105 protein-coding genes and 1 tRNA gene (1 of these 106 only partly in view) are annotated in these 94,166 nt (G+C 68.2%); 64 read left to right on the forward strand and 42 right to left on the reverse strand.

The genetic code is table 11. The features are described 5' to 3' along the window. From lysA to F8178_RS04760, 20 genes are all read left to right on the forward strand, one after another. On the forward strand, nt 1-1,072 hold the 3' portion of the coding sequence (gene lysA, locus F8178_RS04665; RefSeq protein ID WP_317493377.1) for a diaminopimelate decarboxylase. Its footprint begins 365 nt before the window's first position; the window shows 1,072 of its 1,437 coding nt (coding positions 366-1,437); the start codon falls outside the window, past its left edge; it ends in the stop codon at nt 1,070-1,072. Beyond that, a complete protein-coding gene (locus F8178_RS04670; RefSeq protein ID WP_317493378.1) occupies nt 1,072-2,427 on the forward strand; it encodes a homoserine dehydrogenase in 1,356 nt (451 codons plus the stop codon). Before lysA ends, F8178_RS04670 begins: the two co-directional genes overlap by 1 nt. A 26-nt stretch (nt 2,428-2,453) precedes the next feature. Then, nucleotides 2,454-3,506: a threonine synthase gene (thrC, locus tag F8178_RS04675; RefSeq protein ID WP_317493501.1), complete on the forward strand. Its 1,053-nt coding sequence runs from the start codon at nt 2,454-2,456 to the stop codon at nt 3,504-3,506. An 18-nt stretch (nt 3,507-3,524) separates the two neighbouring features. Beyond that, nucleotides 3,525-4,424 carry a homoserine kinase gene (thrB, locus tag F8178_RS04680; RefSeq protein ID WP_317493379.1) on the forward strand — a complete coding sequence of 300 codons (900 nt, stop codon included), beginning with the start codon at nt 3,525-3,527 and terminating at the stop codon, nt 4,422-4,424. Nucleotides 4,425-5,079: 655 nt separating this feature from the next. After that, a complete protein-coding gene (rho, locus tag F8178_RS04685) occupies nt 5,080-7,062 on the forward strand; it encodes a transcription termination factor Rho (RefSeq protein ID WP_317493380.1) in 1,983 nt (660 codons plus the stop codon). 101 nt (nt 7,063-7,163) lie between these two features. Then, nucleotides 7,164-7,385, forward strand: a complete 222-nt coding sequence (gene rpmE / locus F8178_RS04690; RefSeq protein WP_317493381.1) for a 50S ribosomal protein L31 — start codon at nt 7,164-7,166, stop codon at nt 7,383-7,385. A gap of 105 nt (nt 7,386-7,490) precedes the next feature. Continuing rightward, entirely contained in the window at nt 7,491-8,579 is a 1,089-nt protein-coding gene (gene prfA, locus F8178_RS04695; protein ID WP_396344970.1) for a peptide chain release factor 1, read from the forward strand. A 132-nt stretch (nt 8,580-8,711) separates the two neighbouring features. After that, entirely contained in the window at nt 8,712-9,578 is an 867-nt protein-coding gene (gene prmC / locus F8178_RS04700) for a peptide chain release factor N(5)-glutamine methyltransferase (RefSeq protein ID WP_317493382.1), read from the forward strand. Nucleotides 9,579-9,742: 164 nt separating this feature from the next. Beyond that, a complete protein-coding gene (locus F8178_RS04705; protein ID WP_317493383.1) occupies nt 9,743-10,390 on the forward strand; it encodes an L-threonylcarbamoyladenylate synthase in 648 nt (215 codons plus the stop codon). Between the two features lie 9 nt (nt 10,391-10,399). Continuing rightward, the gene (locus F8178_RS04710; RefSeq protein WP_317493384.1) at nt 10,400-11,548 is read left to right on the forward strand and encodes an MraY family glycosyltransferase; all 1,149 of its coding nucleotides are present in this window, start codon (nt 10,400-10,402) and stop codon (nt 11,546-11,548) included. Between the two features lie 81 nt (nt 11,549-11,629). Then, nucleotides 11,630-12,121 carry a hypothetical protein gene (locus tag F8178_RS04715; protein WP_317493385.1) on the forward strand — a complete coding sequence of 164 codons (492 nt, stop codon included), beginning with the start codon at nt 11,630-11,632 and terminating at the stop codon, nt 12,119-12,121. Nucleotides 12,122-12,358: 237 nt separating this feature from the next. Further along, entirely contained in the window at nt 12,359-13,141 is a 783-nt protein-coding gene (gene atpB, locus F8178_RS04720; RefSeq protein ID WP_317493386.1) for a F0F1 ATP synthase subunit A, read from the forward strand. A gap of 75 nt (nt 13,142-13,216) precedes the next feature. Beyond that, nucleotides 13,217-13,450, forward strand: coding sequence for an ATP synthase F0 subunit C (locus F8178_RS04725; RefSeq protein WP_317493387.1), 234 nt, complete (start codon nt 13,217-13,219; stop codon nt 13,448-13,450). Nucleotides 13,451-13,502: 52 nt separating this feature from the next. Further along, the gene (locus F8178_RS04730; RefSeq protein ID WP_317493503.1) at nt 13,503-14,027 is read left to right on the forward strand and encodes a F0F1 ATP synthase subunit B; all 525 of its coding nucleotides are present in this window, start codon (nt 13,503-13,505) and stop codon (nt 14,025-14,027) included. Nucleotides 14,028-14,033: 6 nt separating this feature from the next. Then, entirely contained in the window at nt 14,034-14,873 is an 840-nt protein-coding gene (locus F8178_RS04735) for a F0F1 ATP synthase subunit delta (protein WP_317493388.1), read from the forward strand. Between the two features lie 100 nt (nt 14,874-14,973). After that, a complete protein-coding gene (gene atpA / locus F8178_RS04740; protein ID WP_317493389.1) occupies nt 14,974-16,617 on the forward strand; it encodes a F0F1 ATP synthase subunit alpha in 1,644 nt (547 codons plus the stop codon). 13 nt (nt 16,618-16,630) lie between these two features. Beyond that, nucleotides 16,631-17,581, forward strand: coding sequence for a F0F1 ATP synthase subunit gamma (locus F8178_RS04745; protein WP_317493390.1), 951 nt, complete (start codon nt 16,631-16,633; stop codon nt 17,579-17,581). A 4-nt stretch (nt 17,582-17,585) separates the two neighbouring features. Next, nucleotides 17,586-19,043: a F0F1 ATP synthase subunit beta gene (atpD, locus tag F8178_RS04750; RefSeq protein WP_317493391.1), complete on the forward strand. Its 1,458-nt coding sequence runs from the start codon at nt 17,586-17,588 to the stop codon at nt 19,041-19,043. Nucleotides 19,044-19,223: 180 nt separating this feature from the next. Further along, a complete protein-coding gene (locus F8178_RS04755) occupies nt 19,224-19,589 on the forward strand; it encodes a F0F1 ATP synthase subunit epsilon (protein ID WP_317493392.1) in 366 nt (121 codons plus the stop codon). 24 nt (nt 19,590-19,613) lie between these two features. Continuing rightward, the gene (locus F8178_RS04760; RefSeq protein ID WP_317493393.1) at nt 19,614-20,048 is read left to right on the forward strand and encodes a DUF2550 domain-containing protein; all 435 of its coding nucleotides are present in this window, start codon (nt 19,614-19,616) and stop codon (nt 20,046-20,048) included. A 15-nt stretch (nt 20,049-20,063) separates the two neighbouring features. Here the strand turns inward: F8178_RS04760 and F8178_RS04765 are convergent, their stop codons facing one another. Next, nucleotides 20,064-20,648 (reverse strand): cob(I)yrinic acid a,c-diamide adenosyltransferase, encoded by a 585-nt coding sequence (locus tag F8178_RS04765; RefSeq protein ID WP_317493394.1) that lies wholly within the window; start codon nt 20,646-20,648, stop codon nt 20,064-20,066. Between the two features lie 114 nt (nt 20,649-20,762). Here F8178_RS04765 and murA point away from each other — a divergent pair, with 114 nt between their 5' ends. The 3 genes from murA (at nt 20,763) to F8178_RS04780 (ending at nt 24,707) form a co-directional block, all read left to right on the forward strand. Beyond that, nucleotides 20,763-22,025: a UDP-N-acetylglucosamine 1-carboxyvinyltransferase gene (gene murA, locus F8178_RS04770; protein ID WP_317493395.1), complete on the forward strand. Its 1,263-nt coding sequence runs from the start codon at nt 20,763-20,765 to the stop codon at nt 22,023-22,025. 128 nt (nt 22,026-22,153) lie between these two features. Further along, entirely contained in the window at nt 22,154-24,184 is a 2,031-nt protein-coding gene (locus tag F8178_RS04775; RefSeq protein WP_317493396.1) for a protein meaA, read from the forward strand. A gap of 79 nt (nt 24,185-24,263) precedes the next feature. Beyond that, the gene (locus F8178_RS04780; RefSeq protein WP_317493397.1) at nt 24,264-24,707 is read left to right on the forward strand and encodes a hypothetical protein; all 444 of its coding nucleotides are present in this window, start codon (nt 24,264-24,266) and stop codon (nt 24,705-24,707) included. A gap of 17 nt (nt 24,708-24,724) precedes the next feature. Here F8178_RS04780 and F8178_RS04785 read toward each other — a convergent pair whose 3' ends face one another. Together F8178_RS04785 and F8178_RS04790 are read right to left on the reverse strand one after the other, a co-directional pair. Continuing rightward, the gene (locus F8178_RS04785) at nt 24,725-25,513 is read right to left on the reverse strand and encodes a hypothetical protein (protein ID WP_317493398.1); all 789 of its coding nucleotides are present in this window, start codon (nt 25,511-25,513) and stop codon (nt 24,725-24,727) included. 10 nt (nt 25,514-25,523) lie between these two features. Next, nucleotides 25,524-25,709, reverse strand: coding sequence for a hypothetical protein (locus F8178_RS04790; RefSeq protein WP_317493399.1), 186 nt, complete (start codon nt 25,707-25,709; stop codon nt 25,524-25,526). 258 nt (nt 25,710-25,967) lie between these two features. Between F8178_RS04790 and F8178_RS04795 the strand changes: the two genes are divergently transcribed. Then, nucleotides 25,968-26,741, forward strand: coding sequence for an enoyl-CoA hydratase-related protein (locus tag F8178_RS04795; protein ID WP_317493400.1), 774 nt, complete (start codon nt 25,968-25,970; stop codon nt 26,739-26,741). Between the two features lie 55 nt (nt 26,742-26,796). Here F8178_RS04795 and F8178_RS04800 read toward each other — a convergent pair whose 3' ends face one another. Next, nucleotides 26,797-27,375: an NUDIX hydrolase gene (locus tag F8178_RS04800; protein ID WP_317493401.1), complete on the reverse strand. Its 579-nt coding sequence runs from the start codon at nt 27,373-27,375 to the stop codon at nt 26,797-26,799. A 64-nt stretch (nt 27,376-27,439) separates the two neighbouring features. Here F8178_RS04800 and nucS point away from each other — a divergent pair, with 64 nt between their 5' ends. The 8 genes from nucS to serB all read left to right on the forward strand — a co-directional run bounded on the left by nucS (nt 27,440) and on the right by serB (nt 34,753). Continuing rightward, complete coding sequence (nucS, locus tag F8178_RS04805) at nt 27,440-28,129, forward strand: endonuclease NucS (protein ID WP_317493402.1); 690 nt, start codon at nt 27,440-27,442, stop codon at nt 28,127-28,129. Between the two features lie 162 nt (nt 28,130-28,291). After that, a complete protein-coding gene (locus F8178_RS04810; RefSeq protein ID WP_317493403.1) occupies nt 28,292-28,678 on the forward strand; it encodes a hypothetical protein in 387 nt (128 codons plus the stop codon). Next, the gene (locus F8178_RS04815; protein WP_317493404.1) at nt 28,675-29,031 is read left to right on the forward strand and encodes a J domain-containing protein; all 357 of its coding nucleotides are present in this window, start codon (nt 28,675-28,677) and stop codon (nt 29,029-29,031) included. Before F8178_RS04810 ends, F8178_RS04815 begins: the two co-directional genes overlap by 4 nt. 52 nt (nt 29,032-29,083) lie before the next feature. Next, nucleotides 29,084-30,223 (forward strand): alkaline phosphatase family protein, encoded by a 1,140-nt coding sequence (locus F8178_RS04820; RefSeq protein ID WP_317493405.1) that lies wholly within the window; start codon nt 29,084-29,086, stop codon nt 30,221-30,223. Between the two features lie 18 nt (nt 30,224-30,241). Next, complete coding sequence (locus F8178_RS04825) at nt 30,242-30,541, forward strand: hypothetical protein (RefSeq protein ID WP_317493406.1); 300 nt, start codon at nt 30,242-30,244, stop codon at nt 30,539-30,541. A gap of 74 nt (nt 30,542-30,615) precedes the next feature. Continuing rightward, entirely contained in the window at nt 30,616-31,371 is a 756-nt protein-coding gene (locus F8178_RS04830) for an alpha/beta hydrolase (protein ID WP_317493407.1), read from the forward strand. Between the two features lie 356 nt (nt 31,372-31,727). Further along, on the forward strand, nt 31,728-33,515 hold the full coding sequence (ctaD, locus tag F8178_RS04835) for a cytochrome c oxidase subunit I (protein ID WP_317493408.1): 1,788 nt from the start codon (nt 31,728-31,730) through the stop codon (nt 33,513-33,515). Beyond that, a complete protein-coding gene (gene serB / locus F8178_RS04840) occupies nt 33,512-34,753 on the forward strand; it encodes a phosphoserine phosphatase SerB (RefSeq protein ID WP_317493409.1) in 1,242 nt (413 codons plus the stop codon). Before ctaD ends, serB begins: the two co-directional genes overlap by 4 nt. A gap of 81 nt (nt 34,754-34,834) precedes the next feature. Here the strand turns inward: serB and F8178_RS04845 are convergent, their stop codons facing one another. After that, nucleotides 34,835-35,179: a hypothetical protein gene (locus tag F8178_RS04845; protein ID WP_317493410.1), complete on the reverse strand. Its 345-nt coding sequence runs from the start codon at nt 35,177-35,179 to the stop codon at nt 34,835-34,837. A gap of 44 nt (nt 35,180-35,223) precedes the next feature. Continuing rightward, on the reverse strand, nt 35,224-37,374 hold the full coding sequence (locus tag F8178_RS04850; RefSeq protein WP_317493411.1) for an ATP-dependent DNA helicase: 2,151 nt from the start codon (nt 37,372-37,374) through the stop codon (nt 35,224-35,226). 174 nt (nt 37,375-37,548) lie between these two features. Here F8178_RS04850 and F8178_RS04855 point away from each other — a divergent pair, with 174 nt between their 5' ends. Continuing rightward, nucleotides 37,549-38,244 (forward strand): choice-of-anchor P family protein, encoded by a 696-nt coding sequence (locus tag F8178_RS04855; RefSeq protein WP_317493412.1) that lies wholly within the window; start codon nt 37,549-37,551, stop codon nt 38,242-38,244. A 110-nt stretch (nt 38,245-38,354) separates the two neighbouring features. On the opposite strand, the gene F8178_RS04860 is transcribed toward F8178_RS04855, so the two are convergent. Together F8178_RS04860 and F8178_RS04865 are read right to left on the reverse strand one after the other, a co-directional pair. Then, nucleotides 38,355-38,930: an isochorismatase family protein gene (locus F8178_RS04860; protein ID WP_317493413.1), complete on the reverse strand. Its 576-nt coding sequence runs from the start codon at nt 38,928-38,930 to the stop codon at nt 38,355-38,357. A gap of 41 nt (nt 38,931-38,971) precedes the next feature. Beyond that, complete coding sequence (locus F8178_RS04865) at nt 38,972-40,261, reverse strand: nicotinate phosphoribosyltransferase (protein WP_317493414.1); 1,290 nt, start codon at nt 40,259-40,261, stop codon at nt 38,972-38,974. 114 nt (nt 40,262-40,375) lie between these two features. On the opposite strand from F8178_RS04865, the gene clpS reads away from it, so the two are divergent. From clpS to rdgB, 11 genes are all read left to right on the forward strand, one after another. Then, nucleotides 40,376-40,675 carry an ATP-dependent Clp protease adapter ClpS gene (gene clpS / locus F8178_RS04870; protein ID WP_317493415.1) on the forward strand — a complete coding sequence of 100 codons (300 nt, stop codon included), beginning with the start codon at nt 40,376-40,378 and terminating at the stop codon, nt 40,673-40,675. A 7-nt stretch (nt 40,676-40,682) separates the two neighbouring features. Next, the gene (locus tag F8178_RS04875; protein ID WP_317493416.1) at nt 40,683-41,240 is read left to right on the forward strand and encodes a DUF2017 domain-containing protein; all 558 of its coding nucleotides are present in this window, start codon (nt 40,683-40,685) and stop codon (nt 41,238-41,240) included. 62 nt (nt 41,241-41,302) lie between these two features. Further along, nucleotides 41,303-42,352: a P1 family peptidase gene (locus F8178_RS04880; protein ID WP_317493417.1), complete on the forward strand. Its 1,050-nt coding sequence runs from the start codon at nt 41,303-41,305 to the stop codon at nt 42,350-42,352. A 103-nt stretch (nt 42,353-42,455) separates the two neighbouring features. Next, nucleotides 42,456-42,896: a M67 family metallopeptidase gene (locus tag F8178_RS04885; RefSeq protein ID WP_317493418.1), complete on the forward strand. Its 441-nt coding sequence runs from the start codon at nt 42,456-42,458 to the stop codon at nt 42,894-42,896. Nucleotides 42,897-43,012: 116 nt separating this feature from the next. Then, complete coding sequence (locus F8178_RS04890; RefSeq protein ID WP_317493419.1) at nt 43,013-43,291, forward strand: MoaD/ThiS family protein; 279 nt, start codon at nt 43,013-43,015, stop codon at nt 43,289-43,291. A 3-nt stretch (nt 43,292-43,294) separates the two neighbouring features. Further along, nucleotides 43,295-44,245, forward strand: a complete 951-nt coding sequence (locus F8178_RS04895) for a cysteine synthase (RefSeq protein WP_317493420.1) — start codon at nt 43,295-43,297, stop codon at nt 44,243-44,245. A gap of 69 nt (nt 44,246-44,314) precedes the next feature. After that, entirely contained in the window at nt 44,315-44,938 is a 624-nt protein-coding gene (locus F8178_RS04900) for a rhomboid family intramembrane serine protease (RefSeq protein WP_317493421.1), read from the forward strand. A gap of 22 nt (nt 44,939-44,960) precedes the next feature. Then, nucleotides 44,961-45,827, forward strand: coding sequence for a glutamate racemase (gene murI, locus F8178_RS04905; protein WP_396344971.1), 867 nt, complete (start codon nt 44,961-44,963; stop codon nt 45,825-45,827). A 116-nt stretch (nt 45,828-45,943) separates the two neighbouring features. Then, nucleotides 45,944-46,714 (forward strand): MBL fold metallo-hydrolase, encoded by a 771-nt coding sequence (locus F8178_RS04910; RefSeq protein WP_317493422.1) that lies wholly within the window; start codon nt 45,944-45,946, stop codon nt 46,712-46,714. A 67-nt stretch (nt 46,715-46,781) separates the two neighbouring features. Then, nucleotides 46,782-47,570, forward strand: a complete 789-nt coding sequence (rph, locus tag F8178_RS04915; protein WP_317493423.1) for a ribonuclease PH — start codon at nt 46,782-46,784, stop codon at nt 47,568-47,570. After that, nucleotides 47,567-48,172 (forward strand): RdgB/HAM1 family non-canonical purine NTP pyrophosphatase, encoded by a 606-nt coding sequence (gene rdgB, locus F8178_RS04920; RefSeq protein ID WP_317493424.1) that lies wholly within the window; start codon nt 47,567-47,569, stop codon nt 48,170-48,172. The genes rph and rdgB overlap by 4 nt, the downstream gene beginning before the upstream one ends. An 88-nt stretch (nt 48,173-48,260) precedes the next feature. Here rdgB and bcp read toward each other — a convergent pair whose 3' ends face one another. The 3 genes from bcp to F8178_RS04935 all read right to left on the reverse strand — a co-directional run bounded on the left by bcp (nt 48,261) and on the right by F8178_RS04935 (nt 49,755). Continuing rightward, entirely contained in the window at nt 48,261-48,740 is a 480-nt protein-coding gene (gene bcp, locus F8178_RS04925; protein ID WP_317493425.1) for a thioredoxin-dependent thiol peroxidase, read from the reverse strand. Between the two features lie 84 nt (nt 48,741-48,824). Then, nucleotides 48,825-49,382 carry a hypothetical protein gene (locus F8178_RS04930; RefSeq protein WP_317493426.1) on the reverse strand — a complete coding sequence of 186 codons (558 nt, stop codon included), beginning with the start codon at nt 49,380-49,382 and terminating at the stop codon, nt 48,825-48,827. 190 nt (nt 49,383-49,572) lie between these two features. Further along, nucleotides 49,573-49,755: a hypothetical protein gene (locus tag F8178_RS04935; RefSeq protein WP_317493427.1), complete on the reverse strand. Its 183-nt coding sequence runs from the start codon at nt 49,753-49,755 to the stop codon at nt 49,573-49,575. Between the two features lie 302 nt (nt 49,756-50,057). Between F8178_RS04935 and F8178_RS04940 the strand changes: the two genes are divergently transcribed. Continuing rightward, complete coding sequence (locus tag F8178_RS04940; RefSeq protein ID WP_317493428.1) at nt 50,058-51,668, forward strand: BCCT family transporter; 1,611 nt, start codon at nt 50,058-50,060, stop codon at nt 51,666-51,668. A 161-nt stretch (nt 51,669-51,829) separates the two neighbouring features. On the opposite strand, the gene F8178_RS04945 is transcribed toward F8178_RS04940, so the two are convergent. Next, on the reverse strand, nt 51,830-52,171 hold the full coding sequence (locus F8178_RS04945; protein ID WP_317493429.1) for a hypothetical protein: 342 nt from the start codon (nt 52,169-52,171) through the stop codon (nt 51,830-51,832). A 169-nt stretch (nt 52,172-52,340) separates the two neighbouring features. Between F8178_RS04945 and F8178_RS04950 the strand changes: the two genes are divergently transcribed. Both F8178_RS04950 and F8178_RS04955 read left to right on the forward strand, forming a co-directional pair. Further along, a complete protein-coding gene (locus tag F8178_RS04950) occupies nt 52,341-53,204 on the forward strand; it encodes a helix-turn-helix transcriptional regulator (protein ID WP_317493430.1) in 864 nt (287 codons plus the stop codon). A gap of 19 nt (nt 53,205-53,223) precedes the next feature. Then, nucleotides 53,224-53,430, forward strand: a complete 207-nt coding sequence (locus F8178_RS04955; RefSeq protein WP_317493431.1) for a DUF397 domain-containing protein — start codon at nt 53,224-53,226, stop codon at nt 53,428-53,430. 25 nt (nt 53,431-53,455) lie between these two features. Here the strand turns inward: F8178_RS04955 and F8178_RS04960 are convergent, their stop codons facing one another. The 11 genes from F8178_RS04960 to F8178_RS05010 form a co-directional block, all read right to left on the reverse strand. Beyond that, on the reverse strand, nt 53,456-53,950 hold the full coding sequence (locus F8178_RS04960; protein ID WP_317493432.1) for a hypothetical protein: 495 nt from the start codon (nt 53,948-53,950) through the stop codon (nt 53,456-53,458). A 48-nt stretch (nt 53,951-53,998) separates the two neighbouring features. Further along, complete coding sequence (locus tag F8178_RS04965; protein WP_317493433.1) at nt 53,999-55,630, reverse strand: alpha/beta hydrolase; 1,632 nt, start codon at nt 55,628-55,630, stop codon at nt 53,999-54,001. Continuing rightward, nucleotides 55,630-55,950, reverse strand: a complete 321-nt coding sequence (locus F8178_RS04970; RefSeq protein WP_317493434.1) for a hypothetical protein — start codon at nt 55,948-55,950, stop codon at nt 55,630-55,632. The genes F8178_RS04965 and F8178_RS04970 overlap by 1 nt, the downstream gene beginning before the upstream one ends. Nucleotides 55,951-56,053: 103 nt before the next feature. Beyond that, nucleotides 56,054-57,427 carry an L-serine ammonia-lyase gene (locus tag F8178_RS04975; RefSeq protein WP_317493435.1) on the reverse strand — a complete coding sequence of 458 codons (1,374 nt, stop codon included), beginning with the start codon at nt 57,425-57,427 and terminating at the stop codon, nt 56,054-56,056. Beyond that, complete coding sequence (locus F8178_RS04980) at nt 57,424-58,941, reverse strand: FAD/NAD(P)-binding oxidoreductase (RefSeq protein WP_317493436.1); 1,518 nt, start codon at nt 58,939-58,941, stop codon at nt 57,424-57,426. The genes F8178_RS04975 and F8178_RS04980 overlap by 4 nt, the downstream gene beginning before the upstream one ends. A 167-nt stretch (nt 58,942-59,108) precedes the next feature. Beyond that, nucleotides 59,109-59,534 (reverse strand): hypothetical protein, encoded by a 426-nt coding sequence (locus F8178_RS04985; protein WP_317493437.1) that lies wholly within the window; start codon nt 59,532-59,534, stop codon nt 59,109-59,111. Nucleotides 59,535-59,738: 204 nt separating this feature from the next. Further along, nucleotides 59,739-60,371, reverse strand: a complete 633-nt coding sequence (locus F8178_RS04990) for a methyltransferase domain-containing protein (protein ID WP_317493438.1) — start codon at nt 60,369-60,371, stop codon at nt 59,739-59,741. A gap of 126 nt (nt 60,372-60,497) precedes the next feature. Further along, entirely contained in the window at nt 60,498-61,391 is an 894-nt protein-coding gene (locus F8178_RS04995; RefSeq protein WP_317493439.1) for a F510_1955 family glycosylhydrolase, read from the reverse strand. A gap of 121 nt (nt 61,392-61,512) precedes the next feature. Further along, entirely contained in the window at nt 61,513-62,061 is a 549-nt protein-coding gene (locus F8178_RS05000; RefSeq protein ID WP_317493440.1) for a DUF305 domain-containing protein, read from the reverse strand. A gap of 62 nt (nt 62,062-62,123) precedes the next feature. After that, nucleotides 62,124-62,531, reverse strand: coding sequence for a DUF6153 family protein (locus F8178_RS05005; RefSeq protein WP_317493441.1), 408 nt, complete (start codon nt 62,529-62,531; stop codon nt 62,124-62,126). Nucleotides 62,532-62,616: 85 nt separating this feature from the next. After that, nucleotides 62,617-63,885: a peptidoglycan DD-metalloendopeptidase family protein gene (locus F8178_RS05010; RefSeq protein ID WP_317493442.1), complete on the reverse strand. Its 1,269-nt coding sequence runs from the start codon at nt 63,883-63,885 to the stop codon at nt 62,617-62,619. Between the two features lie 271 nt (nt 63,886-64,156). On the opposite strand from F8178_RS05010, the gene F8178_RS05015 reads away from it, so the two are divergent. Beyond that, nucleotides 64,157-66,241 (forward strand): heavy metal translocating P-type ATPase, encoded by a 2,085-nt coding sequence (locus F8178_RS05015; protein WP_317493443.1) that lies wholly within the window; start codon nt 64,157-64,159, stop codon nt 66,239-66,241. Nucleotides 66,242-66,337: 96 nt separating this feature from the next. On the opposite strand, the gene F8178_RS05020 is transcribed toward F8178_RS05015, so the two are convergent. After that, nucleotides 66,338-67,945: a putative glycoside hydrolase gene (locus F8178_RS05020; protein WP_317493444.1), complete on the reverse strand. Its 1,608-nt coding sequence runs from the start codon at nt 67,943-67,945 to the stop codon at nt 66,338-66,340. Between the two features lie 38 nt (nt 67,946-67,983). On the opposite strand from F8178_RS05020, the gene F8178_RS05025 reads away from it, so the two are divergent. From F8178_RS05025 to F8178_RS05060, 8 genes are all read left to right on the forward strand, one after another. After that, a complete protein-coding gene (locus F8178_RS05025; protein WP_317493445.1) occupies nt 67,984-69,039 on the forward strand; it encodes a polysaccharide deacetylase family protein in 1,056 nt (351 codons plus the stop codon). Between the two features lie 105 nt (nt 69,040-69,144). Further along, entirely contained in the window at nt 69,145-69,513 is a 369-nt protein-coding gene (locus tag F8178_RS05030) for a BlaI/MecI/CopY family transcriptional regulator (protein WP_317493446.1), read from the forward strand. Next, the gene (locus F8178_RS05035; protein ID WP_317493447.1) at nt 69,510-70,532 is read left to right on the forward strand and encodes a M56 family metallopeptidase; all 1,023 of its coding nucleotides are present in this window, start codon (nt 69,510-69,512) and stop codon (nt 70,530-70,532) included. The genes F8178_RS05030 and F8178_RS05035 overlap by 4 nt, the downstream gene beginning before the upstream one ends. A gap of 110 nt (nt 70,533-70,642) precedes the next feature. Then, nucleotides 70,643-70,909, forward strand: coding sequence for a DNA-binding response regulator (locus F8178_RS05040; RefSeq protein ID WP_317493448.1), 267 nt, complete (start codon nt 70,643-70,645; stop codon nt 70,907-70,909). Beyond that, nucleotides 70,902-71,882 (forward strand): histidine kinase dimerization/phospho-acceptor domain-containing protein, encoded by a 981-nt coding sequence (locus F8178_RS05045; protein ID WP_317493449.1) that lies wholly within the window; start codon nt 70,902-70,904, stop codon nt 71,880-71,882. The genes F8178_RS05040 and F8178_RS05045 overlap by 8 nt, the downstream gene beginning before the upstream one ends. Continuing rightward, complete coding sequence (locus F8178_RS05050) at nt 71,883-72,365, forward strand: HAMP domain-containing sensor histidine kinase (RefSeq protein ID WP_317493450.1); 483 nt, start codon at nt 71,883-71,885, stop codon at nt 72,363-72,365. Between the two features lie 29 nt (nt 72,366-72,394). Continuing rightward, complete coding sequence (locus F8178_RS05055) at nt 72,395-72,793, forward strand: hypothetical protein (protein WP_317493451.1); 399 nt, start codon at nt 72,395-72,397, stop codon at nt 72,791-72,793. A 208-nt stretch (nt 72,794-73,001) separates the two neighbouring features. Continuing rightward, complete coding sequence (locus F8178_RS05060; protein WP_317493452.1) at nt 73,002-74,393, forward strand: NAD(P)/FAD-dependent oxidoreductase; 1,392 nt, start codon at nt 73,002-73,004, stop codon at nt 74,391-74,393. A 101-nt stretch (nt 74,394-74,494) separates the two neighbouring features. On the opposite strand, the gene F8178_RS05065 is transcribed toward F8178_RS05060, so the two are convergent. Genes F8178_RS05065 through F8178_RS05105 form a run of 9 tightly spaced genes read right to left on the reverse strand, consistent with a single transcriptional unit; the run spans nt 74,495 to nt 81,085 of the window. Next, nucleotides 74,495-75,148 (reverse strand): redoxin domain-containing protein, encoded by a 654-nt coding sequence (locus F8178_RS05065; protein WP_317493453.1) that lies wholly within the window; start codon nt 75,146-75,148, stop codon nt 74,495-74,497. Then, complete coding sequence (locus tag F8178_RS05070; protein ID WP_317493454.1) at nt 75,145-75,972, reverse strand: tetratricopeptide repeat protein; 828 nt, start codon at nt 75,970-75,972, stop codon at nt 75,145-75,147. The genes F8178_RS05065 and F8178_RS05070 overlap by 4 nt, the downstream gene beginning before the upstream one ends. Next, nucleotides 75,969-76,472, reverse strand: a complete 504-nt coding sequence (locus F8178_RS05075) for a cytochrome c-type biogenesis protein (RefSeq protein ID WP_317493455.1) — start codon at nt 76,470-76,472, stop codon at nt 75,969-75,971. The genes F8178_RS05070 and F8178_RS05075 overlap by 4 nt, the downstream gene beginning before the upstream one ends. Beyond that, nucleotides 76,456-78,450 carry a heme lyase CcmF/NrfE family subunit gene (locus F8178_RS05080; RefSeq protein ID WP_317493456.1) on the reverse strand — a complete coding sequence of 665 codons (1,995 nt, stop codon included), beginning with the start codon at nt 78,448-78,450 and terminating at the stop codon, nt 76,456-76,458. The genes F8178_RS05075 and F8178_RS05080 overlap by 17 nt, the downstream gene beginning before the upstream one ends. Then, nucleotides 78,447-78,866 (reverse strand): cytochrome c maturation protein CcmE, encoded by a 420-nt coding sequence (locus F8178_RS05085; RefSeq protein ID WP_317493457.1) that lies wholly within the window; start codon nt 78,864-78,866, stop codon nt 78,447-78,449. Before F8178_RS05085 ends, F8178_RS05080 begins: the two co-directional genes overlap by 4 nt. Further along, nucleotides 78,863-78,985 (reverse strand): hypothetical protein, encoded by a 123-nt coding sequence (locus tag F8178_RS05090; protein WP_317493458.1) that lies wholly within the window; start codon nt 78,983-78,985, stop codon nt 78,863-78,865. Before F8178_RS05090 ends, F8178_RS05085 begins: the two co-directional genes overlap by 4 nt. Next, nucleotides 78,985-79,722, reverse strand: a complete 738-nt coding sequence (gene ccsA, locus F8178_RS05095) for a cytochrome c biogenesis protein CcsA (protein ID WP_317493459.1) — start codon at nt 79,720-79,722, stop codon at nt 78,985-78,987. The genes F8178_RS05090 and ccsA overlap by 1 nt, the downstream gene beginning before the upstream one ends. Further along, nucleotides 79,719-80,408, reverse strand: a complete 690-nt coding sequence (locus F8178_RS05100; protein WP_317493460.1) for a heme exporter protein CcmB — start codon at nt 80,406-80,408, stop codon at nt 79,719-79,721. The genes ccsA and F8178_RS05100 overlap by 4 nt, the downstream gene beginning before the upstream one ends. Further along, on the reverse strand, nt 80,405-81,085 hold the full coding sequence (locus F8178_RS05105) for an ABC transporter ATP-binding protein (protein ID WP_317493461.1): 681 nt from the start codon (nt 81,083-81,085) through the stop codon (nt 80,405-80,407). Before F8178_RS05105 ends, F8178_RS05100 begins: the two co-directional genes overlap by 4 nt. 238 nt (nt 81,086-81,323) lie before the next feature. Between F8178_RS05105 and F8178_RS05110 the strand changes: the two genes are divergently transcribed. From F8178_RS05110 to F8178_RS05130, 5 genes are all read left to right on the forward strand, one after another. Next, nucleotides 81,324-81,641 carry a metal-sensitive transcriptional regulator gene (locus F8178_RS05110; RefSeq protein WP_317493462.1) on the forward strand — a complete coding sequence of 106 codons (318 nt, stop codon included), beginning with the start codon at nt 81,324-81,326 and terminating at the stop codon, nt 81,639-81,641. Next, on the forward strand, nt 81,638-83,863 hold the full coding sequence (locus F8178_RS05115; protein WP_317493463.1) for a heavy metal translocating P-type ATPase: 2,226 nt from the start codon (nt 81,638-81,640) through the stop codon (nt 83,861-83,863). Before F8178_RS05110 ends, F8178_RS05115 begins: the two co-directional genes overlap by 4 nt. Before the next feature lie 294 nt (nt 83,864-84,157). Further along, nucleotides 84,158-84,316, forward strand: coding sequence for a hypothetical protein (locus F8178_RS05120; RefSeq protein ID WP_317493464.1), 159 nt, complete (start codon nt 84,158-84,160; stop codon nt 84,314-84,316). Between the two features lie 10 nt (nt 84,317-84,326). After that, complete coding sequence (locus F8178_RS05125; RefSeq protein WP_317493465.1) at nt 84,327-85,352, forward strand: tryptophan--tRNA ligase; 1,026 nt, start codon at nt 84,327-84,329, stop codon at nt 85,350-85,352. 173 nt (nt 85,353-85,525) lie between these two features. Then, the gene (locus tag F8178_RS05130) at nt 85,526-85,780 is read left to right on the forward strand and encodes a hypothetical protein (protein WP_317493466.1); all 255 of its coding nucleotides are present in this window, start codon (nt 85,526-85,528) and stop codon (nt 85,778-85,780) included. A gap of 25 nt (nt 85,781-85,805) precedes the next feature. Here the strand turns inward: F8178_RS05130 and F8178_RS05135 are convergent, their stop codons facing one another. Then, nucleotides 85,806-86,003: a hypothetical protein gene (locus tag F8178_RS05135; RefSeq protein ID WP_317493467.1), complete on the reverse strand. Its 198-nt coding sequence runs from the start codon at nt 86,001-86,003 to the stop codon at nt 85,806-85,808. A gap of 206 nt (nt 86,004-86,209) precedes the next feature. Here F8178_RS05135 and purU point away from each other — a divergent pair, with 206 nt between their 5' ends. Then, nucleotides 86,210-87,109: a formyltetrahydrofolate deformylase gene (gene purU, locus F8178_RS05140; protein WP_317493468.1), complete on the forward strand. Its 900-nt coding sequence runs from the start codon at nt 86,210-86,212 to the stop codon at nt 87,107-87,109. Nucleotides 87,110-87,172: 63 nt separating this feature from the next. Here the strand turns inward: purU and F8178_RS05145 are convergent, their stop codons facing one another. The 6 genes from F8178_RS05145 to F8178_RS05170 all read right to left on the reverse strand — a co-directional run bounded on the left by F8178_RS05145 (nt 87,173) and on the right by F8178_RS05170 (nt 92,045). Continuing rightward, entirely contained in the window at nt 87,173-87,871 is a 699-nt protein-coding gene (locus F8178_RS05145) for a phosphoribosylanthranilate isomerase (protein ID WP_317493469.1), read from the reverse strand. A gap of 88 nt (nt 87,872-87,959) precedes the next feature. After that, nucleotides 87,960-89,210, reverse strand: coding sequence for a hypothetical protein (locus tag F8178_RS05150; RefSeq protein WP_317493470.1), 1,251 nt, complete (start codon nt 89,208-89,210; stop codon nt 87,960-87,962). A gap of 308 nt (nt 89,211-89,518) precedes the next feature. After that, entirely contained in the window at nt 89,519-89,926 is a 408-nt protein-coding gene (locus tag F8178_RS05155; RefSeq protein ID WP_317493471.1) for a DUF6292 family protein, read from the reverse strand. A 226-nt stretch (nt 89,927-90,152) separates the two neighbouring features. After that, nucleotides 90,153-90,569 carry an SPW repeat protein gene (locus F8178_RS05160; protein WP_317493472.1) on the reverse strand — a complete coding sequence of 139 codons (417 nt, stop codon included), beginning with the start codon at nt 90,567-90,569 and terminating at the stop codon, nt 90,153-90,155. A gap of 153 nt (nt 90,570-90,722) precedes the next feature. After that, the gene (locus F8178_RS05165; RefSeq protein WP_317493473.1) at nt 90,723-91,850 is read right to left on the reverse strand and encodes a class I tRNA ligase family protein; all 1,128 of its coding nucleotides are present in this window, start codon (nt 91,848-91,850) and stop codon (nt 90,723-90,725) included. A gap of 121 nt (nt 91,851-91,971) precedes the next feature. After that, nucleotides 91,972-92,045: transfer RNA gene (locus tag F8178_RS05170), tRNA-Leu, on the reverse strand. A gap of 158 nt (nt 92,046-92,203) precedes the next feature. On the opposite strand from F8178_RS05170, the gene F8178_RS05175 reads away from it, so the two are divergent. Beyond that, nucleotides 92,204-92,425: a DUF3618 domain-containing protein gene (locus F8178_RS05175; protein WP_317493474.1), complete on the forward strand. Its 222-nt coding sequence runs from the start codon at nt 92,204-92,206 to the stop codon at nt 92,423-92,425. An 84-nt stretch (nt 92,426-92,509) separates the two neighbouring features. Here F8178_RS05175 and F8178_RS05180 read toward each other — a convergent pair whose 3' ends face one another. Further along, the gene (locus F8178_RS05180; protein ID WP_317493475.1) at nt 92,510-92,962 is read right to left on the reverse strand and encodes a hypothetical protein; all 453 of its coding nucleotides are present in this window, start codon (nt 92,960-92,962) and stop codon (nt 92,510-92,512) included. 227 nt (nt 92,963-93,189) lie between these two features. Next, on the reverse strand, nt 93,190-93,774 hold the full coding sequence (locus F8178_RS05185) for a TetR/AcrR family transcriptional regulator (RefSeq protein ID WP_317493505.1): 585 nt from the start codon (nt 93,772-93,774) through the stop codon (nt 93,190-93,192). Nucleotides 93,775-93,903: 129 nt separating this feature from the next. On the opposite strand from F8178_RS05185, the gene F8178_RS05190 reads away from it, so the two are divergent. Next, nucleotides 93,904-94,166: NAD(P)-binding protein (locus F8178_RS05190; protein ID WP_317493476.1), on the forward strand; the 263-nt coding region annotated here is incomplete at its 3' end.

The raw sequence follows: 94,166 nt of genomic DNA on the forward strand, positions 1-94,166 counted from the left end.
AGAGCTGGCCGTGGCGCTAGCCGCGGAGTTCCCCGTGGAGCGCATCACCTTTCACGGCAACAACAAGTCCATCGACGAGCTCAGCGAGGCGGTGGCGGCCGGGGTCGGCACCGTGGTTGTGGACTCGTACCCGGAGATCGCCCGGCTGGCCAAGATCGCGGCGGACCACGGGGTGGTCCAGCAGGTGCTGGTCAGGGTCACCGTCGGAGTCGAGGCCCATACGCACGAGTTCATCGCCACCGCTCACGAGGACCAGAAGTTCGGGTTCTCGCTGGCAGCCGGTGACGCGGCCGAGGCGGTGCGTATGGTGCTCACGGCCGAGTCGCTGCAACTGATCGGCCTGCACAGTCATATCGGGTCGCAGATCTTCGATCCGGACGGTTTCGAGGTCGCGGCGAGGAGGGTGATCGGCCTGATCGCGCAGCTGCGGGAGGAGCACGGCCCGGCCATCACCGAGCAGCTCTCGCTGATCGACCTCGGTGGGGGTTTCGGGATCGCCTACACCGAGAAGGACAACCCGCCGCCGCCTGCCCAGATGGTCACGCAGATCCGGGAGATGGTCCGTAAGGAGTGCGACTTCGCCGAGCTGCCCATGCCGAGGATCGCCGGGGAGCCGGGGCGCGCCATCGCGGGACCGGGAACCATCACTCTCTACGAGGTAGGAACCATCAAGGACGTTCCCCTCGGCGACGGTGCGATGCGGCGTTATGTCAGCGTCGACGGCGGCATGAGCGACAATATCCGTACGGCGCTGTACGACGCCGCGTACGACTGCAGGCTGGTGTCCCGCTCGAGCGACGACGGCTCGCCGTCGGTCGAGGCGACGCAGAGCAGGGTGGTCGGCAGGCACTGCGAGTCCGGTGACATCGTCGTCCGCGACTGCTGGCTACCGCAGAACCTCGCCGCGGGTGACCTGCTGGCCGTAGCGGCGACCGGCGCCTACTGCTACTCGATGGCCAGCGGGTACAACCGGCAGCCGCGCCCCGCAGTGGTCGGCGTGCGCAACGGTAGCGCGCGGGTGCTGCTGCGCAGGGAGACGATCGACGATCTGATGCGTTTGGAGGTGTCGTGATGGCCCCCTCCGCCGACCACGCTGCCGACCTCGGCGACCGGAGGTCGGCAGGGCGAGCGGACCCCGCACCGATCCGGGTGGCGCTGCTCGGCTGCGGGACCGTGGGAAGCGAGGTCGCCAGGCTGCTCACCGAGGAGGCCGACGAGTTCGCCGCGCGTGCGGGCGCCCCTGTCGAGCTGGCCGGGATAGCTGTTCGCAGGCCGGACAAGCATCCCGAGTTGCCGCAAGAGCTGCTGACCTCCGATGTCGAGGCGCTGGTCTCCTCCGACGTGGATATCGTGGTCGAGCTGGTCGGGGGTATCGAACCCGCGCGGACCTGGTTACTCACCGCGTTGCGAGCTGGCAAGTCGGTGGTTACCGCGAACAAGGCGCTGCTCGCCGAGCACTCGCCGGAGCTGTCGGAGGCCGCCGACGTTTCCGGGGCCGACCTGTACTACGAGGCCGCGGTGGCCGGGGCGATCCCACTGGTGCGGCCGCTGCGGGAGTCCTTGGCAGGCGATCGGATCACGCGTGTGATGGGCATTGTCAACGGCACCACGAACTACATCCTCTCCGCAATGGACAGCACGGGCGCCAGCTACTCCGAGACCTTGGAGGAGGCGAGCAACCTCGGGTACGCCGAGGCCGACCCGACCGCGGATGTGGACGGCTACGATGCGGCGTCGAAAGCTGCGATCCTCGCGTCGCTGGCCTTTCACACCAGGGTCTCGGCCTCCGATGTGTACCGCGAAGGCATCGGTTCCGTCGGCGCTGCCGATGTGGCGGCGGCCAAGATGATCGGTAGGACGGTCAAGCTGCTGGCCATCTGCGAGCGGGTGACCGACCCGGACGGCAGCGAATCGGTATCGGTACGGGTGCACCCGGTGATGATCCCCCACAGCCACCAGCTGGCGGGTGTGGGCGGCGCGTTCAACGCCGTCTACGTCGAGGCGGACGGCGCAGGCGAGCTCATGTTCTTCGGTCAGGGGGCCGGTGGCGCCCCGACGGCCAGCGCGGTACTCGGCGATCTCGTCGATGTGGCGCGTAACCGGCTGGGGGGCGGGCGCGGTCCACGCGAATCCGCCCATGCGGGGCTACCGGTACGCCCGATGGGAGATACCCCGACTCGGTATCACATCAGCCTGCAAGTAGCCGACCGTCCCGGGGTGCTCGCGCAGATCGCGCAGGTGTTCGCCAAGCACGATGTCAGCCTGGCCTCGGTGCGGCAGCGGGACAAGCATTCCACCGCCAGCCTGGTGGTGGTCACGCATGCCGCGCCGGATTCGGCGCTGCGCGCCACGGTGGACGATATCGGTGAGCTGGACGTGGTGCATGAGGTCGTCAGTGTGATGCGGGTGGAAGGCGAGGACTCGTGAACGCGGTGCAGGCTTCGCGATCGAAGATGCCGGGCATCATTCATGCCTACAGTGACAGGATCCCGATCCCGGACGACGCTACGGTGGTCACGCTGGGGGAGGGCAACACCCCGCTGATCGACGCCCCCCGGCTGTCCGAATTGACCGGATGCGACGTCTACGTCAAGATCGAGGGGGCCAACCCAACGGGATCCTTCAAGGATCGTGGCATGACCGTGGCGATCACCCACGCGCTGGCCAGCGGCATCAAGGCGGTGCTGTGCGCTTCCACAGGCAACACCTCGGCCTCGGCTGCGGCCTACGCCGCGAGGGCCGGGCTGACCTGCGCGGTGCTGGTGCCGCAGGGCAAGATCGCGATGGGGAAGCTTGCGCAGGCCACGCTGCACGGCGCGCGACTGCTGCAGATCGACGGGAACTTCGACGACTGCCTCGAGCTGGCCCGCAAGACGGCGCTCGATCACCCGGTCACCCTGGTGAACTCGGTCAATCCCGTGCGGCTGGTCGGACAGAAGACCGCGGCCTGGGAGATCTGCGACACCCTGGGCCGCGCGCCGGACGTGCACTGCCTGCCGGTCGGTAACGCGGGCAACATCACCGCCTACTGGGCGGGATACAACGAATACGCGGGCGATCATGTGATCGACGCCACGCCACGCATGTTCGGCTTCCAGGCCGCCGGCGCGGCGCCGCTCGTGCATGGGGAGCCGGTCGCCGATCCCGATACCATCGCGACCGCGATCCGAGTGGGCAGCCCCGCCTCGTGGGATCCGGCGGTCGAGGCGAAGAACTCCTCCGGCGGGCTGTTCGACGCGGTGACCGACGACCAGATCCTCGCGGCCTACCGGCTACTCGCCGCTTCCGAGGGGATCTTCGTGGAGCCCGCTTCCGCTGCCGGAGTCGCTGGCCTGCTGCAGAGCGCATCCGACGGGCGCATCGCACCGGGTTCGCTCGTGGTGTGCACGGTGACCGGCCACGGCCTCAAGGATCCGGCGACGGCGCTGGAGGGCAACGTGGAGGTCGAGCCGTTACCCGTGGATCCCCAGGCAGTGGTCACGGCGCTACAGCTCGACGGCGAGTAGGGCGAGTAGGGAGCAGGCGTGATCGGATTCCGTGTCACTGTGCCCGCGTCGACGGCCAACCTCGGCCCCGGCTTCGACACCTTCGGGCTCGCCCTCGGGCGGTACGAGATCGTCGAACTGCGGGCGCTCGACGACGGGCTGCTGGTCGAGCCGGTCGACGCGGGCGCAGGCGACGTCTCCGACGTACCGACCGGTGAGGAACACCTGGTGGTGCGCGCGCTGCGACGAGCCTGCCGGCATCTCGACGTGCGACCGCCGGGCCTGTACCTGCGCTGCCATCACGCGATCCCCCACGCCCGCGGGCTCGGCTCGTCGGCGGCGGCCGCGGTCGCCGGGATCGCGGCTGGATACGCGTTGGCGGACAAGGACCTCGACGGCGCCGCGCTCGAGCTGGCCGCCGAACTGGAGGGCCATGCCGACAACGCCGCCGCGAGCCTGCTCGGCGGGCTCGTGCTGGCCTGGCAGGACGGCGGCGAGAGCTGCGGCGGCACGCGCTGGCAAGCAGAACGGCTCGAACCGCACCCGACCGTTCGCCCGGTCGTGGCGGTGGCCGATGCCCGATCGTCGACAGCGCAGGCACGGGGCCTGCTGCCGGAACGCGTGCCGCACGCCGACGCCGCGTTCACGGCGGGCCGCGCCGCGCTGGGCCTGCACGCGCTCACCACCGACCCGCGGCTGCTGCTCGCGGGCACCGAGGACCGGTTGCACCAGCAGTACCGGGAAGCCGCCTACCCGGAGACGATCCGGCTGGTCCGCGACCTGCGCGCACGTGGGGTGGCAGCCACGGTCTCCGGCGGCGGGCCGAGCGTGCTGGCGTTGACCACCGATGGTGAGCTACCCGAAGGGGCCGACCTCTCCGGGTTCACCACCGCCGAGCTGCCGATCGATCGTACCGGGGTTCGGATCGCCAGGCTATGACGGTCCGCCAGTCGTGGGCTGCCCGCGTGCGGCCTACGGGCAGCCCACGGGCAGCGCCAGCCGGCTCAGTGGTCGTGGCTGACACGCCGGAACGGGGGTGGTTGTTGCGTGGTGCGGGGCGGGAGTTTACGCTCGGAGGTGTTCGTTCACCGTGCGGATTCCGCACCTGGTGCGCCATCCGGGTTTCTTCCCGGGACGCATCTGTCACCTCATGCACCCTCCCGGCCCGGCGGTCTGGGAGGGCTGTAAAGGTGGGTTCCCGGTTGTCACGGTGGCCGATGCCGCGTACCTCTGGGTACCTGTCGGAGGTACGCGTATCCCGTGCTTGCGGCTCTGCCGTGGTTGTGTATCCATCATCCCGCCAGACCCGCTTGCACAAGGGCGGATATGAGCCCTGCTGACAGCGTGCGGCTCGCGGTGGAAGGGAGCCCGCGGAGCAGCAGGCTCGCGTGCGGGGAGGCGTTGCCTCGGCACTTCGGGAGGCAGGGTTTTTGACAGCACTAGGGCAGCGGCCTGTTGTGCGTACAGCCACAGAGTGTCAACGTGCCTCCGACCGCACGTTTCTCATAGGACACGGCGCCGGGCTCGTGGCTTGGACACGGGCGGCGACTTCGCTGGTTCCCGCAGGTGCGGGGACCGGTTAGGAAGGACTTGCGTGAGCAACACGGATCTATTGAGCGGCAGCGTGGAAGCGGCACAGAGCCAGCCAGCATCTTCGGGGAGCGATAACGTGGCGGTAGAGACTGCGCAGGACAACAACGGTAGTACCGGGACGCCGAAGCGCCGCACCGGCGGGTTGTCCGGGATGGTGATTGCCGAGCTGCGTGAACTTGCCGTCGAGCTGGGCATCACCGACACCAAGGGGATGCGCAAGGGCGATCTCATCGCGGCGATCCGTGAGCGCCAGGGGAAGCCGAAGAGGCGCCCTGGTGACCGCGACGACAGCAACGCCCTGCCTCTCGACGGAATGACCGGTGCCGGGCAGGACGAGTCGAAGCAGGCCACGGCATCCGGTGGTGCCGCGACGCAGGCCGAGCCGACAGAGCCCGCCGCGGAGGCACCGAGCAAGGCGGATGCCGGTGCCGGGCAGCAGGACAGTGGCTCGCAGGACAGTGGCTCGCAGGACGAGGCGCCGAAGCGGGAAGGTTCCTCGCGCCGCAGGCGCGGTGCCTCTCGTGGTGGTGCAGGCAACGGCGGCAACCACGCCCAGCGGGGCGAGCAGGAAAGCCGCTCCGGTGGGCGCTCAGGGCAGCAAGGCCAGCACACGCAGGACGAGGGCGACCAGTCGCAGCGCGAGGCCGGTGAGCAGCGCAAGTCGCAGGGCGGCCAGGGTAACCAGGGCGGTAGTCAGGGGAGCAACGGTCGCTCCGGCTCGGACGACGACGAGCGGGGCGGCGGCAGGCGGAGCAGGCGCTCGCGGGACCGCAGGCGCCGCGGCAGCCGCGGTGACAGCGGCGGCAACGATCCCGACGTCCGCGAGGACGATGTGCTGCTGCCCATCGCGGGCATCCTCGATGTGCTGGACAACTACGCGTTCGTGCGGACCTCGGGGTACCTGCCTGGCCAGCACGATGTGTACGTCTCGTTGTCGCTGGTGCGCAAGTACGGCCTGCGGAAGGGTGACGCGATCACGGGTGTCGTGCGGCAGCCGCGCGAGGGCGAGCAGCAGCGCCAGAAGTTCAACCCGCTGGTGCGCGTCGACACGATCAACGGGCTCGAGCCGGACAACCTCAAGCGCCCGGAGTTCACCAAGCTGACTCCGCTGTACCCGAACGAGCGGCTGCGGCTGGAGACCGAACCGACCAAGCTCACCACCCGGGTGATCGACCTGGTCATGCCGGTCGGTAAGGGCCAGCGAGCGCTGATCGTGTCACCACCGAAGGCGGGCAAGACCACGATCCTGCAGGACATCGCCAACGCCATCACCACCAACAACCCGGAGTGCTGGCTGATGGTGGTGCTGGTCGACGAGCGGCCCGAAGAGGTCACCGACATGCAGCGCTCGGTCAAGGGCGAGGTCATCGCCTCCACCTTCGACCGGCCGCCGTCGGACCACACCACCGCGGCCGAACTGTCCATCGAACGCGCCAAGCGGCTGGTCGAAATGGGGCACGACGTCGTGGTGCTGCTCGATTCCATCACCAGGCTCGGCCGTGCCTACAACCTGGCGGCTCCCGCTTCGGGTCGGATCCTGTCCGGTGGTGTGGACTCGACGGCGCTGTACCCGCCCAAGCGTTTCCTCGGTGCCGCGCGCAACATCGAGGAAGGTGGCTCGCTGACGATCTTCGCTACGGCCATGGTGGAGACGGGCTCGACCATGGACACCGTGATCTTCGAGGAGTTCAAGGGCACCGGTAACGCCGAGCTCAAGCTGGACCGCAAGATCGCCGAGCGTCGGGTGTTCCCCGCCGTGGACGTCAACCCCTCCGGGACCCGCAAGGAGGAGCTGCTGCTGTCGCCCGACGAGCTGGCGGTCACGCACAAGCTCCACCGGGTGCTGCACGCGCTGGACTCGCAGCAGTCCATCGACCTGCTGCTCGACCGGTTGAAGAAGTCCAAGACCAACATCGAGTTCCTGATGCAGGTCTCGAAGACGGCGCCGGGGCAGGACGACGACCAGGCGGCTCAGCAGGTCTAGCGCAGCGAAGCGGTACGGGTCTGCGATAATGGGTGTCCGTTGAGGTGCCGGTTCACCTCGCCAGGCGGCGGGGACCCGGTGCTCGTCACGAAAGGGTAGGCATGAAGAGCGGTATCCATCCCCAGTACGTCACCACGCAGGTCACGTGTGGTTGCGGTAATACCTTCACCACGCGCAGCACCAAGGAATCGGGCGCCATCCACGTCGAGGTGTGCTCCAGCTGCCACCCGTTCTACACGGGCAAGCAGAAGATCCTGGACACCGGCGGCCGTGTCGCACGGTTCGAGCAGCGCTACGGCAAGCGCACCGCCAAGAAGCAGTAGCTGGGTTCCAGACACACCTCCGGCCCGCCCCCGCCTTGTGCGGGGGCGGGCGTGGTGTGTAGGCCGGTTCGACGCACCCGCTTTCGGGCAGGGCAGGATGAGGACATGGTGGATCGGGATTCGCTGCAGGGGCTGCTCGCGGAGCATGCCGAGTTGGAAAGCCAGCTCGGTGATCCCGAGGTGCACGCCGACGCCGATCGCGCCCGCAAGCTCGGCAGGCGGTACGCGGAGCTCACGCCGATCGTGAAGACGATCCATCAGCTGGACGCCGCCCGCGGTGATCTGGAGGCGGCGCGGGAGCTGGCACGGGAGGACCCGTCGTTCGCAGGCGAGATCGACCGGCTGTCCGAACGGATCCCGGAGCTGGAGTCCCGGCTGGCCGAGCAGCTGCTGCCGAGGGACCCGTACGACTCGTCGGACGTGGTCATGGAGATCAAGTCCGGCGCGGGCGGCGAGGAGTCGGCGCTGTTCGCCGCCGACCTGCTGCAGATGTACTTGCGCTATGTCGAGCAGATGGGGTGGAAGGCCGTGGTGCTGGACGCCACGGAGTCGGATCTGGGCGGGTACAAGGACGTCACGGTGTCGATCAAGGCCAACGGTGACGGCCCCGACGGGGTATGGGCCCGATTGAAGTACGAGGGCGGTGTGCATCGCGTGCAGCGCGTGCCGACCACCGAGTCGCAGGGTCGTATCCACACTTCGGCGGCAGGCGTGCTGATCTACCCCGAGCCCGAGGAGATCGAGGTCGAGGTGGATCCGAACGACGTGCGCATCGACGTGTTCCGCGCATCGGGGCCCGGTGGCCAGAGCGTCAACACCACCGATTCCGCGGTGCGCATCACCCACCTGCCAACGGGGGTGGTGGTGTCCTGCCAGAACGAGAAGTCCCAGATCCAGAACAAGGCGCGCGCCATGCAGGTGCTGCAGGCTCGGTTGCAGGCCATGGCTGAGGAAGAAGCGGCGGCCAAGGCCTCCGACACGCGGCGCTCGCAGGTACGCACCGTGGATCGCTCGGAGCGGGTGCGTACCTACAACTTCCCGGAGAACCGGATCTCCGATCACCGGGTGAACTACAAGGCCTACAACCTCGACCAGGTGCTCGCCGGTGACCTCAGCGGTGTGATCAACGCGCTGCGGGAAGCCGACCGCACCGAGAAGCTCGCCGAGCAGGCGTCCCCAACCGCTGACGGGTGATGCGCGTGTCCAGCGCTCGGGCACCCGATGACGTGTGCACCGGAAACCGGTGTGCTCGACACGACATACCCGATCACCCATGGTGAGGTGTCGAACAGCCGGATGCGCCGGCACTGGGATTAAGGTGAGGCCGTGCGTAGACAACCGTTGCGACTGGCCGTACTCGAGGCAACCAGGATTCTCGAGGACGCGGGTGTCGAGTCGCCGCGCACCGACGCCGAGTTGCTCGCGGCGCACGTGCTCGGGGTGGAGCGGACCGAGCTGCCGCTGGTTCCGCTGGTGGATCCGCAGGTGGTCGACGCGCTCGGCCAGCTGGTCACGCAGCGGGCCAAGCGCATCCCGCTGCAACACATCACCGGCTGGGCGGCCATTGGCGCGATTACCGTGGACGTCGGTCCTGGCGTGTTCGTCCCTCGCCCGGAAACCGATCTGCTGCTGTCCTGGGGGCTCGACCTGCTGTCGGCGCGGGAGTTCCCCGTGGTCGTTGACCTGTGTACCGGTTCGGGAGCGCTGGCGCTGGCTGTGGCCCACGCCCGCCCCGACGCGCAGGTTTACGCCGTGGACAACGACACCACGGCGCTCGCGTGGGCGCGCCGCAATGCCGACGCCCGGGCCTCCGCAGGGGACAACCCGATCCGCCTGTACTCCGGAGACATCACCGACGGTCGCCTGTTCGTCGAGCTGGACGGCCTCGTCGACCTCGTGCTGTGCAACCCCCCGTACGTGTCCCGGAACAAGACGCTGCCGCCCGAGGTCGCCGACCACGATCCTGGTCACGCCGTCTTTGCCGACGACGGCGGGCTCGCGTTGATCAAGAGCGCGGTGTCGCTGGCCGCCCGGCTGCTCAAACCGGGCGGCGGGGTCGCCATCGAGCACGACGACGATCACGCGCAACCGGTCACCACACTGCTGTCACAGCGCAAGGTGCTCTCCGAGATCGCCGACCACACGGACCTCGCGGGCCGTCCCCGCTTCGTCACCGCCCGCAGGACCGGCTGAGCTCGGCGCGGCGCAGGGTGCGAGCCGAAGGACTCCTTCGATACCGGATGTGTACCCAAGGGGCCCTTCGGCTCGCCCCTCCTTCCGCCCGCCCGGATCGGGGTGCCGCGTTGTGTGGGTGGGGGCGGGAATCGGGCGGGTGGACCAGAGCTAGGCTCAGGGTTGTGAGTACCGTCTACGATTGCGCGGATCAGCAGGCACGGGCAGCGGGTCTGACCGCGGCGGCAGCGGCGGTGCGTTCGGGTCAGCTCGTGGTCATCCCGACAGACACCGTGTACGGCATCGGCTGCGACGCGTTTTCCACCGGGGGAGTGCGGGCGCTGCTGCGTGCCAAACAACGCGGTCCGGACATGCCGGTCGGAGTGCTGGTGGGCTCATGGTCCACCATCGACGGCCTGGTGCTCGGCGTGCCAGATCAGGCCCGCGCGCTGGTCGAGGCCTTCTGGCCCGGCGACGTGTCGATCGTGCTGCACCACGCCCCGAGCCTGGCTTGGGATCTCGGCAGCACGAAGGGCACCGTGATGCTGCGAATGCCGCTGCACCCGGTGGCACTGGAGCTGTTGCGCGAAGTGGGGCCGATGGCGGTATCCAGCGCCAACACCTCGGGTCAGCCCCCAGCCGCGACCGCGGAGGAGGCGCGTTCGCAGCTCGGCGACTCGGTGGGCGTCTACCTGGACGGCGGGCCGTCAGGGGAAGCCGTGCCGTCCACCATTGTGGATCTCACCGGTGACGAACCGGTCGTGCTCCGCGAGGGAGCAGTCACGGTGGACGCCATCTCCGAGGTCCTCGGTACGGACGTGACGGCGAACTGAGCGGACCCTGTGCCCGAAACACTGAGCTTCGGCCTCCCGGTCCGGGAGTACATCCTCGTCGCCCTCACCGCGGCGGCGTTGACGTTCCTGCTGACGGGGCTGGCCAAGCGGTTCGCGATCAAGGTCAACGCCATGGCCGTCCCCCGGGCCAGGGACGTGCATGCCGCGCCGATGCCCTACATGGGGGGCTTGGCCATCTACGCCGGGGTTCTCGGCGGTATGGCGCTCGCCCACCAGTTGCCGGTGCTGCGCCGCGCCTTCGAGTTCTCGCTCGATCCGCTGGCGGTCGTCGTCGGTGGCGGACTGATCGTGCTGATCGGTGCGCTGGACGACCGCTTCGACCTTGATGCCTGGACCAAGCTGGCTGGCCAGATCACCTGCGCGGGCGTGCTGGTGCTGTTCGGCTTGCAATGGTCGGTGTTCTGGGTGCCGTGGGGGGGTCAGGAATCCGCCCTCGGCTCGGTGCTCATCCTCGACCAGAACCAGGGCGGCCTGCTGGTCATCCTGCTCGTGGTGACCATGGTCAACGCGATGAACTTCGTCGACGGCCTCGACGGACTGGCCGCGGGTATCGGGCTCATCGCGGCAGCGGCGATCTGCGCGTTCTCGTTGGTGTTGCTGCATTCTTCGGGCGGAGATGTCAGTGCCTACCCGCCCGCGCTGATCGCGGCCACGCTGGCGGGTGCCTGCCTCGGTTTCCTGCCGCACAACTTCCAGCCCGCGAAGATCTTCATGGGGGATTCCGGCTCGATGTTCATCGGGTTGATGCTTGCCGCCGCCAGCACCTCGGCCTCGGGCCGGGTCTCGCTAACGCAGTACGGCGGTGCCGACACGCTCGCGCTCCTGTCACCGTTGATCGTGGTCGCCGCGGTGCTGTTCGTACCGCTGCTCGACCTGCTGATGGCGGTGATTCGCCGCACCCGACGGGGCGAGAGCCCGTTCAGTGCGGACAAGATGCACCTGCACCATCGCCTGTTGCAGATCGGTCACTCACAGCGGCGTGCGGTGCTGTTGATCTACTTGTGGGCGGCGTTGCTCGCGTTCGGGGCGGTGGCACTGACGCTGTTCGACGCGCTCGTCGTGGTCGGGGGGTTGCTGGTTGGCCTGCTGCTTGCGGTGATCGTCTCGTCGATCCCTAGACTGAGAGTCCGGCAGTAGCAGACGCGGGCGGGCACGGCGGTGCCGAGCGAGCACGCGCGTACTGCGAGTCAGCCACGCAGGTACACGAAGGGGCATCGGGTGACTGAGCACCAGGACGGCGAGAGCAGCATGACCTCACAGCCGGAGGGAGTGCGGCAGGACGATCCGCACGCGGCCTCGGTGCGCAGGTTGGCGGCGGCGATGCTGCGAACCGGGCTGCTGTTCGGCGCGGCTGCCGGTGCCGTTTCCGTGGTGGTGGCCGCTGTGCTCGCGGGCTGGACGGGGCTGATCGGGGCTGTGATCGGTGTCGCGGTCGCTTTCGCCTCGTCGCTGGTGACCGTGGGGATGATGCATCTCACCGCGGCGTTGCCACCCGAGTCGCTGCTCGGGGTGGTGCTCGGCGGGTACACGCTGAAGATCGTCGCCTTGCTTGTTGTGATGGTCACACTGCGGGACGTGCCTGTGCTGGATCCCATGGCGCTGGGGCTCACCGTGTTGGTCACGGTGATTGCTTGGGCGGTGGCCGAGGTGGTGGCTTTCCGGCGCACCAAGATCCCTACGATCATCCCAGCTGGCGGCGGTAGCAGCTGAATGACCTGGGTGGACTGCGCCGTCGACGGGATATGCCGGGATAGCAGGACGCCTGTACTCCTGGCTTCTGAGCGGCTGGTAGGGTCCGCTGGCGAAGGTGACCGACAGCGAGTGCGCGGGAAGCGCATCGCGTTGGCCGCCTGCTAGGTACCGATTCACGTCCGGTACGTTGACGACCGATTGTGACGATTCCCCCGGTGAAGTGAGCTGCTGCCGGGAGAACCGGAAGGAGTCCAGTTGAGCACGCTGGTGCTTGCTACGGGCGAAACATACTCACCGCCGAGCGCGGGCTATCTCGAGTTTCCCCCGATCTTCGGTGCTGTCACCAAGCCGATGCTGCTCGCCATCATGGCGACTCTGATCATCTCCGTGTTCTTCCTGGCCGCCACGCGGAACATGAAGATCGTCCCGGGCAAGTTCCAGTATCTGGCGGAATCGATCTACAGCTTCGGGCGCAACAACATCGCGCGCGAGCAGATCGGCTCGGCGGAGTTCCGCCCTTTCGTCCCGTTGATTCTCGCTCTGTTCACCTTCTTGCTGGTGAACAACCTCTTCGGGCTGATCCCGGTCACCAAGTTCCCGACGATGGCCCAGATTGGCTTCCCGCTCGCGCTGTCGCTGCTTGTGGTCTACCCCGTTTACCACATCGCGGGTATGCGTAAGCACGGCTTCTTCGGGTACTTCAAGAACCAGCTGTTCCCGCCGGGTGCGCCATGGCCGGTCTACATCCTGCTCGCTCCGATCGAGTTCTTCTCGAAGTTCGTGGTGAACCCGCTCACGCTGGCGGTTCGTGTTTTCGCCGCGATGTTCGCGGGCTACATGTTGATCCTGGTGTTCGCCGGTGCCGGTACGTTCTTGCTGGTGCACGGGGAGGGCCTGCTCTACGCGGTCGCAGGGCTCTCCTACCTCGGGGTCATCGCGATCACGTTCCTCGAGGCACTGATCATGACGATCCAGGCGTTCATCTTCGCGCTGCTTTCGGCCAGCTACATCGGTATGGCGCTGGCTGAGGAGCATTAAAAAGTAGAAGGAAAGTACGAGCTACACCTCCGCTGATAGCGGGTGAGAGCTGGAAAGGGAAACACAGTGAGCGGAATGGAGCTTGCGCAGCAGGCCGTTGACATCAACCCGGGTCTTGCGGTCATCGGGTACGGGCTCGGTGCGATCGGTGCCGGTATCGGTGTCGGAATGATCTTCTCCTCGGTCATCAGCGGCACCGCGCGGCAGCCCGAGGCACAGGGCAAGCTGATGGGTATCGCCTTCACCACCTTCGCGCTTGTCGAAGTGCTCGCCCTGATCGGCTTCGTGCTCTTCTTCCTCGCGGCCTGAGGTCGGCGACCACAGCTGGGAGACAGCACTAGGAGAGGTAGAGACCATGCCGATGTACCTGGCACAGGAGCCGAACCCGATCCTGCCGGATGTGTCCGACATGATCGTTGGTCTCGGGGCCTTCTTGATCCTGCTGTTCGTGCTCTGGAAGTTCGTGGGGCCGCGGTTCGAGAAGCTCTACGAGGAGCGGACGGCGAAGATCGAGGGCGGCATCGAGAAGGCGGAGAAGGCACAGGCCGAGGCCCAGCGAGCGCTCGAGCAGTACAACGCGCAGCTGGCTGAGGCCAGGACCGAGGCCGCCAAGATCCGTGACGACGCCCGGTTGGAGGCCGAGCAGATCCGGGAGGAGATCCGGGCCGAGGCGCAGGCGGAGGCTGCGCGAATCGTCGCACAGGGCGAGTCGCAGCTGCAGGCGCAGAAGTCCCAGATCATCGCGGAGCTGCGGAACGAGCTGGGACGGCACTCGGTGGAGCTCGCCAGCCGCATCGTCGGCGAGTCGCTCGAAGACGAGGCACGGCGTAACCGGACGGTGGATCGGTTCCTCGAGGAGTTGGACTCGGCGGGAGCACGAGGATAGCGAGCCATGACAGACAGCGCAGGGACGACACTGCACGCAGCCAGTAGGGAAGCGCTTGCCACCGCTGAGCAGCGGCTCGGCGAGGTGCTCGGTGATCCCGGTGCGAACCCGGCGGTCGTGGGCGAGGAGCTGTATTCGTTCGCCCACCTGCTGGGCTCGGAGATCCGGCTGCGCAGGGCGGTAGCGGACGCCTCGTCCGATCCCGCGGCACGGCAGGGGTTGGTCCGAGGCCTGCTCGACGGCAAAGTCAGCGAGCCGACCCTGCAGGTGCTCGACACCGTGGTAACCGGTCGGTGGTCCAAGCCTCGCGAGTTGCTGGACGGTCTCACCGCGCTGGCAGCTTCGGCATTGCTGCAGGGTGCCGAGCGGGAAGGCAACCTCGAAACCGTCGAGCAGGAGCTGTTCTCGCTGGCTCGCGTGCTGACCGACCAACCGCGGTTGGAGAGCGTCCTCGCTGACCGCACCGCTCCGACGGAGGCGAAGCGTAGGCTGGTGCGAGAGCTGTTCACCGGCAAGCTGACCTCGGTGACCCAGACGATGTTGGAGCAGGCTGCGGCGCGCCCGCGCGGGCGCGCGGTGGCCAACGCGCTCGACAAGCTGGCCCAGCAGGCAGCGGCCCGGCGGGATCGCTCGGTAGCGCACGTGGTCACTCCCAAGGAGCTCTCCGAACAGCAGCGGGAGGCGTTGGCCGAGCGGCTACGGCGGATCTACGGCAGGCCGATCGCGGTGCACGTCGAGGTTCGGCCGGACCTGATCGGTGGCCTGCTCGTCAAGGTCGGCGACGAGGTCATCGACGGCAGCGCCGCGGGCAGGCTGCGCGCGCTGCAGGGCGAGCTGACGCGCTGATCCGACGGACGGTGACGCCCGAGACCACGGGTAGGCACCGTGGCCTGGGCCACACGACATACTTTGCAACGAAGGACCGACAAGTGAGAGCGGGAACGACATGGCGGAGCTGACGATCTCCTCGGAAGAGGTCGCCAACGCGATCGAGAACTACGTCTCGAGTTATTCCCCGGATGTGAGCCGGGAGGAGGTCGGCGTCGTCGTCGACGCCGGCGACGGTATCGCGCACGTCGAGGGGCTGCCCTCGGCGATGGCGAACGAGTTGCTGGAGTTTCCCGGTGGCGTGCTCGGTGTCGCGCTGAACCTCGAGCCAACGCAGCTTGGTGTGACCATCCTGGGTGACTTCGAGTCGATCGAGGAAGGCCAGGAGGTCAAGCGCACGGGCAAGATCCTCTCCGTGCCGGTTGGCGAGGAGTTCCTCGGCCGCGTCGTTGACCCGCTCGGCCAGCCCATCGACGGGCTCGGCGACATCACTGCCGAGGAGCGTCGCGCGCTCGAGCTGCAGGCCGCCTCGGTCGTGCAGCGCCAGCCGGTGTCGGAGCCGTTGCAGACCGGTATCACCGCGATCGACGCCATGACCCCGATCGGTCGGGGGCAGCGCCAGCTGGTCATCGGGGACCGCAAAACCGGTAAGACGGCGGTCTGCGTGGACACCATCATCAATCAGAAGGCCAACTGGGAATCCGGCGATCCCGCCAAGCAGGTGCGCTGCATCTACGTGGCGATCGGCCAGAAGGGCTCGACCATCGCCGCGGTCAGGGAATCGCTCCAGTCCGCGGGCGCGATGGAGTACACCACGATCGTGGCAGCGCCCGCCTCGGACTCCGCTGGGTACAAGTGGCTGGCTCCCTACACCGGATCCGCTCTCGGCCAGCACTGGATGTACCAGGGTAAGCACGTGCTGGTGGTGTTCGACGACCTCACCAAGCAGGCCGAGGCCTACCGCGCGATCTCACTGCTGCTGCGGCGGCCGCCGGGCAGGGAAGCCTTCCCCGGTGACGTCTTCTACCTGCACTCCCGTCTGCTGGAGCGGTGCGCGAAGCTGTCCGACGAGCTGGGTGGGGGCTCGTTGACAGGACTGCCGATCATCGAGACCAAGGCCAACGACATCTCGGCCTACATTCCCACCAACGTCATCTCGATCACCGACGGGCAGTGCTTCTTCCAGTCCGACCTGTTCAACTCGGGTCAGCGCCCCGCCATCGACGTCGGTACGTCGGTATCCCGCGTCGGTGGTGACGCCCAGGTCAAGGCGATGAAGAAGGTTGCGGGATCGCTGCGTATCGACCTGTCGCAGTACCGGGAGCTGGAGGCGTTCGCGGCGTTCGCCTCCGATCTCGACGCCGCATCGAAGGCCCAGCTCGATCGCGGTGAACGGCTGTACGAGGTGCTCAAGCAGCCGCAGTACTCGCCGATCCCGGTGGAGGAGCAGGTCGTCACGGTCTATCTCGGCACCAACGGGCACTACGACTCGGTGCCGACCGACGATGTTCGCCGCTTCAACCGTGAGTTCCTCGATCACGTGCGCCGCAAGCACGAGGGGATCCTCGCCGAGGTTCGCGACACGGGTGAGTGGACCGGCGAGAATGCCAAGCGCCTCGACGATGCGGTCGACGAGTTCAAGAAGCAGTTCACCGCTTCCGACGGCAGCTCGGTCGTGCCGCAGCGAGAGGCGGACGCCATGGAAGCCGAGAAGGTCGGGCAGGAGACCGTGAAGGTCGCCAAGCCGGCGCCGAAGAAGTGACCGGGTAAGTCGAATGGCTGCGCAACTTCGCGAACTACGAGCTCGGATCAAGTCGACCAAGTCGATCGGCAAGATCACCAAGGCGATGGAACTCATCGCCACCTCGCGTATCTCTAAGGCTCAGGCCAGGGTGGAGGCGTCCCGGCCGTACGCCGAGGAGATCACAACCGTCTTGCAGGCCTTGGCGACCGCCGCGAGCAACTTGGACAACCCGCTGCTCGTGGAGCGGGAGAACCCGCGCCGCGCCGCTGTACTGGTTGTGACCAGTGACAAGGGGCTGTGCGGCGGCTACAACGCCAACGTCCTCCGTACCGCGGAGGAGCTGCTGTCCCTGCTTCGCGAGCAGGGTAAGGAGCCCCTGGTCTACGTGATCGGGGGTAAGGGGCTGAACTACTACCGCTTCCGCGGGCGGGCGGTCTCGGGTAGCTGGACCGGGTTCTCTGACCAGCCCCACTACCGCAATGCCGCCGAGGCCGGTGAGGAACTGGTGGGTTCGTTCCTGGCAGGCACCGACGGCGAAGGTGAGAGCGAGGGCGAGCAGGCATCGCTCGGGGTGGACGAGATCCATGTCGTCTACACCGAGTTCCGATCGATGCTCACCCAGACGCCGGTGGCCAAGCGGGTCGCTCCACTGGAGATCGAGTATGTGGACTCCAGCGAGGAGGAAGTCTCCGGGCCGAACCTGCTGCCGTCGTACGACTTCGAGCCGGACGCCGAGACACTGCTCGGTGCCCTGCTGCCGAAGTACATCTACACGCGGATTTACGCAGCATTGCTCGAATCGGCGGCCTCGGAGCTGGCCGCGCGGCGAGCGGCGATGAAGGCGGCCTCGGACAACGCCAACGAGCTTGTCGATACCTTGACACGCGAGGCAAACCAGGCCCGACAGGCCCAGATCACGCAGGAGATCAGCGAAATCGTCGGCGGCGCGAACGCGCTGGCCGCAGCAGGAAGTGAAGAGTAGACCTATGACTGCCGACGCAAACACAGCGGTATCCGCAGCCGGAAAGGACGACGGCGCAGCGACAGGTCGGATCGTGGCGGTCCGGGGACCTGTTGTGGACGTGGAGTTCCCGAGGGGTGCGCTGCCGGACCAGTTCAATGCGCTGAAGGTCGACATCGAGTTCAGCGAGCTCGCCAAGACCGTGACACTGGAGGTTGCCCAGCACCTCGGTGACAACCTGGTGCGGACGATCTCGCTGCACCCACAGGACGGGCTCGTCCGCGGGGCGCCGGTCCGCGACACGGGCTCGCCGATCACGGTTCCGGTCGGCGACAAGGTCAAGGGCCACGTGTACAACGCGATCGGCGAGTGCCTCGACGAACCGGGGTACGGCTCGGACCTCGAGCGCTGGTCGATCCACCGCGAGCCGCCTGCCTTCGACCAGCTCGAGGGCAAGACCGAGGTGCTGGAGACCGGCCTGAAGGTCATTGACCTGCTCACCCCGTACGTGCAAGGCGGCAAGATCGGCCTGTTCGGTGGCGCGGGTGTTGGCAAGACCGTGCTGATCAAGGAGATGATCACTCGCGTCGCCAGGAACTTCGGTGGTACCTCAGTGTTCGCCGGCGTCGGTGAGCGCACCCGTGAGGGCACGGATCTGTTCCTCGAGATGAGCGAGGACGGTGTCATCAACGACACCGCGTTGGTCTTCGGCCAGATGGACGAGCCGCCGGGTACCCGTATGCGAGTGGCGCTGTCCGGGCTGACGATGGCGGAGTACTTCCGGGACGTGCAGAACCAGGATGTGCTGCTGTTCATCGACAACATCTTCCGGTTCACCCAGGCAGGCCAGGAGGTCTCGACACTGCTTGGTCGCATGCCCTCGGCGGTGGGCTATCAGCCGACGCTTGCCGACGAGATGGGCTTCCTGCAGGAGCGGATCACCTCGGTGAAGGGCCGTTCGATCACGTCGATGCAGGCCATCTACGTACCCGCCGACGACTACACCGACCCGGCTCCCGCGACGACGTTCGCGCACTTGGACGCCACGACGGAGCTGTCGCGTGCGGTGTTCCAGAAGGGGATCTTCCCCGCGGTCGATCCGCTGACCTCCTCGTCGACCATTCTCGACCCGGCCATTGTGGGTGACGAGCACTACCGGGTGGCCTCCGAGGTCATCCGGATCCTGCAGAAGTACAAGGAGCTGCAGGACATCATCGCGATCCTCGGTATCGACGAGCTGTCCGAAGAGGACAAGCTCACTGTGAACCGTGCACGTCGGATCGAGCGGTTCCTGTCGCAGAACATGCTCGTCGCCGAGCAGTTCACCGGCCAGCCGGGATCGACGGTGCCGAGGAGCGAGACCATCGAGGCGTTCGACAAGATCTGCAAGGGTGAGTTCGATCACTTCCCGGAGCAGGCGTTCCTCGGTATCGGAGGTCTCGAGGACCTGGAGAAGAAGTACGCCGAGATCACCGGTTCGTAAGGTGGTGTCAGTGCCATGGCGGAGCCGCCGTCCTCCTTTTCAGGGACGCGGCTCCGCCGTGTTGCGGAATGGCAACGAGTACCAACTACACTGAATATCGCTGTGGTCGCGCCCAGCGAGCCGGTGGTTCAGCCGCGGGAGTGCCCCGCCGGTAGCACGCTGTTGTGAAGGAGAGAGCACGTGGCCGAGATGTCCGTCGAGCTCGTCGCTGTCGAGCGTCGGCTGTGGTCTGGTACAGGCACGTTCGTCGTCGCGCAGACCACCGAGGGTGAGATCGGCATCATGCCGGGGCACGAGCCCATGCTCGGGCAGCTCGTCGAGGGTGGCGTGGTCACCATCGCTACCTCCGAGGGTGAGCATGTCGGTGCCGCCGTGCACGGCGGTTTCCTGTCGGTCACCAGCGACCGGGTGAGCGTGCTCGCCGAGACCGCGGAGATGGCTGGCGAGATCGATGTCGCGGCGGCGAGGGAAGCGCTCCGAGACGAAGACGAGGTCGAACGCGCCAGAGCGAGCGCTCGATTGCGTGCCGCGGGGCAGCCGGTCTAGTCGAGCCACGATCGGGAGCCTGCTGTGGATATCTCAGTACTGGTCATCGGGCTCCTGATCACGATAGCGGCCGTCGTTGGATGGATGGCCCTGCGCTGGCGTCGAGTGTTGAAGGGTGGCGGTGTCAACGTCGCCCTGCGCTGGCGTTACCGCGAGGGCGACGCTGGCTGGCATCTGGGTATCGGCCGATACCACGGTGAGCAGTTCCTGTGGTTCCGGGTGTTGAGCCTGCGTAGCGGGCCCGACCGCGTGCTGTCCCGGGATGACCTGGAGATCTCCCGCCGCAGGCAACCGTCCGGTATCGAGATCTACTCGCTGCCCGCCGATGCCACGGTCCTCGGCTGCGAGTCCCGTTCGGGCCGGTTCATCGAGATTGCCATGGGGCCCGGCCCGCTGACGGGTTTCCTGTCCTGGTTGGAATCGGCCCCGCCGGGGCATCAGATGCCCCGGGCGAGCTAGTCCGACTCAGCCGACTCAGCCCTCTGCGGCATCGGAACCGCCGGGGCGCCAGAGTACGTCGCCTTCCGGATTGGCCAGCCTGGCGAGGATGAACAGCAGGTCGGAGAGCCGGTTGAGATAGCGCAGCGCCAGTGCGTTGGTGCTGGCGGGCTCGGCTTCCTTGAGCAGCCAGGCGCTGCGTTCCGCGCGGCGGGCGACGGTGCGTGCCTGGTGTAGCAGAGCGCCGCCGGGTGTGCCGCCCGGTAGGATGAACGAGGTGAGCTTGGGTAGCCGCTCGTTGAACTCGTCGCACCAGCCTTCGAGCCGCTCGATGTAGCCGTCGGTCACGCGCAGCGGTGGGTACGGCGGGTTGTCGACGATCGGTGTGCACAGATCCGCGCCCACGTCGAACAGGTCGTTCTGCACCGAGCGCAGCACCTCGGCGATCTCCTCGGGAAGCTGCCCCTGGGCCAGGACGGTTCCGAGCACAGCATTGGTCTCGTCGACGTCGGCATAAGCGCCGATCCGCGCCGAGGTCTTGGGAACGCGCGACCCGTCGCCCAGCGCTGTGGTTCCGTTATCGCCGACCTTGGTGTACACACGATTGATCCGAACTGACATGCCCGCAGCCTACCCGCGGCTCACGCTGTGACGTCCGGTCGCTTACGATGACCGCCTGGCTTTCCGGGCACGCATCCGGTGAGCCAGAACTGAATATGTCGTTGAGGAGGATGGGTGAGCGAGCACTTCGACGTCCACGGAGGCGCGTGCCTCTCGGGTGAAGTGGAGGTCGTCGGCGCCAAGAACAGCGTGTTGAAGCTGATGGCGGCCGCGCTGCTCGCGGAGGGCACCACGACGATCACCAACTGCCCGGAGATCCTCGACGTCCCGCTGATGGCCGACGTGCTGCGTAGCGTCGGTTGTGCGGTGAGCATCGACGGGGGCACCGTGGTGATCACGACTCCTGCCGAGCCGTCGTACGTGGCGAGCTCCGCGGCGATGGCCAAGCTCCGGGCTTCGGTATGCGTGCTCGGGCCGCTCGTCGGGAGGTTGAAGCGGGCTGTTGTCGCGCTCCCCGGCGGTGACGCGATCGGGTCACGGCCACTGGACATGCACCAGAACGGGTTGCGCAAGCTGGGTGCTACGAGCGTGATCGATCACGGGTGCGTCGTCGCGGAGGCCGACGGGCTGCACGGTGCGCAGATCTGGCTCGATTTTCCCAGCGTCGGCGCTACCGAGAACATCCTCATGGCTTCGGTATTGGCCAAGGGGACCACGGTCATCGACAACGCCGCGCGCGAGCCGGAAATCGTTGACCTGTGCGTCATGCTGCAGCAGATGGGGGCCGAGATCGAGGGATCGGGCACCTCGACGCTCACCGTGCACGGTGTGGATGCGCTCCGGCCCACCACCCACCGGGTCATCGGGGACCGGATAGTCGGGGCGACGTGGGCTTTCGCGGCGGCGGCCACGCGAGGAGACATCACGGTACGTGGGGTGAACCCGCATCACCTGGATCTCGTGCTGGAGAAGCTGCGGCATGCCGGGGCCGAGATCACGGTGGTGGGCGAGGAAGCGTTCCGGGTAGTCCAGCACGAGCGACCCCGCGCGATCGATTTCGTCACGCTGCCCTATCCCGGGTTCGCGACCGATCTGCAGCCGTTCGCGGTGGCGCTTGCGTCGATCGCCGAGGGCACGTCGATGATTACCGAGAACGTCTACGAGGCCCGCTTTCGCTTCATCGACGAGATGGTCCGTCTCGGCGCGGATGCCCGTACCGACGGCCACCACGCGGTGGTGCGTGGGGTGAAGCGGCTGTCGAGCGCTCCGGTGTGGGCATCGGACATCCGTGCGGGAGCCGGGCTGGTGATCGCGGGCCTGTGCGCCGATGGCGTCACCCAGCTCTGGGACGTCTTCCACATCGACCGCGGGTACCCGTACTTCGTGGAGAACCTCACCCGGCTGGGCGCCCGGGTCGAGCGCGTGGTCGAGGGCTGAGGCGCCTCCCCGCGTCGCTGATGCGTCGGACGTGACGCTCGCCATCCAGCGCTGGTACGGACAGCAGCGGTTACCGACCAGTATCCTCAAGGCATTCCTTCGGCGAGGACACCCAGGGAGGTCACGAGATGCCGTACCCGTCTGACAGTCAGCGTGACCGGCCGTGGGTGATGCGCACCTACGCGGGGCATTCCTCGGCGGAAGCGTCCAACGCGCTGTACCGGCGGAACCTGGCCAAGGGGCAGACCGGCCTGTCCGTGGCCTTCGACCTGCCCACCCAGACCGGCTATGATGCCGACCACCCGCTGTCACGCGGCGAGGTGGGCAAGGTGGGCGTTCCGGTGGCGCACATCGGCGACATGCGGCAGCTGTTCGACGGTATCCCGCTGGCCGAGGCGAACACGTCGATGACCATCAACGCGCCCGCCATGTGGCTGCTGGCGCTCTACGTCACCGTCGCCGAGGAACAGGCCGCCGAGCAGGGGCGCGATCGCGACGAGGTGCTGGCGCAGCTGACCGGGACCACGCAGAACGACATCATCAAGGAGTACCTGTCCCGGGGTACCTACATCTTCCCTCCCGGACCGAGCCTCCGGCTGATCACCGACGTGATCACCTGGACCGTGCAGCACGTGCCGAAGTGGAACCCGATCAACATCTGCAGCTACCACCTGCAGGAGGCGGGAGCCACGCCGACCCAAGAGGTGGCCTACGCGCTGTCCACTGCCATCGCCGTGCTGGATGCGCTACGCGATCGGGTGGACGCCGACGAGATGGCCCGGGTGGTCGCACGGATCTCCTTCTTCGTCAACGCCGGTGTGCGGTTCGTCGATGAGATGTGCAAAATGCGGGCCTTCACCCAGCTCTGGGACGAGATCACCCGGGACCGCTACGGCGTGACCGACGCCAAGGCGCGGCGCTTCCGCTACGGGGTCCAGGTCAACTCGCTCGGGCTCACCGAGGCGCAGCCGGAGAACAACGTGCAGCGGATCGTGCTCGAGATGCTCGCCGTCACACTCTCGCGCGATGCCCGCGCCCGTGCCATCCAGCTACCGGCCTGGAACGAGGCGCTCGGCCTGCCGCGCCCGTGGGACCAGCAGTGGGCGCTGCGCATGCAGCAGGTGCTTGCCTACGAGACTGACCTGCTGGAGTATGAGGATCTCTTCGCGGGCTCGACGGTGGTCGAACGCCGCGTCGACCAGATCGTCAGCGGGGCACGCGCCGAGATCGAGGAGGTCCAGCGCATGGGGGGTGCGGTGGCCGCGGTGGAGAACGGGTACATGAAGTCCCAGCTGGTGTCCTCGCTCGGCGAGTACCGGCGCAAGGTGGAATCCGGTGAGCAGGTACTGGTGGGGGTGAACCGGTTCGAGACCACCGAGCCGAGCCCGCTACAGGCCGAGGGAGCCGAGGCGATCGAGACGGTTGACCCGGACGTGGAGGCCGGTGCGGTGAGCGCGCTCGCGGAGTGGCGTGCCAGCAGGGACGCGCAGCGATGCGAGCGCGCGCTGGCACGGCTGCGTGAGGCCGCTGGGACCGACGAGAATCTGTTCGAGGCCACCCTTGACTGCGCACGCGCGGGCGTGACCACGGGGGAGTGGGCAGGAGCGTTGCGGGAAGTGTTCGGCGAGTACCGAGCGCCCACCGGGGTGTCGGCCTCCTCCGTGCCGAGCGCCGGCAGTGAGCTCGGCACGGTGCGGGATCGGGTGCGCGCTACCGGCGAGGAACTCGGCGAGCGGTTGCGCATGCTGGTGGGTAAGCCGGGGCTCGATGGGCACTCCAACGGTGCCGAGCAGGTCGCCGTCCGGGCTCGCGACGCCGGGTTCGAGGTAGTCTACCAGGGGATCCGGCTGACCCCGGAGCAGATCGTCGCGGCGGCGGTGCAGGAAGGAGTCCACGTTGTTGGACTGTCCGTGCTGTCCGGATCGCACCTGAACGTGGTGCCGGAGGTGGTCGAGGGGTTGCGTGCCGCAGGGGCTGACGACGTCCCGGTGATCGTCGGTGGAATCATCCCGAGCTCGGACGCCGCGGAACTGACCGACCGAGGTATCGCGCGAGTGTTCACCCCGAAGGACTACGAGCTGACCGAGATCATGGAGCAGGTCGTCACCGTGATCCGCCAGGCACACGGTCTGGACGACCGTTCGACGGCGCTGGCGTAGGCGCTCCCGGACCGGCAGGGTGTCGGTTCGCGTTGCTACCGTTCCGGTCAGGCGCGTATACGGCGGCGATGGGGGCAGGATGTCGGAGTCCGGGACAGGCAGCGCAGCCGAGACGGGATTCCGGCGGGCGCGAACCTGGTCGATCGTGCGGCTCGCCGTGGTCGTTCCTGTGGTGGCCGCCCTGATGATCCTCCTCTCGAATGAGCTGACGCATCCTGCGCAGCAGGTGGCGTGGATCGTGCTGGCGGTGAGTATCGCCGCGGGTTTGGGCGGGATCGAGGGTGCGCGCAGTGTCCACCCCCGGCCGTGGCGCGACCAGTGGCTGCGCGGCCCAACTACCTCGCGCTTACCGGTACCGTTGCAGGCTGCGCTGATCGGGGCCGTGCTGGGTAGTGGCGGTGCGGCGCTGGTCGCGGTTCCTGGGCAGTTCTGGCTCGCCGGATGGGTCGTGGCAAGCCTGGTCCTGCACCCGGACGCGTGGCGGTCTGCCTGGCGTGCCTGCCGTGGAGCCACCGGCGGGTGAATCCCGGCTGGCGCGTGCTAGGAGACCTGCGCGGCGAACTGCTCCATCTGCTCCTCGGACAGCGCGATCCAGGTGGCTCGCGCGCAGGCCAGCAGCGTGCCCTCGGCCGACCACAGCGCGGAGGCGGAGAACCGCTTCCTACTCGCCTCACCGAGCGGCCATGCGGCGGCGACGGCGGGTTGGCCGCAGGCGGGCCGGTGGTGGATCTGTGCGGCCATCCGGCCGAGCACGTGCGGCGGGTGCGGACCCGGCTGGTGATACCAGGCCCAACCGCTGGGGCAGTCCAGCGCGGCCCATACCGTCGCGGTGTCCACGCGGCCGTCCCCGGCGTCCAGCGAAGGGTCGGGAATCCACGGCCAGGCCACGATGGTCTCGTCGCGGTCGACACGCCCCGGGAAGATGCGCAGCCCGTTCCCGTCGTCGCGGTCGGGGCCGCAGGTGAAGCAGCCGGGAAACGGGCTCGTAGCCCGGAACGGGTCGATCGAGAAGTCCCGCGCCGCCGCCTCGGCCTCGGCGAGGCTCACCGGCTCCGGCGGGGTGAGATCGACCTTGGCCGGACGTGCTTCGGCGATCAGCGCCTCGCCATCGGCGAGCGTGCCGCGCTGGTCGGCGATCTCCAGCGTGAGGGGGTGCTCCACGGGGGGTGGCATCCGGAGGCTGACCTCGGCCGCATGTCCGGTGCGCTCGGTCAGCGGCCCAGCGGTGATCCCGCAGGCGTAGCCGCCGTTGGCGGAGCGCGGGGGTCCGTTGAAGCGCCTGGCGATCGTGACGGACTTGCGTGAGCGTTCTTCGGTGCCGGTTGTCACGTCGGCGAACCTACCGGACGCCGTCCGGGGCGGGCGAGGAGTCCGCGTCCAGATACCGCTCGCTCACGCGGATCTCCTGGATCGCCGCGTTGAGGATGGATACCGCGCGGAGATCCTCGCTACGGTGTCGTTCGATAACGCCGCGTAGCAGCTCGGCCGCTTGTGCCAGCTCGCGGCGATCCTCCTCGCTCACCATGACATCAACCGCCTTCCCCCGAGCATGACGCGCTGTGTCGCCCGGGCCGCCCGCATCGGGACCCATCGTGGGTTGTGACGTGCACCTCGAGGAACCGGTTCCGCCGCGATCATACGCCCAGCCACCGACACCGACGGTGACGACGCGCGGGAAAGGGCACCGTCAAGCTGCGATTCGCCGCGAGGGCGGACACCGTGGACCGTGAAGATCGTCAGGCGAGCGTGGTGGCGTGGGCCACAGCGGCAGTACCGTGGGGGAATGGCTCACGACGACCGCGTTCTGGTAGCCCGGCAGGGGCAGACCATCACCGTCACGATGAACAACCCCACCCGCCGCAACGCTCTGTCGGCCGGCCAGCTCGCCGCGCTGCTCGACGCGTTCGAGCAGGCCGCAGACACCGATGCCACGGGGATTGTGCTCGCGGGCAATGGGCCGGTGTTCTCCGCAGGGCACGACTTCGCCGACGTCGCCGAGCGCGACCGCGACGGGGTGGCCGACCTGCTCGAGCTGTGCACCCGCTTGATGCGCACCATCCAGGTGGTGCCACAGGTGGTGATCGCCAGGGTGCACGCACTGGCCACCGCGGCCGGGTGCCAGCTCGTGGCCTCCTGCGACCTGGCTGTGGCCGCCGAGTCCGCGGCATTCGCGTTGCCCGGTGGCAAGGGCGGCTGGTTCTGCCACACGCCTGCCGTACCGGTGGCGCGCTCGGTCGGGCGCAAGAGGCTCATGGAGATGGCGCTGACCGGCGATCCGGTGGACGCAGCCACGGCCGAGCAGTGGGGTCTGATCAACCGCGCCGTGCCGGACGGCGAGCTGGACAGCGCGGTCACCGAGCTGCTGGGACGGGCCACCCGCGGCAGCATGGCGAGCAAGGCGCTCGGTAAGCGCACCCTGTACGCGCAGCTGGATCGCCCCGAAGGCGAGGCATACGAGATCGCGATGGACGTGATGGCCGATGCCTCCCAATCACCCGCGGCCAAGGAGGGCATGGCCGCGTTCCTCGCCAAGCGCCTGCCCGAATGGCCGGAGTGATCGGGCACAGGTGGGGGGTGAACGTGACGTCCGGCACCTGCTATGGCGCTGAGCGTTATGGTCGACGCTCCCCGCCTCGCTCGTGCAGGAGCAGCAACGTGTAGGCGGCGATCGACTGGGCATCGGTGAGTTCGGCGCGAGTGATCATGCCCTCGAACTCGGAACGGGTGAACCATGCGGAGCGCATGTCCTGTTCCTCGGGTTCCCGGGCGTGCTCGCCTTCGGTCAGACCGGTCGCCAGGAAAACGTGGCCGCGCTGGGTGCTCAGGCCGGGTGCGAGATCGAGCATGCCGAGCTCGGTCATCGTGCCCGCGAGCAGGCCGGTCTCTTCCTGGAGCTCACGCGCTGCCAGCCGCTCGGCTGCTATCCCGTCCTGCCCAGGGGCTGTGCCCTGGGGAAACTCCCAGCGCCGCAGGCCGATGGGGTAGCGGTACTGCTCCACCAGCCGTACGCGATCGCCGTCGAGTGGAATCACCAGTGCGTACGACGGCTTGTCGACCACCCCGTAGATCCCGGTGGAGCCGTCCTGCCGCCTGATGGCGTCTTCACGGACGGACATCCAGTCGTTCACGTACACCTGCCTGGTGCCCACCGTGGTGATCCGGGCGGGTTCGCAAGGATCGTGCTGCGCCATGTCGTCCGATCCTGCCATCCCCCTCGCCGCGCGTCCGGTACCGCGATGGCCTACGCTGCCAGCCGTGCGTCTCGTGATCGCCCGTTGCACGGTGGACTACGCCGGTAGGCTCACCGCACACCTGCCGATGGCCCACCGGCTGCTGCTGGTCAAGGCCGACGGATCGGTATCGGTGCACTCCGACGACCGTGCCTACAAGCCGCTGAACTGGATGAGCCCACCGTGCTGGCTGACCGAGGAGGACGGTGACGCGGCAGGGAACCCGGAGGCCGCGGCAGTGTGGACGGTGCAGAACAAGACGGGCGAGAAGCTGGTGGTCACCATCGCCGAGGTACTGCACGACTTCGCCTGCGAGCTCGGCGCCGAACCAGGCCTGGTCAAGGATGGTGTGGAGGCCCATCTGCAAGAGCTGTTGGCCGAGCACATCAGCACCCTCGGCGAGGGCTACAGCCTGGTGCGGCGGGAGTACCCCACCGCGATCGGCCCCGTGGACATCCTTGCCAGGGACGCCGCGGGCTCCACGGTCGCGGTGGAGATCAAACGGCGCGGCGAGATCGACGGCGTCGAGCAGCTCACGCGGTACCTGGAACTGCTCAACCGGGACCCGCTGCTTGCTCCCGTTCAGGGGATTTTCGCCGCGCAGCAGATCAAGCCGCAGGCGCGCACGCTGGCAGAGGATCGCGGCATCCGCTGCGTCACCCTGGACTACGACGCGCTGCGCGGTATCGAACCGGACGAGTTCCGGCTGTTCTGAGCAGCACTCGGTTCGTGGCGCCCGGTGATGGCGCACTCGGTATCCTTCGGTAGCTGGATCATGCAAGTCCGGTCGACCAATTGACATAAATTGCATCACGTGCTATAGAAATAATGTATCTCTGCTGGTCGGTCAACGGCCCGCGTGAGGGGGTTGAGCGCGATGAACGACCCGAAGCGCCCGCGTGCCAGCGCACTGCTCGACTCGGCAGCAGGTGACGTCCGCCGCGCCGTGCAGCAGGCTGAGGTCACCGAGGTTCCCACTCAGGTGGAGCTGCGGGAGGCGGGCTGGCACCTGATCCATCTGTGCGGTGATCTCGCCGAGCTGTTGCCGATCCTGGCCGAGCAGACCAGCAACTACAGCGAGCACGCTGTGCTGCGGGAGGTGTCGGGGGAGGACACCGGCCCCACCCTCGCCCGTGCCTATCGCGAGCTGGCCACCGCACGACGGGCACTGGAACAGGCCGAGGCCGCGGCGCGCGAGTACTACACGGCCATCAGTAGGCTCGCCGCGGTGGTGCAGCCCGGAGTGGCAGGTGATGCGGGATGAGCCGTGGTGGGCCGGGTCGCGATCCGTACGAGGTACTCGGCGTGACGCCGCAGGCGAGCCAGGCGGAGATCACCACGGCCTATCGCACGCTGGTCCGCCAGCTCCACCCCGACACGCAGCACAACGACCCGGACCGGCTCCGGGAGGTGGTGGACGCCTACGACGTGCTGCGGGACGAGCAGCGCCGCGCCGACCACGACCGGCAACACCCTTCGCGATCCACGGCCGAGAGCGGCACCCGCCACCCGGGGCACACCCCCTCGCAGGGGGTGAACGTGCCTGTCCGAGTACGGAGGCCACCCCCGGAGCGTGGCCCCAACATCCGGGCAGGACCAGTGCGCAGGCACCGGTAACACCCACGATGCGGGCCGCGCTCCGGTGGCCGCTCGTCCCCCGTTTGCCACAATGGACGCCGTGTCCCTACCAGGCGTGGCTTCCGGAACCGCTCACCTGTCCGAAGTGACCCCATCGGCGTTGGCCGCGCTCGGGGTGGACGGGTTCACGAACACGCTGGAGCTTCCCGATGTGCGGTCGGCATGCGTGCTGCTGATCGATGGTCTCGGGGCTGAGCTCCTCGACGAGCACGCCGCGGACGCGCCTACGCTCACCGAGCTGCGCGCGGGCACTCTCCATGTCGGTTTCCCCTCGACCACCGCCTCAGGGCTGGCAGCGATCGGCACCGGGGTCTGCTCCGGCGAGCACGGTATGGTCGGCTACTCGTTCGAGCTCGGGAACCACGGGGTGGTCAACGCGCTGCGCTGGAACCAGCATCCCTACGGCGAGGACCTACGGGACCAGCTCAGCCCCGAGGAGGTGCAGCCGTTGCCCACGGCCTTCGAGCGGGCCGCAGGCTCCGGTGTCGGGGTCAGCGTGGTCTCCTCGGCAGCGTTCGGTGACTCCGGGCTGACCCGCGCCGTGCTGCGGGGTAGCCCGTACACCGGGGTGCACGGTGTGGGCGACCTGGTGGCCGCCACCGCGACGGCGCTCGCCGACGGCGGCTACTGTCACGGCTATCACGCCGATCTCGACCTGCTCGGCCACATCTACGGCCCCGGATCGGCAGCGTGGCGGATGCAGCTGCGCCAGGTCGACCGGCTGGTGGAATCGCTCGTCGAGCAGCTGCCGCCGGGATCGCTACTGGCGGTCGTCGCCGACCACGGCATGGTCGCCGTGGACGATTCGGCCGTCGACGCCGACGCCATCGACGAGCTCGGCCACGGCGTACGCGCGATCGGCGGGGAGGTACGCGCCCGGTACGTCTACACCGAGCCTGGTGCACTCGACGATGTCCGCACGGCGTGGCGGGAAACCCTCGGCGATCGCGCCCTGGTTGTCGAACGCGACGAGGCCATCGAGGCGGGCTGGTTCGGGACGCACGTCGCCGATCACGTCGTGAACCGTATCGGGGATCTGGTGGTCGCCACGCGCGGTCGCAGCGGCATCCTGCGCCGCACGGTCGAGCCGATCGAATCGTCGCTACCCGGTCACCACGGCTCGATCACCCCCGCCGAGCAGCTCGTACCGCTCCTGCTGGCCCGCGGATGACGCGATACCGTCGGAGGCATGCCGCGCCGTAACCGCCCCGGCCGCGCGCGCAAGCGTCAGCGGCCCGAGCCGCCCGCGTTGACGGGGTGGGGCAGGACCGAGTCCGGTCCGGACGGCGACTGGATCGTCCGCAGCGTTCCGGGGGAACGTGCCATCAAGCAGTACCGCTGCCCCGGCTGTGACCATGAGATCCGGGAGGGGACGCCGCATGTGGTCGCCTGGCCGGCCGACAGCACAGGTTCGGTGACAGAACGCAGGCACTGGCACAGGGGGTGTTGGCACGCGCGGCAGCGACGCGGACCGCCACAGGGGCTCTGAGGCGGCAGCAGGCAGGCGACACGGCCGGTCCCCGACGGGCAGCGAGGTGATCACGATACGAGAGGATCGGGCGCATGAGCACACACCCACTGGTACTGCTGCATGCCTTCCCGCTCGATGCCCGGATGTGGGAAGGGCTCTCCGCTCGGCTGTCCGGCGACGGGATCCGGTTGATCACACCGGACCAGCGAGGGCTCGGTCAGGCCAAGCTGCCCGATGCCGGGCGTGAGCCGGATCTGGACGACGCCGCAGCCGACGTGGTGGCACTGCTTGACCGGCTCGAGCTTGACCGGGTCGTACTCGGCGGCTGCTCGATGGGGGGCTACGTGAGCATGGCGGTACTGCGTGCGGCGCCGGAACGCGTGGCGGGAGTGGTGCTCATCGACACCAAGGCGAGCGCCGACACCGATGACGCCCGCGACACCCGGCTGAGCACCGCGAGCAGGGCACTCGCCGAGGGGCACCACGGTTGGCTCGCCGACAACCTGCTGCCGTCGCTGGTCGGTCCCACCACCGAGGCCGAGCGCCCCGAGGTGGGTACGCGGGTCCGTGAGCTGATCGAGGCACAGCCTTCCGAGGGCATCGCCTGGGCGTTGCGCGCCATGGCGGCACGCCCCGACTCCTTCGAGCTGCTGCGGAGCACCCGGGTACCCGCGCTGGTCGTTCACGGCGAGGAGGACCGGCTCACCGGCGTCGACGAGGCGGAGGCCATGGCCGATGCGCTGCCGCAGGGACAACTGGCCGTGGTGCCGCGTGCCGGGCACCTCAGCCCGATGGAGGACCCCGACGCGGTAGCCGAAGCCATCGGCGCCGCGGTGCGCGGCTGGTAGCCGCTGATAACCCAGGCTGCACAGAGGCGGCACCGTACCCAGGGACGGTGCCGCCTCTGTGCAGCGACCGGAGCCGAAGGGACCATGATCGTGAATCAGCACACAGCATGTGGGGCCGATCGCCGGGGGCGAGCGCCGTCACCACATCCGCCGCGACCCCGGTAGCCCGGAGGCCACCGTGACCACCTGCGGTGATGCCGGTATCCATCGCGGAGACGTGGTCTCGGGCACGAATCCCAACCGGTGCGTACGGCCCGAAACGGCGAAAGCTAGGATCGCCTCATGCCACCGGGCGTGTGGTCAACTCGCGCCCGTGGCGGAGCTGGAGTACGACAGGTGAACTGCAGGAGGCAGGAGTGACCGCAGTAACCCCCGAGCCGATTGCGACGCGACCGGCACCCGCACCGGGCGGGCCCAAGGGGTCCTACCTTCTGTCCCTGTTCAAGACGACCGATCACAAGCAGATCGGCATCATGTACATCGTCACGTCGTTCGGCTTCTTCATGCTGGGCGGCGCCATGGCGATGCTGATCCGCACCGAGCTGGCACAGCCGGGGCTGCGGTTCCTGTCGGCCGAGCAGTACAACCAGCTGTTCACCATGCACGGCACGATCATGCTGTTGCTGTACGCGACACCGATCGTGTTCGGCTTCGCGAACTTCATCCTGCCCTTGCAGATCGGCTCACCGGACGTGGCATTCCCCCGGTTGAACGCCCTGTCCTACTGGCTGTTCCTGTTCGGCGGGTTGATCGTGGTCTCGGGCTTCCTCAGCCCCGGTGGCGCCGCCGACTTCGGCTGGTTCGCCTACACCCCGCTGTCCAACGCGGTGTACTCGCCAGGGGTCGGCGGTGATCTCTGGATCATGGGGCTGCTGGTCAGCGGTTTAGGAACCATTCTCGGTGCGGTCAACATGATCACCACGCTGGTGTGCATGCGCGCACCGGGCATGACGATGTGGCGGATGCCCATCTTCTGCTGGAACATCCTGGTGACCAGCATCCTGGTGCTGCTCGCTTTCCCCATCCTCACCGCCGCGCTCGCAGGGCTGTTCGCCGACCGTCACCTCGGCGCGCACGTGTTCGACCCCGCCAACGGCGGGGTGATCCTGTGGCAGCACCTGTTCTGGTTCTTCGGCCACCCCGAGGTCTACATCGTGGCGCTGCCGTTCTTCGGCATCGTCTCGGAGATCATCCCGGTCTTCTCCCGTAAGCCGATCTTCGGCTACAAGGGCCTCGTCTTCGCCACGCTGGCTATCGGTGGTCTGTCCGTGGCGGTCTGGGCGCACCACATGTACGCCACCGGCGCGGTACTGCTGCCCTTCTTCTCCTTCATGACCTTCCTGATCGCGGTGCCGACCGGCGTGAAGTTCTTCAACTGGATCGGCACCATGTGGAAGGGCAAGCTGACCTTCGAGTCGCCGATGCTGTTCTCCATCGGCTTCATGGTGACCTTCCTGCTCGGTGGTCTGACCGGTATTCTGCTGGCCGCGCCAGCCATCGACTGGCACGTCTCGGACAGCTACTTCGTGGTGGCGCACTTCCACTACGTGCTCTACGGCACGATCGTGTTCGCCACCTTCGCCGGGATCTACTTCTGGTTCCCGAAAATGACCGGTCGGATGCTGGACGAGCCGCTGGCGAAGATGCACTTCTGGTTGACCTTCGTCGGTTTCCACCTGACCTTCCTGGTGCAGCACTGGCTCGGTAACGAGGGCATGCCCCGGCGGTACGCCGACTACCTGGAAAGCGATGGCTTCACCACGCTGAACATGGTCTCCACCATGGGTGCCTACATCCTCGGGCTGTCGACACTGCCCTTCCTCTACAACGTGTTCAAGAGCTACCGTTTCGGTGAACGTGTCGACCACCTGGACGACCCGTGGGGCTACGGAGGCTCGCTGGAGTGGGCGACCAGCTGCCCGCCGCCGCGACACAACTTCACCGAGTTGCCCCGCATCCGCTCCGAGCGTCCCGCGTTCGAGTTGCACTACCCGCACATGATCGAGCGGCTGCACAGCGAGGGCCACATCTCCTTTACCGGCAAGCAGCTGGCGTCGCCGGATGGTGACGAGCGCAGCGGGCCCGCCACCGCGGTCGACACCACGGAACGGCCCGACACTGATACGGATTCGGATCAGAAGTGAGCACGACGCCTGTCCTGATCACCACCACCGGCCCGGACAAACCGGGAGTGTCCTCCGCGCTGTTCGCGGTGCTCACCCGGCACGGGGTGGATGTGCTCGATGTCGAGCAGGTGGTGATCCGGGGGCAGCTGGTGCTCGGTGTGCTGGTGGACGTCGATGACGACCCCGAGGCGCTGCAGGAGGCCGTGGAGCAGGCCATGGCCACTGTGTCGATGCGGGTCGACGTGCGCATCGGCTCGGAGATCGGCGACAATCCGTTCGCGCCGGGCAGGAGCGACTCGACCCACGTCGTGGTGATGCTGGGCAGGCCGGTGACCGCGCGGGCCTTCAGTGAGGTCGCTCGCAGGCTCGCGGCGATGGACGTGAACATCGACGCGATCCGCAGTGTAGCCGACTATCCGGTCACGGGCCTCGAGATGCACGTGTCGGTTCCGGACGGCGGGCTTGGATACAGCATCCAGTTGGACACGGACTTGCGTGCCGCGCTGGCCGATGTGTCCATCTCGGAGGGCGTGGACATCGCGGTCGAGCGGGAAGGTCTGGCGCGCAGGGCCAAACGCCTCGTCGTGTTCGATGTGGACTCCACGCTCATTCAGGGTGAGGTCATCGAGATGCTGGCCCACCACGCCGGGGTGGCCGACGAGGTCGCGCGGATCACCGAGGCCGCGATGCGCGGCGAGTTGAACTTCACCGAATCGCTGGAGCACCGTGTGGCCCTGCTCAAGGGCTTACCGGAAACGGCGCTGGACGACGTCGCGAACGAGATCACGTTGACCCCCGGTGCCAGGACCACAATCCGTACGCTCAAACGGCTCGGTTTCCGGTGTGGGGTCGTCTCCGGTGGTTTCACCCGGATCATCCAAGGGCTCGGCGACGAGCTCGGGCTGGACTTCATCGCCGCCAACGAGCTCGAGATCGCCGACGGCGTGCTGACCGGCCGCGTGCTCGGCGAACCCATCGACCGGGCGGGTAAGGCCCGCGCACTGGAGCGGTTCGCTGATGAGTACGAGATCCCGCTGACCCAGTGCGTGGCGGTGGGTGACGGCGCCAACGACATCGACATGCTCTCGGTAGCCGGGATGGGTGTGGCGTTCAACGCCAAGCCCGCCCTCCGCGAGGTCGCCGACACCAGCCTGAGCTACCCGTACCTGGATGCTGTGCTGTTTATGATGGGTGTGACCAGGGCCGAGGTCGAAGCGGCTGATTCGGAGGACGGGCTGGAACGCACCCGGCCGTAGCCCCGAGCCGGTACGTGGTGCCGGTAGATCGAGCTCGCGCGACGGAGGTTCGTGGCAGCCGGTGGTTGTTCGAGTGTTCGTCTAGGATTCGGTATCGGCCTTCCAGACCACATAGGCCTCGTCGGCCTCGGTGGTCATGGCTTCGATGAAGCGTTCGTTGTCGAATCCCGGTAAGGCCTGCAGGCGCTCGATGAGCGCATCGGCAGCCGGATCGCTGCTCGGCACGGCGGTCCCGGTCCCGTCGTGGCCTGCCAGCATCAGGAAGACGTCCTCGTCCCACGGGCTGTCCGGCATCACCCTGATGATGACCGCGGAAAGGTCCTGCCAGGTCACCGACTCTTCACTGCCGTCGGCGAGCTGCCGACGCACACCGGTGTCGTCGACGGCGACCGCTCGGGATCGTGCTGTGGGGGGATCCTGCGACAACGAAACTCCTTCATGGTGGCTGCCGCCACACCGTAACGCGAACCTTACTCCCTGGCGTACTCCGGGTGTGCACTGTCCAACCGGCGCAGTGCGGCACGTGCCACCTCAGGGTCGGTCGTTGGCCAGAACGGCGGGAGGGAGGCGCGCAGGAAGCTCGCGTACCGCGCGGTGGCCAGGCGGGAATCGAGGATGGCGACCACGCCACGGTCGGTGTTCGTGCGATGGAGCCTGCCGACGCCCTGTGCCAGCCGGAGCGCGGCGTGAGTCGCGGCCACGGTCATGAAACCGTTCCCTCCCCGCGCCTCGACCGCTCGCTGCCGCGCCGACAGGACGGGGTCGTCCGGTCGAGGGAACGGGATCCGGTCCACGACCACGAGTTGCAGGGCGTCGCCGGGCACATCCACGCCCTGCCACAACGACAGCGTGCCGAACAGGCAGGTGCGGGCGTCCTGGCTGAAGGTGCTCACCAGCAGCCCGGTGGCGTCCTCGCCCTGGCATAGCACGGGGTGGCTGACGCGTTCGCGCAACGCCTCGGCAGCCTGCCTGGCGGCCCGCATGGAGGAGAACAACCCCAAGGTACGGCCACCCGCGGCGGTGACCAGGCCGGCGAGTTCGTCGAGCAGCTCCTCGCCGAGGCCGTCCCTGCCCGGCGCGGGAAGGTGGCGAGCGAGGTAGAGGATGCCGTTGCGGGTGTGGTCGAAGGGCGATCCCACGTCCAGCGAGTTCCACGCGGGGCCGGTGTCGTCCGAGGGTGGGGTGCGCTCGGTGGCCGTGGCGCGGGCCGGTTCCTCGGTTGTGGCTAGTGCCGTGTCCGGCCCGCTGTGTGAGCCGGTGTCAGGCGAGGCCTCCGGGTGGGTGGTGGATGGCAAGTTCCCGGCCGTACTCGCCGGCAAGCCCCACTGTCTGGCCAGCGCTTCGAAGGATCCGCCGAGCGCGAGCGTGGCCGAGGTCAGCACGACCGTCCTCGTACCGAAGACCCGCTCGCGTAACAGGCCACCGACCGACAGTGGGGCGACGTGCAGGGTGGGCGGCCTGCGTCGCTCGGCATCGGGGCCATCGGCCGACAGCCACACCACGTCACGCCGGTGCGCGGGATCGGGTTCGAAGGAGTCCAGCATGCGAACGCAGCTGTCGTGGATCTCCTCGAGCATGGTCCTGGCGAGCTTACGCGCGGTCTCCTGGGCGATGTCCTCCTTGCGTTCGGTGCCCAGCGCCGTGAGGCAGGCGTGCGCGGCATCGCGTGTAGCAGGCAGGACACCAGCCAGCCCGGAGGGCAGCGTGTCCAGCCTCCCTGGCTGTAGCTCGTCGAGCACGGTGGCCAGACCCTCGGCGGCTTCCAGTAACCGGTCGGCCTGCTCGGCGTCGATGAGCCTGCCGCAGCGTTTGGCCGCGGTGGTGACCATGGTGCTGGTGAGCTCGGCGGTGGAGACCGACGTCACCCGGTCGACCAGATCGTGGGCCTCATCGATGATCAACAGCTCGTGCTCGGGCAGGACCTGGTACTCCTGTAACGCGTCGATGGCCAGCAGGGCGTGGTTGGTGACCACGACATCGGCCCGGCCTGCCCGCGCGCGGGCGTGCTCGGCGAAACACTCGGTGCCCGACGGGCATCGTGTGGCCCCGAGACATTCTTTGGCGGTGACCGAGACCTGGCGCCATGCCCGGTCGGATACCCCGGGAACGAGCTCGTCCCTGTCCCCGGTGGAGGTCTCGCCCGCCCAGTCGGTCAGCCGCTTGACCTCCCTGCCGAGCCGGGATGTGGCTGAGCGATCGAACAGCCCGTCGTCGTCCGGCTCGTCCGGCGCTCCGGTGTCGATCCGGTGCAGGCATAGGTAGTTGCCCCTGCCTTTGAGGATCGCGAACTCCGGCCGTCTGCCGAGGGAATCGGCCAGCGCGTCGGCCAGGCGGGGCAGGTCGCGATCGACCAGCTGCTGCTGCAGTGCGATAGTCGCGGTGGAAACCACCACGGTGGTGCCGCGCTCGACCGCGTGCCGCACCGCGGGGACCAGGTAGGCCAGAGACTTGCCGGTGCCGGTTCCGGCCTGGACCGCGAGGTGCTCGCCGGTGCTGATTGTCGTGTCGACGGCCTCTGTCATACGGATCTGGCCGTCCCGTTCGCTGCCGCCGACCGCGGCCACGGCCGTGGCCAACAGCTCGCGCACGCTGGGAAGGCTGGTGGTTGTCTGCTCCGGCACGATGCCTTACCGTACCGGAGCTGGTGATCGTTATGTCGCCATGATGGCCCGACTGTGCACAGATGGCGCCAGGTCGCCCCGACTGGGCACAGTCAGGACATAGAAGGCACTCGACCGGGTGGACTCTCGCCCAAGCCCCTCCACGGTTACCGTGCGATAGGTCATAGTGACCTCATGTTTCATGCGAAGCGAAAGCGGCTGGCGCTGGCCATCGCGGTTGGGCTTGTAGCCGCGTCGCTGACCGGGATGGGCACCGAGACGTCGGCTGTCGAAACCGAGAGCGACGACGCCGAACGGGCGAGCGAGCATACGTGGTCGTCGGCCTCGATCGGCAGCGTGGACGCCGTGATCGAGGGCGAAGAGGTTGTGCAGGATCCGATCGCGCCATGCGTGATCGGCGAGCAGGAGCGGGACTCCACCAGTGGTGTCACGGTGGGTCGCGTGGCGAGCTACGGCGCCGGTAGCACGTTGTGCCGATGGATATGGGACCCCCAAGAGGCCTACGGCGCGATGGCGACACGCTCGTTCAGCACCCGGCTGTTACGGGAGTACGGCGGTCCGATCATCCGGGTCAGTCGGATCGACGCCTGGTGCCACACCTGGCGCGACGGGAGCCGGGGCAGCATCCAGCTGACCGGCGTACGCGGCTTCCGCGTCCCGCGGGACATCCCGCCGAACCACAGCGTGACGATCGAGGGGCGTGGCCACGATCGGCCGGTGGCCCGGATCGTGCTGAACGAGATGATCGTGCCCGACCCGCCGGATGGCAGCATGACGTTGAACGCCATGCGCATCGAGTTGTTCCCCGAGGGCGGCCCGGCCAGCGGCGACATCGTGGTCGGCACGGCGAGCTGCGACCCGTTCCCGTAGTGCCGCAGCGGCGCCCACACCGCTGATCGAACCGGCGCCGGTCGGGGTTCACCGGCGAACAGTGGATCCAGGGCGCACAGTGGAGCCAGACGGTGGGCGGCCGTTCCGGTCTAGCCGACGCGCGGGCTGCCGACGAGTTCGACACCCGCGTCGCTGAGCTCGCCGAGCGCGTTGTCCACCGTCTGGCGTGACACCCCTGCCGTGTAGTCCAGCAGCGTGCGCGTGGCAAACCCCTCGCGGGTGGCGTCCAGCGAGGTGGCGCGGACGCAGTGGTCGGTCGCGATGCCGATGATGTCCACGGCGGTGACATCGCGGGCACGCAGCCACGCCGCGAGGTCCTCGCCGTTGCCCTCGGCCTGTCCCTCGAACCCGGAGTAGCCGTCGCTGTACTGGCCCTTCGAGAAGACCTCGGTGATCGGTCCGACGTTGAGTGCCGGGTGGAACGACGCGCCCGGCGTCTCCGCCCGGCAGTGCGGGGGCCAGGAACGCACGAAATCGGGCTCGTCGCTGAAGTGTGCCCCCGGGTCGATGTGGTAATCCCGGGTGGCGACGATGTGGTCGTAGGAGGTGTCCGTAGCCAGGAGCCTGGAGATGTCCCCGGCGAGTGCCGCACCACCGGCCACGGCGAGCGATCCCCCTTCGCAGAAGTCGTTCTGTACGTCGACGACGATGAGTGCGCGAGCCATACTGACCTCCCGGTGAGTGCACCGGTCTTATGGGATGCCTGTCAGCCGAACACCGTAGCCACGGCTGGTTCCCCCTTGGAGAGCTTCAGCCCCTCCCAAGGAAGGCTCACCAGGCCGCGGCGAAGACGGTTTCTGCTGTCCTCCAGGGTAGGTAGGTCGTCGACGGGCTGGCCACCTCGCATGAGGGAGACCGGAACTTCCGCGTCGTGCGGGCCCGTATCCGGTGGTCGTGTCACAGGATGCACTACCTCTTCCAGCGCGGTTCCGGTGCGCTTGAACCGCCGCAAGGCCGACTTCCTGCCACCCCTGGACTCCTTGTGCTCGCTGCGTTTGGTGACCGGGTGGCCGTTGACCTCCACGAGCTTGTAGACGAGGTTCGCGGTGGGCGCCCCGGAACCGGTGACCACCGAGGTGCCCACGCCGAAAGCGTCCACCGGCTCGGCGCGCAACCCGGCGATGGCGTGCTCGTCCAGATCGCCGGAGACGATAATGCGGGTGTCCCTGGCGCCGAGCGCGTCCAGCTGCTCGCGAGCCTGCCTGGCCAATACCCCCACGTCGCCCGAGTCGATGCGGATCGCGCCGAGCTCCGGACCGGTGACCCGGATGGCGGTGTCGATGCCGCTTGTGATGTCGTAGGTGTCGACCAGCAGGGTGGTGTCGGTTCCCAGCGCGGCGACCTGAGCGCGGAACGCGTCCTCTTCGGAATCGTGCAGCATCATGAAGGCGTGTGCGACGGTGCCGCGAGTGGGTATCTCGTAGCGCCTGCCCGCCTCGAGGTTGGATGTCGCGGCGAATCCGGCGAGGTAGGCAGCGCGAGCGGCGGACACCGCGGCGTGTTCGTGGGTGCGGCGGCCGCCCATCTCGATCAGTGGCCTGCTCCCCGCGGCCGAGGTCATCCGTGCGGCGGCGGAAGCCACGGCGCAATCGTGGTTGAGGATGGACAGCACCAGCGTCTCCAGTACCACCGCGTGGGCGAACGGCGCGCGCACGGTGAAGACCGGCGAGCCGGGAAAGTAGAGCTCACCCTCCGGGTAGCCGTCGATGTCACCGTTGAAGGTGTAGTCGGCCAGCCAGTCGAGGGTGTGGTGGTCGACGACCCCCGCCGCGGCGAGCGGGTCGAGCTCGGCCTCGGTGAACCGGAAGCGGGTGATGGCCTCGAGCACGCGCTCGGTCCCTGCCACGACGCCGAACCGTCGTCCTTCTGGCAGGCTCCGCGCGAAGACCTCGAACACACAGTCGCGATCGGCGCTACCGTCGTGCAAGGCGCTGGCCAGCATGGTCAGCTCGTAGTGATCGGTCAGCATCGCGGTACTCTGCGGTGGATCGATCATGTGGCCACGGTACTCGACCGGGCACGCTCCGTGGGACCCATTGCAGGCGCGGCCATGGCCACGGAAGGCGGACGCGAGCGTTGCGCCCCCGGCCAACCGTGCCACCATGGGGATATGACCACGCCCCTCGAGGCCGAACAGACACAGGTCGAGCCGATCGGTGCTGAACTCGGAGCCGAGGACACACCGTGGCAGACGATCGTGTGGAACGACCCGGTGAACTTGATGTCGTACGTGACGTACGTGTTCCAGAAGCTCTTCGGCTACAGTCGGGACCACGCCACGAAACTGATGCTCGACGTGCACCACAAGGGCAGCGCCGTGGTGTCCTGGGGGTCGAAGGAGAAGGTGGAAGGCGACGTCGCGCGGCTGCACGCCGCCGGGCTCTGGGCGACGATGCAGAAGGCGCCGTGAGACAGCCGTGAGGGATTGGCATCGTCAGGGCGACCGCGTGACCGCGACCTTCGCCCAGCAGGAAGCGGCGGTACTGCGCGGGCTGGTGCGGCACCTGGAGGATCTGCTCAGTGCGCGTGCCGACGAGGCCCCGCAGGACGAGCTCGCCGAGCTGACCGGCATGCGCGCGGGCCCGACTGAGGCGCCGGAGGACCCGGTGCTGTCCCGGCTGCTCCCGGACTTTCATCGGCTCCATCCGGACCAGCCCTCGGAGGAGGATCAGAACTCGGCTGCCGCACTGCGCTCGCTGCACGAGCCGCAGCTGATCGAGGAGAAGCTCGGGGTCGCCGAGGTGGTGCTCGACACCCTTCCCGCGGGCGGCGGTGAGGTCGACCTCGACCTGGAGCAGGCGGACGCGTGGCTGTCGGCGCTCAACGATGTCCGGCTCGCGCTGGGAACGGTGCTCGACATCGGCGAGGAAACCTCCGATGAAGTGACCGAGGACCACCCGCAGGCTTCGCACTTCGGCGTCTACCACTGGCTCACTTACGTCCAGGAAGGCCTCGTGCAGGCCGTCAGCGGCTGAGCGCGCCTCCGCGCCCTGGACACGGCGTGGCACCTCCTGCGGGGCTAGGCTGGGGCACCACTATGGCAACTCCGGGAGCGACCAACGGGATCACCGACGTCGACGGCGTCACCGTCGGGCACCACGAGCGGATCGGCGCTGGCTGGGCGACAGGGACAACAGTGGTGCTCACACCACACGGCGCCGTCTGCGGGGTCGACGGCCGCGGCGGCGCCCCTGGCACAAGGGAGACCGACCTGCTCGCCCCCCAGAACCTGGTGCAGCGGGTGCACGGAATCTGCCTGTCCGGCGGCAGCGCCTACGGGCTAGCGGCCGCCGATGGGGTGATGCGCTGGCTCGGCGAACACCAGTACGGCTTCGCCGTCGGATCCCACCCGCACGAGGTGGTGCCGATCGTGCCCGCAGCCGTGATCTTCGACCTACCGAGCGGCGAGTGGGGTAACCACCCCGACGCCGAGTTCGGCTACCGCGCCTGCCACGACGCCGGGACGGGGCCGGTGCGGCAGGGCAGCGTCGGCGCCGGGGCTGGAGCGGTGACCGGCTCGCTCAAGGGTGGCGTCGGCACCGCGAGCGCCGTGCTGCCACCCGCGGAGGACGCCGAACCGGTCACCCTCGGCGCGCTCGCCGTGGTCAACGCACGGGGGGAGTCGGTGGATCGCGCCACCGGAACACCGTGGGCGGCCGATGCCGAGCTGGTTGGCGAGTTCGGCGTATCGAGCTGGCCCGGCCGCCCGGCGCGCGACGGCGCCGCGGGACAGGCGTCGCTGAACACCATCGTCGGGGTGGTCGCCACCGACGCCGCGTTGCGCAAGGCGGAATGCCAGCGGCTGGCCATGGCCGCACAGGACGGTATCGCCAGGGCGGTACGGCCCGCGCACTCGATGTTCGACGGCGACACGGTGTTCGCGCTGAGTACCGGCCACCGGGAACTCCCGGACGCCGACACCCCGATCGGTCTACCCGCGCGGGCTGGTGCGTTCGACCGGCTCTGCGCCGAAGCCGCCACCACCTTCTCCCGCGCGATCGTGCGCGGCGTGCTGGCTGCTGAGGGCCACGCGGTAGTGCCCGCCTACCGGGACGTCTGGCCGGAGGCTTTCCCGCCCGAGCGATAGGTGCATCATGGGTGGCTGTGGCGATGGATGGGGCGGGTAGACCGGATCCGCGTGTGCCTTCTCATGATGCGGACCGGCCATGCCCAACCTTTAGGATGGCAGGGTGCTGAAGATCCGCAGAGACCTCGTCGACGCGATCGTCGAGCACGCTCGCCGGGATCACCCCGACGAGGCGTGCGGTGTGATCGCCGGGAAGGAAGGCTCGGACGTGCCCGAGCGGTTCATCCCGATGGTCAACGCCGCGCGTTCGCCGACGTTCTACGAGTTCGATTCGACCGACCTGTTGAAGCTGTACCGGGAGATGGACGCGCGCGGGGAGGTACCCGTGGTGATCTACCATTCACACACGGCGACCGAGGCGTACCCCTCGCGGACCGACATCGCCTATGCCTCCGAACCCGAAGCACACTACGTGCTGGTATCGACGAGGGACCCGGACACATACGAGTTCCGCTCGTATCGCATCGTGGACGGGGAGGTCACCGAGGAAGACGTCGAGGTGGTCGAACCGTCGGCGCCTGCCGAAGCTGAACAGCTGACGTGACGGCGTTCACCACCATTGAGGCGCTGGGAATAGCCACGGGGCGGGCAGCGTCCAGTCAAGCAGGACCAGTGCCAGTCCCCTGGCCTGGCTGAGCCCACAAGCAGCGGAGGTAACACATGGCAGTAACCGTGTCCATCCCGACGATCCTGCGTAGCCACACCGGCGGCGAGAAGTCGGTCGAGGCGTCGGGCAACACCGTGCTCGAGGTCATCGACGACATCGAATCGCGCCACAGCGGCCTGAAGGAACGGCTGGTCAAGGACTCCAAGCTGCACCGGTTCGTCAACGTGTACGTCAACGACGAGGATGTCCGGTTCGTCGGCGGCTTGGACGCCGAGGTGTCGGACGGCGACACCGTGACGATCCTGCCTGCCGTCGCGGGAGGTGCGCGGTAAGCCATGGGCCGCTTCGAGTCGCTCCTCGACGCGCTGGGCGACACCCCGCTGGTGGGGTTGCCGCGACTGTCGCCCGCGCGCGATGTGCGGCTGTGGGCCAAACTCGAGGACCGCAACCCGACGGGTTCGATCAAGGACCGTACCGCGCTGGCCATGATCGAAGCCGCCGAGCGGGACGGCACGCTGCGGCAGGGCTCCACGATCCTGGAACCGACCTCGGGAAATACCGGGATCTCGCTGGCCATGGCCGCAAAGGTGAAGGGCTACGGCCTGGTGTGCGTCATGCCCGAGAACACCTCGACGGAGCGGAAACAACTGCTGCAGGCCTACGGTGCTCGCATCGTGGACTCTCCCGCGGCTGGCGGCTCCAACGAGGCGGTGCGCAGGGCCAAGGAGCTGGCCGAGAGCAACCCGGACTGGGTGCTGCTCTACCAGTACGGCAACCAGGCCAACGTGGATGCGCACTACACCGGGACCGGTCCCGAGCTGCTGAAGGACCTTCCGGAGGTCACGCACTTCGTCGCCGGGCTCGGCACCACCGGAACCCTGGTCGGTGTCGGCCGGTACCTGCATGAGCACAAGCCGGGCGTGCAGGTGGTGGCTGCCGAGCCGCGGTACGGCGAGCTGGTGTACGGTCTGCGCAACCTCGACGAGGGGTTCGTCCCCGAGCTCTACGATCCGGACGTGCTGACCGGTCGTTTCTCGGTCGGTGCCTACGACGCGTTGCGCCGCACTCGCGAGTTGCTGGAGCTGGAGGGGATATTCGCCGGGATCTCCACCGGTGCCGTGCTGCACGCGGCGTTGGCCGTTGCCCAGCGAGCGCAGGCCCGGGGGGAATCGGCCGATGTGGCCTTCGTCGTGGCCGACGCCGGGTGGAAATACCTGTCCACCGGCGCCTACAGCGGATCGCTCGACGAGGCAGCCGAACGGCTCGACGGTCAGCTCTGGGCGTGAGCCCGGCACGCGAGGTGTGGAGCACCGTCGCTCGGGGCGAGGGTATGAGGAACACGTAGCCTGGACGGTATGAGCGGCCTGCCAGAGAACTCGGCGAAGCGAGCGCTGCCCGCGCGGCCCGGCACGGCGCTGCTGACCTCGATGGGTTTCGCCGCGGCACTGTACCTGGTCTGGGTGATCGACCAGATCCTGCCAGCCAGCCTGGTACGCGAGGGCGGGATCTACAGCAGGGACTGGTCGGGGCTGGACGGGGTGTTGTGGGCGCCGCTGCTGCACAGCGGCTGGGACCACCTGGTGTCCAACACCGTGCCGGTCGTGGTGTTCGCCTTCCTGGCCATGGCGGGCGGGATCGCCCAGTGGGCGGCGATCACCGCGCTGATCTGGCTGCTGTCCGGTCTGGGTGTGTGGCTGGTTGCGCCGCCGCACACGGTGACCATCGGTGCGTCCGGGCTTGCGTTCGGCTGGCTGGCGTTCCTGCTGGTACGCGGGTTCTTCAACCGCAGCGGTGGGCAGCTCGTCGTCGCAGGCATCCTGTTCTTCCTCTACGGCAGCATGCTCTGGGGCGTGCTGCCGCTCTACCAGGGTGTGTCATGGCAGGGTCACCTGTTCGGCGCGGTTTCCGGCGTGATCGCCGCGTGGCTGGTCTCGCGGACCGTGCCGGAACCGGCTCGGGCACGACGATGGACCTGGTAGCCCGCGCGGTAACGTGCTTCCTGTGCCAGCCGCTACGCCGCGAACGTCCGCAGTGACCTCGCCGATCGGGATCTTCGACTCCGGCGTCGGTGGGCTGACGGTCGCACGCGCCGTGCTCGACCAGCTGCCCGGCGAGCGGATCCGCTACCTGGGCGACACCGCCCACGCGCCGTACGGGTCGCTGCCGATCGCGCGCGCTCGCGAGCTGGCGCTTGCCGGGCTCGACGAACTCGTGGCCAGCGGCGTGAAGGCACTGGTGATCGCGTGCAACACGGCGTCGGCTGCCTGCCTGCGGGATGCGCGGGAGCGTTACGACGTCCCCGTCATCGAGGTGGTGCTGCCTGCGGTGCGCCGCGCTGTGGCGGTGACCCACACCGGCCGGGTCGGTGTGATCGGCACCGAGGGCACCGTGCGCTCGCGCGCCTACGACGACGCGTTCGCCGCGGCGCGTGGGATCACGGTCACCAGCGTGGCCTGCCCGCGGTTCGTCGACTTCGTCGAACGAGGGATCACGACGGGGCGGCAGGTGCTGGGGCTGGCGCAGGGCTACCTCGACCCGTTGCTGCGTGCCGATGTGGACACCCTCGTGCTGGGCTGTACGCACTACCCACTGCTCACGGGGGTGTTGCAGATCGTGCTGGGGCAGCGGGTGACGCTGGTCTCCAGCGCTGAGGAGACCGCCAAGGACGTCGTGCGCGTGCTCACCCAACAGGAGTTGTTGGCTGAGCCGAGCCGCGCGGTGGCCATGAGCGAGCACGAGTTCCTCACCACCGGCGACGCAGGCACCTTCACGTCGGTGGCCCAGCGATTCCTCGGCGGGCTCGCCGCTGAGCAGGTCCGGTGTCGGGAACCGGTCGCGGTCGCCGACCGGGCGGCGCCGACGACGTAGGTTGACCGTGAGCGAGGAGTCCGGGCTGTCTCGCCGATGTGACGAATCACCCGAGTAGTGTGGTGTGGCGCAGTGCATCATTCTCCTCGGATCCGTGACGTGGCAGGGTAGGCACCGTGCGATTGACGATCCTCGGCTGCGCGGGAAGCATCCCTGGCCCGAACACCAACGCCTCGGGTTACCTCGTCGAGGCGGACGGCTACACGCTCGGGCTCGAACTGGGTAACGGGACGCTATCGGCATTACAGGCGATGCGCGGTCCGTTCGCGCTGGACGCGTTGCTGCTCTCGCACTTGCATCCCGACCACTGCGCCGACGTCGCGGCGCTCACGGTGCTGCATCGTTACCACCCGCAGCGGCCGACGGACGGCAAACCGGGCAGGCTGCCGGTGTACGGGCCGGACGACACGGCGGTACGGCTGGCCAACCTGTACGCGCCGAACGAGCGAGAGCGCGCCGAGACCGATCTCGCCGACGTGTTCGAGTTCCACGCGATGCCGCGCGAGCCTACCCGGATCGGGCCGTTCGAGGTCACGGCATTTCCGGTGCTGCACCCGACACCGGCGTTCGGCGTGCGTATCGCCTACCGGGACCTCACCTTCGCCTATACCGGCGACACCGACGTCTGTCCCGAACTGGATCAGCTCGCCGCGTCGGCTGATGTGTTGCTGGCCGAGGCCACCTGGACGGAGTCGGACGACCGCCCGGTGGGGGTCCATCTCTCGGGTGCGGCCGCCGGGGAGCTGGCGGCCCGCGCAGGCGTGCGCAGGCTCATGCTCACCCACATCGCACCGTGGACCGACCGGGCGAAGATCTACGCGGAGGCGCGGACCGCCTACACCGGCGACGTCGAGCTGGTCGAGCAGGGCGCGGTGTACGAGTTCTGAGTACCCGGCGACGGTGCGTGTTCGGCCCCGCCGTTACCGGCGCGGGGCTCGCCGATAGGCTTCCCACGTGGCACGAGCAGACGGGCGAGAAGACGACCAGCTTCGCGACATCACGATCACGCGCGGGTACCAGAAGTGGCCCGCCGGTTCGGTTCTCATCGAGTTCGGGCACACCCGTGTGTTGTGCGCCGCCAGCGTCACCGAGGGCGTGCCGCGCTGGCGCACCGGCTCAGGGCTCGGCTGGGTCACCGCCGAGTACGCCATGCTGCCGTCGGCGACCACCAGCCGTAGCGACCGCGAGTCGATCAAGGGCAAGGTCGGCGGCCGCACGCACGAGATCAGCAGGTTGATCGGACGGTCACTGCGCGCCTGTATCGACCTGGCCGCGCTCGGCGAGAACACCATCGTTATCGACTGTGACGTGATCCAGGCCGACGGTGGCACCCGCACCGCCGCGATCACCGGCGCGTACGTCGCGCTGGCCGATGCCATCACCTGGCTCGACGCCGCGGGCAGCTTGGCCGACCCGAAGCCGCTGTCGGCGGCGATCTCGGCGGTCAGCGTCGGGGTGGTAGACGGCCGGGTGCGCTTGGACCTGCCGTACGAGGAGGACGCCCGGGCAGAGGTCGATATGAATGTGGTCGCCACCGACACCGGGACCCTGATCGAGGTGCAGGGAACGGCGGAGGGTGCGACGTTCACCCGCTCCACTCTGGACCAGATGCTGGACAGCGCGCTCGCCGGCTGCGCCGAGTTGAGTCGCATGCAGACCGAGGCGCTTGAGCAACCCTACCCGGGTGAGTTGCCGGAGCGGTCGCAGGGCAAGAACGGCAAGAAGTCCAAGAGCTCGAAATGAACCGTGTGCTGCTGGCGACCCGCAACACCAAGAAGCTGGACGAGTTGCGACGGATCCTCGACGCGGCGGGGATCGAACGGCTGGAGGTCGTCGGCCTTGCCGACGTACCGCCCTTCGAGGAGCCGGTGGAGTCGGCGGCTACGTTCGAGGGCAACGCGCTGATCAAGGCGCGTGACGCCGTGAGGGCTACAGGGCTTCCCGCCGTGGCCGACGATTCCGGGTTGACCGTCGACGCGCTGAACGGCATGCCGGGGGTGCTGTCGGCCCGTTGGGCGGGGCGGCACGGTGACGACGACGCGAACCTGCGGCTGGTACTCGAGCAGCTCGGCGACGTCCCGGACGAGCGGCGCGGTGCGGCGTTCGTGTGCGCGGCCGCTCTGGTGCGGCCCGGCGGCAAGGAGGACGTCGTCGTTGGCCGCTGGGAGGGCTCGCTGACCAGGGAACCTCGCGGCAGCCACGGATTCGGCTACGACCCGATCTTCGTGCCGTCCGGCGAGACCAGGACCTCGGCGGAGCTCGACCCGGCGGAGAAGGACAGCATCTCCCACCGTGGCCGGGCGCTGCGCGCGCTGGTTCCCTACCTCACCACGCTCGGCGACTGACGCAGGCGCGCCCGTGCCCGGGTGGGGTGGGCGCTGAACGTGACGTTCAGCGCCTTCTACGGCGCCAACGCCACGTTCAGCTTCGTACCTACCCGTGGATGTCGAGCTCGGTGAGGAGCCGCACCACGTGACCGGTGGCCTTGACGTTGTAGCGGGCGACGGCGACGGTGCCGTCGGAGTCGACCACTACGGTCGAGCGGATTACCCCTCGGGTTACCTTGCCGTAGCTGGTCTTCTCCCCGTAGGCGCCCCAAAGGGTCATCACTTCGGTGTCCGGATCGGACAGCAACGGGAAGGTCAGCCCCTCGGCCTCGGCGAATGAGGCCAGCTTGTCCTGCGGATCCGGCGAGATGCCCAGTACCTGGTACCCGGCGGCATTCAGCAGGGAGAGGTTGTCGCGGAAGTCGCACGCCTGGGTGGTGCACCCCGGTGTCGCCGCGCGCGGATAGAAGTACACGATCACGGGACCGCCACGGTAGTCCGACAGCGACACCGGCGTCCCGGTGCTGTCCGGCAGCGTGAAATCGGGTGCCTTGTCCCCTACGGAAAGCTGTTGTTGATCAGTCACGCCCCGAGGGTAGCCGGTGGGTGAGCCGAAGGCCTCCTTCGGTACATATGCGGTACCCGAGGACCCCTTCGGCGCACCCCCGGCCTAGCGCGAGCTGCTGTAGTGGGTAGCGGGAAGTTCGGGGGTGGTCTGCACCGACAAGGTGGCGGTGCCCGCCTCGTCCGGGGCGACGAAGGCGAGCGTGAACCGGGCACTCCTACCCGCGGTGACATCCCGGTCGGCCGCGGGGATGCCTGCGTAGCCGTGTTTGGGGTCGACAAGTTCCCGCAGCGGCGCGCCGTCCGCGGAGGCACTGACGGCGAGCTGCGACAGCCGGTACGGGGTGTCGCCCTCGTTGCGCACCGAGATCTCGAAGGCGAGCGCGGCGTCGCTGTCGGGGAAGGCGGAGTCGCTGGGAACGAACGGCTGCGGGGTCGAGACGTGGACGGTGACGTCGTTGTCGAACTCCGCGCGCTGGCCGTACTCGATCCCTGCGGAGCCCGCTCGCTCGCCTGAGATCCTCTCGTGATCATGGCCGGGGGAGCCGTCCGAGGCCTGCTGGCCACACCCGGGTAACCCAAGCAGCACGACACAGCTCAGGCCGATGGCCCACAGGCAGGCGCGGATCACGGGCACGGACCTCTCCCAGGAGTCTGCCGCCATCGACCGAGACTCCGGCTCGGAGGCGGTGGTGTTCGATGGAAAATCGTTGAGGCGGCGACAGTGCCGCCACGGTCGAGCTTGCCGGTTCGGGCGCGTCTACGCGCGGTAGGCAGCGCAGTCGACGCCGAGCCGGTGCCGCACCGTATCCGAAACGTGATCAGCGGTAACGCGCTGTGACAAGGTGGCGGGTTCAGGTCGCCAGCGCGAACAGCAGGATGAACAGGACGACGGCGAGTACCCAGACGATGAAGAGCCATCCGAACTCGCGCCACGGCTGCACCTGCGCGGTGTCCTTACCCGGCACGTACACGCCGCGCATCTCGAACCAGTCGGCCAGACCGGCGATCAGGCGCAGCGGGTTGGCCGTGCGCATGGCGTCACCTCTCGACATCGTCCGCATATCACGGAAGTAAGAGCGCCCCCGGCGCGAGGGGGAGAGGCGCCGGGGGCGGTAACCGGCCCTGGGGTCGACCGGTGATTCATAACCTTACCCCACGATCCGGTGCACGTGCACCCGGGTGTGCATACGAATCTTTCTGTCATGAACGTTGACGCCCGTGCCGCCCTGGTACTACTTTTCTGCGATCACGCGCGATCACGAACGCCGGGACGATGAGTCACGGGGGTCGGCGGTGGCGTACCGCGGCACGATTTCACTGGGAGGGAGAGACGCCCATGGTGGACAGACTCCAGCAGCGTTGGGGGTTGCGAACCGATCCGGTTATCTTCTTCGTTTCGGCCGGTCTGGCCGTTCTCTTCGTTGTGTTGTCCATCGCCTTCACCGCCGAGGTCGATGCGGTGTTCGCGGTGGTCTCCGGCTGGATACTGGAGAACCTGGGTTGGTTCTACATCCTCGGCGTGACGGCGTTCCTGGTCTTCCTGCTATGGATAGCGCTGAGCCGGTACGGGCACGTGCGGCTCGGCGCTCGGAGCGACCGCCCGGAGTTCAGTAACCTCGCCTGGTTCGCGATGCTGTTCGCGGCCGGTATCGGGACGATCCTGATGTTCTGGGGCGTGGCGGAACCGATCAGCCACTTCGCGAACCCACCGATGGGTGATGTCGCGCCGGAGAGCGCGGAGGCAGCCACGCAGGCACTGAACTTCACCCTGTACCACTTCGCGCTGCACACCTGGACGATCTTCTGCCTGCCCGCGCTCGCATTCGCCTACTTCGCTTACCGGCGCAGGTTGCCGTTCCGGGTGAGCTCGATCTTCCAGCCGCTGCTCGGCGACCGCATCAACGGGCCAATCGGCAAGATCATCGACGTCACAGCGGTGGTGGGCACCATCTTCGGTGTTGGTGTGTCGATAGGCCTGGGCACCATGCAAATCAACAGCGGCTTGGCGTCGCTGTTCGGGCTCCCGGAGAACGCCACCAGCCAGGTGGCGATCATCGCGGTCATCACCGGGTTCGCGCTGGTCTCCATCGGGTTCGGGCTGCACAAGGGCATCAAGCGCCTGTCCAACCTGAATATCCTGATGGCCGTCGGTCTGCTCATCTTCGTGCTGGTGGCGGGCTCGACGCTGTACCTGACGCGCGGGGTGATCGAGTCCACCGGGAATTACCTGAGTTCGATCGTGAACCTGGCGTTCTGGAACGACACCTTCGCAGAGCCCGAGTGGGGCTGGCAGGGGAGCTGGACCGTCTTCTACTGGGCGTGGACCATCACCTGGTCGCCGTTCATCGGCATCTTCATCGCCCGCATCTCCAAGGGTCGCAGCATCAAGGAGTTCGTGCTGGGCGTGCTGGGGATGCCTGCGGCGTTCAGCGTCATCTGGTTCAGCATCTTCGGTCTGTCGGCCATCGACGTGGAGCTGGAGCGCGGCGGCGGGATCATCGAGGCTGTGGTCGAGCAGGGCGACCCACCGGGCGCGATGTTCGCGATGTTCGAGCACTTCCCGTTGACCACCTTCCTGTCGGCGGTGGGCATCCTGATCGTGGTGATCTTCTTGACCACGTCGAAGGATTCCGCATCGCTGGTGCTGGACCTGCTGTGCTCGGGACGTTCGGACGAGGTCTCTCCCACCCGCCAGCGGGTCTTCTGGGGACTGATCGTCGGCGCCGTCGCCGCAACCCTGTTGGCCGCCACCGGGGCGGACGGGCTGGCCGCGCTCGAACAGGTGATGATCGTCGTGGGGCTGCCGTTCTTTGTGTTCGGCTTTCTGATGATCTGGTCGCTACTGCGCGCGTTGCGATCCGATGTCCGCATCACGGTCTCCGAAGTGGACACCCTCGCCGGGGACGAGCCCGAGGACGAGGAGCCCCAGGCAGCACGACGAGAGTGATCACGAGCCGGGGCGCTGAACGTGACGTTCGGCGCCGTAGACGGAACGAACGTGACGTTCAGCTCCCCAAGGGCCGATGGTGAGGTGTGGAATGAACGCGCCGTTCAGGCCATAGAGGGAGCCGAACGTGACGTTCAGCGCCTACACCGGGTGACGCTCCGCTAGGGCCAGTGGAAGTCCAGGGCGTCGCGTGCGTCGTTCACCTCGCCGCAGAGGTCGTCGGTCAGGGTGAGTGCGCTCGCCAGGTGCGCGCGGGCGGTCTTCGCGCGTTCGGAGGACGTTGTTGCCTCGTCGAGGGCCGAGCACGCGCGACGCAACTCGTCCTCCCAGGCGAACAGCCGCAGGGTCACCGCGCGGAGCACTTCAGCGGCCCGCGCGGCGGCGATGCGGTCGCTATCGAGCTCGCGGACGGCGAGCGAGCCGACATGCAGGGTCGGCGGTAGCTCGGGTCGCTCGGACACGATCAGGACCCGCAGCGGATCCGGCTCCGGTGAGTGAGTCATGGGTTCCTCCTCGGTTGAGTGCATGGCACGGATTCCACCGCAACTCGCTAGACGGCGCAACCGTTGTGCGAAGAAATATTTCTCAGCAACACTAATGGATGAATGCGAACTGTCACCCCTACGAATAAGCTGTGCAACGAATGGTTGCGAGCGGGAGCGAGGCATACGGATGAGCGAGGACTTCCGCCCTGGCGTACGGCTCCGGCGGGTGGCCAGGGAACTGCGGCGCTGGCGGGAGCAGCTGAATCTCACCGGAACCCAGGCCGCCAAGCTGGTGCGCTGGTCGCCGTCGAAGCTGAGCAAGGTCGAGAACGCTCAGCAGCCGATCCCCGGCGTGGACGTGCTCGCGCTGGCTATCGTCTACGAGATCGACGAGGCCGAGCGGGACCGAGTGTTCCGCGCCGCGCTGAGCGCCTCGGACCCCGGCTGGTGGCAGGACTACGACGAGGACGCGCTGGTCTCGGCCGCGCAGGACTTCGTGGAGCTGGAGTCCGAGGCCACGCTGCTACGCACGTTCAAGCCGGACCTGATCCCCGGTCTGCTGCAGACCGAACGCTACGCGATGGAGTTGGCGCGGGCATGGATCCCGCGACCGTCGGAGCTAACGGTGCGGCAACGTGCCGAGGCTCGCACCACCCGGCAGGCTCGGCTCACCGACGAGAACCCGCTGCACATCGACGCGGTGATCGGCGAGGCCGCGTTACGGCAACAGGTCGGCGGGCCGACGGTGATGCGCGCGCAGCTGGAAACCCTGCTCGACCGGGCCGCGCAACAGCACATCACGGTGCGCGTGCTGCCGCTGGGCGTCGGTGCCTACCCGGCGATGGGCACGTCGTTCGAGATGCTGTCCTTCGCCGAGGAGCACTACACCGATGTGGTCTACGTGGAGAACCTGCTCAAGGGCACCTACCTGGAGGAGCCGGACGAGGTCGAGGCGTATACTCGACAATTCGAAGGGGTGCGTGACAGCGCCCTCGACCCGGAGGCCTCGGCGGGCCGGATCCGGGAGATTCTCGCGGAGCCGGCCCCATGACCGTCGAAGGAAGTGCCCGATGTCCACGCCGGAGCTGGCCCAGGCACGGTGGCGTCGCAGCAGCCGTACGAATAACGGAGGCGGCAACTGCGTCGAGCTCGCGTTGCTGCCCGGCGGCACCGCCGTGCGCGACTCGAAGGACCGTGCCGGTGGCACCTTGACCGTTCCCCCCTCGGCTTGGCGCGCTTTCCACAGCGCGGTGGTGGCAGGCCGCGTCGACACCTGACGCCACCGCGGCGCGATTCGGGGTGTCAGAAGCCGGGTTCGGTATCGTCGGGTGGGGTGCCCTCCGGCCAGATGCAGGGGGAGGAGGCGCCGAGCGACAGGTCGCCTTCATCGCTGGTGCGGATGGACATGCGGAACGCATCGTCGTTGTGTTCGACATAGATCGAGCCGCGATCGCGGCGGTCACCGCGGATGCGGTAGTTGTTGGCTTCCCAATGGGCATAGAGCACGTCGAGGTACTCCCGGTTCTTCTCCTTCGGCAGGTCGTCCAGCCAGTAGGTCATACCTACCTGGTAGCGGCCTTGAGGGCCGCCGTCGGTCGGGTCTGTGCACGCGTCCGAGTAGTCACTGAGTTGCCGCAACGACGGTTGGTCGGGTAGGGCGGCGATGGCGTCGTGGAGGTGTTGTTCGGCGCGGTCGCGGGCTTGCTCTTCGGTGATGGTGGGTTCCATGGCGGGATCTCCGGTGCAGGCGGACAGCATGAGCAGTACAGCCAGCGCGAGGCTGAGACCGGTCGGCATTCTGGCTGCGTGTGCCGTGCGGCTGGGCGGTGTCGGCATGGGTGTGGGCTATTCCGTGGGGGTGGTCAGTGTGGTGTTGTCTTTGCCGGTCACGATCCGTCCCATGTTCTCCAGGGACTCGTTCTGACGGTCCCAGTATTCGGAGTGGGCTGCGGTTGAGTGGTTGAACGGGCCCCAGCCTTCGGTGCCGGGATCCGCCTCGAACTCCACCGCACCGAAGTCCTCGTCGACCGGTGACGTCCCCCAACCGTGCGAGACGTAGGCACCAGCCCGGATGATGTCGTTCTCGGCGGTGCTGGCGTAGACGTTGCCGGGGTCGATGCCGAGTTCGCTGGCGTGATCGACGCCGACGCCCGGGCTGCCGAGGAACACCATGTTGTCCGCGTGCAGTTCGTGATCGCGGGCGGTGTGGCCGATCACTGTCGAGCCGTAGCTGTGCCCGATTACGGTGTTGAGCCCGCCGCCGCCCTCGTGGGTGGCCTTGAGCCCGTCCTGGAAGCCTGCCAGATCGGCGCCTGCCTCGTCGGCGTACGAGCCACCGGTGGCCTCGGCCAGGTCTTGTGGCGCGTCGTAGCCGATCCACGTCACGGCAGCGGTCTCGGCTCCGGGCGCCTCACGTCCTGCTGTCTCCAGAATCCTGTCCGCTTTGCCGAGCTCGTTGCTCATCGACTCCAGCCCCGACCCTGTCCCCGGCACGTTGGTCACCGTGTTGTCGGCGGTGTCGGGGTTGCCGGTGGCCACGATGCCGCGCCCGTTGCCCTCGGTGGCGAAGTCCAGCAGGTAGGCCTGCGGCTCCGTCTCGGACGGCTCCCGTCCGAGACGGTCGTGGATCGCCTCCAGCCCGTTGTGGACATCGTTGAGCTGCCGCAGCTCGTTGTCCTCGGCCAGCGTGCGGTCGTCGCCGAGGGTGATCAGCGCGTCGCGGCGGGCGTTGACGTCGGCGAACTCGTCGGCGAACCGGATGCGGTTGGCGCGGTCCCGCGCTTCGACCGGGATGCCGTCCACGCTCCCGATCCGGTCGCCGTGGGTGTAGATCGCGGATTCCTGCTGCATCGGGGTCAGCTCGTCCCACCACTGCCTCACCCGCGCCGGTGACCAGTCGTCCTGGGGCAGCCGGCTCGGGGTGACGACGCTGCCGGAGCCGACTGCCCGCAGACCCAACCCGGCGTCCTCGGGCATCAGGTCACCCAGCTGCCGGGAAGCCACCTGATCGGCCTCGGTGGCGTCGGCGACGGCGGCCGCGATGGCCTCGTCGAGTTCCTCGGCCAGTGCCCGGTCCGCCGCGACCTGCTCGTCGCTGCGGAAGTCACCGGGTGCGTGGCCAGGAGGTGTGCTGACCTCGCCGGTCTCACGGTCGACGTGGACGATGCGGTGCGCCTCCGCCGTGGCGATCGCGTCGTTGACACGCCGCTGCGCGTCGGTGATCGCGTCCGACAGTGTTCGCAGCACCCGGGGGATACGGTCGATATACTCGGCCGCGGTGTCGTAGCCCGCGCGGACGCCATCGATGTGCTCCCTGGCCATCTCGGCGGCGTCACCGGACCAGCCGTCCAGCCCGCCGGTGGCCTGCTTGATGTCCAGCGCTGTCCCATCGAGCTCGCTGGCCAGGCGCGCCCACTGGTCGGCGATGTCGTCGTAGGCGCTCGGGTCGGCGTCCCGCAGATCCTGGAACGACACCATCACGCACCGCCGCCGCTGCCGATGCGGTCGAGCGAGTCGATGACCGCGACTTCCATCTCCTCGTAGGAGCCGTAGCTCTCCTGTAGCAAGCCACCGGTGGTCGCGGCGCGCTTGGACAGGTCGTCGAGCTGGTATCCCCACATGCCTGCCAGGGTGGCGAGCCTGCCGGTGGTGGCGAACCCGCTGTTGGCGCCGTCGTGGCGCTGGACAGCGCCGGTGAACTCGGCGTGTGCCCCTGCCGCCGCGTCGGCGATCTCCACGAACCGCTCGCCTGCCTCGGCGAGGCTCACCAACTGGTCGACCTCGAATCCGTCCGGCACACGTCCCCCTCACGTCGCTGACGTGACCTCGAGGAAGGTTAGCAAAGGTAGGGGGCCACGGCACGTCCGCCGGATGCTCCGCCCGTTGGCTGCCCTTCCGGGCTCAGCATTCGACGACGTTGAGCGCGAGGCCGCCGCGTGCGGTCTCCTTGTACTTGACCTTCATGTCGGCACCCGTGTCCCGCATCGTCTTGATCGCTTTGTCCAGGCTGACGGTGTGCGTGCCGTCGCCGCGTAGCGCCATCCTGGCCGCCGTGATGGCCTTGATGGCGGCGATGGCGTTGCGTTCGATGCACGGGATCTGCACAAGACCGCCCACGGGATCGCAGGTGAGCCCGAGGTTGTGCTCCAGCCCGATCTCGGCGGCGTTCTCCACCTGCTCCGGGGTGCCGCCGAGGACTTCGGCCAGCCCGCCGGCGGCCATCGAGCAGGCCGAGCCGACCTCGCCCTGGCAGCCGACTTCGGCGCCGGAGATCGAGGCGTTGTGCTTGATCAGCATTCCGATCGCACCCGCCGTGAGGAGGAACCGCACCACCCCGTCCTCAGTGGCGTGCGGCACGAACTGCCAGTAGTAGTGCAGTACCGCCGGAATGATGCCTGCCGCCCCATTCGTCGGGGCGGTGACGACCCGGCCGCCCGCGGCGTTCTCCTCGTTGACCGCGAGGGCGGCCATGGTGACCCACTCCATGGCCTGTAGGGGATCTCCGGTGCCTTCCGTGTTCTCGAGCTGCTTGCGCAGCTCCGCCGCCCGACGCCGGACCCGGAGGCCGCCTGGGAGCACGCCGGTCGTGCTCGATCCCCGGTGCACGCATTCGCGCATGACCGACCAGATCGCCAGCAAGCCCGCGACCACCTCGTCCGCGCTGTAGCGGGCGCGCTCGTTGTCGAGCATCAGCGAGCTGATCGTGCGCCTCGTGTGCCGGGTGTGAGTGAGCAGTTCGTCTGCGGTGGTGAAGGGGTAGGGCACCGGGGTGGAATCCTCGACGATCTGCTTCGCCCCGGCGGTATCCTCGTCGATGACGAACCCGCCGCCGATCGAGTAGTACGTGCGCACGGACACCGGGTCGCCGATGGCATCGAAACCGTGGAACAGCATCCCGTTGCTGTGGAACCCCAGTCGCTTGCGGCGGTGCAAGACGACGTCGGTGTCCATCGCGAAACGGATGGTGTGCCCTCCGGCTAGCGTGATCGTCTCGGTCGCGGCGACGGCGTCGACCGTCGGCCGCGCGGTGGTCGGTTCCACATCGTCCGGGGCGTAGCCTGCCAGCCCGAGTACCACAGCGGGGACGCTGCCGTGGCCGTGGCCGGTCGCTCCCAGCGAGCCGAACAACTCGACCCGTACCGAGGTGACCGTCTCCAGCAGGCCGCCGTCCCGCAACCCGTGCACATAGGATCGTGCGGCGCGCATCGGCCCTACGGTGTGCGAGCTGGACGGGCCGATACCGATGCGGAAGAGTTCGAAGACACTTAGGCTCATGACGAACCATCGCCCCCGGCGGCGCGGAGCACGTCGCTGACAGTGGCGTCGCGCCGCAAGTCGACAAAACGGGTATCCGGCCGGTACTTACCGGCCCCGGCGACGGAACGACCTCCCGCCTGCTCGTCCGCGATCATCCACATCACCGCCGGGGGTGTCTCCTCTGGGCGCGCGTCGGAGTAGGGAAGCGGCACCGCGCCTGCTGGGGTGAATCCGGCGGCGACGGTCGCCGACCGTCCCGCCGCGCGTCCCTGAGTGACACAGTCGGAGAAGTCGAGCGCCCCGGTGGCCGAGCCCGCCACCTGGAGGTTGGGCGGTGCGTCGCCGGGCACGTCGGCGCCGATACCCGGCGCGTACCGTAGCGAACCGCCTGCCTTGCTGAACAGGTGCAGCGCGGGGTTCCAACCCCCGGAGACCAGCAGGGTGTCGCAGGGCACGGTCCAGGAGCCGCCAACGGGCCCCGCACCGGTGCAGGTGACGTGCACATCGGTGAGCCGCTCGGTTCCTTCGGTTCCTGACACGGCCGATCCCGCCCACACCTTGATTCCTCGGGCGGCGCATTCCGCCGCGAGGTGTGGGGGCGGTGTGGTGCGCGTGTCGAGCACAGTCACCACGTCCACACCGGATTCGGTCAGCTCGATCGCGGGGGTGTAGGCGCTGTCGTTGGTGGTCAGTACCAACGCGCGGTCCCCTGGGCGGACGGCGTAGCGGTGCAGGTAGGTTCGAGCGGCGCCGGCGAGCATGATGCCGGGGCGGTCATTGTCGGGAAACGCCAGCGGCCTTTCGCGCGCTCCGGTGGCGACGACGGTCTGAGCGGCGTGGATACGCCAGACCCGGTGACGTGCACCGACCCCCGGAGCCCCGGCCTCGGGGGACTCGGTGAGGCGCTGCACGGCGAGCACGACGCCGTCCTCGTTGGCGTCGAACACCGTGGCGCGGTGCAGCACCCGCACATGCGGACACCCCTCGAGCTCCGCGGCGACCTCGTCGACCCACCGCAGGGCTGCCCCGCAGTCGAAGAACTCTTCGGAGCCGAGCAGCGATCCGCCCGCCCGCGGCTGATCGTCGACCAGCACCACGCGGGCACCCGAGCGCGCGGCCGTCAGTGCGGCCACCAGGCCTGCGGGACCGGCACCGAGCACCAGCACGTCGCCGTGCAGATGCTCGGTGCCGCCGCGCGCCGGGTCGGCCGGCTCGGGATGCCGCCCACTCCCGTTCAGGCCGCGAGCCACGAGACCGTCGCAGAGCTCGACAGCGGGAGCCGGCAGGCCCGGCTCCGCGAACGGCTGCTCGACCCGGACCAGCGCGCTGGGTTCGTCGGCGCCGGCTGTCGTGATGCCGCGCGGCCGCCCGTAGATGATACTCGTCGCGACCCGGTGCACACCGTTGGCGAGCAGGGCGGAGGCGAGCGTGTCACCCCGGTACCCGAGAAGCCGCCGACCGTTGAACGTGAACGGCACGGCAACGGTGCGATCGATCAGGCCACCGTAGGGCAGGCGGAAGTCAGCGATCATGGCGTCTCCGTCGTCATGTCGTTCTCGGGAGGCAGGGGTGTTGCTATATGCGCAACTCGTATCGTGATACGCAACACACAAACCCAATGTGCGGCCTTCGCGGTTCGCTGTCAAGCCTTCGACGTCGCCACCGTCATCTGCCGCGCCTGTGCGAGCCGACACGTGGATTAGAAGCCGGGTTCGGTGTCGTCGGGTAGGGTGCCCTCGGGCCAGATGCAGGGGGAGTCTGCGCCGAGGGAGAGGTCGCCTTCGTCGCTGGTGCGGATGGACATGCGGAAGGCGTCTTCGTTGTGTTCGACGTAGATCGAGGTGCCTTCATCACTGGGACGACGGTTGTCGCTGCGGATGCGGTAGTTGTTGGCTTCCCAGTGTGTGTAGAGGGTGTCGAGGTACTCGCGGTTCTTCTCGTTCGGTAAGTCGTCGAGCCAGTAGCCGCGTCCGACTTCGTAGCGGCCCTCGGGCCCGCCGTCGGTGGGATTGGTGCACTCGTCCGAGTAGTCGCTGAGTTGTCGCAACGAGGGTTGGCCGGAGAGGGCGGCGATGGCGTTGCTGAACGGGCCCCGGCCTTCGGTATCGGGGTTGCCGGTTGCCACGCCCGTTGCCCTCGGTGCCGAAGTCCAGCAGGTAGGCCAGCGGCTCCGCCTCGGCGAGGCTCGCCAGCTGGTCGACCTCGAATCCGTCCGGCACCCGTTCCACTCATGTCGCTGGCGTGACCCGGTGGACAGTTAGCAAAGCCGGTATCGGGAGACTGTGCCGTACCCACTGAGAGGGCGACGGTGTCTGGCTGCCGGTGTGGGTTACTCCTGCGGTTTGGCCGCCACCAGGCGTTCCACGATGCCGAGCTTGAATCGTTCCCTGGTATCGATCGTGTAGCCCGCAGCGCGGGCAAGGCGCAGCGGTCTGCGCAGGAAGTGCTCCCCGCCGAGCGGCACCGACACCAGCTCGATCCCGCGCTGGATCAGTCGCACCGGCCAGGCGCCGCCCTCGATGTGGTCGACCAGGATCAGCCGCCCGCCCGGCCGGGTCACCCGGTACATCTCGGCGATGGCGGTCTCCGGGTCGGGGATGGTGCACAGGCCAAGCGTGCAGACCACGGTGTCGAAGCTGGCGTCGTCGAACGGCAGCTCGTGCGCGTTCGCCTGCCGCAGCTCGACGTCCCGCCCGAGCTCGTCGGCGCGCTTGCGTGCGATGGCCAGCATCTCCTCGCTGAGGTCAACCCCGGTGAGGTCAATCTCCTCGGGGTAGGACGGGAAGTTGAGGCCGGTGCCGACCGCGACCTCCAACGTCTTGCCGACGGCCCGCGAGCAGGCCCAGGGGCGGGAATCCCCGAACAGGAGTCGGTCGGCGACCTTCATCTCCCGGTCGTAGGTGCGGGCGTGTTTGTCCCAGTAGCGGTGCCAGCGCTCGGTGCGGTTTCGCGAGGTCGCCATGACTCGCTTCCTTTCCTCGTCGCGGACAGCAGCGTGCGTTCTGGCCAGTCAACAACGCCTGTCGTCGCCACACTATGGGGAACCACCCTGAGATTCCCCTGAGTGGCCAGCCGCGTGGTCACTCGGTCAGTGCAGGTCGTGTAGCACGCTGAAGCTCTCGCCGTTGTCGTCCGAGTAGTGGATGGCGTCGTGGGTGGCGACGTAGACCTCTGCGGTCCCGTCCCGGTCGTGTGTGGTCAGCGCGGCAGGCTGGCCGTCCACCGATTCGCCTTCTGACCAGCTGTGCCCGCCGTCGGAGCTGGTGTGCACCGCACCTTCGACGCCGACACCCACGAGCCGGTCGGTCTCCGGCCAATCCACAAAGGCCAGCATTGGGGCATCGTCGAGGGCGTCGAACTCGTGCCCGCCGTCGTTACTCAGCTGGAGACCATCCTCCGTGGTGGCGACGAGGACGTCCGGGTCGTCGGGAGAGACCGCGATATCGGCCATCGCGGTGTCGCCGCGCGCGTCCCAGGTTTCGCGATCCTCGCTGACCAGGAACTCGCCGGATACCACGTCGAAGCCGTACACGCGGTCGTGGCGCGCTTCGAGGGCGTGGAAATCCGCCTCCCCGTACAGCGAGACGGGCTCCCAGGTCTCGCCCGCGTCCGTGGTCTCGATCAGACCCAGGTTGGCAGGATGCTCCGCATCGCCCTGCGCGGGATGGCCGCTGGCTACGAAGTGGTCCGGCCCGAGGATGTTGAAGCCCATGAAGTCGTGGAGGTGCCCCCCGATCCGCTCCGGCTGTCCGTCGTCCGGTGCCCGGAACAGCCCGAAGTGGGTGGCCACGTAGAGCTCGTCATCGGCCGGGTTGATGCCCAAACCGTGGATGTGCTCCATGCCGGGCTGATCCGCCTCCCCCGCTACGGGATCGTCGGCTTCGCCGTTGCCTGCCTCGCAGGCGGCAAGCGCCAGTATTCCGGTGGCCGCCAACGCCAGTGGCGCATGTCTGGTATGGGGTCGCTGGTGTCGGGTGCGCACAGCCACGCTCCTCATCCTGCCGCGCATCGATACAGATCCGATCTACTAATCGGCTTAGTGTAAATCCGGGCGGCCCGGGGTGTCTCGGCGGGTGCCTGCTTGCACACCCCGGGCCGGGACCTCATTGTCGGTCGAGCATGTCCCGCATCAGGTCGATCTCGGCTTCCTGCACCTCGATGATGTCCTCGGCCAGCTCGCTCGCCTCGGTGTTGATCCCGTCCTCCAGCTGGGTCTCGGCCATCTCGATCGCACCCTCGTGGTGCTCGATCATCATCTCCATCCAGAGGCGATCGAACTCCGCGCCCCTGGCGTCAGCCAGGTTCGCCATCTGCTCTTCGGACATCATGCCGGGCATGTCGTGAGCGGCATGGTCAGCGGCGTCGTGGGGCTCCGGCGCGGGCTCGCCCCACTCGTCGAGCATCGCCGTCATCGCCTCGATCTCCGGATCCTGCGCAGCCTCGACATCGGCTGCCAGTTCGCGCAGGTCCCGGTTATCGGTGCGTTCGGCAACCAGCTCGGCCATGACCACCGCTTGCTCGTGGTGGGGGATCATCTCCTTGGCGAAGGCGACGTCGGCCTGGTTGAACTCGGCGTCCGCCGCGCAACCCGCCAGCAGTGCCCCCGCAAGCAGCCCGGCGAGGGTGAGCCCGGTACGGGTGGTCGTGCGCATGGCAAATCCTCCGTTCTGTGGTGTCCGGTGTGTCGTCGAAAGCGCTGGTCAGTGCGGTCTGACTACACTCGGATCACACAGTGGCGGTGGAGGATGTCCCGGCCTGTGCGCCGCGGCGGTGGACGCTCCGGCGCTGTGATGGCTGGCGTGCATGGCGATACCGGCGGACCGTGACCGGGGATACTCAGCAGGCGCCGAAACAGTACCAGTACCGCGCCGATACCAGCACCGATGCCCAGGATCGCGAGGCACAGGTGCAGCACGTCGTGCAGGTCGAACCCACCGCCTGCCGGAAGCTGTCCTGCGGCGTTCGCGCCGTGATGCTCGGCGGCGTCGACCGCGGCGGCTGCGGGCTGCCCGTGATGCGCGGCGTCCCCGCCCGGCACCAGGTGATGCATACCCAGCACACCGGCGATGACGGCGAGCAGCAGTGCCCACCGAACGACCGTCCTCGCTGCGGGAACGCCCATGCGACGACGGTAGCGCGGACCAGCGCACGCGCGATCACCGCATTGCCGTGGGACGTGAACGGCTCGACGGCAACCCCGGCCCCGTTCAAATCCGAACGCCGTGCCCACGCAGCCAGACCAGCGGGTCGATCGGGGTTCCGTTGACGTGCACCTCGAAGTGCAGATGTGGTCCGGTGGACTGGCCACGGTTACCGACGGTGGCGATCTGCTGCCCCGCACGCACGCGCTGGCCGACGTGCACCAGGTTGCGGTCGTTGTGCCCGTACACCGTGATGGTGCCGTTGTCGTGCCGTACCCGGACCCACAGCCCGAAACCGCGTGCCGGGCCGGAGCTGATCACCGTGCCGTCCATGGCGGACACGATGGGCGTACCGATGATGTTGGCGATGTCGAGCCCGTAGTGGATGCTGCCGCCACGCGGGCCGAAGGTGGAGGTGATCCGGCCGGTCGTCGGGGCGACGACGCCGCCGGGATTCGTGGCACCCGCCGATGGGCCGCTGTTCTGGCTGCCCTGGCTCCCTTGAGCAGCCTGCTGCTGGGAGGCTTGCTGCTCGCGCTCGGCCTGCCACTCCTCGTGTCGCTGCCGCTGGCCCCGTAGCTCGTCGAGCTCGCGCTGCGCCTGCGCGTGTTCCTCCTTGAGCTCCTCGTGCCGGGACAGCAACATCTCCGTCCGCTCCTCGGCCTCCTGCTCAGCCGACAGGGCACGCTGATAGGTCCGCATGGCCTGCTCGGCGGCGCGTTCGGCCTCCTTCCTGGCACGCTCGGCCTCCTCCATGGCGGCCCGCGCCTCGGCCTCGCTGTTGCCCTTGGCCAGGCGAGCCTCGCGTACTGTTTCCTGCGCGTCCAGCCGCGAACCGCCCGCCGCGCCGAGGAGCTGCTCCCTGGCGAGCAGCTCCTCACGGCTGCCAGAGCCGAGGTAGGCGCTGACTGAACCCACCGTGCTTCCCTGCCGGAAGCTCGCCGCCGCGAACTCGTCGAGCTGCTCGCGGGCGGCCTGGAACTCCTCGTCGGCCGCCTCGGCCGCGGCGCGCGCACCCACCAGCTTGTTCTCGGCTTCCTCTGCGGTGGCGTTGGCGGCGCGTTCGGCCTCGCGGGCTTGGCTGGCCTCGTCGTAGGTGGCCGACAGTTCCATCTGGGCTTCGGTGAGCTCGGCGCGAGCCGAGGCGACCTCGTTGGTCAGGCTGCCGACCCGCTCTGCCGCCTCGCGCACCTCGGCGCGGCTGGAATCGATCTCCTCGTCGCCGGGGTTCGGGGGAGGCGTGGCCGATACAGGGCTCGGCATCACCGCGACCGCCAGTACGGCGATCGCCGCCGCGGTGACCGCGCGGACAGGGGCGGTCCGTTCGTGGCGCATGCCTGTCGACTCCTGTCTCGACGCTCCCTGGCGTGCCGTGACGACACGCTCGCCCCGGCAGCGCGGGCGACCGCTCCCGGGAGCGTGATTCATGCCAAAGCATAAACATCCGTCACATTGAGCTCAACGAGCACAGGCGTAACACCACCCGTTCAAGGGATGGGCGGTGTGCGTACTGGTGAGCGGTGACACAGCTTCATTGCCCTTGTTACCTATACCCCCTAAGGGTATATTACCTCGGTGAGTTCAGCCGCTGACGAGGAGGTTCACCATGGCAACGGGAACGGGCGCACCGGCGCACCATCGCGGCGAGCATGCTGCGCACGGTGCCGCGGAGCACGAAGGTGGGCACCAGCACGATCACGACAAGCATGCTGGCCACTCCGTGGCGATGTTCCGGAACCGGTTCTGGTGGTCGTTGGCGCTCGCGGCGCCCGTGGTGTTCTACAGCGAGCACCTGCAGCAGTGGTTCGGATACCAGGCACCGGCGTTTCCCGGATGGCAGTGGCTGGCGCCGGTACTGGGGACGGTGATCTTCTGCTACGGCGGTTGGCCGTTCCTCGCGGGCGCGCTCAGCGAGGCAAGGGACCGTAGGCCGGGCATGATGCTGCTGATCGGCATGGCGATCAGCGTCGCCTTCGCGGCCAGCATGGCCGCCAGCCTCGGCCTGTTCGCCGTCGAGGTGTGGTGGGAGCTCTCGCTGCTGATCGTGATCATGCTGCTCGGCCACTGGCTCGAGATGCGCGCCATCGGCCAGGCACGCGGAGCGCTGGCCGCCCTCGCCGAGCTGCTGCCGGACGAGGCCGAGCGGGTCACGCACCGCGGAGAGATCGAAACCGTCGCGGTCGGCGACCTTGTCGAGGGCGACGTCGTTGTGGTGCGGCCCGGCGCGCGGGTACCGGCGGACGGCACGGTGGTGGCAGGAACGGCCGACCTCGACGAATCCATGCTCACCGGGGAATCCACCCCGGTGACGCGCGGTGAGAGTGATCGCGTGGTCGCGGCGGCTGTCGCCACCGACAGCGCGATCCGGGTACGGGTCGAGGCTGTCGGGGAGGCCACCGCACTGGCCGGGATCGAGCGCCTCGTCGCGCAGGCGCAGGCTGCCACCTCCCGTACGCAGGTGCTTGCGGACCGCGCGGCGGCGCTGCTGTTCTACGTCGCCATCGCGGTCGCCGCCGTCACCGTCACGGTGTGGGCGGTGCTCGGCCAGCCCGATGCCGCGCTGGTGCGTTCGGTCACCGTGCTGATCATCGCCTGCCCCCACGCCCTCGGCCTGGCGATCCCGCTGGTGACGTCGATCGCCACCACCAAATCCGCCAGGAACGGCATCCTGGTCACCGACCGGCTCGCGCTGGAGCGGATGCGCGCGGTGGATGCGGTGCTGTTCGACAAGACCGGGACGCTGACCACGGGGGAACACACGGTGACCGGCGTGGCCGTCGCCGCAGACGGTGGGGTCGACGAGGATGGATTGCTGGCGCTGGCCGCAGGCGTTGAGACCGACAGCGAGCACCCGCTGGCGCGCGCCGTGGTGGCCGAGGCCCGGCGGCGTGGTCTCGAACCGGCTGGTGCCACCGGATTCCGCGCGATGACCGGCCGTGGCGTGCGGGCGACTGTGGCGGGCGAGTCCGTGGCGGTAGGGGGCCCAGCGCTCCTTCGCGAATACAGCACCGGGGTACCCGCAGGGTTGGCCGCTGCTATCGAGCAATGGGTCGCGCGCGGTGCGGCGGTGCTGCATGTGCTGCGCGGGCAGGATGTCATCGGCGCGCTGGCACTGGAGGACCGGCCACGGGAGGAGTCTCGCGCGGCGGTGTCCGCGCTGCACCGCAGTGGTATCACAGTAGCGATGCTTACCGGGGACGCGCGCCAGGTCGCCGAGTCCGTGGCCACCGATCTCGGCATCGACGAGGTCTACGCCGAGGTGCTACCCGAGGACAAGGACGCTGCCGTCGCCGACCTGCAGCAGCGCGGCTACACCGTGGCGATGGTCGGCGATGGCGTCAACGACGCCCCCGCGCTGGCCCGCGCCGACGTGGGGATCGCGATCGGGGCGGGTACCGATGTGGCGATGGAATCGGCGGGCATCGTGCTAGCCTCCGACGACCCGAGGGCGGTGCTCTCGGTGCGGCGACTGTCCCGTGCCGGATACCGCACCCTGCTACAGAACCTCTGGTGGGCCGCCGGCTACAACATCGCGGCGCTGCCGCTAGCCGCCGGTGCACTCGCCTGGGCCGGATTCGTACTACCCATGGCCGTCGGGGCGATGCTGATGAGCCTGTCCACGATCATCGTCGCGATCAACGCCCAGTTCCTCCGGCGCGTCGACCTCGCGCCCGATTCAGTCGGGCGCTGAATGTGCGAGCCGAAGGGCCCCTCGGGTGCATATGATGTACCGAAGGAGTCCTTCGGCTCGCACCCCCGTACCCCCTGATGCGGGGCGCGGGGTCGCTCACTCGTCGCGGCTCGGGTAGGCGTCGAGGGTGTAGCGGACGTTGGGGTCCCACATCAGCCACTCGTCGATGCCGTGGTCGGCGGTGGCCCTGATCTGCTCGCGTACCTGTTCGGCCCGGTCCCAAGCCCGGTAGTTGGTGTCCTCCAGCCACGGCACGATCCGCGCTCCGGTACCTTCGACCTGTTCGAGGAAGCCCTCCATGGAGCGGTAGATGATGTCGTAGGGCTGCCGGTTGGGTTCGGCGACGTCGTACTCCCCCGGACCCCAGTGGGAGGGATACAGCATGGGGGAGACGTAGTCGACGTGCTCGGCCATCCCGGGGATGTCCTGCGCGATCTCCGTGGGGCGGGTGGCTGCGATGCCGTACACCGACACCCCGTGGTCGACCGGGTACGGGGCGAGCCGCTCGGCCGCCTTGGCGGTGAAGTCGACGATGGCCTCTTCCATCGTCTGGCCGCCTGCATCGTCGGACAGGCCGGGCACGACCAGGTTCTCCGCAGGCCCGTCAGGGCGCCGGATGTAGTCCCACAGGATGGCATCCACCCCGGCCGCGGCGGCTTCTTCGGCGATGTCGAGGTTGTACTCCTGCACCTCGGGATGGGCGAAGCTGGTGAAGCCGCCGTAGCCCGCGTAGCGGTTGCCGCCCGGGGTCTGAATCACCCAGTCACGCTCGCCGTTCGACCAGGCGTAGTCGGCGAGTACCCCGTCCCGGAAAGCCACCACACGGCCGACGATGTGCAGCCCCCTGCTGTGAAGCTCGGTCACCGCCTCGGTGAGGTCGTACACGCCGGTCGCGGCGCCGCTGCGTTGGGCGAGCGGCACGTCGCTGTCGTAGCCGACCTTGCCGTCCTCGTCCTTGAGGTCGAGCTGCACGGTGTTGATTTGCCCGGCCTCGGCCATGCCGAGAATGCGGTCGCGGAAGGTGGGTGTGGCCCAGGCATGGGGCGTGACGTGCACGCCACGGACCTCGTCCACCTCAACGCGTGGCGGCACCACGGTGACCTCGACCGTTTCCCGCGTGGTATTGCCAGCCGGATCCACCGCCAGCACTGTCACTTCGGTGGTCTCACCCGTATCCGCGTCCACTTCGGTCGCGAACGCGCCGTCACCGTCTACGGGGACATCCGAGCCGTCAACGAGCACGCGCGCGCCCGGCTCGGTGGTTCCTGCCAGCTGCCCGTCCTCGACCAGGGTCTGCGCCTCGCCCGGTTCCGAGATCTCCAGGGGTGGCGGTTCGGTATCGATTTCGAAACGCCACGTGTGGTGCACGGTGGCGTCGTCGGGAACGACGGCGCCCGCCGCATCGTCTCCGGCGATGTCGCGCGACTCCACTACCGACAGTGCGTGCTCGCCGTCCGGCAGGTCGGTGGGTGGTTCGTAGCGTAGTGACCCGTCCCCGCCGGTTGCGTCCTCGGTGACGTCACCGACGCCGTCGAGGACGAGGCGAAGGTCGTCGAGGATCCGGGGAGGGTTCACATCGACAGTAAAATGAAGTTCATTACGCGTTTCCGAGCCGACAACGACGTCGTCTCCGGAACCGCCGAAGGCCAGGTCGGCCTCCTGCGCGGCCGTGGTGGTGCAGCCGGTGACAGCGAGGGCGACCACGAGAAATCCATACCGGGCCACCGCGCGAGGAGGCTGGGATGATCCGATCCCTTGCTGCTTTCGTCCTGTCCGCCCTGCTTGTCCTGTCCGCCTGCACACCAGCCGATGACGATCCCTCGCCCGATGAGACGAGTCCGGATCACGCCGAGTCACCAACCCCCAGCCCCTCGCCATCACCGGAATCCTCCCCCGAACCCGGGGTGGATCCGGCCGATGTGGATGCTAACGAACTTGGTGAGATCCCCGTATTGATGTACCACCGCATCCTCCCGGACGGCGGGGGCGACTACGACGTCACCCCGGACGAGTTCCGTTCGGAGCTCGCCTACCTCCACGAGCACGACTACCGTCCGATCCGGACTGTCGATCTGGTACGTGGAGAGATCGACGTGCCCGCCGGGACTACCCCGGTGGTGCTGACCTTCGACGACTCGACACGAGAGCAGTTCGCCATGACCGGCGACGGCGAGGCCGATCCGGACACGGCTGTCGGCATTCTTCTCGAGTTCGCCGAGGAGCATCCCGACTTCACCCCGACAGGTTCATTTTACGTGTTGGAGTCCCTCTTTGGCGCTACCGCCGATCGAGGGAAACAGCTCCTACGCCAGTTACACGAGTGGGACTTCGAGATCGGTAATCACACTGCCTCGCATGCGAACCTCAGCCGGCTCAGTGACGCTGAAGTACAGGCCGAACTGGTCGGTGGAATGCTCAGCATCCGGGATGCGATCCCGGATGCTGAGGTAGCCACAATGGCGCTTCCCTACGGGGCGCGCCCCGCCGACCACTCGCTTGCTCGCGAGGGAAGCCACGACGGCCACGAGTACCACCACGAGGGTGTGCTGCTTGTGGGCTCCAATCCGGCGGCGTCGCCCTTTTCGACGGAGTTCGATCCGATGGCGATCCCGCGCATCCGGTCCGCACCGTCCTGGGACGGTGAGCGGGACTTCGGCTCCGGCTACTGGCTCGACCTTCTCGAACGACAAGCGGAGCGTCGTTATGTTTCCGATGGCGATCCGACAACGATTTCGTTTCCCGAGCAGTACGGCGACCGCCTCGATCCGGAGTTCGCCGAGCGCGCCAACCCCTACTGACCGATTCCGGGTTCCGGGACGGGGGTGCCCGCTGTGCCGCTGCCGCCGCCCCGTGGCCACCCCGGTGTACTAATCTGATTCGGGCTGTTGTGAAAGGAGGCGGGTGTGCGCGGGTTCGGTGAGCTGGAAGCGGCGATCATGGATGTGCTGTGGTCGCTGGACACCCCCGCTACTGTCCGTGACGTCCTCGAACAGCTCAAACCGCAACGGGACCCTGCGTACACCACGGTCATGACCGTCATGGGCATCCTGCACGACAAGGGATGGCTACACCGCGAGCGCGACGGAAGGGCCTGGCGGTACGAGCCGACCACCACGAGGGAGGAACACGCGGCCCGCCTGATGCGGGAAGCGCTCGGCGACGACGTCGATGCCGGAGCCGTGTTCGCGCACTTCGTGGCAGCGGCTTCCACCGAGGAATCCGAGGCGTTACGCGAAGCGTTGCGGGGGCGCGGCACGGAGCGGTCGCTATGACGGCTGCCGCGTGCTTCGCGCTCTACGGGCTGCTGGTCGCAGCGTTGGCTCCTCGGGTGCTGCGCGGTGACCGCGCGGTCCAGCGCGTCCCCCGGGTCGGCATCGCCCTGTGGCTGGGAGCGGTGTGCAGCGTGCTGCTCGCCGGGCTCGCCGCGGCGCTGGTGGTCGGCCTGCACACGGCGCTGGCGATCGGTAGCAGCGAAGTCGTGATGAGCGCGTGCCTGGCAGGGCTGCACACCTCGGGATGTGTCGGCGCGGTGCACGCGGCCGGGCTCTACGGCGACCTGCTCGGCCTGCTGCTCGCGGTGATGAGCGTGCTCGTGACCGGCGGCGTCGTGATCGGCGGGTTCCGGGTCGGGTTGATCGCCACGCGGGTGCACCGCGCGGGTAAGCACCACGCCGAGGCCGTACGGCTGGTGGGACACGACGCACCGCAGCTCGGTGCGGGAACGGTGGTGCTCGACGCCGCCGAACGCGCGGTTTACTGCCTGCCCGGCCGTGGCCGGGCGGTTCGCGACCACGCCGCTGTCGACGGCGGTAACGCCGCGGGCACGGTGGTGGTCACCAGGGGAGCGCTGGAGACCCTGTCCAGGGATGAGCTGGCGGCGGTGCTCGCCCACGAGCGGGCGCACCTGGCCGGGCACCATCACATGGTGCTGTCGCTGCTGTGCACGCTGAGCCGGTCGTTCGGCGCGATCCGGCTGTTCCCGGAGGCCGAGCGGGAGGTTCGGCGCCTGCTGGAGATGTGCGCCGATGACGCCGCTGCGCGACGGCACTCGTCGACCAGCCTGGTCACCGCCCTGCTGGCCATGTCGTCCTGGCGAGCGCCAGGGGCAGCGCTGGGTGCGGCCGGGGGTGACGTGCACGCGCGCGCTCGCCGGTTGCTCGAGCCCGCCACCGAGGCGCAGCGCTGCGCGTCACGGCGCGCGCTGATGAGGACTTTCCTCGGCGCCGGGGTGGCGCCGACCGCGACCATGCTCGCCATGGCGCTTTTCGGCTGCGTCGCGTTGCTGACCTGACGGGCTACCATGGGCGGTCGCGGGGTACGGCACAATACCGGGGAACGGGACGGCGGTCGTCCATACAGCGAACGGTCCTCGTCATCGAGGACGAGACCAAGCTTAGCGTCGTGGTGGGCAGCTACCTGGAACGCCGCGGCTATCGGGTACTGCAGGCTGATACCGCCGTACGGGGGCTGGAGCTCGCTCCTTCGGCCGACCTGATCGTCCTTGATCTGCGGCTACCCGACCGATCGGGCGAGGAGCCAGCTGAGCGGGCGATCGACGCCCACGTCAAGAACCTGCGTCGTAAACTGGGCGACCGTGGCACGGTGGATCACCTGATCGTCACGGTTCCCGGTGTCGGCTACAAGCTCGCCGTGGAGCGTGATGCGTAGCGCCCGGCGCCGCTGGTGGGCCGGGCGGCTGGCCCGGCGGCTGATGCTGGCGTTGGTGGCCACCGCGATCGCGGCGTCCGCACTGACCGCGCTAGGGGTGAACCTCGCCATCGACGCCCGGTTCGACGCCTACCTCGAATCGCAGCGTGAGGCGCGCGAGCAGCAGGTGGTCGCGGCCCTTGCCGCCGACTACGCGCGGCACGGCGACTGGCGCAGCGAATCGCTGGACGAGCTCGCGCCCGGGATGATGATGTCCGGCGCCGAGGTCGACGTGCTCGACCAGGACGGGCGGTGTGTCTGGAGCGCGTCGGAGACCTCCATGGGTCCGGGCATGATGGACATGCACCGCGACATGATGGGCACGCATCGGGAGATGATGGATCTCCCGGAGCTCGGCCCTACCCGAGAGCTGCGGGTCGTGGTCGACAGCGAGCAGGTGGGAACCGCGGTGGTGCGGGTGCCCGAGGCAGCGCTTCCCGCGGCGGACGAGGAGTTCCGGGATACCGTCAACCGGCTATTGCTCGGTGCGGCACTGGCGGCGGCCGTGCTGGCGATGACGGTGGGCGTGCTGCTCGCGCGCCGCACCACGGTCCGGGTGGCGGAGCTGACCACCGCCGCCGACGAGCTCGCGGCTGGCAAGCGGGAGCGTCGCGCGGCGGTGTCGGCGCGTGACGAGATCGGTGAGCTGGCCGCCTCGTTCAACGCCGTGGCCGACACGGTGGCGCGCGAGGACGACCTACGCCGCACGTTCGCGTCCGACATAGCCCACGAGCTGCGTACACCGCTGTCCGTGCTGCGTGGTCAGCTGGAAGCCGTCCGCGACGGCGTCACCGACCCGGATCCGGAGGTGATCGGTGCGCCGCACGAGGAAGCGCTCCGGCTCAGCAGGCTGGTGGCCGACCTGGAGGCCATGGCCGACGCGGACGCGGCGTGGTTCACCCTGCGCCCCCGCACCGTGGCGCTGCGCCCGTAGGTGGACGAGATCCTCGGCGGTGTCAGCGACACCGTCGAGGAGAAGCGCCTGGAGCTGGTTACGGACCTGGCGGAGGTCTCGGCGGCAACCGAGCCGGTCCGGTTCCGCCAGATCGTGGGCAACATCGTGAACAACGCCGTCGCCTACACCCCGGCCGGTGGGCGGATCACGGTCACCCTCGCGGGGCGGGATCGGACAGCCGCGCTGGTGGTGACCGACACCGGACCGGGGATCGCCGAGGACGAGCGGGCACACGTGTTCCGACGATTCTTCCGCGGTGCGTCGTCAGGGCAGGCAGGCTCGGGTATCGGGCTCGCGGTCGCGGCCGAGCTCGTGGCCGCGCACGGCGGTGACATCTCCGTCGACAGCGAACCAGGGTGGGGAAGCCGGTTCGTGGTCCGGCTGCCGGTCGACGGGCCCGAGGGCTCGGTCCCGGCGTTCATCGGATCTTCACAAGCCCGCCCTACCGTCGACCGTGATTGAGGCAGCCACCCGGCAAGGGAGTGAGTGCGATGAGGATGACAGGTCCGCTACGGATCGTTCTGGCCGCTGTCTCCGCGGTGGCGGTGGGAGCCGGGCTCGTCGGTGCCGGTGCGGCTATCGCCGGTCCCACTGAGCGGTACCCCGGCCCAGCCACCACCGTTCAGCAGACCGACGTCGACACCGAGCGGGGTGACGGTGACATGGAGCGGCATATGCGCCAGATGGATGAGTGCATGAACGAGATGCTGGACACCATGCCGCGGGAGATGTGCGAAACGGCCGAGCGCATGCACGAGGAGATGCACCCCATGATGGAACGGATGATGATCGGCGGGGAGCACATGCCGATGGGGGAGATGCCCATGGGCGATATGCCGATGGACGGCGGGGAGATGGGCTCCGGCATGGGCGGCATGATGGGCAACTGACCACCCCGGCCGGGGGAACTCGCTATGGCGGTATGCCCTGGCGAACGGGGCGCCGGGCTCGCTCCGTTCGACACATGCACCGGTGCGCTCCGGTGTCGCCCGGTGGCGGCGGTGGCGGCTCGTGGCTACCGTCGGCCTACCCGCACCGTGACCGGCTCCAGTGGCCGTATGGTGCCGGGCCGATGGCGTTCACGGTGAGGAGCGAGACATGGCTGACCAGTACGACGTGGTGGTCGTAGGCGGGGGCGCCGTCGGGGAGAACGCGGCTGGCCGATGCGCGCAGCACGGCCTGACGGTGGCCGTCGTGGAGGAGCACCTGCTTGGCGGGGAGTGCTCCTACTACGCATGCATGCCAAGCAAGGCGCTGCTGCGCCCCGGCGAGGTGATGGACGCCGTGCGGCGCGTGCCCGGTGCCCGGGAAGCCGTCACCGGCGAGCTCGACGCGGCCAGCGCGTTGCGGCGGCGGGACAAGCTGGCCTCCTACTGGGACGACGGTGGCCAGCAGGAGTGGGTGGCTGGCCAGGGCATCGATCTGTTCCGAGGTCACGGCAGGCTGACCGGTGAACGCGCCGTCGAGGTCGCTGATGAGCACGGCAGTCGCCGCCTGTTGCACGCACACCGCGCCGTTGTACTTGCCACCGGCAGCCGCGCGGCCGTCCCGCCGGTCGAGGGTATCGGCGACATCGGCGTGTGGGACAGCAGAGACATCACCACCGCCCGCGAGGTGCCCGAGCGGCTGGTGGTGCTCGGTGGCGGGGTGGTCGGTGTGGAGATGGCACAGGCGTGGCGCACGCTCGGTGCCCGGATCGTCCTCGTCGAGATGGCCGAGCGGCTGCTGTCGGCCGAGGAACCGTTCGCGGGTGCCGAAGTCGCCGAGGCGCTGCGCGAGCTCGGAGTCGAGGTGTACACCGGCACGCAGGTCACGTCAGTCAGCCGGGCCTCGGGCGACGGTCCTGTCACGGCGACTCTGGACGGCGGACCGACCGTGGAGGCCGACGAGTTCGTCGTGGCGGTCGGGCGGTCGGCGATCACCGAGGATCTCGGCCTCGATACGGTCGGCCTCGAACCGGGCGGTTACCTGGAGACCGACGACTCGCTGCGAGTCCGTGGCGTCGAGGGAGACTGGCTGTACGCCGTCGGGGATTGCAACGGCCGTAACCTGCTCACCCATATGGGCAAGTATCAGGCGCGTATCGCGGGTGATGTGATCGCAGGCAAGCCGAACGTCGCGCGCGCCGATCATGGCATCACGCCGCGAGTCGTGTTCACCACCCCGCTCGTCGGGGCGGTCGGCCTGACCGAGGCAGGCGCCAGAGCCAGCGGGTACCGCATCGACACGGTGTCGCACGACACCGGTGGCGTGGCGGGAGCTGTCACCAAAGGAGGCGGCCTCTCCGGTACCAGCAAGCTGGTCATCGACACCGACCGACGGATGCTTCTCGGGGCCACTTTCACCGGACCGGCCGCCGATGAGCTCGTCCACGCCGCGACGATCGCCATAGCGGGGGAGGTTCCGCTCGACACCCTGTGGCACGCGGTGCCGTCCTTCCCGACCGTCAGCGAGGTATGGCTGCGGCTGCTGGAATCCTATGGCCTGTGACTGCGCCGGTGTTGTCAGGAGTTTCCTCGACGTCGCCAGGATCGCGAACGATTTCCGCGGCTGCCACGTGCACGATGTCGACAGGCGGGAACGGGCGCGCCTCACTGCTCAGGCGCGGGGGTGACCGGGCCCCTGTCGTGGGAATCGGGATCCTCGCCCGCGAGGATGTCGTCGATCGTGCTGGTCAGCAGCTCGTAGGTGGATTCGCCGGTGATCTTGGCGACGATGGTGCCTTCGGGGTCGATGAAGAACGTCTCCGGCACCCCGAACACACCGAAATCCAGCGCCAACCGTGAGTTGGGATCGTCCACGTAACCGTAGACCTGCTCCTCGCCACGGCCGTGCTCGTCGAGATAATCGGTGGCGGCGTTGTTGCGGTCCTGGAAGTTGACGCCGACGAAGGATACGTCCCGGTCGGTGTAGGTCTCGGCGGCGGCGAGCAGGTGGGGATGTTCGGCACGGCAGGTGGTGCACCACGAGGCCCAGAAGTTCACGACGACGACGTCGCCGCGTAGTTCCTCCAGCGAGAAGGTGCCGTCATCTTCCAGCTCGGGCACCTCCCTGGTGGGGGCCGGTTCGCCGATCAGGGGGCTGTCGATGAGGGTGGGGTCCTGGTCGAGCCTGCCCGCGAACACGATCCCCAACCCGATGCCGAGCACCGCGACACCCAGCGCGAGCCATCGGGCCACTCGCCAGCCACCCCGTCCCTGGCTGTGCCCTGATCCGCCCGTAGCAGCGGTGTCGGTCGAGGTCATCTGCCGTCCCCTCCGGTGCGTTGCTGTGCGCGCTCGACGAGTTTCTCGGCGTCGGCGCGTAGCTCGGGGTCGATCCCGTCCTGCGCGGTGAGGGTATCGAGCGCGTCGAGCGCCCCGCTGGGGTCGTCGTGCCCGTCGAGTCGGATGCGGGCGGCGAACCACAGAGCTTCCGGCGATTCGGGATCGGCTTCCAGTCCACGCTCGACGGCGCGCAGCGCCGCGTCGGGCTCGTCCTGCTGGAACAGCAACCAGCCAGCGTAAGCGTGTGCCCGGGGGTTGTCCGGGTCGCGCTGCATGACAGCGCCGAGGTGTTCGGCGGCGCTGTCATGCTCGTCACGGTCGATGTAGCGGCTGGCCAGGGCGATACGCATGCCGATGGCTTCCGGATTGGCTGCGACGACCTCCTCCATCTCGGCCAGCGAGAACTCGGAAGGTTCGCGGGGAGCGTCGTCGGCTTGCTGCTCGAGCTGGTCGGCGATCGGTTCGTTGCCGGTGATGAAGCCGCCTTCCGGGCGGGAGTCGACGTACTGCGGCAGCAGCACGGCCCCCGCGAGTAACGCGACGAGCGCGGCAGCGAGGTAGGGCAGGTAGCGGGTGGGTGGAATGCGGCGTCTGCCGCCCGATCGCGACGCCGCTTCGGCGGGACTTGCCGAGGCCGATTCCAGCGCGTCCAGGCTGGCCACCGCTTCGGCCTCGTACCGGCGCCGCAGTTCGGCGGCACGCTCCGCGGGGATCTCCCCGCGTTCGATCTGCGCCTCGAGGTCGACGAGGTCGCGCAACGCCTGGTCTCTGCGCTCCCGCAGCGGCTCGTCACCCGTGCTCATAGCGACTCCTCCTCGCGAGCGGAGCGTCTGGCGCGTTCGAGCTCGCGGTCCAGGCGCTCACGCTGTTCGGGGGCGAGCTCACCCTCAGGCGGCGGACTCCGTCGGGCACGGTAGGTCAGCAGCGCGATGACTCCGGCTACCGTGACGCCGAAGGGCACCAACCACAGCGGCAGCATGGAGCCTTCCGGACGCGGGTCGAACACCACCCAGTCGCCGTAGCGAGCGCGGAAGTAGTCGATGATCTCTTCGTCGCTGCGGCCTGCCTCCACCTGCTCGACGATGATGTTGCGCATCTCGTTGGCGGTTTCCGAGGGGGAGTCCGCGATCGCCACGCTCTCGCACTCCGGGCAGCTGAGCCGTTCTGACAGGTCCTCCACCCGGTCGGCCGGTTCCGATCCGGATAGCACCACGCCGACCACCGCCACCGCCAGCAACCCCACGATGCACGCGGAGATGGCTACTTGGACCAGTTGGCGGGGGATGCTAGGGATACGTGACATCACCTGCCTCCTTCCCGCTCGCCGCGATCTGCGACTGCGGCTCGGGGCGCCGGGTGCGGCCGGACAGCGCCCAGAAGCCCCCGGCGACGATCACCAGACCCCCGACCCACAACCAGACCTTCAACGGGTACTGGTAGATGTTGACCGAGATGCGGTCCTCGTCCACCTCGAGCTGGGACAGCGCGACATAGATGTCGCTGCCCGGCCGGACCCACACATCGGGCGCGCCGATCGCGTCGGGTTGCGCGTCGAAGTGGCTCAGCCGGGGTGTGGCCTCCCACCGGTGGCTACCGTCGCGGGCGAACTCCAGGTGCGCCCTGGTGATCTCCCGGTCCGGCTGCCGCTGCTGGGAGATGCCGGTGAAGGTGACCTCGTAGCCACTGAAGGACAGCGAATCGCCGCGATCGAGCGTGACCGTATCCTCTGTGACCAGCGCGGCCGATGTCGCGATGACCACCGCGACCAAGGCAACCCCCAGGTGGGCAAGCTGCCCGCCCCAGTATGCCCGCTGCCCGGACACCAGCCGTGCCATTCCCCGCAAGCGTGGCTTCGGCGCGGTCGCCACGAGCTGCCGTACCGTTCCGGCCGCGATGCCGGTGGCCAGCGCGACCACAGTGACCACCCCTGGCGAGGTGATCCCGGCCAGCACCAGGGTCGCGGCGGCGGCACAGGCCAACAGCAGCGGGATGCGTAGGCGGTGCCACAACACGGCTGGCGAGGCGTACCGGTAGGGCGTGAACGGTCCGATCCCCATCGCCAGGAGCAGCGCGAACGACAGCGGCACCGCCATCCGGTCGAAGAACGGCCTGCCGACCGATACTTCGCTGCCGGTGACGGCTTCGACGAGGATCGGGTAGATGGTGCCGAGCAGCACCACGAAAGCGAACAGCGTGAGCAGCAGGTTGTTGATGAGGAAGACGCCTTCGCGGCTGGCCAGCGACTCCGGCCGGGAGGTCGAGGCGAGTCGCTCGCCGCGGAGCGCGAACAGCGTGAAACCACCGACCAGCACCACAAGCAGGAAGCCGAGGAAGGCGGGCCCGATCTGGGACTCGGTGAACGCGTGCACCGAAGCCACTGCCCCGGAACGGGTGATGAACGTACCCAGGATGGTCAGCGCGAAGGTGGCGATCACCAGCACGAAGTTCCATGCCTGCAGCATGCCGCGTTTGACCTGGACCACCGCCGAGTGGATGAACGCGGTGGCGACGAGCCACGGGATCAGCGCGGCGTTCTCCACCGGGTCCCAAGCCCAGTAACCACCCCAGCCCAGTACCTCGTAGGCCCACCAGGCGCCGAGCACCACCCCTGCGGTGAGGAAGCTCCAGGCAACCAGGTTGGCCCTACGGGTGCGGCGCAACCAGTCCACACCGCCCCTGCGCAGCAGCAGCGCCGAGATCGCGAAGGCGAACGGCACCGTGAAACCGACGAACCCGAGGTACAGCAGCGGCGGGTGCAGCAGCATCAGCCAGTGGTCGACCAGCAGCGGGTTTGGCCCCGGCCCGTCGGCAGGCGGTTGCTCGAGCACCTCGAAAGGGTTGGCCACGGTGGCCAGCAGCCCGAAGAAGAAGACGTTCACCAGGCCCATCACACCGAGCGCGCCGGTGCCCAGCCGGTCGCTCGCGCTGCGCACCTGACGCGCCACCAGCGCCGTGTATCCAGCAAGCACCAGCGCCCACAGCACAAGGCTGCCCTCCAGCGCCGCCCAGGCCGCCATGACAGTGAACCACCACGGTGTCGCCGTGGAGTGGTTGTCGGCCACATAGGACACCGCGAAGTTGTCGGTCAGCAGGGCTACCTCGAGCGCCGTCATCGCCAGTACGGCACCGGCCACCAGGCAGCCCACCGCGAACCGCAGTTGGCGATGCCGCACCGCTTGAGGCTTACGCTGCGCACGGAAGCCGGAGATCGTCAGGGCGATGGCGGCGGCGAGGCCGAGCAGGATGCCTGCCCAGCCCGCCGCGGGAGTGACCAGTGTCATGAAGCGGGGCTCTCCGGCATGTCGGCTGCCTCGTACTCCTCGTCGTGGCGCACCTTCATGGTGTCGGAGACGAACTCGTCACCTCGCCAGGAACCCTCGACGACCACGCCGACGCCGGGCTGGAATAGCTGCTGCGGCGAGCCGGTGTGCCGGACCGTCACCTCGGGACCGTCGGGGTCGTCCCAGTAGGTGACCACGAAGTCCACGCCGTCGTCGGTGCGGGTGACGCTGCCGTCCGCGACGAGACCGCCGAGCTGGAAGCGGCGGTCCTCGCCGAACTCCGCACGCTTGTCGACCGCTTCTTCGGGGGTCAGGTAGTAGACGAGGTTCTCGTTGAGGTTGCCGAACACCAGCGCCCCGACCAGCACGGCCACTACTCCCACCCCGGAGAAGCCGAGTAGCCGGTACCGTTTCACCGCACGTCCCCCTCGCCGCGCGCCCGCTGTGCCCAGCGGTGCAACAGCAGACCCAGGTAGGTCGCGATCGCCAGGTAGGCGACGCTGAACCCGAGCACGATCCACAACCAGTCCGACATCAATGGGCCTCCTTCTCCTGTGTGTCCTCGAGGTGGGGCGCGGTGACCGCCCCGCCTGCCAGCTCGCGTCCCTCGGCTACCTGCCTCGCGGCACGCTGGTCGTCCATCGCGGCGATTCCGAGTCGCAGCCGCAGCAGCACGGCGTAGATCAACATGAACGCCACCACGTTGATCAGTAGCGTGATGAGCATCGGCGTATCGATACTGGGCTGGCCCGGCTGCAGCACGGTGGCCGGTTGGTGCAGGGTGCGCCACCACTCGACGGACATGTGCACGATCGGCACCTGCACGAAGGCCACGACGCCGAACACGGCCGCGCGGCGCGCCCTGGCGTCCGGGTCGAGCGTGGCGCGCCGCAGCGCCAGGTAACCCAGGTAGACGAAGAGCATCAGGGCAGTGGTGATCAGCCGCGGATCCCAGGTCCACCACACGCCCCAGACCGGCTTTCCCCAGATCGAGCCGAGCGCGATCGCCAGTGCGGTGAAGAACACGCCGACTTCGGCGCTGGAGGCAGCCACCCGGTCGAACCCTGGCTTGCGGCGCCACAGCCAGCCGATGCTCGCCACCAGTGTGACGGCGAAGCTCAGGTAGGCGGTCCACGCCGCGGGGACGTGCACGTACATCAGACGCTGGAGATCGCCCTGCAGCTGGTCGGCAGGGGCGAGCATGGCAGCGGTGACGCCTGTGGCCACGGCGACGGCCGCCGCGATCGGCAGCGCGGTTCGTACGCGCGTCATGCGGATTCCTCCAGGAAACGGGCGACCAGGGCGACGGTGAGGGCGATCACCCCGATGGCGGCGAGCATCAACAGCAGCCACGGCCACGGCGCCTGCTCGTGCCGTGCCGTGGCCAGGACCTGAGTGGCGCCGAGCAGCAACGGCAAGGCCACCGGCACCACCAGCAGCGGCCCGAGGATGGTGCGTCCTGCCAGCCCCTCGGCGAGCGCACCCGCTACGGTACCCAGCGCGGCCAGCCCGGCCGCTACCAGCACCATCGCGGGGATCAGCCACAGGCCGCCTGTCAGGTCCGGGTTGTACAGTGCGATCGCCACTGGCGCGAGCACCGCCTGGAAGGTCAGCAGCAGCATCGCGTTCGCCAGCGCGCGACCGGCCAGCCGTACGCCGGGATGCACCCCGCACAGCCGCAGCACCGCGAGTTGCGCCGGGCCGTCTGCGGCGCTCTGCCGCAGCGTGACCAGCACGCCGAACAGCAACACCACCACCCAGAACATCCCGGGGCCGAGCTGTCGCAGCAGCGGCGTGTCCGGGCCGATGGCCAGCGGGACGAACAGCAACGCGACCGCGCCGAACGGGGCGGTCACCAGCAGGACTTCGCCGGTGCGGAGTTCGAGGCGCAGGTCCTTGCGTGCCAGCTCCACACACTGCCGCCACGGCGACGGTGTGGTGGCGGCCTGCGCGGTCATACTGCCATCTCCCGTGGCATGGCCACCGCTCGGCCCGCGGTGATCTCCACCACCCGGTCGCTCATGGCCGCCAACCGCTGGTGATCGTGCGCGACGGCCACGCTGGCACCACCCCGGCGGCAGACCTGCTCGGCCGCAGCCTCCACCAACCCGGCCGAGGCCGCGTCCAACCCCGCGTGCGCCTCGTCGAGCAGCAGCAGGCTCGGCGTGCTGAACAGCACCCGCGCCAGCTCGGCGCGCCTGCGCATGCCCTGCGAGCACACCTCGGCCCGCCGGTCGGCGGCGCGGGCGAGGCCGACGCGGTCGAGGGCGTCATCGGCTGCCGTTGGGGAGATCCCGGTCAGCCTGGCCACGAAATGCAGGTTCTCGCGCAGCGACAGCTTCGGGTACAGCGCGGGCTCGTGGGCGATCAGCGCGATGCGTGGGGCGATCGCCGCGCAGGCCGGAGTGCCGAGCCTCGCGCCGAGTACCTCACCGTGTCCCGCGCTCGGCGCTACCAGCGTGGCGAGGACGCGCAGCAGCGTCGTCTTGCCGGTGCCGTTAGCGCCGAGAACCCCGAGACGCTCGCCCGCGGCCACGGTGAGATCGAGCCCGCGCAGCACGGGGACCCGCTCGATCTCGACGTCGACTCCGGTCAGCCGTGCCGCGGGGTGCCCACCGGCAACCGGATCCGCCATGCCGCACTCCCGAAAGACTCGAACCGCGCGCGATACCTGTGACGGCGCTCAGCAATTACTAGTGCGCATAGTAATTGCCGGTTCTCGTGGTCATGCGCGCGGGGGATGCCCGGGTGAGGTGGGCGACCCGCACCGCCCGCCGAAATCGGAGCGGTGGCCTTCGTCACCCGATATCCCACCCCGGGTGGGGTGGGGTGTACGGTGGAAGTCGGGCATCGAATCGAGCAGGGAGGCGACAGTGGCCGAGTTGACCAGTCGCAAGCGGGACGCGCTGAACCGGCTCAAGACCGTGCGCGGGCATCTGGACGGTGTGATCCGGATGCTGGAAGAGGACACCTACTGCGTCGACGTGATGAAGCAGCTCTCCGCGGCGCAGTCCTCGCTCGAGCGGGCGAATCGCGTGATGCTGCACAACCACCTGGAGACGTGCTTCTCCACGGCCGTGCTGCGCGGCAACGGGCAGGCGGCGATCGACGAGCTGGTGGACGCGATCAAGTTCAGCCCGGCGCTGACCGGTCCGGGTGCGGCGCTGGACGGCAAGGAGGTGGGGGAATGAGCAACAGACGTACCGAACAACGTGAGGCGGCCGAGCGCGCCCGTAACGGTTCGACCGGAGCGGGTGTCGAGTTGGCTGTGGAGGGGATGAGCTGCGGCGCGTGCGCGGCACGCGTGCAGAAGACCCTCGCCAGGCAGCCGGGCGTGGCCGATGCGGAGGTGAACTTCGCGAGCAGGCGCGCCACGGTGATCCCCGAGTCCGGCGAGGTCGACGTGGGCGCCCTGCAACGCGTGGTCTCCGACATCGGTTACGAGCTGCACCCCGTCGAGGACGGAGTCGACAGCGCCGACGATCCCGAGGCGGCCGAGCAGCGGATGTGGTTCGTCCGCACCCTCGTGGCCGTGCCACCCACACTGATCGTGGTCTGGCTGGCGATGTTCTCGGGCGAGCTGGGAGAGCACCCTGCCGCTCGCTGGACACAGCTGGCGCTGACCATCCCGGTGCAGTTCTGGGTCGGGTGGCCGTTCCTCAAGGGAATGGTCCAGCGCGCGCTGCAACGCTCGGCCAATATGGACACCCTGATCGGGTTGGGCACGCTGGCTGCGTTCGGCTACTCCACGGTGGCGCTGTTCGTCGGCGGCTTCTTGTACTTCGAGGTGGCTGCGTTCATCGTCGCGGCGCTGGCGCTGGGGAAGTACTTCGAAGCACGCGCGCGGCGTCGCGCCGGGCATGCCATCAAGGCGTTGCTGGAGCTCGGCGTCAAGGAAGCCACGGTGCTGCGCGGCGGCACCGAGATGACGGTGCCGGTCGGCGAGCTGCGCATCGGCGATCACATGCTGGTGCGCCCCGGCGAGAAGATCCCCACCGACGGCGAGATCGTCGACGGTGTGAGTGCGGTCGACGAGTCGATGCTCACCGGCGAGTCGATTCCGGTGGAGAAGACTCCCGGCGATGCTGTCACCGGTGCCACGCTCAACACCAGCGGCGTGCTGACGGTGCGCGCGACCGCGGTGGGGGCCGACACCGCGCTGGCTCGGATCGTGCGGATGGTGCAGGACGCGCAGAGCGGCAAGGCACCGATGCAGCGGCTCGCGGACCGCATCTCCGGGGTGTTCGTACCGATCGTGATCGTGATCGCGCTGCTGTCACTGGCCGGCTGGTGGCTGCTGGCGGGCGACCCTGTCAACGGGCTGATCGCCGCCGTAGCGGTGCTGATCATCGCGTGCCCGTGCGCGCTGGGCCTGGCCACCCCGATCGCGATCATGGTCGGCACCGGGCGGGGTGCCGAGCTGGGCGTGCTGATCAAGCGTATCGAGACGTTGGAGCTCACCCGGCAGGTCACCACCGTGGTGCTCGACAAGACCGGCACGTTGACCAGGGGTGAGATGACCGTCACCGATGTCGTGTCCGAGCCGGACGGGGATGACCGGGAGCTCCTGCGGCGCGCGGGCGCCGCAGAGGCGGGCAGCGAACACCCCATCGGGCGCGCGGTGGTGGCGGCCGCCGCCGAGCGGGTAGGCGAACTGCCCGCGGCGAGCGACTTCGACGCACCGACCGGCCAGGGCGTGCGCGCCACCATCGAGGACACGACGGTGCTGGTTGGCAGGCCGTCCTGGATGGCAGAGCAGGGCATCGCGGTGCCTGAGGAGATCGGCAGTGCGGTCGCCCGGCTGGAAGCCGACGGCAAGACGGTGGTCGTCGCCGGTTGGGACGGCCGCGCCAGGGGAGTGATCGCGGTGGCGGATACGCTCAAGGACAATGCGGCCGAGGTGGTCGGCGAGCTGCACCGGCTCGGCATGAGCGTTGCGATGCTCACAGGGGACAACCGGCGCACCGCCGAGGTGATCGCCGAGACGGTCGGCATCGATCGGGTGTTGGCCGAGGTGCACCCAGGCGACAAGAAGGACGAGATCGAACGGCTGCAGGCCGAGGGCGAGGTGGTCGCCATGGTCGGCGACGGCATCAACGACGCGCCCGCCCTGGTGCAGGCGGATCTCGGGATCGCCATCGGCACCGGAACGGATGTGGCCATCGAGTCGAGCGATCTTACGCTGATGCGTAGCGACCTGCGTGGTGTGCCGCAGTCGATTCGGCTGTCCCGGCGGACCTACCGGACCATCCAGCAGAACCTCGGCTGGGCGTTCGGATACAACATCCTGGCCATACCCGCAGCGGCTGCCGCGCTGCTGAACCCGATGATCGCGGGAGCGGCGATGGCGCTGTCCAGCATCAGCGTCGTGCTCAACGCGCTGCGCATGCGGCGCTTCGAGCGGGTCGGGTGAGTCCAGCCGAGTACTGCCGTGGCATGAAGCGGCCCCCGGCGCCGAGGGGGAGGAAGCGCCGGGGGCCTTTCATCGCCGGGCCTGGGGGTGGAGCCCGGCGGGTCCGTATAACGGTAGATCAAGCCTGAATGTTTTACGGCCGCCGGTAGATTACATGCCATCCATTTCGAGTCGGGAACCCCACCTTCGTATGCCGTCCCCTGTCGGTTCGCGAAGCTACCAGTAACGGCCTCAACGGCAAGTATGCCACGCATTCCGCATTTGTGGCACCGGCGCGCGTTACCGTAACGGTAGTTGTGCACGGTCGGGTACTCCACGGTGCGGGCGCACAAGACGGGCCGGGTGCACGACAGCTGGGGCGCGCAGGCACCGTACGGTGATCCGACCACCGGTGACCGGGCAAACGTGGTGGTGCCCACGGCTGGTGACGGCACCGGACACGCAGGTCACTAGGATGTTGGGCATGTCGCAGCCAGCAACCAAGGTTTCGTTGACCGGGATCAAGCCGACCGGCGAGCCGCACCTGGGAAATCTCATCGGCGCTATCCGTCCCGCCCTCGATCTCGCCGAGCAGTACCAGTCGATCTATTTCATCGCCGACTATCACGCATTGACCACAGAGCGGGAGCCGGAACTGTTGCGACACTATTCACGCGCGGTGGCTGCGACATGGCTTGCTGTAGGGTTGGATCCGGATCGGACGATCTTTTACCGCCAATCCGACGTTCCGGAAATCTTTGAACTCACCTGGATTATGGCGTGTGTGACCGGTAAGGGCTTGATGAACCGGGCGCATGCGTACAAGGCGGCGCGGGACCGCAACGTCGAAGCGGGGGAGGAGCCCGATACCGGGGTGAACATGGGACTGTTCAACTACCCCATCCTCATGGCGGTGGACATCCTCGCCATGGAGTCCGACGTGGTTCCCGTCGGCAAGGACCAGGTGCAGCACGTCGAGTACGCCGCTGACATCGCGGGAAGCTTCAACTACCTCTACGGTGACAGGTACTCGTTCACCATCCCCGAAGCGATCATTCCCGACACCGAGGGCGCGCATACCCTGCCGGGGCTGGACGGCAGGAAGATGAGCAAGTCCTACGGCAACACCATCCCGTTGTTCCTGCCGGAAGCGCAGCTGAAGAAGCTGGTGCGCAAGATCCCCACTGACAGCACGCCGGTGGAGGCGCCCAAGGACCCGGACAGTTCCTCGGTGTTCGCGATCCTGTCGCAGTTCGCCCCAGACGACACGGTTGCCGAGACGCGCAAGCGTCTCGAGGAAGGCGGCCTCGGGTGGGGGGAGCTGAAGAACCAGCTGTTCGAGGTGCTCAACGAGCGTCTCGCCCCGTTGCGTGAGCGCTACGAGACGCTGATGGAGCCGGGAAGCGAGCTCGACGACGTGCTGGCCGACGGGGCGCGACGGGCTCGCGAACGTGCGGGTCGCGTGCTCCGGCAGGTGCGCACCGCCGTGGGGATCGAACCCGAGCGCTGAGCCGGGTATGTGCGCCGACTGCGCAGGCTGGTTCCAGCCGGTTCGGAACGAATCGCGGGTTCCTACTGCCTGAATACGCCTGTCGTCAGTAAGCTGTCGGTGATCGATCTCGGTTAGTGGCCCGGGTCACCGGACTCCGGGCCGGATTGTGCACGAGGAAGGGAAAGCCAGCTATGGCGAAGATTTCTCGCATCGTCGGACTGCTGCTCGCCGGTACGGGCGCGGCGCATTTCGCCGCGCCGCAGGCCTTCGAGTCGGTGTCCGAGGCTGCGTTCCCGGAGGACACGAGGCAGTGGGTGTACCGCAACGGCGCGACCGAGGTCGCGCTGGGATTGGCGTTGACCAGCAGCCGCACCCGCAAGCTGGGCGTCGCTGGGCTCGTGGCCTACGGTGGCTGGCTGGCCAGTCGCGTGCTGATGAATCGCTGAACCGGGCGTTCCCGGCGGCGGGGCACTAGCGCATGTCGATGAGCATCGCGTGCTCGGCCGCCGGGTAGCTGACATGCCACCCGTCGCCTGCGGGGCAGCGGTACTTCAACAAGCGCTGCTCCGCCGCAGCCACGATCTGATCGGCGTCGGCCTCGGTGGGGATGACGGCGCGCATGGAGCACCACGTGCATCGCTCGGCTGCGCTGTATCGGAACTCGGTCATCGCTGGTCAGCTGTCCTTCACTGGGTTGCCCACGGCACCAACCGCCGGAAGGCCAGGATAGCGCGTCCGTACCGGCGGGCGTGCCGCCCCCGGGTCGTAGCCCGCCCCGCGCGGCGGTCGCCGCTGCCGGGGCGGTGTCCGCGGGCGAGGTGATCGCGGTTACAGTTCGAGGGTGCTCGTAAGCAACGCGTGTCGAGGGGCGAGCGGTGGGTAACGGGGAGCGGCGCTACGTCATCACGTTCGGCTGCCCGGACCGGGTCGGCATCGTCGCGCGGATCGCGTCGTTCATCGCCGAGCTCGGTGGGTGGATCGTGGAAGCCGCCTACCACACCGACCCGGACACCGGTTGGTTCTTCACCAGGCAGGAGGTGCGGGCGGACTCGCTGCCGTATCCGGTCGATGAGCTGCGCAGGCTGTTCGCGCCGGTGGCGGCGTCACTGGATGCCGACTCGGAGCGCAACGGCGGGGTCGAGGGCTCACGCTGGCGTATCGACGACACCGCGAGCACACCCACCATGGTGGTGTTGGTTTCCCGCGAGGGGCACTGCCTCTATGACCTGCTGGGCAGGGTCGCCTCAGGAGAGCTCAACGTCGAAGTACCCGCCGTGATCGGCAATCACGACGGGCTCGCAGATATCACGAGGGCGTTCGGTGTCCCGTTCCATCACGTGCCGTTCCCTGCCGATCGGGATGGCAAGGCAGCGGCGTTCGACGAGGTGGCCTCGATCGTGGACGCCTGCGCCCCGGACGCAATCGTGCTCGCGCGGTTCATGCAGATCCTGCCGCCTGAGCTGTGCCGGTCCTGGGCGGGGCGTGCGCTGAACATCCACCACAGCTTCCTGCCCTCGTTCGTCGGGGCGCGACCGTACCACCAGGCCTACCAGCGAGGTGTGAAGCTGATCGGCGCGACCTGCCACTACGTCACCGAGGATCTCGACGCCGGGCCGATCATCGAGCAGGACGTGATCCGGGTCGACCACAGCGACACCGTGTCGGACATGGTGCGCAGGGGGCGTGACATCGAGAAGGTCGTGCTCGCCAGGGGGCTGCGCTGGCATCTGGAGCACCGCGTGCTGGTCCATGCGGGTCGGACGGTGGTGTTCTAGCGGGGCACGTTCCAGCGACGCTGGCTACGGGCCCTCCAGCGGTGCTCCCCGTACGGTTGGATGTCACACCTGGCGTTGGTGGCTCGGCCGGTCGAGCTCGGCGAAGGCATGGCGTGCGCGCATCACGAAGCTTCGGACCTTCGCCCGGTCCTTGCGGCCGTCGGTGTCCTCGAGTCCGGTGTGCGCGTCGACAGCGGCGGGACGCGCCACCCTGATCGCCTCGGCCACGTTGTCCGGCGTGAGACCACCGGCCATCATCAGCGGTTTCGGTGCCCGCCGCACCAGTTCGGCGCTGATCGACCAGTCATGCGTCAGCCCCGTGGCTCCGGTGGCCCCGGTGGCCGGATCGAACGTGTCGGTGATGAACATGTCCACCCACGCCGCCGACTCGCGGGCGAACTTCAACAGCTCGTCGAGGTCGTCCCCTCGGACGACGAGGCTCTTGATCACGCGTAGCCGTCGGTCCATTGCCTTGAGGGCGCGCAGCTCGTCGAGCGGCACGTCACCGTGTAGCTGGACGGTACGCACCCCGAGTTCGGCGCAGAAGCTGGCAATCTGCGCGGCATCGGTGACGTAGGTGATCAGCACACCCTCGTGCGGCGGTCGCAGCTGGTCTACCACAGCGGCAGCCTCGGCCTCGCCGAGATCCTCGTCGCCGGACGGCAACCGGAGTGGCAGCCCGAGCCAGTCGACGCCCTCTTCGCAGAGCAGCTGTGCCTCGGCACCGTCGATGACCCCCGCGACCTGAATCAACCCGCTCACAAGCTACCGACGCTACCGGCCGTAAGATGCCCGCGTGCTGTCCGGGTAGGCCCGTACGGGACTACCCGGACAGCGGTGCCGTGCCCAGCTATTCCTGGGTTTGCGGGTTCAACGCGGGAAGCTTCTTCGCTCCGGCTCGGGCCGGGTCTGCCAGCCGGAAGATGTCGAAGCCCCGGTCCATGTCGTTGGCATAGATCCAGCCGTTGTACCAGTACGCCGACCAGTGCCCGACCGGCTCGTCACGCACCGGGTCGTCGGTCGGCGCCGGACGGTAGGAGCCGATCTGCTCCGGTTCGGTCGGATCGTTGTAGTCGATGACCCGGACGCCGCCGTTGTACCAGGACGCCACCATGTAGTTGCCCTTATCGGTGGGGATGTTGTTGAACAGGTGCGCCGAGCAGTACATGCCGATCTCGTCGTCGATCTGGAACGAGCTGTGCAGGTCGCCGGTGGTGCGGTCGTGGAACCACAGCTGGCCGCTTCCCGACCCGTCGTCGCAGGTCCGCAGGATGGACTCGTCGCCGAAGATGATGACGTCACGGTCCTCACTGAACAGTGCGGAGTGGTAGAACTCCACCTCGGGTTCGTTCACTTCCCACAGGGGGGCCAGCGTCGCTGGGTTTTCCGGATCGGAGATGTCCCAGACCTGCCCCACGCTGGTGCACGCGGCGGCGGCGAGCATGGTCTGCATGTCGACCTGGATGTCGTGGCACCCCTGCATCGGGTTGAAGCCGTGCGGTTCGAGCGTGTCCCACGTGGGGACGTCGATGGGCACCGTGCGGAGCACCTCGGAGTCTTCCGGAGTGGCCAGCGGCACCTCGACGATGGAGATCTGCGAGTGCAGCGGGTCGTAGCCGAGCTCCTCGGCGTTCTCCGGGCCGCAGGTCGGGCCGGAGCGCAGCGGGTAGCTGGACACGTAGGCGAGCACGCGGTCGCCGTCGGGCACGCCGGTGTGGGTGTGCGAGCCGCAGTCGGTGTACACGGTGCTCACCGGTTGTGGGCGGACGAAACCGTCGCCGTCGGGTTCGGTGGCCAGCACGTCGTCGAGGCTGAAGATCCGTAGCCCTTCCCAGCCGGTCGGATCGGTCCGGTCGTCGAGCGGTTCGGCGCCGCACTCGTCGGAGGCCATCACGGTGTCGACCGACAGGATGATCACGTCGTCCCAGACCGAGATGTCGTTCTGCGGCCCGGGACACCACACGTCGGCGAGGACGGTCGGCTTCGCGGGTGAGGAGATGTCGATGATCCGGAACCCGTTGTAGTTGCCTGCGAACGCGAGATTGCCCTGGAAGGCGAGATCGGACTGCACCTGCTCGCTGGATCGTTCGATGGTCGACATCAGTCCCATGTTCCGGGAGTGTTCGTCGTCCGAGTGCCCTCCGGTGGCCGGTGCTGCGGTGACAAGCAGGAGCCCGACCGAGCAGAGGGAGAGGATGAACATGCGTATCCGGTTGCGCATAGTTGACCCCTGCCCGATGGGTAGACGAAGTTACGGGTGGCTGGTCGCGTGACCACCCGGATCAACCTGCTGGATACGCACGGTGCCCCCCGGTTCCGGTCGGCCGCGCGGCGCAGACCGGCTCATCCTCCCCTTTCGGGACGCGCTCGGGTACCGCCACTCAGGTGGCCTCGGCCGGCGTAGGAGGGTTATGAACCGGTGCGGGGAAGGGTGTTCTCGACGAAACGCGCAACGGCGCGCGGACTGGGCAGGCGAGGACCTCCCATGCGGGCGAGGACGGTCGCCCGTTCCCCGGGAGCGGGTTCGGCGGCGATGGCCCAGCCACCTTCCTCGTCCCAGGTCAGCATCAGGTTAGTCGAACCGTCGGTGGCCAGCTGGTCCAGTGCGAGGTATGCGGAGGCGTACTCGGCCACCTCATACAGCACTGCATGGGTCGGTACGCCGACTGCCGCGGCGACGCTGTGCACGTAGCGGCCGAAGGCGCGTTCGTCGCCGGTAACCGGATGCGGGGCGGCGGTCGTTGCCGAACGTAGGCGGAGGCCGCCCTCGGAATCGATGTACTCGACGTGATCGATGCTGCCGGTCCCGGCGCTCACTTCCAGCCTCCGTTACGGGCGCACGAATCGCGTGGCCCAGTTGTCGAACTTAGCAGCGTGAGGCTGCGCCGCCAGCCGCCGAACGGGTAATCCTTACTCCGTTCGAGCGATACGGTAGGCGAAGATGGGCAGTGGACTGCCGTTGTGTGGCCACGCGTGAGAACGGGCGCCGGATCGCCCGATGACGAGTCGATCCGGCCGCCCGGTCTCGTCCTGCTCGTACGAGCTATGTACGACCCTCCCGTCGTGCCCGGATCATCGGGATCATGGCGGCGAGGCCGAGCAGCACGATGAGACCACCACCGATGACGTTGCTCAGGACGATGCTCGCGGTCATCTCGGTACCGGCGACTGCCCAGATCGCGATGATCGTCCATACACCCAGCAGCGGGCATACCCAGGTGAGGCGGTGGCTCCGCTCGTAGGCCAGGGCGAAGCACGCGCCGAGTGCCGCCACAGCGAGGCCGACGGCAAGGTTGTTGGCGGTAATCCCGCCGAACTGGGTGAACCCGACAATCCATGGCGACAGCGCCACGAAGAGCCCGGCAAGCACGGTCAACCCATCCGTGACTTGCGCGAGCGGCGTTTCGGCCATGCGTTCGTAACGCGCGTTCATGGCTACGATGTCCGGGTGTCCGCTCATCTGAGCCGTGCTACCCGAAGTGTTTTCGGTAGTCATCACACCACCTCCACGGAGTAACAACCCCTGTATCCATTATCCGCGCAGTGACCGGGTACGGAAGGTGTCGCGGTAGGTGGAGTTCGAAGCGTTATCGATCGTGCCTGTGCCGGGAGCTCAGGTCAGACCCAACACGGTCACCAGGGTGCGGGCGGCATCGCCCCCGCTGTCAACAGCGATGTCGAGGGCGGTGGGCACGTCGAGGTCGGCCGCCAGTGCCTGGCGCACCCGCTGCTGCGCAGCGGCACTGCCACTGGAGCGCCCTGCGGCGCGGTACAACTCCTCCAGCCGGGCGCCTGCGGTGTCCAGCAGCTCGGGGGAGTAGTCCCAACAGGTGTGCCAGGGACGGTCGAGGATCATCATGCGGATCGCGGCCGCCGGGTGCTCGGCAAGCAGATCCGACACCAGCACCAGGTTCCCCGCGGACTTGGCCATCTTCTCGCCCTCGACGGTGACCGTGCCGACGTGGAACCAAGCTCGCGCGTAGGGGGCCACTCCGGTGAGGGCCTCGGCCATCACCGCGTGGTAAGCGTGGTGCGGGAACGCGAGGTCGGCCCCACCGCCGTGCACATCCACGGCAGGCCCGAACACCGAGGCGGACATGGCCACGCACTCGGCGTGCCACCCCGGCCTGCCCCGTCCCCATGGCGACTGCCACCCGACACGGTCGGGGCCGCAGGCTTGCCAGACGGCGACGTCGAGCGGGTGATCCTTCGCTGGGTCGTCAGGCCGCCCGCCGTACTCGGCGGCGAGCTCGAGTGCCCTGTCGTGATCGATTCCGGCGCGGGCGGGTACCTGACCGCCCTTGAAGTACACGCTGCCCTCGCGCGCGTAGGCGGAGCCGCTGTGCAGCAGGTGGCGCGCGAGTCGCACCACGTGGGGGATGTAGCGGTGGGCACGGGGCTCGTGCTGCGGCGATCTGAGGTTGAGCTGGTTCATCTCGGTATCGAACTGGAACTGGCCCACGGCCGCGAACCATTCGGCATCGGTGCCTGCCCGCGCGGCCGCGTCGTCGAGCACGTCGTCGACATCGGTGACGTTACGGCAGATGTCGGGCTCGATCCCGAGCAGCCGCAACGCCCTGCCGAGCATATCGACCCACACGAAGGTGGTTGCGTGTCCCAGGTGTGTCACGTCGTACGGGGTGATGCCGCAGGCGTAGACGCGGGCGCTGTCCAACAGCGCGAGCCGCTGCCCTGCCAGCTGGAGTGCCCCCTCGGCTTCCCATGGGCCGTGTCCGTCCATGGGTCGAGTATGCGACAGAGCCCCCCACCGTGTCGGGGGCTACAACACCCCGTGTTGGGAGCTCGGACATGCTGCGTCTAGGACACTGGCATGCCATGTTGGGCGTCACGGCTCGCCGATGTGGGCCCGGTGAGACTCGAACTCACACTGGCATGGACCTAAACCATGTGCCTCTGCCAATTGGGCTACGGGCCCGCTTTCCCTCCCGAAAGGGTAACCAACGCCTGAGTGTCCGGTGATCGGAGTACCGCTACCGCGGCGCGTGTCGGCGTGATCTACTGTGAGCAGCGTTCGCCCCGACGTCTCCCGGTTGCGGTGACGTCGGCGACCCGCCTGCGATGCGAGGAGGGAACGTGGTTCGCGACCAGGAGAGTATCGAGCGTGACATCGAGCGGGCGCGGGACGGTCTCGCGGCCACGTTGGATCAGCTCGGGGAGAGGGCCAGCCCGAGGCGTCTGGCCGACTCGGCCAAGACCTCGGTACGGGCCACTCTCGCCGAGCCCAAGGTGAAGTACCCGCTGATCGGTGCCGGTGCGCTCATCGGTGCCCTGCTACTGCGCAAGCTGCTGCGTTAGTTCCCGTGCGGGACGGCCGCAGCCACCTTGCCCCGATCGATGCCCGGCCTGCGGTCGGGCATCGATCGTGCAGACCCCCGCGGATCAGGCGCTGAACTCGCTCTGCCGCTGCTCGGTCACCTGGTTGGCCTGTTCGGACAGGTCGCTGGCCTGCTCGGGGACGTCCGGCGACGCGGATTCCGTCGCGAATGCCACGTCCTGCTCGCCGGTGTCGCTCCCGTCGGACTCGTCGGATCGATCACGGCTATCCGCGTCGATGCTCGCGTCCGTGATGTTGCCCTCGCCGTCGGTGGCCACGGTGCGCGCGATCCGAGCTTCCATGTATTTCACGGTGAAGTCGACGGCGCTGCCGTTGAGCATGTGGACGACGGCGCGTTTCTCCTGGTCGGGTTCGAGCTTGTCCACGAGCTGTTCGGCGCGATCACGGGCGGCGATGAGGCCGGGTGCGCGAGCGCTGAGCTCGCGGCCGACCCCCGTCACGGTGACGCTCCAGTCCTCGCTCTCTTCGACGTAGTTCGCGGTGATCGGCTCCACCATCGGACTCTCGCCCCTTTCGTCGTTCCCATCTTCTCCCGATGGAGATCGCGCCGCCACCCATGTATGACGCGAAGTCCTCGCGAGTCAATGAGAAAAGTGCGCATCTTCGTCAGCCACCCCGGTGGAGGCAGGGAAGATGCGGGATCGTGCATAACTTTCCGGGGCACGGGAATGATGGCTTACGCGGTACCCGTGACGCTGCGGTAACAGTCACGGAGTGTCACACATCACGAGCCGGCGGGCTGCTTGCTTCCGAGTCCGTTCCAGAGGATGTCCATCGTATAGCCGGTGGCGTCGGCTGCCGTGACCTCGGGATAGTTCTCGGCCCATAGGGCCATGCGCTCGCACGCGCCGACCAGGAACTCGGCGGCGGCTTCCACCTCGATGTCCGAGACCCCTGGGAGGTAGGCGCGCATGAGCGAGGCGTTGAACTCGGTCTGCTGCCGCCGGATCGCCTCGACCTCCTCGGCGGCCGAGGTGCCGACCAGCGCGAGCTCGTGCCGGAGCAGTGACCACTCGGTGCGCCGTTCCTCGATGAACTCGAAGAACGCGTACAGGCCCTTCCAGAGTGCCTCTTCCGCCGAAGTGGCGTCACTGGCCGCCTGCTCGGTGACCGCGAGCAGGTCGGTGCGTGCTCGGCGGATCGCCGCGATCAGCAACCCCTCTTTGGAGTTGAAGTACTCGTACAGCATCGGCTTGGACACGCCGACGCGCTCGGCGATGTCGTCCATGGCCGTGGCGACGTAGCCGCGTTCGGCGAAGAGCGCCACGGCGACATCGATCATCTGTCGCTCGCGTTGCGCGCGCGGCATGCGCTTGCGGGGAGTTGAACTGTTCGATGCGGTGGCCACGTCCCGAAGTCTACCCGAAGTAACTCTACCGCTAGTAACCTACTCATGGTAAGTTCGTGGCGGAGTCGACGACGAGGGATTGAGGTGGACATGAGCGGCAGCGCGGATCGGGTGGAGCAGGCAACCACGGTGATCGTGGGGACCGGATTCTCTGGTCTCGGTATGGCCATCCAGATGCTGAAGGAAGGCCGGAAGGACTTCATTGTGTTGGAGAAGGCTGACGAGGTCGGCGGGACGTGGCGTGACAACTCCTATCCCGGTTGCGCGTGCGACATCCAGTCGCACATGTACTCGTTCTCCTACGAGCAGAACCCCGACTGGACCCGGGCGTTCTCCCCGCAACACGAGATCTT

The sequence above is a fragment of the Haloechinothrix sp. LS1_15 genome, from assembly GCF_033042135.1.
Lineage (GTDB): Bacteria > Actinomycetota > Actinomycetes > Mycobacteriales > Pseudonocardiaceae > Haloechinothrix.

Excerpts from the sequence above, each read along its gene's own strand:
- F8178_RS05000 (WP_317493440.1), bottom strand. The coding sequence starts at position 62,061 with ATGCGCACGACCACCCGTACCGGGCTCACCCTCGCCGGGCTGCTTGCG.
- F8178_RS04950 (WP_317493430.1), top strand. The coding sequence starts at position 52,341 with ATGAGCGAGGACTTCCGCCCTGGCGTACGGCTCCGGCGGGTGGCCAGG.
- rdgB (WP_317493424.1), top strand. The coding sequence starts at position 47,567 with ATGAACCGTGTGCTGCTGGCGACCCGCAACACCAAGAAGCTGGACGAG.
- F8178_RS04765 (WP_317493394.1), bottom strand. The coding sequence starts at position 20,648 with ATGTCAGTTCGGATCAATCGTGTGTACACCAAGGTCGGCGATAACGGA.
- F8178_RS05105 (WP_317493461.1), bottom strand. The coding sequence starts at position 81,085 with ATGGCGGATCCGGTTGCCGGTGGGCACCCCGCGGCACGGCTGACCGGA.
- F8178_RS04960 (WP_317493432.1), bottom strand. The coding sequence starts at position 53,950 with ATGCCGACCGGTCTCAGCCTCGCGCTGGCTGTACTGCTCATGCTGTCC.
- thrC (WP_317493501.1), top strand. The coding sequence starts at position 2,454 with ATGCCGGGCATCATTCATGCCTACAGTGACAGGATCCCGATCCCGGAC.
- F8178_RS04880 (WP_317493417.1), top strand. The coding sequence starts at position 41,303 with ATGGCAACTCCGGGAGCGACCAACGGGATCACCGACGTCGACGGCGTC.
- F8178_RS04990 (WP_317493438.1), bottom strand. The coding sequence starts at position 60,371 with ATGGCGACCTCGCGAAACCGCACCGAGCGCTGGCACCGCTACTGGGAC.
- F8178_RS04815 (WP_317493404.1), top strand. The coding sequence starts at position 28,675 with ATGAGCCGTGGTGGGCCGGGTCGCGATCCGTACGAGGTACTCGGCGTG.
- F8178_RS05080 (WP_317493456.1), bottom strand. The coding sequence starts at position 78,450 with ATGACACTGGTCACTCCCGCGGCGGGCTGGGCAGGCATCCTGCTCGGC.
- F8178_RS04775 (WP_317493396.1), top strand. The coding sequence starts at position 22,154 with ATGCCGTACCCGTCTGACAGTCAGCGTGACCGGCCGTGGGTGATGCGC.
- F8178_RS04670 (WP_317493378.1), top strand. The coding sequence starts at position 1,072 with ATGGCCCCCTCCGCCGACCACGCTGCCGACCTCGGCGACCGGAGGTCG.
- F8178_RS04895 (WP_317493420.1), top strand. The coding sequence starts at position 43,295 with ATGGGCCGCTTCGAGTCGCTCCTCGACGCGCTGGGCGACACCCCGCTG.
- F8178_RS04745 (WP_317493390.1), top strand. The coding sequence starts at position 16,631 with ATGGCTGCGCAACTTCGCGAACTACGAGCTCGGATCAAGTCGACCAAG.
- F8178_RS04800 (WP_317493401.1), bottom strand. The coding sequence starts at position 27,375 with ATGGCGCAGCACGATCCTTGCGAACCCGCCCGGATCACCACGGTGGGC.
- F8178_RS05055 (WP_317493451.1), top strand. The coding sequence starts at position 72,395 with ATGAGGATGACAGGTCCGCTACGGATCGTTCTGGCCGCTGTCTCCGCG.
- F8178_RS05035 (WP_317493447.1), top strand. The coding sequence starts at position 69,510 with ATGACGGCTGCCGCGTGCTTCGCGCTCTACGGGCTGCTGGTCGCAGCG.
- F8178_RS05125 (WP_317493465.1), top strand. The coding sequence starts at position 84,327 with ATGTCGCAGCCAGCAACCAAGGTTTCGTTGACCGGGATCAAGCCGACC.
- F8178_RS05100 (WP_317493460.1), bottom strand. The coding sequence starts at position 80,408 with ATGACCGCGCAGGCCGCCACCACACCGTCGCCGTGGCGGCAGTGTGTG.
- rpmE (WP_317493381.1), top strand. The coding sequence starts at position 7,164 with ATGAAGAGCGGTATCCATCCCCAGTACGTCACCACGCAGGTCACGTGT.
- F8178_RS05090 (WP_317493458.1), bottom strand. The coding sequence starts at position 78,985 with ATGTCGGACTGGTTGTGGATCGTGCTCGGGTTCAGCGTCGCCTACCTG.
- F8178_RS04855 (WP_317493412.1), top strand. The coding sequence starts at position 37,549 with ATGTTTCATGCGAAGCGAAAGCGGCTGGCGCTGGCCATCGCGGTTGGG.
- clpS (WP_317493415.1), top strand. The coding sequence starts at position 40,376 with ATGACCACGCCCCTCGAGGCCGAACAGACACAGGTCGAGCCGATCGGT.
- F8178_RS05015 (WP_317493443.1), top strand. The coding sequence starts at position 64,157 with ATGGCAACGGGAACGGGCGCACCGGCGCACCATCGCGGCGAGCATGCT.
- F8178_RS04730 (WP_317493503.1), top strand. The coding sequence starts at position 13,503 with ATGTACCTGGCACAGGAGCCGAACCCGATCCTGCCGGATGTGTCCGAC.
- prfA (WP_396344970.1), top strand. The coding sequence starts at position 7,491 with ATGGTGGATCGGGATTCGCTGCAGGGGCTGCTCGCGGAGCATGCCGAG.
- F8178_RS04860 (WP_317493413.1), bottom strand. The coding sequence starts at position 38,930 with ATGGCTCGCGCACTCATCGTCGTCGACGTACAGAACGACTTCTGCGAA.
- F8178_RS05115 (WP_317493463.1), top strand. The coding sequence starts at position 81,638 with ATGAGCAACAGACGTACCGAACAACGTGAGGCGGCCGAGCGCGCCCGT.
- F8178_RS04865 (WP_317493414.1), bottom strand. The coding sequence starts at position 40,261 with ATGATCGATCCACCGCAGAGTACCGCGATGCTGACCGATCACTACGAG.
- F8178_RS04945 (WP_317493429.1), bottom strand. The coding sequence starts at position 52,171 with ATGACTCACTCACCGGAGCCGGATCCGCTGCGGGTCCTGATCGTGTCC.
- F8178_RS04940 (WP_317493428.1), top strand. The coding sequence starts at position 50,058 with ATGGTGGACAGACTCCAGCAGCGTTGGGGGTTGCGAACCGATCCGGTT.
- F8178_RS04890 (WP_317493419.1), top strand. The coding sequence starts at position 43,013 with ATGGCAGTAACCGTGTCCATCCCGACGATCCTGCGTAGCCACACCGGC.
- F8178_RS05165 (WP_317493473.1), bottom strand. The coding sequence starts at position 91,850 with ATGGACGGACACGGCCCATGGGAAGCCGAGGGGGCACTCCAGCTGGCA.
- F8178_RS05180 (WP_317493475.1), bottom strand. The coding sequence starts at position 92,962 with ATGGTGGAGCCGATCACCGCGAACTACGTCGAAGAGAGCGAGGACTGG.
- F8178_RS05130 (WP_317493466.1), top strand. The coding sequence starts at position 85,526 with ATGGCGAAGATTTCTCGCATCGTCGGACTGCTGCTCGCCGGTACGGGC.
- F8178_RS05150 (WP_317493470.1), bottom strand. The coding sequence starts at position 89,210 with ATGTCGACCATCGAACGATCCAGCGAGCAGGTGCAGTCCGATCTCGCC.
- atpD (WP_317493391.1), top strand. The coding sequence starts at position 17,586 with ATGACTGCCGACGCAAACACAGCGGTATCCGCAGCCGGAAAGGACGAC.
- F8178_RS05070 (WP_317493454.1), bottom strand. The coding sequence starts at position 75,972 with ATGAGCACGGGTGACGAGCCGCTGCGGGAGCGCAGAGACCAGGCGTTG.
- F8178_RS04820 (WP_317493405.1), top strand. The coding sequence starts at position 29,084 with ATGGACGCCGTGTCCCTACCAGGCGTGGCTTCCGGAACCGCTCACCTG.
- F8178_RS05160 (WP_317493472.1), bottom strand. The coding sequence starts at position 90,569 with ATGAGCGGACACCCGGACATCGTAGCCATGAACGCGCGTTACGAACGC.
- F8178_RS04810 (WP_317493403.1), top strand. The coding sequence starts at position 28,292 with ATGAACGACCCGAAGCGCCCGCGTGCCAGCGCACTGCTCGACTCGGCA.
- F8178_RS04795 (WP_317493400.1), top strand. The coding sequence starts at position 25,968 with ATGGCTCACGACGACCGCGTTCTGGTAGCCCGGCAGGGGCAGACCATC.
- F8178_RS04980 (WP_317493436.1), bottom strand. The coding sequence starts at position 58,941 with ATGATCGCTGACTTCCGCCTGCCCTACGGTGGCCTGATCGATCGCACC.
- F8178_RS04900 (WP_317493421.1), top strand. The coding sequence starts at position 44,315 with ATGAGCGGCCTGCCAGAGAACTCGGCGAAGCGAGCGCTGCCCGCGCGG.
- F8178_RS04725 (WP_317493387.1), top strand. The coding sequence starts at position 13,217 with ATGGAGCTTGCGCAGCAGGCCGTTGACATCAACCCGGGTCTTGCGGTC.
- F8178_RS05010 (WP_317493442.1), bottom strand. The coding sequence starts at position 63,885 with ATGCGCCACGAACGGACCGCCCCTGTCCGCGCGGTCACCGCGGCGGCG.
- F8178_RS05025 (WP_317493445.1), top strand. The coding sequence starts at position 67,984 with ATGATCCGATCCCTTGCTGCTTTCGTCCTGTCCGCCCTGCTTGTCCTG.
- F8178_RS05065 (WP_317493453.1), bottom strand. The coding sequence starts at position 75,148 with ATGACCTCGACCGACACCGCTGCTACGGGCGGATCAGGGCACAGCCAG.
- F8178_RS04790 (WP_317493399.1), bottom strand. The coding sequence starts at position 25,709 with ATGGTGAGCGAGGAGGATCGCCGCGAGCTGGCACAAGCGGCCGAGCTG.
- F8178_RS04735 (WP_317493388.1), top strand. The coding sequence starts at position 14,034 with ATGACAGACAGCGCAGGGACGACACTGCACGCAGCCAGTAGGGAAGCG.
- F8178_RS04825 (WP_317493406.1), top strand. The coding sequence starts at position 30,242 with ATGCCGCGCCGTAACCGCCCCGGCCGCGCGCGCAAGCGTCAGCGGCCC.
- F8178_RS04930 (WP_317493426.1), bottom strand. The coding sequence starts at position 49,382 with ATGGCGGCAGACTCCTGGGAGAGGTCCGTGCCCGTGATCCGCGCCTGC.
- F8178_RS04830 (WP_317493407.1), top strand. The coding sequence starts at position 30,616 with ATGAGCACACACCCACTGGTACTGCTGCATGCCTTCCCGCTCGATGCC.
- F8178_RS04965 (WP_317493433.1), bottom strand. The coding sequence starts at position 55,630 with ATGGTGTCGTTCCAGGATCTGCGGGACGCCGACCCGAGCGCCTACGAC.
- F8178_RS05005 (WP_317493441.1), bottom strand. The coding sequence starts at position 62,531 with ATGGGCGTTCCCGCAGCGAGGACGGTCGTTCGGTGGGCACTGCTGCTC.
- F8178_RS05185 (WP_317493505.1), bottom strand. The coding sequence starts at position 93,774 with ATGCCGCGCGCGCAACGCGAGCGACAGATGATCGATGTCGCCGTGGCG.
- atpA (WP_317493389.1), top strand. The coding sequence starts at position 14,974 with ATGGCGGAGCTGACGATCTCCTCGGAAGAGGTCGCCAACGCGATCGAG.
- F8178_RS05060 (WP_317493452.1), top strand. The coding sequence starts at position 73,002 with ATGGCTGACCAGTACGACGTGGTGGTCGTAGGCGGGGGCGCCGTCGGG.
- F8178_RS04975 (WP_317493435.1), bottom strand. The coding sequence starts at position 57,427 with ATGAGCCTAAGTGTCTTCGAACTCTTCCGCATCGGTATCGGCCCGTCC.
- F8178_RS05045 (WP_317493449.1), top strand. The coding sequence starts at position 70,902 with ATGCGTAGCGCCCGGCGCCGCTGGTGGGCCGGGCGGCTGGCCCGGCGG.
- F8178_RS05135 (WP_317493467.1), bottom strand. The coding sequence starts at position 86,003 with ATGACCGAGTTCCGATACAGCGCAGCCGAGCGATGCACGTGGTGCTCC.
- F8178_RS04955 (WP_317493431.1), top strand. The coding sequence starts at position 53,224 with ATGTCCACGCCGGAGCTGGCCCAGGCACGGTGGCGTCGCAGCAGCCGT.
- ccsA (WP_317493459.1), bottom strand. The coding sequence starts at position 79,722 with ATGACGCGCGTACGAACCGCGCTGCCGATCGCGGCGGCCGTCGCCGTG.
- F8178_RS05075 (WP_317493455.1), bottom strand. The coding sequence starts at position 76,472 with ATGTCACGTATCCCTAGCATCCCCCGCCAACTGGTCCAAGTAGCCATC.
- F8178_RS04780 (WP_317493397.1), top strand. The coding sequence starts at position 24,264 with ATGTCGGAGTCCGGGACAGGCAGCGCAGCCGAGACGGGATTCCGGCGG.
- F8178_RS04935 (WP_317493427.1), bottom strand. The coding sequence starts at position 49,755 with ATGCGCACGGCCAACCCGCTGCGCCTGATCGCCGGTCTGGCCGACTGG.